Origin of the sequence: Sphingomonas sp. LR55 (genome assembly GCF_036856015.1) — a bacterium.
Taxonomy (GTDB): Bacteria; Pseudomonadota; Alphaproteobacteria; order Sphingomonadales; family Sphingomonadaceae; genus Sphingomonas.
In genome coordinates this window covers 2,043,362-2,158,704 of sequence record NZ_JASPFO010000001.1, presented here as the reverse complement: position 1 = coordinate 2,158,704, position 115,343 = coordinate 2,043,362, and the positions used below count along the sequence as shown (strand labels likewise).

Below are 115,343 nucleotides of genomic sequence, written 5' to 3'. Positions count from 1 at the left end.
CGCCTTGAAGATCCTGGTGTTGTCGAGCCTGTATCCGAACGCCGTGCAGCGGCGTCACGGGATCTTCATCGAGCACCGTGTCGGTCATGTCGCCCGGCCCGGCGACGAGGTTCGCGTGGTCGCGCCCGTGCCGTGGTTCCCGAGCGCCGATCCCCGGTTCGGGCGCTATGCCGAGTTCGCGAACGCGCCGCATGCAGCGGTGCGCCGCGGCGTAACCGTGACCTACCCGCGCTATCCGGTGGTGCCGAAGATCGGCATGGTCGCCGCGCCGTGGCTGATGGCGGCGGCGCTGTACCGGCATATCGCGCGGATACGGCATGAGTTCGATTTCGACGTGATCGACTCCTATTATCTGTATCCGGACGGCGTCGCGGCGAGCCTGCTTGCGCGGAAGTTCGATCGGCCGTTCGTGATGAGCGCGCTTGGGTCGGATGTCAGCCAGATCGCGCAGTATCGCGCCGAGCGGGCTATGATCCTGGCGGCGATCGATCGGGCCAGCGCGACGACTGCGGTGGCGGCGGCGTCGCGCGACGAACTGATCGCGATCGGCGCATCGCCCGGGAAAGTCTGTGTGGTCGAGCACGGCGTCGATCTCGCCCTGTTCTCGCCGCCTGCCGACCGCGCGGCGTTGCGACAGCGGATGGGCATCGCCGCGCCGACGGTGCTGTCGGTCGGTCACCTGATCGACCGCAAGGGGCATGACTTCGCGATCCGCGCGATCGCGACTTTGCCCGACGTGCGGTTGATGATCGCCGGCGACGGGCCGCGCGAGGGGGCGTTGCGCGCACTGGCGGCGAAGCTGGGCGTTGCGGGGCGGGTGGATTTTCTCGGCCATGTCGACCAGCATCGGCTGCCCGACCTGTACGGTGCGGCGGACCTGACCGCGAGTTGCTCCGACCGCGAGGGGATCGCCAACGTCCTGCTCGAGTCGCTCGCCTGCGGAACGCCTTTGGTGGCGACGCCGGTATGGGGTTCGCCCGAGGTCGTGCGCGTGCCCGAGGCTGGCGTGCTGACCGCGGATCGATCGGATGCGGCGATCGCCGAGGGGATCGCGCGGTTGCTCGCGGACCTGCCCGATCGGGGCGCGACACGGACGTTCGGCGAGCGCTACGACTGGCGCGAGACCGGGCGGCAGCATCGCGCGTTGCTCGCCGCGGCGATCGCCGGGCATGTCCCCAAGGCACCACGAGAACAAAAGGTGACGATGACGCGCGGGATGCTTTGATCGTTACGCGCGCGGCTGCTATCGATGTGCGCAATGGCCAGCAGTGATTTCAAAGACCCCTTCGACAGCATCGTCGACGCCCCCTTCGATAGCGCGCTCAGCGAGCGGTATCTGGTCTATGCGTTGTCGACGATCACGGCGCGGTCGCTGCCCGACGTCCGCGATGGGATGAAGCCGGTGCATCGGCGGCTGCTGTGGGCGATGCGGCTGCTGAAGCTCGACCCGGCGCAGGGCTACAAGAAGTGCGCGCGGGTCGTCGGCGACGTCATCGGCAAGTATCACCCGCACGGCGACCAGTCGGTCTACGACGCGATGGTGCGCTTGGCGCAGTCGTTCGCGATGCGGTATCCGTTGGTCGACGGGCAGGGCAATTTCGGCAATATCGACGGCGATAACGCGGCTGCCTACCGCTATACCGAGGCACGGTTGACGCAGGTCGCGATCGACCTGATGGATGGGCTCGACGAGGACGCGGTCGCATATCGCCCGACCTATAATGGCGAGGATCACGAGCCCGAGCTGTTCCCGGGGCTGTTCCCGAACCTGCTGGCGAACGGCGCGAGCGGGATCGCGGTCGGCATGGCGACGAGCATTCCGCCGCACAACGCCGCCGAGTTGCTGGAGGCGGCGATCGTCCTGATCGACCAGCCGGACGCGGACGATGCGGCGATCCTGGAGCATGTGAAGGGCCCGGATTTCCCGACCGGCGGGCTGGTGGTCGATCCACCGGCCGTGATCCGCGAATCCTATGCGACCGGCCGGGGCGGGTTCCGCGTCCGCGCGCTGGGAGACCGAGCGCGAGAAGGGCGGCGGCTGGCAGCTGATCGTCACCGAGATCCCGTACGGCGTGCAGAAGGGCAAGCTGATCGAGCAGATCGCCGAGCTGATCAACGCCAAGCGCCTGCCGATCCTCGCCGACGTGCGCGACGAATCGGATACCGAAATCCGCATCGTGCTCGAACCGCGCAGCCGCACGGTCGATCCGCAGATCCTGATGGACGGGCTGTTCCGGCTGACCGATCTCGAGACGCGAATCAGCCTCAACCTCAACGTGCTCGACAAGGATCGCACGCCGCGGGTGATGTCGCTGCGCGAGGCGCTGGCGGCGTGGGTCGATCACCAGTTCGTGGTATTGCGCCGGCGGACCGAGCACCGGCTGAGCAAGATCGCCGACCGGGTCGAACTGCTCGACGGCTATCTGATCGCGTACCTCAACCTCGACCGCGTGATCGAGATCATCCGCACCGAGGACGAGCCGAAAAAGGTGATGATCGCCGAGTTCGCGTTGACCGATCGCCAGGCCGAGGCGATCCTCAACATGCGGCTGCGCAGCTTGCGGCGGCTCGAAGAGTTCGAGATCAAGACCGAGCGCGACAAGCTCGACAAGGAGCAGGCGACGCTCGCCGCGTTGCTCGCCGATCCGAAAAAGCAGCGCGTGCGGATGAAGCGCGACATGGCGAAGATCCGCGATCGCTATGGGCTGGAGACGGTGCTCGGCAAACGCCGTACGACGATCGAGGAGGCCGCACCGACGCGCGACATTCCGCTCGAGGCGATGATCGAGCGCGAGCCTATCACCGTGATCCTGTCGCAGCGCGGCTGGATCCGGGCGATGCGTGGCCACAACGATCTCGCCAGCCCGGAAGCGCTGAAGTTCAAGGAGGGCGATGGCCCGGCGTTTGCGTTCCATGCGCAGACGACGGACAAGCTGCTGCTCGCGGCGGAGAACGGTCGGTTCTACACGCTGGCGGCGGACAAGCTGCCGGGTGGGCGCGGGTTTGGCGAGCCGGTGCGCGCGATGATCGACCTCGACGGCAGCGTCGGGATCGTCGCGCTGCTACCCGCGAGCCGGCATCCGAAACTGCTGATCGTCGCAACCGATGGGCGTGGCTTCTCGGTGAGCAGCGCCGACGTGATCGCCGAGACGCGCAAGGGCAAGACGGTGATGACGCCGCGGCCGGGCGCGCAGTTGAAGATCGTCCGGCCGATCGGGCCGACCGACGATTACGTCGCGGCGATCGGCGACAATCGCAAGATGCTGGTGTTCCCGCTCGCCGAACTGGTCGAGATGACGCGCGGGCAGGGGCTCCAGTTGCAGCGCTACCGCGATGGGGGGCTGGCGGACGCGATCACCTTCACCTTCGCCGAGGGTTTGAGCTGGGCGATGGGCGGCGGTAGCGGGCGGCAAAGAACCGAATCGGACTTAGGGCCGTGGCGTGCGGCGCGCGGTGCGGCGGGAAGAATGCCGCCGACGGGCTTCCCTCGCGACAATCGTTTTGCCTGATCCAGCGGATAGCGCGCTGTAAAATCGTGCGATTGGCTTAAATTGACAGATAACCGGTCTATTCGGTTCCTTCAGGACGTCTTAACGAAGGTCGGCTAGGCAGGGGCATGGCATCGATGGCCCCGGAAGCGATAGCGCAGAACATTGTTGCGACCGACCTGGTCGCACGGGCGCTTGAACTCATCCCCATTCCCGCGGCGCATCTCGTGCTGACCGGAGGCCAGTTCGAGCTGTTCGCGATGAATCGCGCCTACCGGCTCGCGGGCCTCGGTGTCGTGGCGGAACGGTCGCCGATGATCGTCGACCTTGCGCCGCGTATCGTCGCCTTTCTCGAATCCCAGCTGATCCGGACGGATTTCGAATGGGTGCTCGGCGACGCAATCGACTGTCGCTATTACCGCGTGACGATCGCCCGTTCGTTCGCCGCATTCCGCGACCGCTGTACGATCAGCTTCGTCGACCAGACGTCGCAGGTTCAGACCGAGCGCAGCCTCCGGCGCGAAATGACCACCGACAGCCTGACCGGGCTGCCCAACCGCGAAGGGTTCGAGGACCTGATCGAGGGGGCGAGGATCGTAGCGCCAACGCCGTCCTCGCGATCGATATCGACCGGTTCGGGCGGTTGAATTCGTGCCTCGGTTCGCTGGCGGGCGACGAATTGCTGATCACCGTGGCGCGGCGGATCAAGGGCGCGCTCCGCGCAGGCGATACGCTGGCACGGATCGGCGGCGACCAGTTCGGCATCCTGATGGCGCTCGACGGCAATCGCGGCGAGGCCCATGCGCTGGCCGAGCGGATCCAGCGCACGCTGACGGCACCGTTCCGCCTGACCGATTACGAGATCAGCGTCGAATGCTCGGTCGGGATCGCCTATGGCGCCGACGAAGCCGAGGACGTCGCGGAACTGATCCGTCACGCGCAGTTCGCCGTCAAGCGCGCCAAGGCCAGCGGCCGCGCCGAAAGTTACCTGCCGCAGGACCTTGCGATCGCACGCGCGCAGTTCAGCATGGAGACTGCGCTGCGGCGCGCCATCGCGAACCGCGAGTTGCGGCTGGCGTATCAACCGATCTGCGATCTCGCGACCGGGCGGATCGTATCTTTCGAGGCGCTGGCACGCTGGACTGACCTCGACGGCCACGTGCATTGTCCGACGGATTTCATCCCGGTGGCCGAGGAATCGGGGTTGATCGTTCCGCTTGGACGCTGGGCGATCGACGAGGCGGCGCAGACGTTGGCGCGCTGGGATGAACGCTTCGGGGGTCATTGCGGCGTCAAGGTCGCGGTCAACCTGTCCGCAATCCAGCTGCAGCGCGACGACATTGCTCCGGTCCTGAGCGCTGCGTTGGACTCGACCGGCCTGACCGGTGACCGGTTCACGCTGGAACTGACGGAAAGCGCGATCGTGTCCGATCCCGACCGGATCGCGGGGACGATGCATGCGCTGAAGGCGCTCGGTACGACGCTGGCGATGGACGATTTCGGGACCGGCTATTCGAACCTGGCGTATCTCCAGAAATTGCCGATCGACGTGTTGAAGATCGACCGGAGCTTCGTGACGGGGATGCTCGCGGACCGCGACAAGGTATCGATCGTCCGCGCGATCCTGAGTCTTGCGCAGGCGCTCGGGATGAAGACGACCGCCGAGGGGATCGAGACCAACGAACTCGCGCAGACCCTGGCGGCGCTGGGGTGCACGTTTGGGCAGGGATATTTCTATGCGAAGCCGCTCGAGGCGGATGCGGCGTTTGCGATGATTGCGCCGTAGAGTTGGGGGTGCGCATCGATCGGCTTTGTTCTGAGCGCCGCCAACGCAGCTGCCACTGTCATGCCCGTGGCGCGCTCTAGTCCAACCGCTACCGTCGTTTCAACGGCTACCGTCGTCCCGACAGCTCACCGTCCGAGCAGCACCTGCCGTCCCGACAGTCCACCGTCCCGACAGCCGGACATCCCAACCGCGCCCGTCATCCCAGCGAAAGCTGGGATCTCCTCGTGGGGCGTCCAGCACGCGCCAACCGGGATACCCCAGCTTTCGCTGGGGTGACGGTCGAGGGGCGGGCGAGTCCGAAGGGGCAGGCGAGTCCCACGGGTCGGGCGAGTCCGACGAGGCGGGCGAGTCCGGCGGCGCGGGGGTCTGACGGGATGGGCAGAACTGAGGGGACGGGCGGGGCGCTGCGGTGAAGCGGGTGGAATACTTGGTCCACACCCCCACGATCCTCCCCCGCCAGGGGGAGGATTGCGGATCCGGCAGGTCTGCCGCGCTAGTTCAGCGCCGCTGCCACCATTTCGTCGGCGATCACGGCGACCCGTGCCGCGTCGGGGAAGCCTTCGACGATCCACTGTGTCTCGACCCTGCGCAGCATCGCCGCGACATCCGGACCCTTGCGCAGGCCGCGTTCGACCAGGGCACCGCCCGAGAACGGGAATGCGGGTGGTGTCCAGTCCTTGATCGCGGCCACGTCGTCGCCCGCGATCAGTAGCCGATCGATCGCGCCGGCCGTGCCTGCGCGATAGGCGAGCGCCTGGGGGCCCTCCTCGCCGGGGCCGGCGGTGGCGGCGATCAGGCGTTTGCGGTCGGTGTTCGATAGCTTTAGCCGCGCGCCGACGGCTTCGGCCGCCGCGGGCGCGATCGTCATGGCGAGGCGGCGGATCGGGTCGGGGGCGATCCCGGCCGCGGCTTCGCGGTCGGCTAGGAGGGCGAGACGTTCGGCTCCGGCGGCGTCGATCTCGGGGAGGACGGCGCGGAAAATGCCGCGCTCTACCATCAGCACGACGACCGGCACGGCATTGGCGGCGACCAGCAGTTTGAGCACTTCGCTCGCAATCCGTTCGCGGGAGAGCGCCATCAGGTCGTTGGCGCGCGCGGTGCAGGCGTCGAGCCCGGCTTTGTCGATGATGGTGCCGAAGCGCGCGTGGAACCGGAAGAAGCGGAGGATGCGGAGGTGATCCTCGGCGATCCGCTGCAACGGGTCGCCGATGAAGCGCACGCGTCGTGCCGCGAGATCGTCGAGCCCGCCGAAATAATCGAAGATCTCGCCGGTCGCGGGATCGGCGTAGAGCGCGTTCATCGTGAAGTCGCGCCGCGCCGCGTCTTCGCGCCAGTCGTCGGTATAGGCTATGATCGCGTGGCGACCGTCGGTCGAGACGTCGCGGCGCAGCGTCGTCACCTCGACCGGCCCGGCGGCGGTGACCGCGGTGATCGTACCGTGCGCGAGTCCGGTCGGGACCGCCTTGATCCGCGCGTCCTGGAGACGCTCGATCACCTCCTGCGGGGGCAGGCGGGTGGCGATGTCGACATCGGCGACGTCGATCCCGAGCAGCGTATCGCGCACGGCGCCGCCGACGAAGCGCGACTCGCCCTCTGCCGCACCCAGAACCTTGGTCAGTGCTGCAAGGCCGTCACGGTCGCGCCACGGCGCGGACGGGAGGATCAAGACCACCTCAGGCGGCGGGCGAGGTTGACGATCATCGCCGCGGTCGCACCCCAGATGCGGCGCTCGTTCCACATGATCTCGTAATAATGCCGGTCATGGCCCTGCCATTCGAGCGTCGCCTCGACATGGTTCGCCTCGTCGAGAAGGAACGCGAGCGGGACTTCGAAGACGCTGGCGACCTCCGCCTCGCTCGGCGTGAAGATCAGGTCCGGCGGGATGATGCCGATGACGGGCGTTACCTGGAAGCCGGTGACGGTGCGGTAGCTGTCGGCCTCGCCGATCACCTGCACCCTGTCGCGGGGGAGTGCGATTTCCTCCTCCGCCTCGCGCAGCGCGGCGGTGACGACGTCCTCGCCGGGATCGATCCGGCCGCCGGGGAATGCGATCTGGCCGGGATGGCGGCTCATCGTGTCGGTGCGCTGCGTCAGGATCACGCCGGGATCGGCGCGATCGGTGACCGCGATCAGCACCGCCGCGGGGAGCAGCGTGTCGGCGGCGGTGAGATCGCCGTCATGCTGGTCGCCGGTGAGCAGGATCATGTGCGATCCGGCGCCCTTGGCCAGTGCCGCCGCCAACCGTTCCGTCAGGCTCATGCGGCGGGCTCCAGCGGAAAGAACGCGCCATCGCTCCACAGACCGGCGGGCGTTTCCCCATCGGCGATCGCGCGCTCGGCGAGGTCGTAATAGACCGAGCGGACCACCAGCGCCTCCATCCCACCGCGGACGGCGAGGTAGGGTCGCGGGCCGCCATCGCCATCGGCTGTATCCTCGACGAAGCGCAACGGATGCTCGGGGCCTGCGGTGACGAGGTCGCCGGTGTTGAGCCGGAAGGCGAGCTTCGAGTCCCGACCGCTGCCCTCGGCCTTCATTTCGACCGCGATGAACGGCGCGTCCTCGACCTCGATATCGAGCTTTTCGACCGGGGTGACGAGGACGTGGCTGCCATCGGCCTCACGACGCAGGATCGTCGAGAACAGCCGGACCATCGCCGGACGCCCGATCGGCGAGCCCTGATGATACCAGGTGCCGTCACGCGCGATCCGCATCTCGCTGTCGCCGCAGTGCGTCGGGTTCCATTTCTCGACCGGCGGCAATTTGGCCTCTTCGACGAGCTTGGCGATCTCGGCGAGGCTGAGCGAGGCGATATCGGGAATGGGATCCATGGGCATGGCGGCGGACTAGGCGGGCAGGGGGCCGAGGTAAAGCGGCGCCTTATGCAGATGCGGTGACCGGCACGCGTTATACCGATGCGGTGACAAGCACGCGGGGCCCCAGCATGCCGGTGCCGTCCGGCACCGCATCGCCGCGCGCGAGCAGGCGGTGACGTTCGACTGGACCGGGTGCGTCCCAGCGTGCGGTACGCTCGGCGGTGAAGCCGAAGAAGCGGCCGTAATAGTCGGGATCGCCGATCAGCATCAGCGCATCGTCGAAGCCGGTCGCCGCGGCGGCGTCGAGCGCGCGCGCCATCAACCGCCGGCCGATGCCGTCGCCCTGATGCGTCGGCTCGACCGCGACCGGGCCGACCATGACGAGCGGGATCTGGCGGGTATCGTCGACCAGCGCGATCGGCCAGCACTGGATCGAGCCGACCAGCACGCCGTCCTCGATCGCGGCGAAGCTGAGCGCGGCGATCGCCTTGCCGGCACCGCGGATCGTGTAGGCGGTGCGCGCGAACCGATCGGGCCCGAACGCGCGGTCGAGCAGGAACTCGACTGCGGTCGAGTCGATGCTGTCGAGGAGGACGAGAGTGATCACCGGCATCTCCTGCCCCTAGTGCGTCCGAGCCTGGACGGCACCTGGTCGGTGGGGCAGCGCGCTTTAGCCTTGGCGAGGCTGAACGCAAGGATAACCGGCCGTCGGCGATCACGCCTGGCCGGACGGAGGGGGAGGGCAGGTACCACCGGTTATCGCCGCCTCGCCCTCCGACGCCTCCGGCGCCACCTTCCCCTGGCGGGGAGGATTGGTGGATCGGCCTTCGCACGACGCTTCGAAGAGCCGACTTTCATCTCGGCGTGCGTCTGCTAGAGGCGCGGCGATGGAAGACAGTCTTCAACTCGAAGTCCACGATCTCGAAGTGCAGGTCCTGACCGGCATCTATTCGGAGGAGACTCACCTGCCGCAGCCGCTGCGGATTTCGCTCACCGTGGATATGGTGTGCCCCAAACGGTTCGACCCGGACACGCCGTTGTCCGCCTCGAAGAATTACCTCGATCTCAAGAACGCGGCGACCACCGCGCTGCCGGTCGGCGTGCACTTCACGCTGATCGAGGGCGTTGCGGATCACATCTGCGAGACGCTGTTCCTGCAGGATTCGCGGGTGCTGCGCGTGCAGGTGAAGATCGTGAAGCTGGCGATCGCCGAGGCGGACGAGGCGATCGGCGTGACGCTCGTCCGCCATCGCCGCTGACGCCATGCGGCTGATGCTGGAGCCGGGCGACGATGTCGCCGCGCTGGTGCGGGGGGCGATTGGCGACTCGCGAGTCGTGGTCATTGCCGCGACGCCGGACGTGCTGGCGATGGCGCAGGCGCGGGCGGCGATCGGGCCGCTGGCGATCGAGCAGGCGCCTGCGACTCGGGTCAATGCGGTGGTGCAGACCGCGGGGGCCGAGCCCGCCGATGTGGATGCCGCGGTCGCTTTTTTCGAAGCGGCACAGTCCACCACCGGGCAAGTGATCGAGATCCGCCAGCGCTGATCCAGAACGATCCCCCCGCGTGCGGGGAGGATCATGGGGGCGCCTAGATCTTCCGCGTGCGACCGCATGGGCCGAGCGCGGCCAGCACGAACGCATAGTCCTCGCGTGCGATCGTCGCATCGGCGGCCTCGAGCGACGTGGTGCTCCGCTCGGGCAGGGTCGGCGGCAACGCGCATGCCATCCGGTACCACAGCAGAGTCTCGGGCGCGGGGGCAGCCGACTCGTCGACGATCTCGCTCAGCGCAACGGCCCAGCGTGGCTGCTCGCCGGGGCGGCGCAGGATCGAGAGCGACACCGGACGCTGATCCGCGGTTGTCAGGAAAATCTGTGTCTCGCCCTCGCCGGGCAGCGCGCCGGCGACGTGGAAGGCATTGCCGACCCCGGTGATGACCGGCGGTGCATCGCTCGCCAACGCGTCTTTGGCGATCCGTCGTGCGCGCGCATCCGACGCGGGCGTCCAATCAAGTTGCGCGTCGGGCGCGACCAGCTGGACCTGGTTGACCGCCCCCGCCACCGGTCGTGCGAAGATCAGCACGCGCGCCTTCTTGAACTTGGGCACGCGGCCCGCCGAATCGGGCATGACGTCAAGCAGATATCCGATTCGTGGCGGCAACCCGTCCGCCCCCGAACCAGCGCGGTGACGTCCACCTCGACATATAGTCGGACAAGCCCCGGGGCGAGATTGGGCGCTTCGGCCGCTTTTATCTTACTTGTCGATCGCACCGTCGCGTCGGCGATGATCGGCGCGGACAAAACGAGGTCAGCGATGTCGGCATACCCGATGCCGCCGGCAGGATCCTGTTGCATCGCAGCACCCGAAACGGCGTCGTTACTGGCGGAAACCTGCGGCGCTACGGGCGCTTGCGCGGCGCGGACGGGGAGCGCGACGAGCGCCAGCGAGAGGGCCGAAGCCGTAACGGGAAACAGTGGATTCATGCCCGCAAGCTACGCGACCGTGCCTGAACGATACAGAAATAATTCTGCCATCTTGCGATTGTACGTTTGTTGCGTCTGACAAAGCGTTTGCGTGTCGCATGACGTGGCGATAGGACTTGGCGACTGCCCCGTGGTTATTCCGGCCAACGGCAGACGTATGCGTCGCGTATTCAGTACGAACCATGCGTACGGAGCAGGCAGATTAAGGGAGTGTCGTTTCTGAATGGCCTATACTGACCAGAAGATGTCCGGAGGCAAAATCGTCGCGATCGTGATCGTCGCGCTGATTCATGCGGCCTTGGGCTACGCTTTCGTCACGGGCCTCGCGTACCAGTACGTGAAAAAGGCCCAAGAAAAGATGACGACGTTCGACGTGGAGCCGCCGCCGCCGCCGCCTCCGCCCGACGAGCCCCCGCCGCCGCCGCCTGACCAGCCAAACCTGCCGCCGCCGCCGACTACGGTCGTCACGCCGCCGCCGGTGGTTGTCACGCCTCAGCCCGCGCCTGCCATGCAGACGTCGAACATCATCCCGCTTAGCCAGCCGACGGCTCCGCCAGCGCCTCCAGCGCCGCCGGCACCGCCAGCAGCGCCGCCAGCGCCCAGGGTGTCGCAGGCTGCCGGTCTGAAGGGTAATCCGGCGCAGTATTTCGGTGCGGATAACTATCCGCCATCGGCACAGCGTGAGGGTGCGCAGGGTCGCGTGTCCGCGAAGCTGACGATCGGTACGGATGGTCGCGTGACCGGCTGTACGGTGTCGTCGGGCAGCGGCAACACGACGCTCGACGACGCGACGTGCCGCATCTCCAAGGCAAGGGTGCGCTTCACCCCGGCCAAGGACGAGAACGGCAATCCGATCGCCTCGTCGTACCAGTTGAACGTCCGGTGGGTCCTTCCAGAGGATTGATCCCACCTACCCTAACCGCACCAGATAAAATTCAGTCAGAGGACTAAACCGATCATGATCACCACCATTCTTGCAGCGGCAGGGCCCGCCGCAGCCGACGCCAACCCGTACGGCCTGCAAGCCGCACTCCGCGAAGGCGGTCTGATCTCGCAGACCGTGTTCGGCATTCTCGTGCTGATGTCGGTCGTCTCGTTCTACATCCTGTTCTCGAAGCTGTTCGAGCAGCAGAAGATCATCGGTCAGGGCAAGCGCGTCCGTCAGGCGTTCTGGTCGTCGAACAGCCTTCGCGAAGGTTCGGCCAAGCTCGAGAAGAACTCGGCCTACAAGCAGATCGTCGACGACGGCCTAGCTGCTCAGGAGCAGCATTCGAAGCTGACCGATCCGGTCGAGGCGCATGACTGGCTGCACGGTTCGCTGGCGCGTTCGGAAGCCGCGATCAACTCGAAGCTGGGTGGCGGTCTCGCCTTCCTCGCGACGGTCGGTTCGGTTTCGCCGTTCATCGGTCTGTTCGGTACGGTTATCGGCATCTACCGCGCACTCGTTAAGATCGGTGCATCGGGTCAGGCATCGATCGACAAGGTCGCAGGGCCGGTCGGTGAAGCGCTGATCATGACCGCCCTCGGTCTGGTCGTCGCGGTTCCTGCCGTGCTGTCGTACAACTGGCTGCAGCGTCGCAACAAGTCGATCGCAGAAGACCTGTCGGCCTTCTCGAACGACGTGCTCGGCTTCCTCGCTTCGAACGGTGCCGTCCGTCCGTCGATCGCCGGTACCGCAAAGCCGGTCACGAAGCCTGCCACGACGACCACGACCGCCGGCCAGACCGGTGGCGTACCGCGCGCCAACTAAGACGTGCAAAAGGCGGGGCCTGCTGTTCGCAGCGGCCCCGCTTCATTGCCGCCGGCGGTTCCGGTGGCGATTATATGGATAGGATAGTTCGCACATGGCGATGAGTGTTGGTGGCGATTCCACCGAGAGTTCGATATCGGACATCAATACGACGCCGCTGGTCGACGTCATGCTCGTGCTCCTGATCATCTTCCTGGTGACGACGACCGTCGCGGTCCAGGCAGTGCAGCTGAAGCTGCCGGATGTTCGGTTCGATCCGACGATGACCAAGCCTGAGAACGTCTCGCTGTCGGTGACGTCGGCCAATAACCAGTGCCAGGTGTACTGGGGTCTTTCGCCGGTCACGCACGAAGAGCTGTTGCAGCGCGCCGTCGACAAGCTGAAGGCGGAGATCGCACGTCAGGGCGGTGTCAACGCGGCTGGTCTCGAATTGCCCGAGGCGCACATCCGCGGCGACGTGAACGCACCGTATCGCTGCATTGGCGCGACGATCTACACGATGCAGCAGGCTGGGTTCGCCCGCGTCGGCTTCATCTCCGAACCGCCTCCAGGCGGCACCACCGAACGTTGATGCCGAACGCTGAAGGTTGCTCGGACGTATTTAGGAGTAGTATAAGATGGCAATGAGCGGCGGCAAAGAAGATGGCGCGCCGATGATGGAAATGAACATGACGCCGTTGATCGACGTCCTGCTCGTTCTCCTCATCATGTTCATCATCACGATCCCCATTCAGACGCACGCGGTGAAGGTCGACCTTCCGGTCAACAGCAAGAACCAGCCGCAGAACCCGGTCGATCCGCAGAAGAACAAGATCACGATCGATCCCGCCGGTGTCGTCGCATGGAACGGTTCGCCGGTCGACGAAGTCACGCTGCGCCAGTATCTGGATCAGTCCGCTGGCATGACGCCCGAGCCCGAACTCCACTTCCAGCCCGATCCGCAGTCGAAGTATGAAGTGGTCGATCGCACGCTGGCCGTTATCAAGCGGTCCTCGATCACCAAGCTCGGCTTCATCGGCAACGAGCAGTATCGCAACGACTTCTAAGTCGACTCGCGTACCTATCGAACTTCAAAGGGCGGTCCTCCGGGGCCGCCCTTTTTCGTTGTGCGAGGGAGGATACGCGGGGGGCATCTGCGGGGCTCTTGCAGGACTTGATCAATGTACTTGTATGACAGTCATCGAAGTGACACACCGTTGTCATAAAAATGAAACCTTCGGATCGGCGAAGGTCCATGGAGATGAGCGATGCGCAAGACCGTCCTGTTCGTTCTCGCAACCCTCGGCGCAGCGGCGCCGGCGCTGGCGGCTCCGTCCGCGACCGTTGATCGCACCGGCTACACGGCGATCGCGGCTGGTGATCTCTCGACAGCGGAACAGCGCATCGTCGCCGAGCGGAAGATTTTTCCGCAGCGTCCCGAGCTGATGTTGAATCTGGCCTCGGTGTATCATCGGACCGGCCGCGAGTCGGAAGCACGCGCGCTGTATGCCGCGGTGCTGGCACGGCCCGCGGTCGCGATGGATTTGCCATCGGGTGCGGTGCTGTCGTCGCACGACATTGCGAGCCGCGCGCTTGGTCAGCAGACGCAGCAGATCGCGACTCGCTGACGCTTTGCTCGTGGCAGTGATTTGGGAGGGCGCGCCCTTCCTTATTCGCCCGCGAAGGCCCAGTCTGGTCCCCCTTCTCTGGCACACAAGGTTGGCTGGTGTGTCAGGGGCGCGGAGTCGGTATCGGGTCGTGCATCGACGCGGCCAGCAACTATGCGCGGTTATGCCTGGGCCACTCTACGACGTTTTCGCTTCGTTGGTCAGGGCAGGTTGTTGAGGCTAAGACGTCTGTGCGGTCTGCGGTCAGTTCCGGCTGGGCGACGGGAAGGACCGATCTGGTCATGTCGGGCACATCATAACGGCACCACCCCGGCGAAGGCCGGGGCCCAGTTGGGGAACGGTGCCAACTGATCGGCGCGCTTCGTTATTGAGGCCTTCCCACCTGGGCCCCGGCCTTCGCCGGGGGGGCGTGTGTGAGGCGGATCCGTCCACGACGGCCACTTCAGGTGTTTGACGCAGCGTCTTAGGTAATGCGGACGCGCGTGGGGGGACCCAAGCACTCTGCCCTCCCGAGCGACGGCAACGTTTCAACTCGTCGCGGCCTCACTCGCCTCCCGCCAAGCCCTAAAGCCGTGGGAGGGTCACGCCGCGTTGTCCCATATATTTCCCCGCACGGTCGGCATAGCTCACCTCGCACGGCTCGTTCCCCTTGAGGAACAGGAACTGGCACGCGCCTTCGTTCGCGTAGATCTTCGCGGGCAAGGGCGTGGTGTTGGAGAACTCCAGCGTCACATGGCCCTCCCATTCGGGCTCGAGCGGAGTCACGTTGACGATGATCCCGCAGCGCGCATAGGTCGACTTGCCGAGGCAGATCACCAGCACGTCGCGCGGCACGCGGAAATACTCGACGGTGCGGGCGAGCGCGAAGCTGTTCGGCGGGATGATGCAGACATCGGTCTTGCGGTCGACGAAGCTGTTCGCCGCAAAGTCCTTGGGGTCGACGATCGCGCTGTCGACATTGGTGAAGATCTTGAATTCGTCGGCAACGCGCGCGTCATAGCCATAGGACGACAGCCCGTACGAGATGCAGCCATCGCGACGCTGTGCCTCATGGAATGGCTCGATCATCGCGTCGCCCAGCGCGCGCTCGCGGATCCAGCGGTCGGACATCACGGACATGGTAGCTCCTCTTCGCCGTGCGCTTTCGCTTGGATAGCGGGCCGCGGCAAGGGCACGTTCGCCACCCCTGCGCGATTTTGCCGCGAAAATGACGTTGCTCGCGATCTTCCGGATCGTCATGGGGGCGTCATGGAAATGTCATGAATCAGGCATCGCGAACCGCAGCGCGTCGTGTGCCATCCTCCGGCGTATCGGCGAGCGTCGTGCACGCGCCCGATGGCGCGGCAATCGGTACTGGGCGGCGCTCCTTGTATCTTTCGTCCCGGTTGCTGATCGCGATCGCCGGAACGCTTACGCTACCCTACCCGGCGTCCGCGCAGACGGTGCAGGATCTGCAACGCCAGATCGACGAATTGAAGGCGACGATCGCCGAACTCAAGGCCGCGCAGGCGCCGACGACAAGCTCGGCCAGCGCGACGCGGCCGACCACTGCGCCCGAGACCGACCTGGCTAACACCGCGCCGCCACCTGTAGCCGTACCACAAGCACAGCCTCGCCCGGCACCGCAGCTTGCCGCTGGACCGACGGCGGGCAAGCAAGCGTGGTATGATCGCATCACGCTGCGCGGCTATACGCAGATGCGGTTCAACGAAATTCTGTCGGGCGATCGTACCGTCCCCGATGGGCAGTCGCGGCTGCGATCGGTCCATGACGGCGCGTTCGGCGACAACAGCAATTTCTCGCTGCGTCGCGTCCGCCTCGTCCTGCAAGGCGATCTGACCGACCGGGTGTCGTTCTATTTTCAGCCCGATTTCGCGGTCAACGTGAGCAACCAGTCGGGGGGCGAGCGTCGTGAGGGCTTTGCGCAGCTCCGCGATGCGTATGTCGACACCTTCCTCGATGCGGGGCGCACGGTGCGGCTTCGCTTCGGTCAATCGAAGGTGCCGTTCGGCTGGGAAAACATGCAGTCCTCGTCGAACCGCCTGACGCTCGATCGCAGTGATGGGATCAACAGTGCGGTGCCCGGCGAGCGCGACCTCGGCATCGTCGCCTTCTATACGCCGCCGCAGGTGCAGCGGATCTGGGACCGGCTCGAGGACGACGGCCAGAAGCTGTTCGGCAATTACGGTGCGTTCGGGGTGGCCGTCTATAACGGACAGGGCATCAGCCGCGCGGAAACCAACGACGGCGTGATGACCGTGGCGATGGCGACATGGCCGTTCGCGCTCGACGGCTTCGGCAGCGCGTTCGCGGGGCAGGTGCTGGAAACGGGCGTAGCGGCGATCCGCAACCGCGTGCAGCCCGAACTGCGGACCGGCGGGGTCAGCGATACGGCGTTCGCCGACGAGCGGTTCGGCGTCCACGCGATCCTGTATCCGCAGCCGATCGGGTTCCAGGCGGAATGGAACTGGGGACGGGGCCCCGAATATGATGCGACGTCGCAGTCGATCACGACCAAGCGGCTGAACGGCGGTTATATCCAGACGATGGGGCGAGTGAAGACATCGCCGCTCGGCCCGTTCATGCCGTATGCGCGCTGGCAATATTACCGCGGCGGGTGGAAGGCGCTGGCCAACGCGCCGCGACTCGAGACCGACGAGTTCGAGCTCGGGATCGAATTTCAGCCGACCCCGCCGATCGAGCTGACGATCGCCTATGCACGGATGGAGCGACGCGAGGCGGACGAGCGGCGTTCGGGCCGGGCGGACGGCAATTTGATCCGTACGCAGTTGCAGTGGAATTACTGAAGCGAGGTTCGAGCTGGCGCGGCTGAGCTCGGAACCAGTCGGTGGCTATCCCTTTCGAACAAGGAAGCTTTGTTTCCCCGCGAAGGCGGGGATCCAGACTGGGCTCCCGCCTTCGCGGGAGAACAAGGGCGCCGTACGATCGCCGACTTGTATGTGTTTGAAAGGGGTACCGAACCTGTCCGGGTGACGAGGCTTCAGCTGATACCCAGGTCCGCCGGCCCGAATGCATCCGGCAGCAATTCCGATACGGTATAGGTGCGGATCGCGTCGCCTTCCGCGGCGCCGCAATGGACGGGCAGGTCGCGCCCGCCCATCTGTGCGGCTTCGTTGATGACCTGGCGACAGCGACCGCACGGGCTGACCGGCGAGGTGCCGGTGGCGCGACCCTCGGCGTCCATCGCGCCGCCGATCACGCCGATCGCGACGATATCGCGGAGCCGGCCCGCGGCGCTGGCGGTGGCGATTGCGACCGTTTCGGCGCACAGCGACAGGCCGTAGCTGGCGTTCTCGAAGTTCGCGCCGGTGATGACGGTGCCATCGTTCAGCAGCACCGCGGCCCCTACGGCGAACCGCGAATAGGGCGCGTGCGCGTTGCGCGCGGCGTCACGTGCTGCGGCGACGAGTTGAATTGCGTGTTCGGTCATGATGCTACCACGTCCCAGTTTACCGGTCCCTCGATCCCGTCGATCCGGCGGAAATCGCTCGCGCGCCACATCCGCCAAGGTCGCGCGGTGTAGTCGGGCTTGAAGATATTCTCCACCGCCCATAGCGGCCGCGGGACGGCGTCCGACAGCGTGTATTGCGAGTCCACCGCCTTGCTGATCCGCAGCATCACCGGCTGGCGGGTGTGCGTTTCGACCATCGTCACGAACTGCGCAATGTCGGCGATCAGCGTCGCGCGGTCCGGCCTCGCGGTGCAGTCATCGTGGAACGCGATGTCGACCGCGGTCGGCAACGCGTCCGAGGTCCGCGGCACGAAGGTGTTGAACGCGTTCGCCTGTTCGTCCGCGCGTTGGCACAACGAATAGATATGGACCGCGCCGCGACGCAGCCCGGCCTCGGGAAGCGCCGCCCAGTTCGCCTCGAAGGTCGGATCGCGCTGGTCGGTACCCGAGGTCGCGACGATGTACGCGAAGTCGGCGCCACGCGCGCGGACCGTGCCCCATTCGACCGGACCGGGGTTTTCGGCGAGGTCGATGCCCTGGAGCGGGTATTGCTTGATGTCGGGGTGCCAGCCGGTCGCGGCTGTCCAGCCGCAGATGCCGACGAAGCCGGTTGCGGCGAGCGCGGCCGCGAATTTCAGAAGTGCGTGAGCCATGGGTCTTCTAGTTGCGGATGTGAAGGACGCAGATCAGCGTGAACAGCCGTCGCGCGGTGTCGAAATCGACCTCGATCTTGCCGTCGAGCCGCTCCTTGAGCAGCTCGGCGGCTTCGTTGTGAACGCCGCGGCGCGCCATGTCGACGGTCTCGATCTGGGCGGGGAAGATTGCCGGATCGCCTGGTAGTAGCTGTCGCAGATCGCGAAATAATCACGGATCGGCCGGCGGAAGCGCCCGAGCGCGAGCACCAGCGTCTCGAGATGCGTGTCGTCTTCACGGTGGATATGGATGCCGAGGCGTCCTTCCTCCGACTGAAGCTTGATCTTGTACGGCCCCGCATAGCCATCGGCATAGGCGCGCTGCGGGGCGAAGTGATTGCCCTCGATCAGGTCGAAGATCGCGATCCGCCGCTCCTGCTCGACGTCGGGCGAGCGCCAGCCGAGACTGGTCTCGTCGAGTTGCACGTCGATGATCCGCGGGTCGGCCATCACGGTTCGATAGCGGGGGACATTCGCCCTGTCACTTATCCCCAGCATTCCGGCGCGATAGCTTGGACGACGACCCGTCCATCGCGTAGGTGCAGGGGATGGCAACTCTCGCATTCCCCGTTCCCGCGGTCCCCGAACCGCAGCAGCTTCCCCGCAACGTCGAGGCCGAGGCCGCGATGCTCGGCGCGATGATGATCGACAACCGGCTCGCCGACGATCTCGTCGACAAGCTGGAGCCGGGGCATTTCTTCGAACCCGTCCACGGGCGGATCTTCGCGGCGATCAAGACGCTGCGCGGCAACGACATGCTGGTGACGCCGGTGACGCTGCGGCCGATGTTCGATGCGGACGAGGGCATGCGTGAGCTTGGCGGGCCGGCGTATCTGGCAGGGCTCACGGGCAGCGGTGCGGGGCTGATCGGCGCGCGCCAGTTTGCGCAGCAGATCTATGACCTCGCGATGCTCCGTGCGCTCGTGTCGGTCGGCCGGACGCTGGTCGATCGCGCGATGGACACCTCCGAGGAGGTCAATCCGCGCGCAGATCGAGCTTGCCGAAGAAGAGCTGTTCAAGGTCGCGGCGGATGGTGGTTCCGAGAACACGGTGAAGTCGTTTGCGCAGGCGACGACCGCCGCGGTCAAGATGGCCGAGCGCGCGCTGAACTCTGGCGGCAATTTGTCCGGCGTCACCACCGGCATCGATCTCGATCAACGCCAAGATCGGCGGCATGCATCACAGCGATCTCATGATCCTCGCCGGTCGTCCGGGCATGGGCAAGACCTCGCTCGCCACGAACATCGCGTTTAACGCCGCGCGGCGCTGGATGCGCGACATGGCCGACGGGATCGCACCGAAGGATTCGGTGGGCGCGAAGGTCGCGTTCTTCTCACTGGAAATGTCCGCGGATCAGCTCGCGACGCGTATTCTCGCCGAGCAGTCGCAGATATCGTCCGAATCGCTCCGCATGGGTAAGATCAGTCGGACCGAGTTTGCACAGTTGGCGGCCGCCGCTGCCGAGCTGGAGAACTTGCCCCTGTTCATCGACGATACCGGCGGTCTCTCGATCGGCGCGCTGCATACGCGCGTGCGCCGGTTGCAGCGCCGGCATAACAACGAGATTGGCTTGGTGGTGGTCGACTACCTCCAGCTGCTGTCGGGCTCCGGCAAGAGCAAGGACGGCAACCGCGTCCAGGAAATCTCGGAGATTTCGCGCGGACTGAAGACCTTGGCGAAGGACCTCAACGTGCCAGTGCTCGCGCTGTCGCAGCTGTCGCGTGCGGTGGAATCGCGCGAGGACAAGACGCCGATGCTGTCGGATCTTCGTGAGTCCGGATCGATCGAGCAGGACGCCGACATGGTCTGGTTCGTGTACCGCGAGGATTATTACGTCGCGTCGAAGGAGCCTAAGCGGCCGGCGGAAGGCGACAGCTCGAAGATCTTCGAGGACCATGCGTCGTGGGCGGCGGAGATGGAGCGGGTTTACGGCTTGGCGGAACTGATCATCGCGAAGCAGCGTCACGGCGCGACCGGCAAGGTGCGGATGAAGTTCGATCCTACGATCACCAAGTTCTCGGATCTGGCCGAGTATTGAGTGTCTGAGTCCCTCGCCCCTCCGGGGAGAGGGAAGGGGCCCGCGGCTTCTTGGCCGTGGGAAGGGAGAGGGAGTGTGGCTCGGGACGTCGCATCCCAACTCCCCTCTCCCTTCCGTCGCCTACGGCTCCTCCCTCCCTCTCCCCGGAGGGGCGAGGGACAGCGCTCAAATCATCGGGTCGTAGTCGGTGGGCGCATGGATACCGCATTCGACCTTGTCGAAACTGCGCCAGCGGCCTGCGCGCGGGTCTTCGCCGGGGGCGACCTTGGTGGTGCACGGCGCGCAGCCGATCGAGAGATAGCCTTGCGCCTCCAGCGGGTGCCGCGGTAATTCATGCTCGGCGAAATATGCGTCAAGCTTGGCCTTGTCCCAATCCGCCAGCGGGTTGATCTTGAGGCGGCCCTCGTCCTCTTCGAAGCGGGGGAGAGCAGTACGAGTCCCCGACTGAAACCCCTTCCGCCCCGAAATCCAGGCATCGAACGGCGCCAACGCCCGCCGCAACGGCTCGACCTTGCGCAGATCGCAGCACCCATCCGGATCGTAGGACCAGCGCAACCCCGTCTTGTCCTTGATCGCCAGCAACCGCGGATCAGGCCGGAACACGCGCAGGTCGGTGAACCCCAGTTTCTCCGCCAGTTCGTCACGATACGCCAAGGTCTCGCCGAACATCTTCTGCGTATTCGTGAACACCACAGGCACGTCGACGTCGACCTGCGCGACCATGTGCAGCAGCACCGCCGACTCCGCGCCGAACGACGACACCGCCGCGATCCGACCGCGCAACTCGCCAACCAGCAACTCGAACAGCATCTCCTGCGCAGAGACGCCCTCGAACCGCTCCTGCATCGCCATCGCATCGGCGCGCGTGAACGCCGGCGTGACGTCGATCATGTCGAGTTGGCGCGCGGGCTCACCCATGGCGCAGCTTCCACACCGGCACCGCGCCGTCGGCCGCCTTCTGGTACGGCGTATCGTAGCGCTCCAGACTCGCGCGCAGCACGTCGATATCGATCGGTGCCTGCGGCGCGAAGCTGTCGAACCCGCAGCGCCGCATCAGCGGAATCTGGTCGACCAGCACGTCGCCCTGCGCACGCAGTTCGCCCGTGTATCCTGCCTCGCGCAGAATCCGCGCGGAGGAATAGCCGCGCCCGTCGCGGTAGCCGGGGAAGCTCACCTCAATCAGCGCAAGCTGGTCGATCTGCGGCAACAGCGCGCGCGCGTCGTCGCCTGCCTCCAGGCGCACGGCGGCGGCGTTGCTCTGGCCGATAAACGAGATCGAGCGTCACTGCGGGCTCGTCATGCGGCTCGTCGTCGCGGAAGCGGAGCAGGGTGTCGCTCATGCGAAAACTCCCGTCATGCTTGCCCAAACTCCCGTCATCCCAGCGAAAGCTGGGATCTCATGGTTCGGGCCGGACGTGTTCCCCCGGATACCCCAGCTTTCGCTGGGGTGACGGACAGAAGCGCTTGGGTGATGGACAGAGGCGTTGGGGTGACGATCGGGTTATCCATAGATCGCCTCCTTGAACGTCTCGAAGCCGACGCGGCGGTAGGTATCGAGGAAGCGCTCACCGGGGTCGCGGACCTGCAGGTACCGGTCGGTGACGCGCTCGATCGCGTCGACCACGCCGTCCTCGGAGAAACCGGGACCGGTGATCTTCGCGAGGCTCACGTCCTCCGCGCCCGAGCCACCGAGTGAGAGCTGGTAATTCTCGGTGCCCTTCTTGTCGACGCCGAGGATGCCGATGTGGCCGGCATGGTGGTGCCCGCACGCATTGATGCAGCCGCTGATCTTGAGCTTCAGTTCGCCGAGATCGCGCTGGCGATCGAGGCTGCCGAACCGCGTCGCGATCTTCTGCGCGAGCGGGATCGAGCGCGCGTTGGCGAGGCTGCAATAATCGAGACCGGGGCAGGCGATGATATCGCTGATCAGGTCGAGATTGGCTTCGGCGAGCCCGGCGTCGTTGAGCGCCGACCACACCGCATGCAGGTCGGCGATCCGGACGTGCGGCAGGACGATGTTCTGCGCATGCGTGACGCGCAGTTCGTCGAAGCTGTAGCGCGTGCCGAGATCGGCCATCACGTCGATCTGATCCGCCGAAGCGTCGCCGGGGATGCCGCCGATTGGCTTCAGGCTGATGTTGACGATCGCATAGCCCGGCTGCTTGTGCGCCTTGACGTTCTGGTCGAGCCAGACCGCGAAGTCGGGGTCGCTGCGGTCAATATCGGTCGAGGCGGTGGCGTCGAAATCAGGCGCGCCGAAGTGGCTGGTGATGCGCTCCAACTCGGCCCGTGGGGGATCGAGGCCGAGGCCCTTCACCGCGGCGAATTCCTCCTCGACCTGGCGGCGATATCCGTCGGGGCCGATCTCGTGGAGCAGGATCTTGATCCGCGCCTTGTAGATGTTGTCGCGGCGGCCGTAGCGATTGTAGACGCGCAGGCACGCTTCGAGATAGCTCATCAGGTCGTCGGCGGGGACGAAGTCGCGGATCTCGTGGGAGATCATCGGCGTGCGGCCCATGCCACCCCCGACATAAATCTTGGCGCCGAGTTCGCCGTCGCGGACGTGCAGCCCGATGCCGATATCGTGGAGGCGCATCGCCGCGCGATCCTCGTCCGCCGCGATCACGCAGATCTTGAATTTCCGCGGGAGGTAGGTGAATTCCGGATGGAACGTCGACCATTGGCGGATCAGCTCGGCCCAGGGGCGCGGATCGGCGACCTCGTCCGCGGCGGCGCCGGCGAACTGGTCGGAGCTGATGTTGCGGATGCAGTTGCCGCTGGTCTGGATGGCGTGCATCTCGACCCTCGCCAGCTCCTGGAGGATGTCCGGGGTCTGATCGAGCTGGATCCAGTTGAACTGGATGTTCTGGCGCGTGGTGAAATGGCCGTAACCACGATCGTACTTCCGCGCGATATGCCCGAGCATCCGCATCTGGCGGCCGTCGAGAGTGCCGTAAGGGACCGCAACGCGCAGCATGTACGCATGCAGTTGGAGATACAGGCCGTTCATCAGCCGCAACGGCTTGAACTGGTCCTCGGTCAGCTCGCCGGAGAGGCGGCGGCGGACCTGATCGCGGAACTCGTCGACGCGCTGGTCGACGATCGCCTGGTCGTATTCGTCGTATTTATACATGCGGGGTTCCGGAGAAGTTTTGGTTCACGCGAAGGCGCAACGCCTGTCCCGAGTGAAATCGAGGGGGCGCGAAGAAGATTGGGTTCACGCGGAGACGCGGAGACGCGGAGGAGAAAGAAGAAGGGGGAGGTCCCGCGTTAGCGGGCAATAAATCTTTCGCGGCCAGCGAGTGTGAAGGCCGCTGCGCGGCAAGCGCAACACCTCCGCGTCTCCGCGTCTCCGCGTGAAACACCTTCTGGTTTTGAACCTCTTCGCGCCTTAGCGCCCCCTCGGCTTCGCTCAGGACAGGCTTCGCGTGAGTCATATCACCCAGCTCCCCGCGTTCGGATCGACGGGTTTGAGGGTCAAGTCGGGCCGCATCGTTGGGCCCAAAGCGCGGATGCGGTCCTTGATGTGGGCGGGGCGGGGGCCTTCGTCGGTCTGGGTCGCCTCGATCAGGTATGGGACGTTGACGCGGCGGGCGCCTTCCTCCGCTTGGAGGATCGACTCGCCTGCCACACCAACGTCTGTCGCGTCCTCGATGTGGCGCGACCAGCCGTTGCCGGTCCACCAGACGACATCGCCGGTGGGAAGGTCGTTTCCGGTCAACAGCTTCATGCGGCGGCGTCCTCTGCTACGCGGGCCCAGCGGGCGAGTTTGTCTTCGGCGTCCGATAGTTCGACGACTTCGCCGACGACGATGATCGCGGGGCTCTTGACCGACTCACGCGCGACCATCGCACCGAGATCGGCAAGCAATGTGCGGATCGCCCGCGAGCCCTGCAACGTGCCGCGTTCGAGTACGGCGACAGGCATGTCGGGCGCGACGCCGTCGGCCATGAGCTTGTCGGCGATGTCGGTCGCCGTGGCGATGCCCATGTAGATGACCAGCGTGCGCCCCTGGCCTGCGAGTCCTGCCCAGTTCTGCTCGCTAAGGCCCTTGCACTGGCCCGCGACGAAGCTGACCGCGCTCGAATGATCGCGGTGGGTGAGCGGCAGCATCGCTTCCGCGGCGCAACCGAGAGCGGCCGAAACGCCAGGGATCACTTCGACGGGCAGGCCCGCGGCGCGGACGGCTTCGACCTCTTCACCGCCGCGGCCGAATACGAACGGGTCACCGCCCTTGAGCCGGATGACGATCGCGCCGGTCTTCACGTGCGCGATGATCAGCGCGTTGATCGCCTCCTGCGGCAGGGTGTGGCGTGCGCGCTGTTTGGCAACCGAGATGCGCTGTGCCCCCGGCGGCGCGATGTCGAGCACGCGCGGATCGATCAGACCGTCATGCACGACGACGTCGGCGGTCTTCAGCGCCTCGACCGCACGGACGGTGAGAAGACCGGGATCGCCCGGGCCCGCCCCGACGAGGATGACGCGCCCGCGCGGTTGGGTCTAGGAGACTTGCCATGTCACCGGAGATGGGCGGCAACACGCTGCGCCGCAACCGAATGATGCTTTGGCGGCGGGTAGGATTGCTTTCCGTGGTCGGTCAGCCGTCGCTGAGGCCGATGCCGATCGACGCACGCGCGCTTTCGGATTCGCTGCTGACGACCGGGTAGGCACAGTAGTCCGCGGCGTAATAGGCGCTCGGACGGTGGTTGCCCGACCAGCCGATCCCGCCGAACGGAGCCCCGCTGGAAGCGCCATTGGTCGGCTTGTTCCAGTTGACGATGCCGGCGCGGATGTTGGCCCAGAAGCGGTCGTACAGCGCCGGTGTCTGGCTGATCAGCGAGGCAGACAGGCCGTAGCGCGTGTTGTTCGCTTCGGTGATCGCAGCGTCGAAATCGTCGACGCGGACGATTTGCAGGATTGGACCGAACAGCTCGATGTCCGGGCGGTCGGCGATGTCGGTGACGTCGATCAGCGCAGGTTTCAGGAACGGCAGGTCCGCGACCGGACGTTCGAGATGGCGGATCGCGCGGCCGCCCCGGGTAAGCAGTTCGAGGAAGCTCTCGCTGAGCTGGTCAGCGGCTTCGTTGTCGATCACCGGGCCCATGAACGGGGAGGGGGTCGCGTGCGGTTCGCCGACGATGATCCGGCCGACCATCTTGTCGAGCGTCGCGATCAGCGGGTCGTAGAGCCTGGTGTCGACGATCAGGCGGCGCGCGGCGGTACAGCGCTGGCCCGCGGTGGTGAAGGCGGACTGGATGATCAGCACCGCCGCGGTGTGCAGGTCGGGCGTGTCCCAGACGACGATTGGGTTGTTGCCGCCCATCTCGAGCGCGAGGATCTTCTCGGGCTTGTCCGCGAAGGCGCGGTTGAGTGCGAGACCGGTGCGCGCCGAGCCGGTGAACAGCAGCCCGTCGATATCGGGATGCGCGGCGAGTGCCTTGCCTTCGTTCGGGCCACCGATGACGAGGCGGATGCATTCGGCCGGCACGCCAGAGGCGCGGAAGCACTCGACGAGGAACGCGCCAACCGCCGGGGTCTTTTCGGATGGCTTGAAGACCACCGCATTGCCGGCGATCAGCGCGGGGACGATGTGGCCGTTGGGCAGGTGCGCCGGGAAGTTATACGGCCCGAGCACCGCCAGCACGCCGTGCGGCTTGTGGCGGACGGCGATGCGTGTCCCCATCGTCGCCTCGAGCCGGCGTTGCGCGGTGCGATCGGCATAGGCGCTGACCGAGATGTCGACCTTGGCGATGACCGTCTCGACTTCGCCGCGCGCTTCCCAGATCGGCTTGCCCGTTTCGCGCGCGATCAGGTCGGTGAACGCGTCGTTGCGCTGGCGGACGATGTTGGCGAAGCGCCGCATCGTCTCGATCCGGAAGGCGAGCGGTTTCGAGGCCCAGCTCGACCAGCCGGCGCGGGCGCAGGCGACTTCGGCATCGACGTCGCCGACCGGATGGCGCCAGAGGACCGCGCCGGTGGCCGGTTCGTGGGAGATGATCTCGTCGGACATGGCGCTGCTCTTGCCTCAAATCAGGGATGATTCCAATTATTCGGCGAGCGCGTCTCCCATGTTGCGGATCGCGGCGACCTTTGCGTTCAACAGCGTCCAGTCGTCGTTCTCGGCGATCGGCGCCCAGATCGCCTCCACTTCGTCGATGAGCATGCTGCACGGTTCGCCCGACCAATAGGGGTGCGAGCGATCTTTGCGGGGTTCGTACGACGCGAGTGCGGCGCGGACTTCGGTCCAGGGTTCGGCGTAGGTGTCGGGCAATTCCCTACCGAACGCGTCGAAGAAGAAGCGGTCGATGCCGACGCGCGAGGTGCGGAGTGCGCGTTCGGTGGCCTGGACGAGGTCGCGGTCGGTGTCGGGATCGCGCGGGCGGACGCCGAGGCGCCAGAGGATCGCCTGCGTGACTTCGGGTTGATAGCGCGGGCCGAACTGGTCGAGCGCGGCGACAAGCGGCTCGCTCTCCGCGATCTGGCGGAGTGCGACGGCCAGTTGCATCACGTCCCAGTGAATCGCCTCGGGCTGGCGGCCGAACGCGTAGAGCCCTTGGTGGTCGAAATAGGCGGCGGTGAAGGCGGGATCCCAGGTCGGGGCGAAGCGCCACGGGCCGTAGTCGAAGCTCTCGCCGGTGACGTTGATGTTGTCCGAATTGAGCACGCCGTGGACGAAGCCGGCCGCCATGTAGCGTGCGGCGAGGCGCGCGGTGCGGCCGACGACGAGGTCGAGCAGGCGGACCGGGTCGTCGCCGTCCTCGTCGTACAGGTTGCGGAGCGTGTAGCCGACGAGTTTGCGAAGGCCGGCTTCGTCGCGTTCGTAGGCGAGGCGCTGGAAGCTGCCGATGCGGACATGGCTGTGGTTGAGGCGGACGAGGACGGCCGAGCGCGTCGGGCTGGGCTCGTCGCCGCGGTGGAGGTGCTCGCCGGTTTCGATCAGCGACAACGTGCGCGACGTGGGGACGTTCAGCGCCTCGAGCATTTCGGTCGCGAGGATCTCGCGGACACCGCCCTTGAGCGTGAGGCGGCCGTCACCCGCGCGGCTCCACGGGGTCTGCCCCGAGCCCTTGGTGCCGAGGTCCATCAACCGGCCTTGATCATCGCGCATCTGTGCGAAGGTGAAGCCGCGGCCGTCGCCGAGATCGGGATTGTAGTTGCGGAACTGGTGGCCGTGATAGCGGAGCGCGAACGGCTGGGGGAGCGTGCCGGGCAAAGGCTCGAACCGACCGAAATGGCGCGTCCACTCGTCGTCGGTCAGCGTGTCGACGCCGATCTGCGCGGCGGCGCGGTCGTTGCGGAACCGCAGCCGGGTCTCGGGGAAGTCGGCGGGTGCGACGGGATCGAAGAAGCCGTCTCCAAGGTCGAGGAGCGTTGCTTCGGGGCGATACACTTGCGGGCGGGTAGGCATGCGGCGATATGGTGGCCGCTACCCGAAGGACGCAACCATGGCCGCTCACGAAAACCTCTATTGGTGGTCCAACGACGGGCTGAGACTGCACGCGAGAGACTATCCAGGGGGCAAGGAAGGTCAGCCGCCGATCCTCTGCATGCCGGGCCTCACGCGGAATGCGCGTGATTTCGATGCGTTGGCGGCAAGGCTGGCAGGGCGCTGGCGCCTGATCGCGATCGATTTCCGCGGGCGCGGCGAGAGCGCGTATGCGAAGGATCCGATGTCGTACGTGCCGCTGACCTACGTGCAGGACGTCGAGGCGTTGCTGACCGAACTCGGCATCGATCGGTACATAGCGTTCGGCACGTCGCTCGGTGGGATCGTCACGATGCTCATGGCTGGACCTTCCAGAGGGCGGATGATGGCGGCGCTGCTCAACGATGTAGGGCCGGAGATCGATGCGCAGGGGCTGTCGCGGATCCGTGGCTATGTCGGCAAGGCGAGCGTCTTCCCGACCTGGATGCACGCCGCGCGCTGCGTCTCCGAGAACAACGCGGACGTCTATCCCGACTGGCAGATCGAGGACTGGCTGGCGATGGCCAAGCGGCTGTACCGGCTCAACAGTTCGGGGCGGATCGTGCTCGATTACGACCTCAAGATCGCCGAGCCGTTCCGCGTGCCGGGTAACGAGGCGGGGCCGGACATGTGGCAGGCGCTGGGCTCGCTTCGCGACGTGCCGACGCTGATCGTGCGCGGCAGGCGATCGGACCTGTTGTCGGCGACGACGGCGGAACGGATGGCGGCATCGCTCGACCGGGCGGAGCTGGTGACGGTGCCGGGCGTGGGGCATGCGCCGACGCTGAGCGAGACGATGCTGCAGGAGCCGATCGACCGGTTGCTGGCGCGTGCGCTTGAGGGGGCAGCGATCCGCGCTTAGGGGGAGGGCGGCGCGAGGTGTTTCGCCGCCAATCTGCTGACAAGCCGGGATACTTGATGACCGAACTCTCCGACGCCCACACGACCGTCCGCCCGCTGAAGGGCCGCCGTGCGATCATTACCGGGGGGACCACCGGGATCGGCCGGGCGATCGCGGTGCTGCTCGCGGCGGAAGGGGCTAAGGTGTTCATCTGCGGCCGCGACGAGCGCTATCTGCAGGACGCGCTCGCGCGCATTCGCGAAGTCGGCGAGGGCGACGGGATGATCACCGAACTCGCCGATCCCGACAAGGTTCTTGCGTTCTTCGATGCGGGCGAGGCGTATCTCGGCGGCTTCGACATCACTGTCGTCAACGCGGCGGTTGCGGCGGGCGGTCTGATGCAGATGAGCGAGGACGAGCTCCGCTATGCGATCGCGGTCGACTTCACCGCGTATTTGCTCAGCGCGCATCATGCCGCGCACCGGATGACGCCGATCAGCGACATCGTCATCATCGGCTCGCTGAGCGCGCATATCCTCGGGCCCAGCTCGACCGTGTATGCCGGCATCAAATCGGGCATCGCCGGGTTCGCCGAGGCGCTGCGGCGCGAGGTCGGCCCGAAGGGGATCAAGGTCTCGCTGGTCGAGCCGGGCAAGGTCGGGTCGAACATGCAGTATCCGGACGTGCCCGACGACAAGCAGCGCCAGATGATCGAGGCGGAGCAGATGCTGCGCGCAGAGGACATCGCGGTCGGGGTGGAGTTCGTGCTGACCCAGCCGACGCGGACGGTGATCCAGCAGATCGTGATAGTCCCGCGGGCGCTTGAGGGGAGTAAGTTCCGACTTCCGTTCGTGCTGAGCGAACGGACAATAAGTTACCAAGGAGTACAGCATGTTCGACCAGCTCGTCTTCACCCCCGCCGACATCGACCTGTCGCGCTCGCCGCTGGCGGGGAAGGTCGGCGCCGAGACCTATGTGCTCGGCGCGTTCAATCCGGGTATGACGCGATTGGCGAACGGCAATCTGCTGTTGATGGTGCGCGTGGCGGAAGCGCTGAAAAAGCCGATCAGCGATGGCAACGTCCATGCGATCCGCTGGGAAGACGGCACGTATGTGCTCGACGCTTGGCCACTGGCGATGGTCGATACGAAGGATCCGCGGAAATTCCTGATCCCCGGGGGTGGGTGGAAGGTGATGGCGCTGACGTCGTTGTCGTGGCTGCTGCCGGTCGAACTGGACGCCGAGGGCCGCTCGGTGGTCGCGGTGCATTACGACAAGGCGATCGCGCCGCGCACCTCGTACCAATGCTACGGCGTTGAGGATGCGCGGATCTCGAAGGTCGGCGACCGCTATCTGATGACCACCTGCTCGGTCAGCCCGGAGCGGCACTCGACGACGCTGTACACGTCCGCCGACGCGCTCGACTGGCAGCTCGAGGGGATCGTGCTCGATCACCAGAACAAGGACATGCTGATCTTCGAGGGGCTGATCGACGGGCAATATTGGGCACAGACCCGCCCGCTCGGCGACCTGTATTTCGCCTACCCGCCGGGCAGCGAATGGCGCAGCGGCCCCTCGATCAACCTGTCGCGCTCGCCCGATGCGCTGCACTGGAAGCCACACGACAAGCCCGGCATCCGCCCGCATGCCGCCACCGTCGCGACCGCGCGGATGGGCGGCGGGGCGCCCCGATCCTCACTGATCGCGGGTGGCTGACGCTGTGGCACGGTGTGGAACCGTCAGGCGTGGTCGGGATCTACCGGACGTACTGGTCGATTCTCGACAAGGATGATCCGTCGATCACGGTCGCGACACAGCACGCGCCGTTACTGGAACCCAACCCCGCGCTGACCGAGCCGATGAAGGACAGCATGTACCTCGATAACGTCGTCTTCACGACGGGTATCGCGGACGCGGGCGACTTCTATGTAGTGGCGAGCGGGGAGGCGGACCTGGCCTGCCGGATCACGCATATCGCGAAGGATGTGTTTGCGGCGTGAACTGATTTCCTCGCGTGAATCGCGGCTATGGGTAGGAAAGCGAACAATCCCCCTAGCTTGAAAGCTGCGTTGATCCGGTCGAAAAATGCCACTATTCCCCTGAAAATGCACAACGAAAAGCGATCCAAAATTGTCCGCAGTCTAATTGTGGCTTTCGGGATTGCGGGCCCATTTATAATCGCCGTTGAGCCCGTAACTAATCGACATGTGCCCGATTGGCTAATTATACTAGCCGTACTCAGTATAACAGTGGACTGCGCTCTGATTTACTTGATGTCCGTGAATCGGGTGCGATGAAGCCAAATGCCCCTTTGAAGTCGAAACACTTTACCCCAATAATCTCAGCTCTTATCCTGTTTCAAGTATCTCTGCTTCTCTTGTCGTTTGGTGATCTGCAGAACGGACTATTAAATTATTCACTTATCGCGTTGCCAATCGGTGTCGGCATTTTATTTGGACAACGCGCGTTAGACAGTGGCGTTCGACCGTCCCTGATGTGGTTAACGACGCTGGCTGTGTATAGTATTCCGGTATTATTTCTTGTCCTGGACCCGCCGCAAACCGCAATTTCTAAAGTTGCAATTTTGTCGCCGCTGCTCTTTGGATTGCCAGCTCTTGCTACATGGTTGGCACGGCGTGTCTCTTGCATAAGCTAGGTTCGTTGACCGTATGCAACGGCCGCAACTGGGCGTGAGCGGTCGCGGTGATGGCGGTTCGTTCGCCTGTGCAAGATGCGGCATGGGTATCCGGATCCCTTGAAACCCCGTCCAGAAATCGGCATCCCCCGGCGCATGGCCGCTTCCGTGAACATCCTCCATCTCCACTCCTCGTTCGACCTTGGCGGCAAGGAGGCGCGGGCGGTTCGGTTGATGAATGCGTTTGGGGATCGTGCCAGGCATACCATCGTGTCGGGGGTGCCCGATGCCCTTAGCGCGCGGGACTCGATAGCGAAGGGTATTCGCTACGAGATCGCGCAGAATCCACCGCCGCTGACCGGCAAGCCCTCGGTCAAGCGGTACGAGGCGATCGCGCAGTATATGCGGCGGTTCGATCTGGTACTGACGTATAACTGGGGCGCGATCGACGGGGCGATGGCGCGGCGCGCATTCAGCAAGGGGCGCCGCCGCTCGTCCATCACGAGGATGGGTTCAACGCCGACGAGGCGTCCGGGCTCAAGATCGAGCGCAACATATACCGGCGGCTGGCGCTGAGTGCGGCGCATGCGCTGGCGGTGCCCTCCGAGGTGCTCGAAGGCATCGCGCTGAACACCTGGAAGCAGCCGCGCGCGCGTGCACCGGATCGTCAACGGGATCGGTACCGCCTATTATGCGCAGAAGCCCGAACCGAAGGCGATCCCGGGGTTCGTGCCCAACGCCAAGGAGGTCGTGATCGGTGCGCTCGCGGGTCTGCGTGAGGTCAAGGACCTGACCGCGCTGGTGCGGGCGGTCGGCGGTGTGTCGGGGCGGGTGCGGCTGGTGATTGTTGGCGAGGGGCCCGAACGCGCGAATATCATGCAGGCTGCGGCGGCGATGGGGATGGCGGACAAGCTGGTGCTGCCCGGATTTCTCGATCGGCCGTATCGGTATATCGGCCATTTCGACATGCTCGCGATGTCGTCGCGGAGCGAGCAGTTTCCGATCTCGGTGGTCGAGGCGATGGCCGCGGGCCTGCCGATCGCGAGCTATCCGGTCGGCGACCTGAAGCGGATGGTCGCGTTTGAGAACCTGCCGTTCGTGACCGACATCGCCAACGAGGTTCGGTTGCGCGACGCGTTGCAGGCGCTGGTGTCCGATCCTGCGCTGCGCACCTCGGTGGGTGCTGCGAACCAGGCCAAGGCGCGGGCGGAATTCGACGAAGCAGTTATGATCGCTCGCTATCGCGCGTTGTACGAGGATGCGCTCGGGCGCCCCGGTGCGCTGGGCGATATACTAACCTAGGTCTTAATATTGCTCGCGCGCTGCGTCCTTGCGATATAGGGGGCCGTATTTTCCGGGAGAGGTGACGTCGTGTTCAAGGGCCTGAAGCCTATCGTCTATAACGGTCGGGAAGTCTGGCCTCTGGTTGAGGGCGGCAAGGGCGTCGCCGCGACCAACCACGCGTCGGCCGGCGCCTGGGCTGCGGCCGGCGGCATCGGCACGGTCTCTGCCGTGAATGCCGACAGCTACGATCCCGACGGCAAGATCATCCCGCAGGTCTATGAAGCGCTGACGCGGCGTGCGCGCCACGAGGAACTCGTCGAATACGCAATCGAAGGCGCGGTCCAGCAGGTCGAGCGCGCGTACGAGATCGCCGACGGCAAGGGCGCGATCAACATCAACGTGCTGTGGGAAATGGGCGGCGCGCAGCGGATCCTCCACGGCGTCCTGGAGCGCACGCGTGGCAAGGTCGCCGGCGTCACCTGCGGTGCGGGCATGCCGTACAAGCTGTCCGAGATCACTGCGTCCTACGGCGTCAGCTATCTGCCGATCGTCAGCTCCGGCCGTGCGTTCCGCGCGCTGTGGAAGCGCGCCTATTCGAAGGCGGCCGAGTGGCTCGCCGCGGTGGTATACGAGGATCCGTGGCTCGCAGGCGGCCATAACGGCCTGTCGAACGCCGAGGACCCGCTGAAGCCGCAGGATCCCTATCCGCGCGTCAAGGAACTCCGCGACGTGATGCGCGAAGGCGGCATCAGCGACGACGTGCCGATCGTGATGGCGGGCGGCGTCTGGTATCTGCGCGACTGGAACGACTGGATCGACAATCCCGAGCTTGGCACGATCGCGTTCCAGTTCGGCACGCGGCCTCTGCTCACGCGCGAGAGCCCGATCCCCGAGGGTTGGAAGAACGCGCTCACGCAGATCGAGGAAGGCGACGTGCTGCTGCACAAATTCTCGCCGACCGGGTTCTATTCGTCGGCGGTGCGCAATCCGTTCCTGCGCTCGCTGGAGGCACGGTCGGAGCGCCAGATCGCCTTCTCGACGCAGGAGGCCGGCGATCACGTCTTCCAGCTCGACGTCGGCGTGAAGGGCAAGAACTTCTGGGTGACGCGCAACGACCTGCTGCGCGCGCGGCAGTGGTTCGGCGAGGGCTATACCGATGCGCTGAAGACGCCCGACAACACGCTGGTGTTCGTCAGCCCGACCGAGAAGGGCATGATCCGCAAGGACCAGGCCGACTGCATGGGCTGCCTGTCGCAATGCTCGTTCTCGAGCTGGGCGGATACCGAGACCAACTCGACCGGCCGCCTCGCCGATCCGCGTAGCTTCTGTATCCAGAAGACGCTGCAGGACATCGCGCATGGTGGCGACATCGACCAGAATCTGATGTTTGCAGGCCATGCGGCGTATAATTTCAAGAAGGATCCGTTCTATTCGAACGGCTTCGTGCCGAGTGTCGGGCAGCTGGTCGATCGGATTTTGACGGGGATTGAGGCGCGCGGGCTTCGCCGGGCCATATCCCGCGCATCTGCTTGAGATGTCGGGCTGCATCGTGCCTGTGATGCGTCGCCAATCCGTTCAAAATTCTGTCACCCCAGCGAAAGCTGGGGTCTCGTCATGAGACTCCGTTCGCCTGTCACGAGGGAGACCCCAGCTTTCGCTGGGGTGACGGATTGCGCGGGGGCGGGGTGGAGAGTGGTCGGACGGACTCGCTGGAACCGCTCGAACCGCCCCGCAAACATCAGGAGCCGTAAATGACGCTACACGCATGGTGGCTGTTCGTGGTCGCGGTGTTCCTCCTGTGCGGGACGCCGGGGCCGAACATGCTGCACGTCATGACGCGGAGCATCGCCTTTGGCGCGCGCCGCAGCGTCGCGGCGATGGCGGGGTGCCTGACTGCGCTGGTGCTCGTGTTGGCCGCGTCGGCGGCGGGCGTATCGGCGTTGCTGGCGGCGTGGCCGCGGGTGTTCGACGCATTGCGCTATGCGGGTGTCGCGTATCTGATCTTCCTTGGGATCAAGGCTTGGGGCGGGGCGGGGTCGCCGATCGATCTTGGTGGCGATACGCTGCCCGAAAGCTGGTCGGCCCGGCGACTGTTCCGCGGCGGGTTCGCGATCGGGATCAGCAACCCGAAGCTGCTGCTGTTCGCGGCGGCGTTCCTGCCGCAGTTCGTCGACCGTGCATCGCCGCAAGCGCCGCAGTTCGCGATCCTGGTGGTGACCTTCGCGGTGGTCGAGAGCTTCTGGTACGGCGTGTATGCAGCCGGCGGGCGGACGCTCGCAAGGTCGCTGACGCGGCCGGCGTTGCGGCGCGCGTTCGACCGCGTGACGGGCGCGATCTTCGTCAGCTTCGGGCTCGCGTTGCTGCGGGTGCGAACGTAGCGACGGGGTAACATTGACGGCGATGCCATTGCCGTTTGGCGCCATTGCGCGCATACTACACGCATCGCGGCGCTTCGTACGGGCAGGCTGCGACTGAGAGATGCTTTGCGCTCCCGCTCCGAGCCGGGAATGCCGCATGACGATCTTTTCTACCAGCGCACCATGGGCGATCCGGTCATGACGACCGGTGCGGATACCGTCGTGCCGATCTCGCGCGCGGTGAATGTCAGCGTCGAGCAGCCGCAGGTCGTGGCGATGTGCAAGAAGCACGACGCGATCATCAGCGCGATCGAGACGCTGCCGTCGGGCGGCACGCGCGTGGTGCTGATGAACAGTGTCGACGCCGCCAAGATTATTAAGGCGTTCGGGTCGAAGGTGCTGACCGGAACTGTCGCGCGGACGCACTGGATGCGTGCGGTCTAGAGGGCTGGGCTGCTCCTCCCTCGCCAGGGGGAGGTGGCTGGCCCTTGCCAGACGGAGGGGGAGGAAAGCGAAACGTGGGTTTCGTGTCCTCCCCCTCCGTCACCTTCGGCGACACCTCCCCTGGCGGGGGAGGATCGAGCGTTTAGGCGGCGATAGATTAGTCGGCGACGGTGCCGACCACTGCGCCACCGGCACCACCAACGGCGGCACCCTTCTCGACGCTACCACCGGTCGCTGCTGCGACGCCTGCGCCACCGGCTGCACCGATGCCCGCACCCTTGAGCGTCGAGCATGCGCTCATCGACACGGCGGACGCGACCAGCAGGGCGGAAATGGCGAACTTCTTCATGGGGATACTCCTGTCTCTCCGGGGGTATCCAACAAATGCTGCACCGCGGGATCAGTTCCGAACAACTGATCCAGATTGTATTCGGGCGGTTACAGCCAGCCGTCGAGCACCTGATCGGGCGGGCGGTGGCCGTCGGCCCACATCCGGATATTTTGGATGACGCGCTCGCCCGATGCCATCCGGCCTTCGAGCGTCGCCGAGCCCATGTGCGGCAGCATCACGACGTTGGGCAGCGCGAGCAGCCGCGGATCGATCGCCGGCTCGTGCGCCCAGACGTCGAGCCCCGCGCCCGCCAGTCGCCCCGCTTCGAGCGCATCGACCAGCGCGCCCTCGTCGACGATCCCGCCGCGTGCCGCGTTGATCAGATACACGTGTGGCCGCATCAGCGCGATCCGGCGCGCATCGATCAGGTCGCGGCTGTCGGGGTTGAGCGGGGTGTGGATCGTCACGATGTCGACGCTGCTGAGCATATCGTCGAGCGAGGCGTGGAAGGTCGCCGCGAGTTGCGCCTCGCGGACCGCGGGCAGGCGGGTGCGATTGTGATAATGGATCGTCAGCCCGAACGCGCGCGCCCGGAGCGCGACCGCCTGGCCGATCCGCCCCATCCCGACGATGCCGAGCGCCTTGCCGCCGATCCGGTGGCCGAGCATCCCGCCCGGGCTCCAGCCGTTCCACTGGCCCGAGCGCACCAGCTTCTCGCCCTCGGCCAAGCGGCGCGGTACCGACAGGATCAGCGCCATCGTCATGTCCGCGGTGTCTTCGGTGAGCACCCCCGGCGTGTTGGTGACGATGATTCCGCGCGCGCGCGCCGCCTTCAGGTCGATATGGTTCACGCCCGCGCCGTAGTTCGCGATCAGCTTCAGGCGGTCGCCTGCGCTCGCGATCAGGTCGGCGTCGATGTCGTCGGTCACGGTCGGGACGAGCACGTCGCAGTCGGCCATCGCCGCCGCGAGCTGCTCGCGGTCGAGCTTGGCGTCGGCGCGGTTGTTCTGCGTGTCGAACAGCGCCTCCATCCGGTCCATCAGCGTATCGGCCAGCTCGCGCGTGACGACGACCTTGGGGTTCGGACAGCGGCGTGTGTCGGTCATGGCGACGGCTTGGCGAAGGCGCGCGCGCGTCAACGTGCGCCGTTCATGCCGTCGTCGTTGGGCACGTCAACGCGGTTGAGGAACGGGCGGTGTCGGGATAGGACGGGGCTCGCCATTTAGGACTCGATCATGCGCATTCTCGCCGCCGCGCTTTCCGTTCTCGCTGCCGTCGCGCTGATCCCGAACCCCGCGGTCGCCGCCGATGCGAAGAAGAGCGTGCCCTATTATGCGTCGATCTCGGCGTCGCGCGCGCGGATGCGGACCGGGCCTGCGCGGACGTATCCGGCGAGCTGGCTGTATCAGCGCCAGGATCTGCCGATCAAGGTGGTCGCGATCTTCAAGGAATGGCGCAAGGTCGCCGATCCCGACGGTACCGAAGGCTGGATGCAGGCCAATCTGCTCAGCGGCACGCGCACCGCGATCGTCCACGGCGCGGGGCCGGTGGAGCTGCGCGACAAGCCCGCCGCGTCCGGTAAATTGCTGTGGCGCGCGGCACCCGGCGTGGTCGGGCGGTTGAGCCAGTGCGCCAATGGCTGGTGCCGGTTCGACGTGAAGGGGCAGGCGGGGTTCGTCGCGATCGGCGGCCTGTGGGGCGTCGAGGCGGGCGAAACGCTGCCCTGACGCCGCTTCGACCGGCTACGCAGGCACTCGGGATTTCACCTTGGCGGGGTTCGAGAACACCATCGCGTCGTCGACCGAACCGAACTTCAACGCCATCAGATCCAGCGCGTAATTCTGGTTGAGCTTCCACGGCTTGCGTTCGCCCTGCGTCGGCAGCGCCGCGGCGGCGCGCTGGACATAGCCTGAGGTGAAGTCGAGGAACGCTTCGTTCTTCATCGTCGGGTCGTCGTTGTGCGGGGTCGCCTGGCGCAGGCCGCGCTTGGTCATCGTGTTGAGCAGGCGGCAGACATACACCGCGGTCAGGTCGGCCTTCAGCGTCCACGACGCGTTGGTGTAGCCGAAGGTCGAGGACAGGTTCGGCACGCCGTCGAACATCATGCCCTTGTACTGGAGCCGCCCGGCGAGCTCGATCGGCTTGCCGTCGAGGCTGAACGCGACCCCGCTCATCAGTTGGAGTTCGAGGCCGGTGGCGGTGACGATCACGTCGGCGGGCAGGTCCTTCCCCGAATCGAGGTGGATGCCGTCGGGCGTGATCTGCGCGATCGTGTCGGTGACGATCGAGGCGGTGCCGGCATTGATCGCGGTGAACAGGTCGCCGTCGGGCACCAGGCAGACGCGCTGGTCCCACGGGTTGTAGCGCGGCGTGAAGTGGGTGGCGACGTCGTAATCGGGGCCGAGCTGGTCGCGGACCATGCCGATCATCCGCTCCTTCACGACCGCGGGCTTCTTCCGGGCCATCCGGTAGAAGAACATGCCCATCAGCACGTTCTTCCACCGCGTGATGCCGTACGCGGCCTTGGCTGGCAGCTTGCCGCGCAGCCAGTTCGCCACGCCGTCCTCGCCGGGGCGTGCGACGATGTACGTCGGCGAACGCTGGAGCATTGTCACATGCTCGGCGGTCTTCGCCATCGTCGGCACCAGCGTCACCGCGGTCGCGCCGCTGCCGATCACGACGACTCGCTTGCCGCTATAGTCGAGGTCCTCGGGCCAGAATTGCGGGTGGACGATCTGCCCGGCAAAGCTCTCCGCGCCCTCGAACTCGGGCGAATAGGCCTTCGCGTAATTGTAATAGCCCGCGCACATCGAGAGGAAGTTGCAGGTCAGCGTTACCGGGCCGTCGGGGCCGGTGGCTTCGACCGTCCAGCGCGCATCCTCGGTCGACCACGCGGCGGACTTGACGTGATGGCCGTAGCGGATCTTTCGGTCGATTCCGTACGCTTGCGCCGTTTCCTCGACATAGGCGCGGATCGAGGGGCCGTCGGCGATCGACTTGGCCGCCGTCCAGGGGTGGAAGACGAACCCCAGCGTGTGCATGTCCGAGTCGGAGCGGATGCCGGGATAGCGGAACAGGTCCCACGTCCCGCCCATCGACTGCCGGCCTTCGAGGATCATGTAGCTTCGGTCGGGGCAGCGCGTCTGGAGGTGGTAGCCGGTGCCGATCCCGGAAATGCCGGCGCCCACCACGATCACGTCGACATGTTCGGTCATGCTGCATCCTCATGCCCCGGCGTTACGCCGTAGGTTTCATAACCGAACCTATCCTGTTGTGATCTTTACTCAATAGTCCTTCGTATATTTGACGCTTGCGCTCTGCCCGCCGCTCGATCCTGCGGCCGACAACAGGCTGAGCGCCTTGGTCAGCGCGATCTCGAGTTGGGTCGAGGTGAAGCCCTTCGCATCGGTCACGATCTCAACATAAATGTTCTTCGTGATGTACTTGCCCGCCGCGAGGCTGGTGCCACGCCCGGTCGCCTCGTCGGCGCCGAGTACGCGCAACCGGTCGAATCCGGTCGCCGAGCGCAGCTTTCCGAGCGGGTTGAGACCACCGCCGCCCGACCCGCGCAGCGAGTTCAGAGCGGACGCCAGCTGGATCGCCTCGGTCGCCGACAAATTGGCCGGGCTCGACCCGAACAACAGGCGGCTGAGCACTTCGTCCTGCGGCAGAGTCGGCGTCGAGGTGAACGCGATCTGCGGACGCTGGCCGGTACCCGTCACGTTGATGATGACGGTGATGTCGCTGGTCGTGGTGGACGCCTGGATATTGATGTCCGGATCGGTCAGCGCGCCGCCGCGGAAGCGAATCTGGCCCTTGGTGACCTCGAACCGCTTGCCCGAGAACGAATAGGTACCGCGGACGATGTCCATCCCGCCGGTGACGATCGGCGCGGCGGACGTGCCGCCGATCCGCATGTCCATCTCCCATTCGGATTCGAGACCCATGCCCGACACGAACAACTGGTTCGACGCGCGGACGCGGAGATCGAGCTTGAACTTGCCGACGGCGGGGACCTGCGACCGGTCGGTCGAAGCCGGCGTGCGGATGTCGCTCTTGCGGCGGACACCGGTCAGTTCGGGGACCTCGGCCTGACCCTGGCGGATGATCTGATAGCGGGCCTCGGGGATCTGGAGATCACCCTGGATGAGGCCGCCGTCGCGCCCGTTGGTGAGGCGTACCGTGCCCGTGGTGGTGGCGCTGATCGCGTCGCTCTTGGCGAGCTGCGCATTGTTCAGCGTTGCACGGATGTCGATCGGGAAGCCGCTGTCCGCCGCGAACCCGATCGTGCCCTGCGCCTGCACGGTACCGTCGCCGGCCTTCGCGTTGAGCTGCGTCAGTTGCAGGTCGGTGTTCGAGAACCGCCCGGCGATCCGCATCTGCGACAGACGCGTGCCGTAGGTCTCGTTGTCGTAGGTGAGGTTGTCGGCACGGACCACACCGTTGAGCTGCGGCGCCTGCAGGCGCCCGGAGAAGTCCGCCGCAACCGCGATCGGGCCCGAGAGCTGCTGGTTCGGGATTGCCGCAAAGCTGAAGAGCACCGCGGACGGACCGTTGTAGCGGATCCCGCCCGACAGCGGCGCGGCCATCAGGCGCGTGCTCCAAGAGCCATTGCCGGCCGGCAGCGGCCGCAGGTTCGCAACCATGCGGCCGATGACCGACGTACCGCGACGGACCAGCGCCCGGCCGGTCGCGCCGTCGCCGCCGAGCGTCCCGGCGAACACGATGTCGACGGGGTCGGAGACGGCGGCAAGGCCCGAGCGGGTGAAGTTGGCGACGGTCACGCGCGCGTCCGCGGTCGGAAGCGCGGCCGAGTTCGCCTGCGAGAAGTCGAGGCTGCCGGTTGCCTTGCCGCCGATCCCGAGGTTCGGGACCAGTGCGGACAGCGTCGACAGGTCGAGGCGATCGAGCCGGACCTGAGCGTTCGTGCCGCGGCCGTAGCTGCCGGCCAAGCGCGCCGAGCCGCCGCCTGCGCCACCGAAGTCGATCCGGGTCGGCGACAGACGATATTCGCCCTTCACCGCCTGGATACGCGCCGGGTTGACCGTGCGGAAGTCGATGCCGTTCGCCTGGCCCTGCGCGGCGACGAGGTAGTTGTTCGGGCTGAGCTTGGCATTGACGGCGAGACGGAAGGGAACGCCGTTCGAGCCGGTCAGCAACGCCTGGGCGGTGCCGTTGCCGCCGACGTAATTCACCTTCGCGCGCCGCCGAGAGGACGATCGCACCGTAGCGCATGTCGGCGATCTGCGCGTCGGCGACGATCTGCGGGGTCGGCGTCAGTACTGCGGTCGCGCTGACGATCGCGCGGCCGATGGTGAAGTCGACCATGCCGGGGATCTTGGCGCCGTTGGCACGCGCGGCGACGTTGGCGCGCTGGTAGCCGCCCTGGTTGGCGAGGCGGACGTTTCCGGACAAGCCTTGCCCGGCGAACTGGAGCGCACCCGCGAACGGACCGGCCGCGGTCTGGACGATCCGGCCGCTGCCGACGATCCCGGCGAACACCACGCGGCGCACATCGACTGCGAGCTGCGTGCCTGGCGTCACCAACACGTCGGCGGTGAACGGGCCATAATTGGTGCCGCCGCTCGCGGTAACGGCATAGGCGCCGCCGCGACCGACGATCCGCGCGTTGAGGTTGACGAGCCCGACGCCGACGCCGGGACGTGGAGCGCGCAGGACGACGACGGGGGCGGTCGCGCTACCCGTTACGCGGGCGGACAATGGGCCGTAGACGGTGGAATACGCGTCTGCATTGACCAGCACAGCGCCGGTCGCCGGATCGAACCGGCCTTCGCCGCGCGTGACGCGGAACTGTGGCGCGTTCATCCGAAGATTGCGGAAGGTGACGATGCCTTCGGGGCTGTAGCCGATGTCCGAGCGGACGATCGCGTTGCCGCCGAGGAAGCTGCGCGCGCCTTCGTTGAAGATCTGCGAGGTCTGCGCGACGACGCGGCCGGTGATGCCGAAGCCGCCCTTGGGTCCCGGCACCAGCTTGGCGTCGGTCGTCAGGTTGACGATGCCGATGCCGTCAACGCGGTAATTGTTGACCCGCCCCTTGAGCGCGCCGGTGTAGCGGCCGGTGGACATGTTCGCGACGACCACCGCTGTCGCATCGATCTTGTCCGAGCGGATCTTGAGGTTGTCGGAGAGGACGTTGACGCCCGAGATCGCGAAGTCGCCGTCGATCGCGACGTTGGTGGCGAGCCCGCCGACCGCGGCATTGAGCCCCGTCACGCGACGTGCGCGCGCCTTCACCGGCACCAGGATGCGGTCCGAGTTCACGCGCGAGACCCTCGGCGTAGAGGTTCTCAACGCCCATGTCGCCGAACGCGATCGTTGCCGCGCGGACCTTGTAGTCGAGCGTCGGCGTCGCGAACGCACCGTCGAGGACGACGCGTGCCGTCACGTCGCGACCGCGCAGGTTCGGCAGGATCGCGCCGGGCGTCAGCAGCTTGGCGCTCACCGCGAAATTGCCGAAGCGGCTGTTAGCGAGATCGATCAGGCCGCCGGCGTCGACCGCCAGCGCGTCCGACTTCAGCGTCATCCGCGTGTCGGCCTTGCGGTCGTTGAGCGTCGTATCGATCGCGACATCGAGCTGCGGCGCCGTCAGCCGCTCGACCGGGCCTTCAAGATACAGGCCGGGACGCGTCGAGCCGCGGACTTCGATATGGCCGTTCTTCGCGGTCAGCGCGAGGTTCGCCAGCTGTCCGCCGCCGAGCGTCGCAACTGCGCGACCCTGCCATGCGGCCCAGCTACCGCGACCATCGACGGTCGCGGTCAGTGGCGCCTTGAACGACCCCATCGTCGAGACGACACCGCCGACCGGCGCGGTCAGCTTCACGTTGACGTCGAGCTTGTTCTGCTCGGGCACCGCGTCGAGTTTCAGCACGAGGCGGTCGCCACCGGCGATGCCCGGGCCGGTCAGCGCGGTCGCGTTGGTGGTCAGCTGCGCGCGCTTGTCAGCGATGTGGACCGCACCGTCGATCTTGACGATATGCGTCTGGCCGGTGACCGGCTTGGCGATCAAGAAGCGATCGATCACCAGGCGGTTCACGTCGATGTCGAGATCGGGGAGCAGCGGCGCGTTCGGGTCGGTCGGCGTCGCGTTGAGCACCGGGCGGCGCTGCAACGTGACCAGCGGCGTGGTCAGCGAGCGCACGTCGACATGGTTCTTGGCGAACGCGAACGGACGCCAGTCGACGGCTAGCTTCGGGCTGGTCAGGAAAACGCCCTTGGGATCGGACACGCGCACGTCGCTGAGCGTCATCGCGCCATAGATCGAGCCGTCGATCCGGCCGACCTTGATGTTCAGCCCCGAGGCGGTGGTGTAGCCGCCGATCTGGTCGGCGACGAGGCGGCGGCCCGGATCGGTATTGATCCCGAACAGCACGATCAGGACGAGCGCGACCAAGCTCACGACCAGGATCGCGAGCCATTTCAGGATGCGCTGCCACACCGGGCGCCGCTCGACCACGATCGTTTCGGGCGTCGTCTCGACGTGCGGAATGCCGTTTTCGGCCATCAGAATGCCTGCCCGATCGAGATGTAGAGGGCGACCTTGCCGTCGCCCTTGCGGGGGTTCAGCGGAGTCGCGACGTCGAACCGCATCGGGCCGAAGCTGGTGTAGAAGCGCCCGCCGATGCCCGCGCCGTAGCGCAACGACGACAGGTTCGGCGTGCTGCTTTCATAGCTGTTGCCCGCGTCGATGAACGGCACGATGCCGTAATCACCGAACCGGTAACGCGCTTCGAGTGCAAATTCGTTGAGCGAGCGGCCGCCGACCGGGTTGCCGTTAGGATCGAACGGCCCGAGCCGCTGATAGCCATAACCGCGCACCGAACCGCCGCCGCCGCCGTAATAGCGTCGTGACGGGGCGAGATCGTCGCGGTCGACGCCCTGGATCGAGCCGGCCTTGGCGCGGCCCGCGATGACGATGCTGCTGGAGACGGGATAGTAGAACGTCCCCTCGATCATCGTGCGGATGTACGGCTTGACGGAACCCTGCACCGACGTTTCGGGGCTGAGGTTGAGCGTCAGGCGATAGCCCTTGGTCGGGTTGAGCAGACTGTCCGAGCGATCGAACTTCACCTGCCCCGGCAGCGCGACGATGCCGTAGGTGCGTCGGACGTCCTTGCCTTGCGTGAAGTCGTAGACGCTTTCGTTCGTACCGACGAGTTCGCCGCCATAGTAATAGGTCAGCGGCTTTTGCCAGATCGGCGTGGAATCGTAGCTCCAGCGAACGCCGACGCTGGTCGTGAACGCGTCGTAGGCGTCGTAATTCGAATGGTTCGCGCCCGCGGTCAGGCTGAACGTCTTGTCGCGCTTGCCCGCGTTGGCGCGGCGGAACGTGCCGGACACGCCCTGCTCTTGCGTCCCTGCGATCACCGAGGCGATCAGCGCGCCCTCATACGGGAACAGGTTGCGGTGCTGCCACGTGCCCTCCGCGCGGAAGCCCTGCCCGGTCGAATAGCCGACATTGCCGCCGAGCGAGCGCGGCTTGCCTTCGCTCTGCCGCACCAGCAGGTCGACCTGCTCGGTACCGTCGGGATTGATCGTGCCGGTGCGGACCGGCTCGACCGACACCGCCGCGAACAGCGACGTCGCGACCAGCGCATCGCGCAGATCGTCGGTCATCCGGTTGTCGTAGAGTTCGCCCGCCTTGAACCGCGGGAACAGGTTCAGATGCTCGAGGTTGAAGACCGGATCGCCCTCGGTGCGAAGCTGCCCGAACGACGAGCGCGGGCCGGTATCGACGGGCAGCGTGTACGCGCCGGTCGGGGTCTGGTCGTCGAGCAGGATGTCGCGCTCGCCGACCTTGACGAACGGATAGCCCTGCTGCGGCAGCGTCAGGCTGACATTTGCCTCAGCGCCCTGGATCCGTGCGGCTTCGATCGGATCGCCGACCTTCAGCGGCAACTGCGTACGTACGAGATCGGGCGGGGTCGTCGCGTCCGCCTTCACGGTGATCGACGACAGCGAATAGAGCCGGCCGGGTTGCGCGCTGACGGTCGCCTTCAGCCGCGCGGGCTTGGTCGTGTCGGCGTCGGGGATCGTCTCGATCGTCGAGATCGCGGTCGCGTCGTAATAGCCGAGCGACTTCAGCAGCCGCACCGCCAGCGCTTCGTCCTCACGCGCGCGCCGCGACCTGCGTGGCGTTCGCCGCCTTGCCCTTGCCCTCTGCTAGTGCAGACAGGGCCTTGTATTCGCCTTCGAGCCCGTCGCCCGCCTTGTCGAGACCCTTGGTCGCGGTCTCGTAGCGGATTTCGGGCGCGTCCTTGTCCTTGATATCCGCCGCGGTCTGAAGCGGGGTCGTGTCGAAGCTCGACAGCGGCGTCAACGGTTGCGCGAGTTGCGGATCGCTGGGGCCGGTCGGGGGCAGCACATCGCCCGCCAGCGTGGTCGCAGGTGTCGTGGCCGTGGCGGGCGTCGCAGGTGCCTGGGTCGACGGAGCAGGCAGCGGCGTCATCGCTTCCAATGGCGCGTTCAGGTCGCCGCTCAACGGCGGCAGCGCGCTGTCGAACTCGGCATCGGGAACGATCGGCGCGTCGGAGCGCGGATCGTTCGACTGCGGCTGGTCGCCAGGCTTGGGCGCATCGGGGCCCTTGGCCGGGGCGGTGCCCGGCTTCACCAATTGCGCGGAACCGATGCCCGCAAACCCCGTTGTCGACGCTACCAACGCGAGAGCGAGCCAATGATGCTGGCTGTTCGAAGCTGTCACACGATCCCCTTTACGGACGGCAATCGTGTACGATTCACCCCCATCTTCGTCCACGTAACGCACGGAGGACGGCTTGGTTTCACCAAAATTCAGATCAGACACAGCCGATAAGGCCACCGACCGGCATGACGATCGTATCGCGCCCGGGGCGGTCGATCCGTAGCGTCGCGGACGTCACGGTCGCGCCCGCCGAGATGTCGGCGCGCACCGCGACCGCCATGTCGAGCGTCGCGGTCACGTCGCCGCCGCGATATTGCGTGACGCCGCCGAAGCCGAAGCCGATCGCGGGCGACTGGGTCGTCATCGCATAGTCGGTGGTCTTGCCGTCGATCGCGAGGCGGATCTGCGCGGGGTCGGCGGTGGCCATCGCGACGAGCTGCCGGCCGGCATCCATGCTCCAGAGATACGCGGCGCATCCCTTGGCGGGGAGCTTCTGCTGGCCGATCGCGCCGAGGGGACCCGGACCTGGATTGGCAGCTGGCGCAGGCGTCGCGGCTTGCAGCGCGAGCATAAGAGCGAGCGATATCATGGCGTCAGGCCTATCATGAACAGCCACGCGGGATAAGCCGCGATCGCCAGCAACGCGCCGAACGGAAGCGCGGTGTCCGCCGCCATGCTCCTCCCCTTGAGGTGCGCGGCGAGGACGACGCCGAGCCCGATCATGCTCGCGATGAGCAGGACGGCGGGCAACATCTGCCACCCGAGCCACAGCCCGATCGCACCGAACAGCTTCGGATCGCCGCCACCCATCCCGTCGCGGCCACGTATGCGTCGATAGCCGAACGCGACCAGCCACAGCATGCCGAACCCGGCGAGACCACCGATCAGCCGTTCCTGAAGCGATGGGTCGATACCGAGCGCGGCGCCGACGAGCCCGGTCGCAGCGAGAAGGATTGTCAGTCGATCGGGCAGCCAGAATGCGACGAGGTCTAGGCTTGCCAGCGCCAGCAACAGCCATCCGAACACTGCGCCTGCTATGCCTACCGGTCCCGGCGCAACGAGCCCCGCAGCCAAGCCGATCACCAACCCCGCCAACTCGATCCGCCAATGCACCGGACTGATCGCGACGCCGCATCCTCGGCACCGGCCGCGCAGAACGAGCGCGCTCAGCAGCGGTACCAATTCGATCGCGCGGAGTGTCCGCCCGCACCAGTCGCACGCCGATCGCCCCTGCATCACCGATCGCCCGTCGGGCCAGCGCGTCACTAGTGCTGCGACGAAGCTGCCGATGATCGCTCCGAGCACCCCCAGCACCACCGCCCAGAACGCAGCCTCAGACACCCGTTTTCCGCACCAGGTAGCGATACACGCCGAGGAGGTTGATCCCGAACAACACGATGTTCTGCGTGCCCAGCGCCCAGTCCCCGGTCAAGGCCGCACCGCTCAGCCACGCAATCGACGAGCCGACGAACAGCACGAACCCCCACCCCGTCACGCGTCGCCCGAAGTCGAGCGACACCATGAAGGCGGCGATCACCCCCGACCCTGCTGCACACCATTTGAGCGTCGTGATGAGTGTTTCCATGACGCGAGGTCTAGGCGCATCCCGCGGTGCTTTGTATTGCCGCACATCAACCCCAGATACGGGGGCAGAAGAATACATGGAGAGTGAAGTGGCCGCCGATCGAGATCCCATCGTCATCCTGTCCTACGCACGTACGCCGATGGGCTCGTTCCAGGGCGCGCTGTCGGGCGCGACCGCGACGCAGCTTGGCGCCGACGCCGTGCGTGGTGCGGTCGAGCGCTCGGGCGTATCGGCCGCCGAGATCGAGCGGATCTACATGGGCTGCGTGCTCCCAGCCGGGCTCGGCCAGGCGCCGGCGCGACAGGCGGCGATCAACGCGGGGCTTGGCGATCACGTCGAGGCGACGACGGTCAACAAGATGTGTGGATCGGGGATGCAGGCGGCGATCCTGGCGGCGGATGCGCTGGCGGCCGGGTCGGTCGACCTGCTCGTCGCGGGCGGGATGGAGAGCATGACCAACGCGCCGTACCTCTCGAAAGCCACCGCGGCGGCGCGCGGATCGGCCATGACCGGATGTACGATCACATGTATCTCGACGGGCTCGAGGATGCGTACGAACCCGGCAAGCTGATGGGCAATTTCGCCGAGGATACCGCGCACGAATATCAGTTTACGCGCAAGCAGATGGACGACTACGCGATCGAGTCGCTCCACCGCGCGCAGGCCGCGCAGAAGTCCGGCGCGTTCGACCGCGAGATCGTCTCCGTCGATATTGCGGGCCGCAAGGGCACGACCACGGTCTCGCTCGACGAGCAGCCGGCCAAGGGCGACGTCGCCAAGATCCCGACGCTGAAGCCCGCCTTCTCGAAGGACGGCACGATCACCGCCGCCAACGCCTCGTCGATTTCCGACGGCGCCGCCGCGCTGGTGATGACGCGTGCGAGCGTCGCCGAACGGCTTGGCATCACGCCGATCGCGCGGGTCGTCGCGCACGCCGCGCATGCCCACGCGCCGGCGCTGTTCACGACCGCGCCGGTGTTCGCGATGCGGAAAGCGATGGAGAAGGCCGGCTGGTCCGCATCGGACATCGAACTGTTCGAGGTGAACGAGGCGTTTGCCGTCGTCGCGATGATCGCGATGCGCGACCTCGGGCTGCCGCATGACAAGGTGAACATCCACGGCGGCGCCTGTGCGCTCGGTCATCCGATCGGCGCGAGCGGAGCGCGGATCCTTGCGACGTTGCTGTCGGCGCTTGAGACCACGGGTCAGAAGCGTGGGCTGGCGTCGCTCTGCATCGGCGGCGGCGAAGCGACTGCGATGGCGGTGGAGTTGATGCGCTAAGCCGCGAAGGGGAGGGCGTCCGTACGGGCGCTCTTCTCCGCCGTGGCGAGGGGCCGGCGTAATTTCCGTCGCATCTGCGCGGATCATGCCCGCGTTTCGTTTTTCTATGACCGATTAGCGACGGCGCTTTGCCTCTAGCAGGCACTCCGTCCAACTTATGCAGGCCGGATCGACTCCGTTGATCTCGGTCGAGCGCCAGACCTGAGCGGCGCGCCCCGCGGTCGAGGCGCCATACCAATGTTACAGCAGTGTTACTGCCGGATCAGCATCCCGCATGCCCTCTGCAAGCAACGTGTCATTCCACGTTCTGCACTAGTCGTCACCCGTGAAGTGTCGGCCCGATCAACGTGCTCGCCGCATATGGGCGAACAGCGTTGGTCGAGCCGACGTCGGCATTCACCAGGGGCGAATGCCGCTGTAGATCAGCGAGATGATGAGATTCAGCATGTTTTATGCTCCCTTATTGACACCCAACCGGGTGCAATTTCTGCATAATGGATAACAAAACGTTAAACAATCATTTTTGTAAATTGTTAACCATGATTTGCGGCGAGTGGGGAGCGTTCTACTTAAGACTATGTTTATGCGTGTCGGATATCCGTTAGGCATGAGGCAGTTTCCGCAGTCGCACTTCGTAAACGGCGCATCGCAGAGCGAGATCGGCCGCCTTGTCCGGGTCGGTGACGATGACGGGGGTGGGCGGCGTCTCGACGATTCTGCCGCGCCCTGTCGCCTGGCAGTTCCTGATTTTGGCAGAGATCGAGAATTTCGGCGTTCTGCGTCGACATCTTGGGCGACCCCGTGCCGATACGATGATCGTCGATGTCGCGGCACGGATTGGTACGGTGCTGTCGGATGCACGGATCGTCATCGCCGGTCGCGACATGATTGAAATCGCTTTCGAGAGCGAGGCGCGTCTGGCGCTCGACGTGGCGATTGCCGCTCTCGAAGCGGCGCTGGATCAGCCCTTCGATATCGATGGCGAGTTGCACAGGATCCACGTCCAGTTCGGGGCGGCGGCCGGGGCGACGATCGGCGATCGCGACGAGGTACACCTGATCGAGGAAGCCGAGCGCGCCTTGGCCGATGCGCGCAGCGAACGGGTGGCGGTCGCACGCGACGTGAACGCCGGCGCGGCGTCGATCGACCGGGCGCAACTGGCAAGCGACCTGACGATCGCGATCGATACCGAAGAACTGTTTCTCCAGTATCAGCCCAAGGTTCATCTCCGGCGGCAGGAGATCACCAGCGTCGAGGCGCTGGTTCGCTGGAAGCACGCGACCAGGGGCTGGTCCTACCGGGCGATTTCATCCCGATCGCGGAGGAATCGCGGGACATCATCGCGCTGACCTTGTGGACCATCCGACGGTCCATTCGCGACCAGAAGACGCTGGTCGCACATGGTCATGACCTGCGGATATTCATCAATATTGCTGGGGTCCTGCTGGCCGACGCGCGGTTTGTCCGGACCGTCTGCGCGCTGGTCGAGGCCAGCGGCGCGAGACTTGGCTTCGAGATCACCGAGACGTCGGTCATTCGCGATCCCGAAAGCGCGATCGCAAACCTCAAGATCTTTGCCGATATCGGGATCGTGATCGCGATCGATGATTATGGCGCCGGCCTGTCGTCGCTGGCCTATCTGAAGCAGTTGCCGGCGCGCGAACTGAAGATCGACAAGCTGTTCGTTACGCAACTCACGAGTTCGAACCGCGACCCGCTGATCGTGCGGTCGACGATCGACCTTGCGCATGCACTCGAGATGGAAGTGGTTGCCGAAGGCGTCGAGACGCAGGCGGCGATGGCGCTGCTGTCCGTCATGGGGTGCGACATGATTCAGGGTTTCCTGATCAGCCGCCCGATCAATCTCGACGCGCTGATCCACTTCCTGGCAGACGAAAAGCACCTTGCCATTGCGGCGGACGTGCGTGCGCCGTTCAACCGTCTTGCAACCGTGTGGAAGCGCGGTTGAGCAGGCGTGCGGCCTTATGGATCGGAATGGCCGCCAATGTCCTGCTGTTCGGCCTTGGAGTTGGCCAGCCCTGTGAAGCACAGACCGCGAAAGTGTCGGCTGAGGCTCGGTTCGATCAGACGATAGCCGACGCCAAAGGCGCGATGTTGATTGATTCGGAGGCAGCCCGATCAAAGGCCGCTGCCGCAGAGACTATCGCCGCATCGATCCGCAATCCCGGAACTCGCGAGATTTCGATCGCCACGGCCCAGTGGTTGCAAGGCGAAGCGTATCTCCGAACCGGAAATCCGGAAAAAGCGCGAATATTGATCGGCGGCGCGTTGGCGAAGGCGGCTGCGAGTGCCCCGCAATCCAAGCTGTATGCAGACATATTGCTATCGCGTGGCGGCGCCGAAAGTAGCCAAGGACGCGCTGGAGCGGCGTTGACCGATTATCAGACGGCGTTTTCTCGCTACCGGAAAATGGGTGATAATCGCGGACAGGCAATGGCGCTGATTTTTATCGCGTGGTTGTACACCGAGGCGATGGATCAAAATACCGCGCTCAAATATTACCAGCAGGCCATCGAAATATATAAGACCGATCCAAGTCTGTCAGTATCCGTCTATAATAATCGGGCGACGGCGTTTGGTGAGTTAAAACAATACAAGCAGGCTCTAGTAGAATTCAAAATAGCATTATCACTGGCAAAGGAGTTGAAAAGTGCTCCTTTGGTCGCTCAGATATATGCGAACCTTGCCCTGCTTCTATTGTCGTCGGGAAATCTGACTGGCGCGGAACAGGCAATTCGGGAAGGCCTGCTGTTGACGGCCGACCGTGAGACGTCCGGACTGAGGGCGGGCATCATTGCAATTTCGGCACAGCTGGCACTGCAACGCGGACAAATTCCGCGTGCCGTAACACTTATCACTAAGGCGCTGGCGGATCTTGGGCCCGAGGGAACAAGCATATCGCCCAAGGACATTCATCAGACTGCGTATGACGTGTTTCTGGCGGCGAACGATCCGAAGTCGGCGCTTGTCCATCTGCAGGCGGTCAAGCGGATCGACGACGATGCGACGAAAGTCGCGACCAGTACCAAGTCGGCGCTGATGGCGGCGCGGTTCGATTTCGCGAACCAGGAATTGAAGATCAGCCAGTTGCGCGCCGACGAACTGCGGCGCGGCATCGCGTTCGAACGCGCACGGGTGCAGACCCAGCGCTATGTCTTCATGGGTATCTCGGCGGCGGTCGCGATCGTGATCGCGTTGCTGGCGATCGGCCTGTTCACGATCCGCCGCAGTCGCAATCTGGTCCGTGCGGCGAATGCGGATCTGGCGATCACCAACGGTGCGCTTGGCAAGGCGCTCGCGGCCAAGACGGAGTTCCTTGCAACCACCAGCCATGAGATCCGCACGCCGCTCAACGGTATTCTTGGCATGACCCAGGTCATGCTGGCGGACGCCAAATTGTCGCCGTTGCTGCGCGATCGGCTGGGTGTCGTGCACGATGCCGGCCTGACCATGCGCGCATTGGTCGACGATATTCTCGACGTCGCGAAGATGGAGGCCGGCAACCTGACGATCGAGGCGGCGCCGTTCGATCTGTGTGCGACGGTGATGGACGCGACGCGGATGTGGGAGGAGCAGGCGCACAGCAAGGGCCTGACGTTCGAGATCGCGCTCAACGGCTGCCCCGCGATGATCATCGGCGACGCTGTGCGGATCCGGCAGATCGTCTTCAACCTGCTGTCCAATGCGCTGAAATTCACCAAGCGGGGCCGCGTCGTGCTCGCCGTCGAGGTTGCCGAGGACGGTCGGTTGAGGATCGCGGTCACCGACTCGGGGATTGGCATCCCTGCCGACAAGCTCGAACAGATTTTCGAGTCCTTTGCGCAGGCCGATGCCGGCACCACCCGTCAATTTGGTGGGACCGGGCTGGGATTGGCGATCTGTCGCAACCTCGCACGGGCGATGGGCGGCGATGTCCTGGTCGCCAGCGTCGAGGGGCAGGGCACGACCTTCACGCTGGTCCTGCCGTTCGTCCGTGCCGCCACGGTCGCGCCGGTCGTCATTCCGGTCGCGATCGGTACCGCGGTTACCTTGGTCGTCGATCGCAATCCGATCACGCGCAGCATGTTCAAGACCCTGCTGGCCCCGCGTGCCGGAACGATCGCGTTTGCGGGATCGGCCGACGCCGCCGTGGAGCGGTTGGCGGAGGGTGCGATCGCGCACGTCCTGATCGACGATGCGACGGTCCGCCTCGGCGAAGACCCGCTCGCCGATCTGCGTATCATCGCGCAGGCGGCGCGGTCGGCCGGCGCGGAAACGAGCCTGCTATGGCCTGTATCGGCCGCGCGGGAGCAGGACGAATTGCTTGCGACCGGGGTGACCAGGGTCATCGCAAAGCCGGTCAGCGGCGCGGCTTTGGTACGCGCGATCTATGGCGAGTCGCCCCCGCAGGACCTCGAACATCCCGTCCTTGTGTCGAACGCCGCATAAAGCGTAGATGCACGATTATGTCCGCCGTAATTCCCTCGCAAGTGCTGCTATCGACGAGGCGATGGTGAACGTTCTCTTCATCGAGGACGACCGGATGAACCGACGTGTCGTGAAGGACATGCTCGACGTCGCCGGCGTGACGATGGTGGAAGCGGAAAGCGCCGAACGCGGCCTGGAAATCATCGACGAGCAGGACTTCGCGATGATCTTGGTCGATCTGCGGATGCCCGGCATGGACGGCGTGACCGCGATCAAACACATTCGCGCGCGGGACGATGCCAAGGGCCGCGTGCCGATCATCGTCGTGACGGCAGACATCGCCCCCGATCTTCGCCAGCGCTGCCTCGTCGCCGGCGCGGATGACGTGATCTTCAAACCGGTGGCGATGGATTCGCTGTTCGACGCGATGGGCCGGATTTTAGCGCGCGATGCCGAAGGCGAAGGGATGATCGGCTAGCTAGCCTCGAGGCTTCAGCGCGTCCGTCATCGAGGTGGTCGCGCTGCCCCGTCGTGCCGGCTTTGGCTGCGACGGGTCGGGGGACCAGCCGGTCAGGAAGACGATCTGGAACGTCTCGTGCGTCCGGCCGCGGTCGTCGGCGGCATCGCCGAATGCGGCCAGCGTCCGCCCGAAGATTTCACGCGACATCGGTTGGCGCTGTTTGAGCATGTTGCTTGCTGCCATCCCGCGCAGATCACCCAGTAATCGTCCGAGATCGCGGTAGCCGACATCGAGCGTCTCGACGTCCGCGACCGGCAGCGCAAAGCCCGCGCGCATCAGCAGGTCGCCGGCGGAGCGGACGTCGATCTGAGGATGTAAGCGTGCCGCCGGCCGGTCGGCCTCGGCGGCGCGGAGTGCGGCGCGCAAGGCAGGCAGGCTGCCGGCGCCGACGAACGCGCCAAGGAAGAGACCGTCGGGGCGCAGTACGCGCCGGATCAGCGACAACGCGCCGGGCAGGTCGTCGACCTGGTCGAGGACGCCCGCGCTCACGACAAGGTCGAAGCTGGCATCGGCGAACGGCAGCCGGTCTTCATCGGCCTGCACGCCGTTTGCGTTGGCGGCAAAGGCATAGCCTGGATCGCATCGCGCGATCCGCGCACCGATCGGCGCCGGAAACGCGGCATCGAAACAGCCGAGATCGAGGATATCAGCGAACGACCGCGTGACGGCCTCCAGCCGCTCCGCGATCCCGTCGAGCATTGTCGCGCGGAGAAAGTCGTGCTCGGCATAGTCGGGCGCAGCGCGATCGCGGCGGTGGCGCCGCGCGGCGCGGTCGAAGATTTCGGGGGCTTGATCGGACACGGGGCGCTTGTGCCGCGCACCGGCATCGCCGACAAGGGGTACGGCGCAAACACCGGCCCCGGAAAAGGAGGCCTGCCTTTGCAACCGCGCTTGAACCAGCTTTTCAAACTGCCGAGCGTGCTACGCCATATCGTCGACGCCGCGTTGCCGCCGCGCTGCGCCGGGTGCGGCGACCCGGTCGCGCAGGATCATAGGTTCTGCGCGGTATGCTGGTCCAGCCTGCGCTTCATCGCACCGCCCTGGTGCGCCGGATGCAATCGTCCGTTCGCGTTTGATCGCGGCGCCGATGCGCGCTGTGGCGCCTGCCTGCGCGATCCGCCGCGCCATGCGGGCGTGCGGGCGGCTGTAGCCTATGGGCCGGTCGCCCGCAGTCTTGCGCTTCGCCTGAAATATGGCGGGCGGACGGCCTTTGCCGAAACGATGGCGTTGCGGATGCGATGGCTGATCCCGGCCGAGACCGACCTGCTCGTTCCAGTCCCGCTGCATCGTCGGCGGATCTGGTCGCGCGGCTTCAACCAGGCGGCATTGATCGCGCAAGCCCTGGCCAAACTGAGTGCCGTCCCAGAGGACCGCGACGTGCTCGTCCGGCCGCGTCGCACCGTCGTCTTACGCGGCTTGGGAGGGCGACAACGCGCTCGGGTCGTCGCGGGTGCGTTCGCGATCGAGGCGGCCGAACGCGTACGCGGCAAGACCGTCGTTCTGGTCGATGACGTCTACACCAGCGGCGCGACCGCAGACGCGTGCACCCGCGTTCTGCTGCGCGCAGGTGCCCGCTCCGTCACGATATTATGCTGGGCGCGTGTGCTGTCGGCGGACCGTGACGATTGACAAGAGCGGCATCGAACCACATTTCCGACGAATGGCTAAAGTTGAAATCTACATAAAGCAGTTCTGCCCCTATTGCTCGCGGGCGATGAAACTTCTCGCATCGAAGGGTGTCGAGCCCGAGACGTTCGACGTCACGATGGGCGGCCCGAAAAAGGCGGAAATGGTCGAGCGATCGGGCGGGCGCATGACGATGCCGCAGGTCTTTATCGATGGTAAGCACATCGGCGGGTCGGACGACCTCGCCGCGCTCGACGCAAAGGGTGGCCTCGACCCGCTGCTCGCCTGATGCCACGGATCGGCGTCCTCCAGATGACCAGCGGGATCGATCCCGCGGTCAACGCCGCTACGCTGGTCGATGCGATCCGCGCCGCGGGGGACAGGGCGCCACCATGCTGTTCACGCCCGAAATGTCCGGGCTGATCGATCGTGACCGTGCGCGAGCCGGAGCCGCTATCGTTGCCGAAGATACCGACATCGTCCTGGCCGCAGTGCGCAGGGCGGCGGCAGAGATGGGCATCTGGGTGCATCTCGGGTCACTCGCGGTCCGGCGCCCAGACGGCAAGTTCGCCAATCGCGGCTTTCTGATCGATGCGGCGGGGGTGATCCGGGCGCGCTATGACAAGCTGCATCTGTTCGACGTCGACCTGCCGTCGGGCGAAAGCTGGCGCGAATCCGCCGCCTATGTTGGCGGCGACACCGCGGTGGTGGTCGATACGCCTGCGGGAAGGGTCGGTGCGTCGATCTGCTACGACCTTCGCTTTGCCGATCTGTATCGCGCGCTCAGCGATGTGGGCGCGACGATCCTCTCGGTCCCTGCTGCATTCACGCAACCGACCGGGGCTGCGCATTGGCACGTCCTGTTACGCGCCCGCGCGATCGAGGCCGGAGCCTATGTCGTCGCCGCCGCGCAGACCGGGACCCATGCCGATGGGCGCACAACCTATGGACATTCGCTGGTGATCGACCCCTGGGGTGAGGTGATCCTGGACATGGCAGAGGCTACGGGTCTCGCCGTCGTCGACCTCGATCCCGCGCAAGTTGACGCGGTCCGATCGCGTATTCCTGTGCTGCAACACCGCCGGCCGATACCCCCCGTCACGATCGTCCGATGATCGTGTTCGACCTCAAATGCGGCGGCGGCCACGTCTTCGAGGCGTGGTTCGGGTCGAGTAGCGCGTATGAAGATCAGCGCACCGCAAGCCAGGTCCGGTGCCCACTCTGCGACAGCGCCGACATCACCAAGGCACTGATGGCGCCCGCGATTGCAGCGAAGGGCAACAGGACGCCCGACTCGCCGACGCCGGATGCGGTCAAGGCGGTGATGAAACTGGTTGCCGCTCGACAGGCCGAAGCGCTCAAATCCTCGCAATGGGTCGGCCCGGCATTTGCCGAACGCGCCCGTGCGATGCATCTGGGCGAGGAGAAACAGGCGACAATCCACGGTCTGGCCAGTCTCGCAGATGCCAAGGCGCTGGTCGACGACGGGATAGCGATCACGCCGCTGCCGCTACCCATCGCGCCGCCCGAAAAGCTGAACTGAGCGTCGCCGCCGATCTTTGCGGGTGAGGCCGATGACGGGAATAATTGCGATCGTTCCGGTGCGCGAATGCTACGCGCGTCGAGCGCGCCTGATAAAGCTCAGAAGCCGGATAGTCAGATCGCGTTGATCGGCTGCGATCTGTTTTTGCGCGCGTTCGATGGCCGTCTGACCGGTCTGCGGCGATGCGCCAGCCTCACGGATCAGCGATTTCGTGTACCGATCGCGATCGGATGAGCATGCCGCCAACGCGCCGACTGCTATCGTGACGTCGCTCTTCGAACCGAGGCTCTCGACTTGCGCAAATGTCTGAAGGCAGCTTTCCCAGGCAGCCTTGGCCGATGGGGTACCATTTGACGGTGGAGGCGTGAGAGCGAGCGCCAGCATGAGCGAGACCAGTATCATCGGAGCCGTTTGCCTGATTAAGGCAATTGCGCAAAGGTTTACGAACGAACGATTGCAAACCCCGGCCGATCCAGCATGGCGATTTTGCCAGCTACCGTGACGACGGCCGCCGCGAACGCCATGCTGGGAGGAGTCGAACGCGCCTGACGCAGACAGGCCACGCGACATTGATGGGCGACATACGATAATTTATAATGCGTTAACCTTCGCGGCGGTATGCAAACCGCGCCGCGGGGCGTGTAGCGTATCTGCCCCGCGGTTAGACTTCGCCATTGCATGCACCCCAGAATGCGCTGCATTGACAATCCTTTACTAGATCCGCCATCGCCGCGTTCCGAACGCAGGCCATGGCATCGCCGGTCGGGTTGGGGGACATGGAGAGAGTTATGTCTGTCGAAGTGACGGGTGCGCTGGTTGGCTGGAAGAGGGTTCCCTCGAGCAACGGCATCATGCTGACGATTCAGGTTGCCGGGACGGCCGCAGATTATGCAGCGGGGCGCCTCACGCGAGTCTCGGTCGCGCTGAACGATCGTCAACTACGGTCGCTGACACGCGATCTGGGGCGTGCATCGACATCGCGCGGACTCGATCTACGCGCACCGCGTCGCTGGTGGCAGTTCGGTAGAGCGAAATCCAGCTAGGTCCAGGCTGCCAGGCTGCCAGGCTGCCAGGCTGCCAGGCTGCCAGGCTGCCAGGCTGCCAGGCTAAGGTTTCGGCGGCGTGGCTAGCAAGCCAAGCGCGAAGTCCGCACTAGGAACGCCTGTCAGACCTATCCCTCGATGCACGGTATCGAGGCATCTACTGAGGCTTTGGGATCGACCGTACGACGCAACGCGGTAGCCGCCTTGAGGGCACCGACACCAGCCCGTTAAGGGTATCCCAGCATCGCGCCTGCGGTTGTTACGCCCGTGCTGCATGCGTTCGACATCCAAGTGAGTCCAGACTGCTCGCTACTAAAGCGCTCCTTTGGGATGGTCTAACAGGTGGGAGCGCTCACATAGCCCCAAAGGATATGGTGCGTTGCTGCTCTAGAACCCAAGCGGCGCTTTTCGCCGTGCGTCGATACGCATATGGCCTTGGTCGAGGCACCGAGCGGCCCCGAGGCCTTCGACGAACGACGTGCTATCTGTATTGGTAATACCGCATTATACCATCGGCCTGTCGAATTTGACTGAGATAGCCCGGTAAAGAGAAAAATTGGCCATGCCGGAAAGTCTTGACTCGGCAACCACCCGTCGTAAGGTACCGCTATCAATAGCCTGCTTTAGACGGGCGTGATCGGGAGTTGGACGGTTGGCGATTCAAATTGCAGCATATGGCACGCCGTGGCGCTTCGCGCTCCGCGACGCCTGACGCACGTCCCCACGCCCGACGACCAAATTAGGCTTTCTCGCCACAACGTTGGTGAGGTTTCGGAGAGGACCCCGACCATGACATCTTTTAAAACGGTACCTCGTCTGACGCGCGGCATTGTTGTGCGCGACGACGATGGCGGCGCTGTGTTCTACCATCGCAAGCGCTCAAACCATCCCGCCGACGCAGGATCCATCGCCGCCCGTGACGCAAGATGCCCCGGCCGCCGCGGGAGAATCCACGACGGCATCGCCAGCCGCGACCTTGCCAAGTTCCGATCAGACGCCGGGTACCATCGACGCGGCCGACAGCGCCGACATCGTAGTCACCGGGTATCGCTCCAGCCTCGCCAAATCGACCAATGCAAAGCGAGCGGCAACTGGCTTCACCGATTCGATTTTTGCAGAAGATATCGGCAAGTTTCCCGATACGAATATCGCCGAGTCCTTTAACCGCATTCCCGGCATCACAATTACGCGCGACGTGACTGGCGAGGGGACGAACGTCGCGATCCGCGGACTTGGCTCCAACTTCACGAACGTTACGCTCAACGGCGCGACGATCGCCGTGGCGTCGTCAGGCGCGACTGACGCGCAAGGGACCGACCGGTCGGTCGATCTGAGCTTTTTCCGACCGACCTGTTCACCAAGCTCACGGTCAACAAGAGCTATACCGCTGATCTTCTCGAAGGCGGTGCGGCGGGCAATATCGATCTGCGGTCGGCGCGGCCGTTCGATCGCGCAACCTCGTTCCTCGCGTATAACGTTCAGGGCACTAAGCAGTCGCCCGAGGACCGGATCGGCGCGCGTGGCTCGCTGATCGGTAGCTGGCGTAACGACAAGTTCGGTATCCTCGCTGGCGTGTCGGCCCAGCGTCTGTTTACCGACACGCGCGGGTTCGAAACCATTGGCTATACCAATCCTGCATTGACGGCCTCGCAATGTGGTGCGGCGTCGGGGTGCAACACGACCGGCGGCGGCAATTGGACAATCCCGGCAGTCGTGCCCATCGGCGCCGGTGCTGGTCTGGTGGCAGGCACGCCGATCACCAGTGCGTTCCTGCTCGCGAACAACCCGGGTGCGACAATCCAGCAGATCGACAACGCGTTGCTGCCGCGCCTCGGTCGTTCGACCAGCATCCGCGGTCCACGCGACCGTCTCAATGCGATCGTCAGCGCTGAGTGGCAGCCGACCGATACGCTGCATTTCTATGTCGATGGCCTGTACGGCTATAAGAAGAACGACCTGATCCGCGAGAACGTCGCGTGGATCGTGCGGAATGGCGCGGTCATCCCCACGAACCTGACGTTCGATAAGGCGGATTGCACGATCGGTTGCGTCGTCACCGGCGGCACTTTCGCCAATGCGCAGTTCTTCAACGAATTCCGTCCCTATACCGAGACGACGAAGCTCTTCAGCATCAATCCGGGCGGCGAGTGGGAAATCTCCGACTCGCTCAAGCTCAACCTTCAGGGCAATTACGCGCGCTCCACGTTCCACCGGGAAAGCCCGTCGGTGGGACTCACAACGCCGCTGGGTGTCGGCAACACGGTCACCTATGCCAATACCGGAGGCATTCCGACGATCGAGAGCGGGCTGGACCTCAACGATCCCGCCAATTTTGGTTGGAATGCGGGAAGTCGAGTGAATATTCAGGACGAGCGGCGGCTCAACACGAGTAAGGGCGGGCGCGGCGATCTCACTTGGGGCGGCAAGGCGCTCAATCTGAAGGTCGGCGGCGCATTCGACGACGTGTTCCGTCGGATCCGCGGGTACGACAATAGCCAGGCTTGGCAGAATGCGGTCTGTGGCAACAACCCCAGCGTATTCGTCGGCTCGCCCAACTCACAGCCGCCCTGCGAAGGTCTGAACGCGCCCGGCGCGGCGCCAGCCGGCTATCCGACCTATCCGGGCTATGGCACCGGATCGACCGCGGGTATGACGGGACCCGTTACCTATGGTGGCTCGCTGATTCCGAATTCGGCGGTGCCGACGTATCTGAAACCGGGACCGGCAGGGTTCGTGACGGTCGATTGGCCGAAGTTCGCGGCTGCCAGCAACTATGACCAGTATCACGACAATGCCCCGGAAACCGGCGCGGCCAACACGGGTGCGAGCGGCGGTGCGATCCGTGAAGTCGTCAAATCGGCGTTCGCAACGGTCAATGGCGAGCAGGAGCTGGGCGGCAACATGCTGCGGTTCAACGTCGGCGTGCGCTACGTCAACACGATCCAGACGATCACCGGGCGCGTGTCGCTGCCCGATCCGCGCAACACGACGTCGACCGGTGCCGCATTGCCCGACGGTAGCCGCTATCCGAACCTCGTCAGCAATGTCTCGACGCGCAACGTCTATGCGAAGTGGCTGCCGGCCGCGACCTTCGCCTATGACGTCAGCGAGCATGCGGTGGTCCGCGTCGCGGGCTCGCGAACGATGACTCGCCCCGATCCGTCTGCACAGCTGCCGGGCGTCAATTTCGGTGCGCCGTCGGCGGATCAGGCAACGATCGGCAACCCCGCGTTGAAGCCCTATCTCTCGACCAACCTCGATCTGGGCTTCGAATATTACACCGGCCGTGAGGGGGTCGTGAGCTTCAACGCGTTCCGCAAGTCGATCGAGGGGTTCACCAACACCTTCATCAGCACGGTGCCGTTCTCGAACCTCGCACAGTATGGGATCACGTACGACACGCTGAACCCGACGCAGCAGATCGCGCTGAATTCGCGTGGCGGTCCGGCAGCTGCGCAGGTTCAGGTCACGTCGCAGGTCAACGTACCCAACAAGCTGACCATCAACGGCCTCGAATTTCAGTGGGTCCAACCGCTCGACTTCATCACCAAGCACATCGGCGTCACCGGCTTCGGCTTCAACGCCAACGCAACGGTCGTCGATCAGCGCAGCGATGGTCCGGCCCAGGCGTTCGGCGTGGCCCCGTTCACCTACAACATCACCGGCTATTACGAGAAGAACGGCGTGATGCTGCGCGTGTCGACGACCTCGCGCGAAGGCTCGCAGAACAGCGGCGCGGCGCAGAACGGCATTCCGGCGGCGGCGTTGTTCGGCACCGACTATACGACGTACGACTTCTCGTCGTCGTTCGATCTCGACAAGATCTTCGGTCTGAAGGGGGCGCCGCAGCTGACGATCAACGTCGCGAACTTCACCGACGCGACGCTGCGGTCGTACTTCCAGTTCGAGAACGCGACCTTCACGCAGTACAAGCCGGGTCGTCAGTTCCTGGTCGGTCTGCGCGGTACGTTCTAGTGTGTAGATGGGCTAGCCTGTAGACGGGCTAGCCTGTGAACGGGCTAGTCGATACGCGGGGCGGTCGCGATACGATCGTCCCGTCGCCTATTCGACGATACACCACGGCCGCGATCGCCCCGCCCGACGATCGCGCGCCGTACCATAATTGGCTCGGCCTTGTCCGCCGCGGTGCGGTCTGGCTGGCACAAGCGCGGGTTCGGGGTGAGAGCGTTTCCGGGCACGGTCTGCGCGCACGCCGCGGGGCCATCTGATAGCCGAGGCGCGGTGCAGCAGCCTGGAACGAGGGCGGCTCGCGCGCGATGATGTCTTTCCACGCCGCTGCCTACGATGTAGCATTTGGCTGAATACGATCGATTGGTAAGTCCGATGGCGAAAGCTGCAGCACGCAAGACACTGTCCACGGTGGGAGCCTATGATCCTCCGGCCAACGACCGGCTTTATCAGCGTATTGCACGGCAGCTGGTCGAGCAGTTGACGATGGGAACCTATGCCATCGGCGACAGGCTGCCCGCGGAGCGAGAGCTGGCGATCGATTACGGCGCAAGCCGCCCGGCGGTACGTGAAGCCCTGATCGCGTTGGAAGTGCAGGGCCTGATAGAAGTGCGCGTCGGCTCCGGGGCGTATGTCTGCCGGTTGCCGGGGCAGGGGGAAGAGCCCGGTTTCGCGATCACCGCCTTCGAGCTGACCGAGGCGCGGATCATGTTCGAGGGCGAGGCGGCGGCACTGGCGGCCGTCCAGATCAGCGATGCGGAGGTGCGCGTGCTCGACGGCCTGGTCGATGCGATGACGACCGAAAACTTGCTTGCTGAAGTGACCGAAATTGCCGACCGCGACTTCCACATGGCGATCGCGAAGGCGACCCGGAACGCCGGTGTCGTCCGGACGATCGAGGATCTGTGGCATCTTCGATCGACGTCTCCCGAATGCGCGCTGCTCCACGCCAAGGCGCGCAATGCGAAGGTCCGGCCGGTGGTCGCCGAACATGCTGCGATCGTCGATGCCTTGCGCGCCCGCGACGCAGTCGGCGCACGGGCGGCGATGCGCGCGCACCTGACGTCGGTGATGGACCATCTGCTGTTCCAGACCGAGGAAATGGCGATGGAGCAGGCGCGGCTCGCGCTTGCCGAGACCCGGCAACGCTATGGCGGCATTGCGCCGTCGTAATGCCGCCGCAAGGTGGCGGTAAGAAGTTGTCAGACCAATTCCGTAGCTGCTATCAACTACCACGGGGATGCGTCGCGCTCGCCATGATCTTAGCACGGGGATAGCTGCCAAATGACGATGACCCAGACCATGCGCTGGTTTGGCCCGAGCGATCCCGTGCCTCTTCATGCCATCCGCCAAGCCGGCGCGACCGGTATCGTCACGGCGCTGCATCAGGTCGCGAATGGCGACATATGGACCATGGATGCCATCGCCACGCGCCGCCGCGTCATCGAGGATGCCGGGCTGGCGTGGAAAGTGGTCGAGAGCCTGCCCGTTGCGGAAGCGTTGAAGACGCGTTCCAGCGACTGGGACCGTTTGATCGAGGCCTATATCGCCAGTCTGCGAAACCTTGCCGGGCAGGGCATCGAGGTCGTGACCTATAATTTCATGCCGTTGCTCGATTGGACACGGACCGACCTGAGCTGGGAAATGCCGGACGGCGCGCGTGCCCTGCGGTTCGAACTCCATGCGCTGGCCACCTACGACATCCACATCCTGCGTCGTCCCGGCGGCGAGGCGGATTATACACCCGATGTCGTCGCGATCGCCGGCGAGCGTTTCGCGGCGATGGACGACGCGGCACGCGCAACGCTCGAACGGACGATCATCGCTGGCTTGCCGGGGAGCGAAGAGACTTTCAGCTCGGCGCAGTTGCTCGAACAGATCGAAACCTATGCCGAGGTCGATGCAGCGCGGCTGCGTGCCAATCACGTCGCGTTCCTGGAGGCCGTTTGCCCGGTCGCCGAGGCGGAGGGGATCCGACTCGTGGTACATCCCGACGACCCGCCATTCCCGATCTTCGGCCTGCCCCGGGTGGTCAGCACCGAGGCGGACGTGAGCGCATTGTTGGCGGCGGTGCCCTCCGTTGCGAACGGCCTGTGTTTTTGCAGTGGCTCGTTCGGCGCGCGCGGACAATGATTTGCCGGGCATGGTGCGGCGGCTCGGTGACAGCATCGGCTTCGTCCATCTGCGATCGGTGCAGCGCGAGCCCGACGGTGCCTTCCACGAGGCGGCACATCTCGAGGGTGATGCGAACATGCCGGTCATCATGTCCGAACTGATCGCGTTGGAGGCGCGCACGGGGCGGTCGCTGCCAATGCGTCCGGATCACGGTCACCAGATGGCAGACGATCTCAACCGGCGCACCAATCCGGGCTATTCCCTGATCGGACGACTGCGCGGCCTGGCGGAGTTGCGCGGACTGGAAGCGGGTCTCGCCTATAAAGCCACCGCCCGGCCTTGAGCGCTGGGAAAGGCCTGTCGAATGCAGCGGGTGTTCGAGGATCTACGGCTGGTGCCCCCGGCGAGATTTGAACACGCGGCCTACGGTGTGGGATCGCCCGCCAAACCCTCCTTGCGGGTGGGGTGTCAACGGGCTTCCCCCGAACCGTGCTTGCAACTTTCGAAGCACACGGCTCTCCATCTTCTAAACAGGCATCTTCTTGCTAGGTCTTGCCGGATTGAATGCGAAGTTACTCAGTTGGAGTCCATCGTATTCGCCTCGGTGAATCTTCCCGTGGCATTCCGGACAAACCGGTATCTGCTTACGGTTGATTAGGCCCATGATCCTTAGAAAGCCTTTTGGTCGTCCGCTTACCTTACGAACATGACGCACATGGTGCATAGCCACATCCTTATCGGCACCGCAGATACAGCAAGTGGAGCCAAGGTGGCTCCTCGTTAGTCTACGTATCCAGATTTCCGACAGCGGTGGCCGTGGGTTTCCCCCGAGGAAGTTATTAGGCTGCCTCTTGAAGTCTGCCATTAGCCATAACTGTGTCTCCTTTACCTGACCATTAGATAATTCGGTTCGCGTGGTTAGACGGTTGCCAAATTTTCTAAATACCACTGCTCTCGAACGCAGACGAAATTTAGTCGCCAACGTCTTCGCAGCGGAGTGCTGGAGAATAAACTGGATCCTAGAGAGGTCGGATCTATTATCAACGAAAGAGTAATAATTGCTTATCCCTCGAAGCGTTGAACTATATTGCATGAGTATATCCTCATGGGTAAGATTTACCCATGCTAATTTACTCAGAGGCTCACCTTCCACCGAGCAAAACCCTTTCTGATGCAATTGCTTAACGACATCTGCCGCTGGCATTCGCATTGTTGGAAGCCAGCCTGTCACACGTTTCCGGAAAACTTTTCCGTTGCGAGTGATGGTTCTGATCTTCGGTTCCGCGTTGCCGCCTCCTTGGATACCGATAAGGGTTCCCAAAAACTTGGCTTCTTCGGTGCCAGCATGACGTATGTGCGTTTTCTCATCGCTTAGGGTGAGCTTCAGGTTTTCCGCGAGGAATACCCTGATCTCTTCCTTCAGTTTATTCGCAAGTGAGACCGGGCCGGTAAGTCCGATGATCCAGTCATCATCGTATCTGATATACCGGAGTCGAATATAATCCGGATCGTTCATCACGTGCGAAGGAATTCGCCTCATACGTTTAGCCAGCTCGCTAGCTAACTGATGGTTCCCGTTCTTATCCGCAACCTCTTTTTGGTGAACAAGTCGCCGGTATTCGAGGTTAGGCTTTCGTTTTGTACCTTTATGGTATTTCTCTTTCAGGCCTTGGACGAAAACATCCAACTCATGTAGATATATGTTGGCGAGAATAGGTGATATGATGCTCCCTTGTGGGGAGCCCACGTCTTGGTCGAAGCTCGTCGCACCTTCCATGTATCCAGCCCTAAGGGCTTTCCATATTAGGTTTAAGAAGCGTTCGTCCCTTATTCTCCTACGGAGTAGGTTCATCAAAACGTGATGGTCAATGTTGTCGAAACAACCTTTAATATCACCTTCGATAATCCAGCGGGTTCCGACCCAACCTTTCCGTATTGTCTCTAGGGCAGTGTGAGTGCCCTTCCCACGGCGAAAGCCGTGGGAACAATCTAGAAACGTCGAGCCTTTCTCACTGTCAAAAATGGCTTCGAGGATCATACGAATGACCTCTTGCACCATCTTTTCCCTTGGAGGGGCAATCGCGATCGGCCTCATTCCAGTTCCCGAGGCCTTCGGGATGTAAATCCGTCGACCTTTAGAAAACCGGTATTGCTCCGACTTGATTGCATCGATCATCGGCTTTATGGTTTTCTCTATCGAGGTCCCATCCAGCGTAGTTCGATCCGTTCCAGGAGTCATATTACCCGGTTGGCTCTTGATCGCCTCGTATGCGGTGATGTATAGCTCCACGCGATACATAAGCCGGTAGAGGTCTTCGTTGATCCAGTCCGGTTTAGCATTCAGTTGACTGAGTTTCGCCAGTCGATCGAGACCTATATAACTCATCCGAGTTAGCCTTGATTTATGAGCGATTAGAAGACTGTTGTCCTTCCCTTTGTCCGGGCATTACCCCGGCAGTATGGTGATCCCGCCCGGATTCGAACCGGGGGCCTGTCGCTTAGGAGGCGACCGCTCTATCCAGCTGAGCTACGAGATCAATACAGGTACTACGACAACTCCGTCACCCCGTACCTTACGGCCGTTGGGTGATCCCAGGCTACTACTTCTGTAGCGGTTTCGATTTAGGCTCTCCGTTCGTCTTTATCCTGTTGAGCTCGCGCTCTCAAGGCCGCCCTCGTTGGGCTTCGTCCTCTCGCGGGGTTATGATGCCGCTCCTAATCCACGGCTTCATGCGAGAGATTGGGGAGTATAGTCATGTGACCCCAAGGAAACGGAAATTCCACGATCAGACTAGAGTTTGACCAATCAAGGCCTAGCCATGTCGAACCTACCTAGAATGGCTCATCGGACGCATGACCGTCCTGTTCCATCCGTCACCAGCATGCTGCAGTCCCTTTCGTCTTACGACTCCGGTAAGCTGGTTGGTTTAACCCCTGAACCCCAGGGGTGCCCCACCGCGGGGCAACTACAAGAAGCACGCTTCTGGCGCACTTAGGAAACCGTCGCTCTATCCGGCTGAGCTACGGGGGCATCCGAATGCGCAGTACGACGGTCGGATGGGGCGATCAAGCGTCTGGTTCGCGATCTGCCAAGGCTCGTTGTGGGGCCGCCAAGGGCCAGGGCGACCAGGTAGCCGCCATCAGGTAACGATAATCGGGTAGAGAGTATCAAGGGGCGACGGGTATCGCTGTCAATGCCCCGTCGCCGCTTGCCGTGCAGTGCTGGCGGTTAGGCCTTGACGTGCTGCGAGATGTACTTGTTCATCTCGAACATCGTGCACTTGTCACGCCCGAAGACCTTCTTCAGCTTCTCGTCAGCCAGAATCTCGCGCTTGTTCTCGGGGTTCTGGAGGTTGTTGGCCTTGATGTAGACCCACACCTTGCTGATCACTTCGCTGCGCGGCAGCTTGTCGTTGCCGACGATCTCGCCGAGCTCGGGAGAGGGCTGGACGGGGGCGTGGATGCCGCCGGTCTTGGGAGCTGTAGCCATAAGCATTCCTTCCTGTTGCGCGCGTGCGTTAGGCACTGCGCGCGTGGTCACGCCTTGGTGAGCGCGTCCGCCTTGTGCGCTGCCTTGCCGCCCTTGTCACTCTTTACGATGAACTGGGGCTCCTCCTTGGAGGCCTTCACGGTGTGGCCCTTGATCTTCGTGTCGGTGGTCTGCTTCTTCTCGACCGTGCCATGCGCCTCGCCGCCGTGCGATTTCCAAGTGACCTCGTCGCCCTTCTTCGGATCCTTCATCGCGCCATCTCCTTGATTTGAAAGGATCAAGCGCCGCACGAGCGGATTGGTTGCATCGCCGACGGGTTGCGGAGGCGGGGCGTGGGGGGCATCAGGGCGGCAATCAAGGAGACCCACTCATGAAGACCCGCGCCGCCGTAGCCTTCGAGGCAAAAAACCGCTCGAGATCGTCGAACTCGACCTCGAAGGGCCGAAATTCGGCGAAGTCCTTGTCGAAATCATGGCGACGGGCATCTGCCATACCGATGCGTACACGCTCGACGGGCTTGATTCGGAAGGGTTGTTTCCGAGCGTGCTGGGCCATGAAGGCGCCGGCATCGTCCGCGAAGTGGGCGCGGGCGTGACCAGCGTCGCGGTCGGCGATCACGTCATCCCGCTCTACACTCCTGAATGCCGCCAGTGTAAGTCGTGCCTCAGCCAGAAGACCAACCTGTGCACCGCGATCCGGGCGACGCAGGGCAAGGGGCTGATGCCGGACGGGACGACGCGGTTCAGCTACAAGGGCCAGCCGATCTTCCATTACATGGGCTGCTCTACCTTCTCGAACTTCACGGTGTTGCCGGAGATCGCGGTAGCCAAGATCCGTACCGACGCGCCGTTCGATACCTCGTGCTACGTCGGCTGCGGCGTGACGACCGGCGTTGGCGCGGTGGTGCACACCGCGAAGGTCCAGCCGGGCGATACGGTCGTAGTGTTCGGGCTTGGCGGGATCGGGCTGAACGTGATCCAGGGCGCGCGACTGGCCGGTGCCGGGATGATCGTCGGCGTCGACATCAACCCCGACCGTGAGGAATGGGGGCGTCGCTTCGGCATGACCCACTTCGCCAACCCGAACGATGTGGGCGACATCGTCCAGCACATCGTCGCTTTGACGGACGGCGGCGCGGACTACACCTTCGACGCGACCGGCAACACCACCGTGATGCGGCAGGCGCTCGAGGCGTGCCATCGCGGCTGGGGCACCTCGATCGTGATCGGCGTGGCCGAGGCGGGCAAGGAAATCTCGACGCGACCTTTCCAGCTGGTCACCGGGCGCAACTGGCGCGGGACCGCGTTCGGCGGCGCGCGGGGGCGGACCGATACGCCGAAGATCGTCGACTGGTACATGAACGGGATGATCGAGATCGACCCGATGATCACGCACCGCCTGACGCTCGACGAGATCAACAAGGGCTTCGACCTGATGCACGCCGGCGAGAGCATCCGCTCCGTCGTGATCTACTGAGGAGTGCGCCCATGTTCACGCATATCATGATCGGCGCTGACGACGTCGCTGCCTCGAAGGCATTCTACGACGCGGCGCTGGGCGCGCTTGGCGTACCCGAAGGTGTCGTCGATGACTGGGGGCGGGTGGTCTACGCGCATGACGGTAGCCGCTTCCTGCTGACCAAGCCGATCGATGGACAGCCGGCGAGCCATGGCAACGGCAGCACGCTGGGGTTCGCTGCAGCCTCGACTGAGTCGGCTGATGCGTGGCACGCAGCCGGGCTAGCGCATGGCGGTACCGCTTGCGAGGATTCGCCGGGCGTACGCGAGGCTACCGGGGGCGGAAGCTGTACCTCGCGTATCTGCGCGATCCGTCGGGGAACAAGATCTGCGCGCTGCACCGGGTCGCATGATGGAGACCGTCTCGACCAGCAAGGCGTATGGCGGCATCCAGGGCGTCTACCGCCACGCCTCGACCGCGACCGGCACCGACATGACCTTCGCGGTCTACGTGCCGCCGCATGAGCAGGGCGCGCGGTTGCCGGTTTTGTGGTTCCTGTCGGGGCTGACGTGCACGCACGCGAACGTCATGGACAAGGGCGAGTATCGGCGGGCGTGTGCTGAGCTTGGCGTGATCCTGGTTGCGCCGGATACGTCGCCGCGGGGCGACGACGTGCCGGATGACGACGCGTACGACTTCGGCAAGGGCGCCGGTTTCTACGTCGATGCCACCGAAGAGCCTTGGGCGAAGAGCTTCCAGATGCGGACGTATGTCGAGGATGAACTGCCGGCGTTGATCGCGACGGCGTTTCCGGTGGCGGACATGACGCGGCAGGGGATCTTCGGGCACTCGATGGGTGGTCATGGTGCGCTGACGATCGCGCTGCGTAATCCGGAGCTGTTCCGCAGCGTATCGGCGTTCGCGCCGATCGTGGCGCCGTTGCAGTGTCCCTGGGGTGAGAAGGCGCTCGGCGGGTATCTTGGCGCGGACCGAACGACTTGGCGTGCGTATGACGCGTGTGCGCTGATCGAGGATGGCGCTCGGGTGAAGGACATCCTGGTGGATCAGGGGGATGCCGATGGTTTCCTGGTCGAGCAGTTGAAGCCCGAGTTGCTAGTGGCGGCGTGCGAGGCGGCGGGGATCGACCTGACGCTGCGGATGCAGCCGGGGTATGATCACAGCTACAACTTCATTTCGACGTTCATGGCAGACCATGTCGCCTGGCACGCGGCGCGGTTGGGCTAGGCTTCTGTCCGCTTGGTTGCGGACGGCTCTTCCCAAGCGGGAGACCCCAGCTTTCGCTGGGGTGACGGAATGATGCGCTGACGGGCTGACGCGCTGACGCGCTGACGCGCTGACGCGCTGACGCGCTGACGCGCTGACGCGCTGACGGGGGAGTGAGTGGCCAGCACACCAAACTCCCGCCCGTCATCCCCGCGAAAGCTGGGATCTCACCGTGTAGCGAACCACGCTCGCCCCGCACGCGGTCCCGCTTAGACAGAACCGCGCGATAGTCGGCCTCCTCAGAACTTGAACCCCGCCGCGACGCCATATCGCCGTGGCTCGATCGTGAAGATGTTGGTGAACAGCCCGGCCGACTGGTCGGTCACATATTGCCCGGTCGTGGCATCGTTGTTGGTCAGATTCTGCACATAGGCGCGGACGTAGAAGCGATCCTCGCGTGCGTTCAGCTGGACCTGCATGTTGACGACTTCATACCCCTGGATCCGGTCGATCTGGGTGTTGAAGATGCTCCCCGAAAGCCCGCCGGTGTAGTTCAGGTCGGCACGCGGCACGAGGCTCATGCCGTTCGCGAAGTCGATCGTGTACTGCGCGCCGACCGACCATTTGTACGTCGGTGCCTGCGGCAGGCGGTTGCCGCGGATGTTGGTGGTGACGCCGTCGAGCACCGAGACGCCGCTGGCGGCTGCGTTGGCGCCCAGCGCCGAGCAGATCCCGAACGCGCCGGTCGCCGCGATCGTCGGGATCGCGGTCGGCGCGCGCAGGCCGATCGCGCGATTGACTGCCGCGACATAGCCGTTCGACAGCGCTGCATTGCCCGCCGCGTTCGGCACGACGACGCAGTTCGACGCGTTGGTGATGTCCTTGATGATCACCGCATCCGAACGCCCCCGACACATCGCGTGGGTTGACCAGGAACTTGTCGCTCGACACCTTCGAATGCAGGTAGCTTGCGTTCATGTTGACGACAAATGCCGGGATCGGGCTCATGATCGCCTCCGCCTCGACGCCGTAGATATCGGCATCGACATTGTCGTTGACCGAGGTCCGCGCGACGATCCGGCTCAGCTGGAGGTTCTTGTACTGATAATAGAAGCCGGTGAGGTTCAGCCTGAGCTGTCCGCCGCCGAAGGTGTTCTTCGAGCCGATCTCGTACGCGTTGACCTGCTCGGGCAGGAAGGTGCTGCTGACGTTGAACATCGGCAGCAGCGGCGGATTGATTCCGCCCGATTTATACCCGCGCGAATAGGACGCGTAGAGCAGGTTGTTCTCGGTGATCCGGTAGTCGAGCACCGCGCGCCCGGTCAGTCGCGAGAAGCTGACCTGTGCCTCGGCGAACTCCTGCCGGCCCGGCAGATTGGGGTCGAAATCGACCGTGCCGTAGTTCAGCCCCTGCTCGATTCCCGTCGCGCCGATCGGTGTCAGCACGTTGAGCGCGAGGTTGCGCGCCTCGTCGGTCTTCTTGTCGTGATTGTAGCGCAGGCCGACGGTCAGCTTCAGCTTGTCGGTGAACTTGAAATAGGTCTCGCCGAAGATGCCGTAGGATTTGAGGCGGAACTCAGTATCGCTGTTGCGATAGAAGGGCGTCGCCAGGAAATAGCCGTTGCCCGCGGGCAGGCCGCTCGCTGCGGCGGTCGCCGAGCCGAGGATGCCCGAGGCGTAATCGAGCCCGAACGAATTGACGAAATAATCGGTGTTGGTCGACTTGCTGTCGACATAGATGCCGCCGAGCAGGAAGTTGAACATCCCGTCGAAATTGCTGTCGAGATGCGCCTCGGCAGAATATTGGCGGTTCTTCTGCCGCGAGCGATCGAAGTCGAGGCTTTGTGCGTAACAGCCGATCGAATTGCCGCCATAGATGCCGACATTGTTCGGATCCGCCGCCGACTGGCATACGCCTCCCGCCGCGCCGTTGGGGATCAGCGTCTGCCGCACGCCGTTGAGGAACGCGAAAGGCGATCCAGTCCGGGCGAGCGCGTTGAGATTCGCGAGCCCGGCATTGTTGGTCAGCGGGTTCTCGACCGCGAGATTATAGTCGGCGGTGCTGTCGACCACGTTGCGTGTGTAGCCGCCGGTGAAGTTCAGGCTGACCGGGCCGAAATCGTGGAAGATCTTCGCGGTATATTGCTCTTCCTCGGCGAAATAGGTCGGGCTGTAGTCGAGCGACACGGTCCGCACGTCGGCCGGGTTGACGACGCCCGCATAGGTATCCTGGCCGTACAGGCTCTGCAGGCCGAAGCGCGCGAGCGCGGGGTTGTTGACCGCGAAGAACTCGTTCGAGCTGAGTACCGCGGACAGCGTCGAATTGCCGTTCGCGGTCTCGTTGGCGAGCCGGTCGGGCAGGCAGCCCAGGACGCCGGTCGGATCGCGGTGGCACAGCTGCTTCTGCAACCGGGAGCGATCGTCCTTTTCGCGGAAATAATAGCCGATCAGGTCGATCCGGGTGTCGCTGGTCGGCTCCCACGACAGCGTGCCGCGGATTGAATACAGATCGCGCCCGTCGATCTTGCGACCGTCGTACAGGTTCTTGGTATAGCCGTCGCGGTTGAGATAGGTGCCGGCGACGCGGATGCCGAGCGTGTCGGTGAAGGGCAGGTTGAACATCGCCTTCACGCGCTTCGAATCGTAATTGCCATATTCGAACTCGGCGGCGGAATGGATCGCGGACAGATCGGGCTTGGCGGAGATGAAGTTTACGACGCCCGAGGTGGCGTTGCGGCCGAACAGCGTGCCCTGCGGTCCGCGCAGCACTTCGATACGCTCCAGATCGAAGAACTCGCTCTCGAACAGGCGGGTCGTCACCAGCGGCATGTCGTTGACGTGGATCGCGGTCGCGGTGTCGCAGGTCGCGCCGGTGCACAGATCGCCGATCCCGCGGATCGTGAAGCTCGACGTGGTGAAGTTGGTCTTGGTGAAGGTGACGTTGGGCAGCGTCTGCTGAAGCGCGCTCGGGTTGACGATCTGCTGCTTGCTGAGGTTTTCAGCGGTAAAAGCGCTCACAGCAATCGGAACATCCTGCAAACGCTGCGATTGGCGTTGCGCGGTAATCACGATATCCTGAGACGCATAGGCGCTGGACGGCGTATCGGCTGGGGCGGTCTGCGTCGACGGGGTTTGCGTCGACGGGGCTTCCTGGCCGGGTCCGTTGGTCGGCGCGGTGTTTTCAGCCGATGTGGTGGTGGCGGTCTGCGCCATTGCCGGCGCGATCGACAGGAGTATCATCGCCGATGCGGCGAGCAGTTCGAACTTAGCCATGGCAGTCCTCTCCCCGATCGTGCCGGTCTATGCCGATTCACGATTTAGTTTTTCAGGTATGGTGAGGTAACGACGATTTAAATCAACCGTCAACGCTTTTTCGTCCCCTGAAAACCGGGATTTATGCCAAGTGGCCGAAATGAAACAGTTGCAAAAGAGGACCCATGTTCTGATGTTTGGGTATGCTGACAAAGGGTGTTGCGATGCGGGATGAAATGGGCGGCCCCAAGGGGCCGGCGGCTGCGGAGGACGGGGTTGGTCCCGACGGCAAGCTGAATGTGCCCGAAGACGTAGCGTCGGCGATCCGTACGCTGATCCGCTGGGCAGGCGACGATCCAACCCGTGAGGGGCTGCTCGATACGCCGCGTCGTGTTGCACGTGCGTGGAAGGAATATTGCGCAGGCTATGGCGACGATCCGGCCAAGCACCTCGACCGCGTGTTCGAGGAAGTCGGCGGCTATGACGAGATCGTGCTGCTCAAGGACATCCCGTTCCAGTCGCATTGCGAGCATCACATGGCGCCGATCATCGGCAAGGCGCACATCGCGTACCTGCCGCGCAACCATGTCGTCGGCATCTCGAAGCTCGCGCGCGTGCTGCACGGGTTCGCGCGGCGGTTGCAGGTGCAGGAGCGGCTGACCGCGGAAGTGGCGGACTGCATCTGGGACAATCTCAAGCCGCAGGGCGTCGCGGTGGTGATCGAGGCGAGCCATGCCTGCATGACCGCGCGCGGCGTCCGCACGCCGGGCGTGACGATGGTGACGAGCCGGATGATGGGCGTGTTCCGCGACGACGAACGCAGCCGCAAGGAAGTGCTGGCGTTGATGGGACAGCGCGCCTGATGCGGACCGTGCTGGTCACGGGCGGGGCGAAGCGGCTGGGCGCGGCGATCGTGCGGCGGCTCGCGGCGGATGGCCACGCGGTGGTCGTGCACCAAGGGCATTCGCGGGACGAGGCCGAGGCGCTGGTGGCGGAGATCGTCGGTGAGGGCGGGCGTGCTACTGCGGTGGCGGGCGACCTGAGCGACCTTGGCGCGATCGGCGACCTGTTCGCGAAGGCGCGGGCTGCGATCGGCGGACCGATCGACGGGCTGGTGAACTGCGCTTCGCGGTTCGAGTTCGATCGGCCGCCCAGCGTCGACCCGGTGCTGTTCGCGGAGCTTAGCGCGATCAATTGCGGCGCGCCGGTGCTGCTCGCCTCCGCGCTGGCGTCGCAGGATGATGTCGCGGACGGCGCGGTGGTCAACGTGCTCGACCAGAAGGTGGCGAACCTCAACCCCGATTTCTTCTCGTACAGTTGCGGGAAGATCGCGCTGGAGGGTGCGACGACGATGCTCGCGCAGGCGCTCGGGCCGCGGATCGCGGTGAATGCAGTGTCACCGGGGCTGACGCTGCCGAGTGGCGACCAGACCGAGGAGGAATTTGCGGCGGTGGCGAGCGAGAACCTGTTGCAGCGACCCGTCGGTGCTGAAGCGGTCGCGGACGCCGTCGCGTGGCTGCTGACCGCGAAGGGCGTGACGGGGCAGAATCTGTTCGTGGATTGCGGGCAGCGATTTCTGACGCGCGATAGCGACGTGATGTTTGAGGGGCGGCATGGCTGAATTCACGACGATCCTCGACGGGCTCGAGGTCATGATGCGGCTTGGCATCCATCCGCACGAGGTCGCGCCGCAACGCGTGGTCGTCTCGGTCGAGATGACGGCGGTGTATCCAGGTCCGCTCGGCGAGGATGCGATCGAGGAGGTGCTCGATTACGATTTCGTCCGCGCTGGCATCCTGGCGATGGTCGCGGAGCGCCCGTTCAAGTTGCAGGAGACGCTCTGCGAGGCGATCGCTTCGCTCTGCCTGAGCGATGAGCGGGTGAGGCGGGTCGAGATCGAGACGATGAAGACCGACGTCTATCCAGATGCGGCGATCGGGTGCCGGATTGTGCGGGAACGAGGGATTTAGCGGAAGATCGATCCAGCGTTTGGGAAAGACGTGTTTCCCCGCGAAGGCGGGAATCCAGGCTGGGCTCCCGCCTTCGCGGGAGAACAAGGGCATGGCGCCGTATGAGTGCTGACCGGTCCTGCTCAGGGCGATAGTCCCACGATCGGGCGCAATTCGTTTCACAGGCGTAAGGTACCGATCCTAGAGCCGGATCGTTCTCTCCCCATAATTTTCGATCCGGAGACCAAAGTTGAAGATTCTCATTGTCCTCACCTCGCATGCCGATCTCGGCAATACCGGCCGCAAGACCGGCTTCTGGCTCGAGGAACTCGCCGCGCCCTATTACGTGTTCAAGGACGCGGGCGTGGACATCACGCTCGCATCGCCGGCGGGTGGCCAGCCGCCGCTCGATCCAAGCAGCGCCAAGCCCGACGCACAGACCGATGCGACCCGGCGTTTTGAGGGCGATGCGGAGGCCACTGCGGCACTCGCCGATACGCGCAAGCTCGCCGAGATGCAGATCGCGGACTATGACGCGGTGTTCTATCCCGGTGGGCACGGGCCGCTCTGGGATCTCGCCAACGATCCGGCATCGATCGCGCTGATCGAAACCGCGATCGGCGCAGGCAAGCCCGTCGCGCTGGTCTGCCACGCACCCGGCGTGTTGCGCGACGTGAAGTCTGCCGACGGCACGCCGCTCGTGAAGGGCAAGACGGTCACCGGCTTCACCAACAGCGAGGAGGCCGCGGTCGGGCTCATCGATGTCGTGCCGTTCCTGGTCGAGGACATGCTGCAGCAGAAGGGCGGCACCTACTCGAAGACCGCCGACTGGGGTGTGTACGTGGTCGAGGACGGTTTGCTGATCACCGGCCAGAACCCCGCCTCGTCGGCAAAGGCGGCACAGGCGTTGCTGGCGAAGCTGGCGTAAGGAGAAACGGCCACCGGTTCAGCCGGTGGCCGTCCTTTCGAACAATCAGGCGCGGTTGGCGGCGCTTAGCACGGCACGCACCGAGGCAGTGGCAATGTCGGTATCCATGCCGACGCCGAACACGGTCCTACCCTCGGCAGTCCGGCATTCGACATACGCCGCCGCCTGCGCGTCCGCCCCGTGGCCGATCGCGTGCTCGTTGTAATCCACCACGTCGAGCGTCGGCCCCGTCGACTCCGCAATTGCCGCAATCACCCCCGAGATCAGCCCGTTGCCGCGCCCGGAGATCGACCGCTCTTCGCCGTCTATCGCGACGCGGCCGATGAACACGCGTTGCCCCGAGGCGCCACTCTCCTCGTAATCGCGCAGTTCCACGCGATCGTCGGCCTGCGGCATGTAGGTTCGCTCGAACAGGCCCCAGATGTCGGCCGCGTTCAACTCGCGGCTGGTCTCGTCGGCATAGGCTTGCACATGCCGGCTGAAGTCCGCCTGCAACCGCTTGGGCAGCTTCAGCCCCTTGTCCTGCTCGATCACCCAGGCGACGCCGCCCTTGCCCGACTGCGAATTGACGCGGATCACTGCCTCGTAGCTGCGACCCAGATCGGCGGGGTCGATCGGGAGGTACGGCACCTCCCACAGCGTGTCGTTCTTCGCCTCCTGCGCCGCGAACCCCTTCTTGATCGCGTCCTGGTGCGAGCCCGAAAACGCGGTGAAGACCAGGTCGCCGGCATAGGGCGTGCGTGGGTGGACCGGGATGTTGGTGCAGTAGTTGACCGTGTTCACGACGCCGTCGATGTCCGACAGGTCGAGCTTCGGATCGACCCCTTGCGTGTACATGTTGAGCGCGACGGTCACGAGATCGCAATTGCCGGTGCGCTCGCCATTGCCGAGCAGGCAGCCCTCGACGCGGTCCGCGCCCGCCATCATGCCGAGCTCCGCCGCCGCGACGCCGGTGCCGCGGTCGTTATGCGTGTGCAGCGAGATCGCCACCGCGTCGCGGTTGCGGATGTTGCGGCCGAACCACTCGATCTGGTCGGCATAGATGTTCGGCGTCGCGCACTCGACGGTGGCGGGCAGGTTGAAGATGATCGGGTTCTCGGGCGTCGGCATCAGCACGTCCATAACGGCCTCGCAGACCTCGAGGCTGAAATCGAGTTCGGCGGTCGAGAAGGTTTCCGGCGAATATTCGAACTGCCAGCGGACGTTCGGCTGCTTGGCGGCTTCGTCACGCAGCACCTTGGCGCCGTCGATCGCGATCTGCTTCACCTGCGCACGGTCCATCCCGAACACGATCTTGCGCCAGGCCGGCGACACCGCGTTGTAGAGATGGACGATCGCGGTCTTCGCGCCGACCAGGCTGGCAAAGCTTGTCTCGATCAGGTCGCGGCGCGACTGGGTCAGCACCTGGATCGATACGTCGTCGGGGATGCGGCCGGTCTTCACGAGGCCGGAGATGAAGTCGAACTCGGTCGCGCCCGCGCTTGGGAAGCCGACCTCGATCTCCTTCAACCCGACCTTGCAGAGCAGGTCGAAGAACCGCGTCTTCTTCTCCGCATCCATCGGGTCGATCAGCGCCTGGTTGCCGTCGCGCAAATCGGTGGAAAGCCAGCGCGGCGGCTTGATTATGGTCTTCGACGGCCATTGGCGGTCGGGCAGGTCGACTTGCGGGAAGGGTCGGTATTTGGTCGATGGGTCGCGCAGCATGGCTCGTGTCTCTCGTGTCGTCGGGAGCGTTCGGGTCAGCCCTTAGGCGCGAGGCGCGGGGCATGGCCACCGCGCAAACGATCGGCGCGCCTAAGGGCGCGTAAGTCGAAGCAGCAGGAGGCGGCCATGCGTCATTGATAACGTCCTATCGCGCGGACACGTCCCGTGTCCAGCGCGATAGGGAAATTGGTATATTATTGCGCCGAGAACGCGGCGTTGATCGTCAGGTCGACCTTGTCCGACACGACCGGAGCGTAGGCGCCGAGGTTGAAGTCGCTGCGCTTGATCGAGGTCGTCGCGCGGAAGCCGAAGTTGAGCTTCTTGTTCATCGGGTTCGCGCCCGCGCCGATGAAGGTCGCCTGGAGCACGACCGGCTTGGTGACGCCCTTGAGTGTGAGGTCGCCGGTGATCGTCGCCTTGTCGCCGGTCGCGACGACCTTGGTCGAAACGAACTTGGCGGTCGGGTAGGTCGCGGCGTCGAAGAAATCCTTCGACTTCAGATGGCCGGCGAACGGCGCGGCGGTGACCGAGAGCTGGTCGATCGCGAAATTCACTTCGACCTTGGTCGCGTTCGGCTTGGCGGGATCGATCGTGATGCTGCCGCCCGATGCGCCGAGCTGCCCTTCGAGCATCGAGAAGCCCATGTGGTTGACCTGCCACGTGACCTGCGTGTGGTTGGGATCGACCGCGTAGGTGCCCGCGGCGACGCGCGCCTTGACGGGGGCGCCGGGGACGCCTGCGGTCTGGGCCATGATGGGCGCGGCGGTGAGGGCGAGGATGGTGGCTAGGACTAGGCGCATGCGGGGTCTCCTGTTTGACGCGCGATGCTGGCCGAGGGGAGGGGGCGCGTCAAACGACGTTATGCCAACGCTGTGTTTCGGATTTGGGTCGGTGGGGGGCGGGGGCGCGCTCGCGGTAGCTCGCGGTAGAGTGCACCGCCAGCTCTCGTTCCCCCGCGGACGCGGGGGCCCAGCTAAACCACGGTCACTGCCCGAGACCCTGGACCCCCGCGTGCGCGAGGGAACAGGGGAGGAGTGATCGACGCTTTCTCCAAAACGCGACCACCCCGGCGAAGGCCGGGGCCCAGTTGGAAAGGTCGAGGTAACGGAGCGTCGTCTTCCGTTAGCAACGTCCCCCTAGGCCCCGGCCTTCGCCGGGGTGGTAGGGTAGCGGCAGGCTTCACGCTGACCTCAGCACGTTCCCCACGCCAGCCCGTCGGACCCGGCGAAGCCGTGCCCTATGGGCAGGCTCCGTCGTGCCGGCCGCGCTCACGCGCTATTGCGCGCTCGCGTCAGTTCTTAGCCTTGTCGACCAACGCATTCTTCCCGATCCAAGGCATCATCCCACGCAACTCCGACCCGATCTTCTCGATCGGATGTGCCAGCGCCTGCTTCCGCGCCGCCTTCAGTTCCGGCTGCCCCGCACGATTATCGAGGATGAAGTTCTTCACGAACCGGCCCGACTGGATGTCGGCGAGCACGCGCTTCATCTCGGCCTTGGTCTCCGCCGTGATGATCCGCGGCCCCGTGGTGATGTCGCCATATTCTGCGGTGTTCGAGATCGAATAGCGCATGTTGGCGATGCCGCCCTCGTACAGCAGGTCGACGATCAGCTTGGTCTCGTGGAGGCACTCGAAATACGCCATCTCGGGCGCGTAGCCGGCCTCGACCAGCGTCTCGAACCCGGCCTGGATCAGGTGGGTGATGCCGCCGCACAGCACGGCCTGCTCGCCGAACAGGTCGGTCTCGCATTCCTCGCGGAAGTTGGTCTCGATGATCCCCGAGCGCCCGCCGCCGACGCCCGACGCGTACGCCAGAGCGATGTCATGCGCGTTGCCCGACTTGTCCTGGTCGATCGCGATCAGGCAGGGGACGCCGCCGCCGCGAACGTACTCGCTGCGCACGGTGTGGCCGGGGCCCTTCGGCGCGATCATGATGACGTCGAGATCGGCGCGCGGCTCGATCAGGCCGAAATGCACGTTGAGGCCGTGGGCAAACGCAATAGTCGCACCCTGCTTGAGGTTGTCGTGCAGGTCGGTGGCATAGATCGCCGCCTGATGCTCGTCGGGCGCGAGGATCATGACGATGTCCGCCCAGGCTGCGGCTTCCTTGTTCGACTTGACCGCAAAGCCCGCCTCGATCGCCTTCTTGGCGGTCGCCGACCCTTCGCGCAGTGCGATGGCGACGTCCTTGACGCCTGAATCGCGGAGGTTCTGAGCGTGCGCGTGACCCTGCGATCCGTAACCGACGATCGCGATCTTCTTGTCGGTGATGAGGTTCAGGTCGGCGTCGCGATCGTAATACACACGCATTGGAATGGTCCTTTCGATAAGGTGTGTCCCTCCGCGAAGGCGGAGGTCCAGGCTAGGCTCCCGCCTTCGCGGGAGAACAAAACTTTAAAAGCGGAGAAGTGTTAAGCCGGCTCTTTGCCGCGGGCGATCGCGACTATGCCGGTTCGGGCGACTTCGATCAGACCGACTTCACCCATGAGTTCGACGAACTTGTCGATCTTGTCGATCCCGCCGGTGACCTCGAACACAAAGCTCGAGGTCGTCGCATCGACCACGCGCGCGCGGTAGACGTCGGCAAGGCGCAGCGCCTCGATCCGGTGGTCGCCGGTGCCACGCACCTTCACTAGGGCGAGTTCGCGTTCGACGTGCGCGCCCTGTGCGGTCAGGTCGGTGACCTTGTGTACGGGGACGAGGCGGTCGAGCTGCGCGATGATCTGCTCCATCGTCGCCGGCGACGCGCTGGTGACGATCGTGATCCGGCTGACCGACTTGTCCGCGGTGATCTCGCTCACCGTCAGGCTTTCGATATTATAGCCGCGCGCGGTGAACAGGCCGGCGATCCGGGCGAGGATGCCCGGTTCGTTGTCGACGATGACGGCGAGCGTGTGTCGCTCGGCCTTTTCCTGGGAAATGTGCATCAAACCAGCGCCTTCGCTTCGTCGTCCATCGTGCCGGACACTTCGTTCGCCTGCAGGATCATGTCGGTATGCGCGGCCCCCGACGGGATCATCGGGAAGCAGTTGGTCAGCTGCGACACGCGGCAGTCGACGATCACCGGGCCGTCATAGGCCAGCATCTCGGCGATCCCGCTGTCGAGCTGGTCGCGCGTCTCGATCAGGATGCCCTTCCAACCATAGGCTTCGCCGAGCTTGACGAAATCGGGCAGCGAATCCGAATAGCTCTCGGCATAGCGGCTCTCATAGGTGAGCTCCTGCCACTGGCGGACCATGCCCATATACTGGTTGTTGAGGATGAAGATCTTCACCGGCAACCGGTATTGCGACGCCGTCGCCAGCTCCTGGATGTTCATCTGGATCGACGCCTCGCCGGCGATGTCGATGACCAGCGCGTTCGGGTTGCCGAGCTGCGCGCCGATCGCGGCGGGCAGGCCATAGCCCATCGTGCCGAGACCGCCGCTGGTCAGCCACTTGTTCGGCTTCTCGAACCCGAAATGCTGCGCCGCCCACATCTGGTGCTGGCCGACCTCGGTCGTGATGATCGGCGACTGCGCCTGCGTCGCGTCGAACAGCGCCCGGATCGCGCGCTGCGGCATGATCTCGTTCGGATCGTTCTCGGGGAAATCGAGACACTTCACCGCGCGCCAGCCAGCGATCCGCCGCTGCCAGTCGGTCGTGTCGGGCTTGGGATGCTGGTGGCTCTTCCAGATCCGCACCATGTCCTCGAGCGCGTGGCCGACGTCGGCGATGATGCCGAGATCGACGCGCACCGTCTTGTTCACCGACGAGCGATCGATGTCGACATGCACTTTCCGCGAGTTCGGGCTGAACGCATCGAGCCGCCCGGTCACGCGGTCGTCAAAGCGCGAACCGAGCGCGACAACGAGGTCGGCCTGGTTCATCGCCATGTTCGCCTCGTACGTGCCGTGCATCCCGAGCATGCCGAGCCACTGCGGCCCCGACGCGGGATAGGCGCCAAGGCCCATCAGCGTCGACGTAACCGGCGCGCCGGTGATGCGGACGAGTTCGCACAGCAACTGGCTCGCGGCCGGGCCCGAATTGATGATGCCGCCGCCGGTGTACAGGATCGGACGTTCGGCCGCGGCGAGCATGTCGACGAGCTGCTCGATCTGCGACTGGTCGGCCTTCACCTGCGGGCGATAGGTCTTGTGCTGGATCGGCCCCGGCTTCTTGTACCGCGCGGTGGCGACCTGCACGTCCTTGGGAATGTCGACGACCACCGGCCCCGGGCGACCCGAGGTGGCGATATGGAACGCCTCGTGGATCACGTCGCCAAGCTTGGCGGGGTCCTTCACGAGGTAATTGTGCTTCGAGCAATGGCGCGTGATGCCGACGGTATCGGCCTCCTGGAACGCATCGGTGCCGATCAGTGCGGTCGGCACCTGACCGGTGATCACGACCATCGGGATCAGAATCCATCAGCGCGTCAGTGATGCCGGTCACGGCATTGGTCGCGCCAGGGCCAGAGGTGACGAGCACCACGCCAGGCTTGCCGGTCGAGCGCGCATAGCCTTCGGCGGCATGCGTCGCAGCCTGTTCGTGGCGCACCAGAATGTGCTTGATCCGACCCGAGCGAAACAACGCGTCGTAGATCGGCAGCACGGCACCACCCGGATAGCCGAAGACGACCTCCACGCCGAGATCGCACAGCGCCTCGATCAGGATATCGGCTCCACTCTTCTCGGTCATTTCATATCATCCTTTGCGAGAGCGCTGCCTTTAGCGTCTCGTGGAGGGGCCGGCTACCGATATAAAAGATGCGTGTCAAACATCATTTGAGCAATATAGTTTCAAATTGCTGCAAGCGCGTTGGCAGGTCGAGGGCTTCGGTGCGGGTCCAGTCGGTAGGTGGCTGGTGTCTGAGCCATGTGTATTGGCGCTTGGCATAGCGCCGCGTGGCGAGCGATCCGGCGGCGATGGCGTCGAGTTTCGAGGTCTCGCCGCGGACCAGCGCGGCGATCTCGGGAACGCCGATCGCGCGGCGGATCGGGGCGTCCTGTGGGATATCGCTGCGGGCGAGCAGCGCGGTAATTTCGTCGCGGCTGGTGTCGGCCATCTCGGCGAAACGCTGGTCGATGCGCGCGTTAAGCCAGTCGCGGTCGGGGATCAGGATCAGCGCGCGGACGTCGATCGTGTCGCCGATCCCGCCGATCTTTTCGGTCTGCCAGTCGGCGAGCGTGCGGCCGGTGCCGCGGACGACTTCTAGCGCGCGGGCGACGCGGGTGGTGTCGGCTGCGTTGAGCTTGGCGGCGGCTTGCGGATCGAGTTGCGCGAGCGCGGCGTGCGCTTCCGCCACGGGTAGGGCGCGGATGTCTTCGCGGAGGGCCGGGTCGATCGCGGGGACGGGGGCAATCCCGTCGAGCAAGGTGCGGATATAGAGCCCGGTGCCGCCGACCAGGATCGGCAGTTTCCCCTCGGCCAGCGTATCGTGGATCGCCTGCGTCGCCTCGGCGGCCCAGCGCGCGGCGGAGTAGCCCGCGTCGGCTGCGTCGATATGGCCGAACAGCCGGTGCGGGGCGCTCGCTTCTTCTTCGACCGAAGGCCGCGCGGTGAGGATGCGGAGGTCGGCATAGACCTGCGCGGAGTCCGCGTTGACGACGACGCCGTCGTGGCGCGCGGCGATGGCCAGTGCGAGCGCGGACTTGCCGCTCGCGGTCGGCCCTGCGATGAGCGCGACCTTCGGGAGAGTTTCTATGTTCACGGCAACGCTTATAGCCTCGGGCACGCTGACCGCAGGCGATATTTCGACCGCGATGGACCGCCTGCGCGACGCGGGCTGCGCACCGGGCGCGAGCGGCTGGATCGACGAGGGCGACGCGGCGGACCTGATCTTCGGGATGGCGCCGGATGCGGCTCGGGGCGCACTTGAGGGCGCGTTCGCGGCGACCGACGTGGTCGTGCAGTCGAGCCTGACGCGGACCAAGACGCTGCTGGTCGCCGACATGGATCTCGACGATGATCACCGTCGAATGCATCGACGAACTCGCCGACTATGCTGGGATCAAGCCGCAGATCGCCGAGATCACCGAACGCGCGATGCGCGGCGAACTCGATTTCGAGGCGGCGCTGGATGCGCGGGTGGCACTGCTAAGGGGCTGGCGGAGTCAGACATCGAACGCTGCCTCGCCGAGCGCGTGACGATCATGCCGGGCGCGAAGGCGCTGGTTCGGACGATGCGGTCGCGCGGGGCGCTGGCGGTGCTGGTGTCGGGCGGGTTCACGCGGTTCGCGGAGCCGGTGGCGAAGGAGATCGGCTTCGATCGCGCGATCGCCAACGTGCTGAAGATCGACGGCGGCGTGCTGACGGGGACGGTGACCAAGCCGATCGTCGCGTCGAACACGAAGCTGACTACGCTGCGGGCGGCAATTGCCGAGCGGGGGATCGTGGTCGAAGAGTCGCTCGCAGTCGGCGACGGTGCGAACGACTTGGCAATGATCGAGGCGGCGGGGTTGGGAGTGGCGTATCACGCCAAGCCGATTGTCGCGGCGGCTGCGGCGGCGCGGATCGATCATCGGGATCTGACGGCGCTGCTCTATGCGCAGGGCATTCCGAAACGCGATTGGGTTGCAGAGTAATCCAGGTCCGTCATCCTGACGAAAGTCAGGATCCAGAGCCATAGGCGACGTTCCCCTTGGCACTGGATCCTGGGTCAAGCCCAGGATGACGGACTAGGGTGGTCGGCGGCCTGTACGATCGCCGACCTGGATTTGGTTACGCCTTCGCCAGCGGCGTGCCGCTCGCTTCACAGACATACGTCGCCAGTTCCTCGCGCAACGGCAGCCCCTTGATCGGCCGCAGCGGGCCGTCATGCGCGATGTTGGTTTCTACCAGCGCGCGGTTGGGGCCGACGCCCAGCACATGGAACAGGCGGTTGGCGCAATCGGTCTCGGTGCGCGCATAGGCGACTTTACCATCATGCTCCTGACGCAGGATTGCGATGATCGTGCCGCTGGCCGCCTTGCGTTCGCGCAGCAGGAAGTGCCGCGAGGTCGGATCGGACGGGGTCGGGATCAGCCGGCCCTTGACCGTCAGCTGCTCGGGTTTGGGGACGGCCACGTCGGTTTCCGCGAGGTTGCGCAACGACACGCCGTTTTCCGTCATCGCATCGCTATTGGTCGTTGCAGGCTGCTCGCCAGAACACGCGGCTAACAGCGTTGCGCCGGCAAATGCCAGCGCCAAGGTCTTAATCATTCATCTAGCTCCCGGTCGATGTCGAAACGAAACGACCGGTCCGGCTAATTGATCCCTGCCGCGTCAGGTCCCCCCCGCAACGACGGCACCACCGTCGTTCAATGCGACCGTTTGTCGATGCCGCGATCCGGCCGTACCACGGCTTTTGCAGGTGCAGCGGGTTCGCATACGCGCCGGGCCGGCTGGCAGGCGATGCCGACCGTCGAACACCCCTTGAGGCTGCCCTCGGTCGGGCACGCGCGGCACTGCTGCTTGATCTCGGTGCAGGTCGATGGCGCCGACAGCAACGCCAGGGTCAGGAAGAACATTCGCACATCCCCGTCATGAGTATCGTCAGAGTATCACCGCATCGCGACGCATTAGGTCAGGGCGCGACGATCACGCACGGCACGCCCGCCGCCGAGCAGGCGCGCGTCGCGTCCGCCTTCGACGAGAAGCCGCCGGCCTGGAGCCGCGTCACGGTGCCCGCCTTGGTGTAGAAAGGCTGCGCGCCACGCAGCCTGCCGCGCACCTTGTTCCACTGCGTCTCGGCATTGCCCTGATCGCGGAACGCACCGAGTTGGACGCGCCAGTTGCCGGTCGCCTTGACCGGCGCAGGCTTGGGCGCGGGCTTTGCCACAACCGCCTTTACCTGCGCTGGTTTCGGCGTCGGCTTGGCCGCAGGCTCACGCGTCGGCGTGGGAACGCGAGCAGGCGGCGAACTCGATGCCGAGCGCGTAGGCCGCGGCGTCTCGGCCACCCGCGACGCCGGTACGTCGTTCCGTGCGCTGGTCGCTCCGACGGTTGATTGCGACGGGGCGGCGGGCGGTGCCTGCAACGCATATTGCTGCGCCAGCGCGGTGCCCTTCTCGCGGTCGGCGGGCGAAATATACTGGTCCATCTGCGCCAGTGTCTGCGAGGCCGACTGCAACCCGGACGCCGATGCGCGCGTCATCAGCGCATAGGCGCGGGGGAAATCGCGCGGCACACCATCGCCGTTGAACAGCATCGTGCCGAGCACCAGCTGCGTCCGCGGTTCGCCGCGTGCGACCGATTTTTCGAGCCAGGGCAGCGCATCGGTCTTCTTCCCCGCCTGGAACAGCGCAAGGCCGTAATTGTCGCCGGCCTGGAGATGCCCCTGCAAGGCCGCCTTGCGGAACCAGCTTTCGGCGAGGCCGGGATCGAGCGGCACGCCGCGGCCGAGCTTGTACGCCTGTGCAAGGTTGAACTGCGCGTCGGCATCGCCGGCGATCGCGAGCGGTCGCCACTCGCCGACGGCCCGCGCGTAATCGCCCTTGCCCCAGGCGTCGACGCCGGCCTTCACATCGGCATAGGCGGGGACGGCGGCGAACACGCCGCTCAGTGCGATCGCACCCACCAGAAGCTTACGCCCAACCGTCATCGCTCTACCCCATATCGACTCATCGCTACCATGCCGCCGTTCGCCGCGTTAGGCAAAGGGCGTACGGGTAATTTCCGACCGATTTCGCTCGGATCAACCCCATTATGACGCGCTGTTAACCGCTTCTTGACCCGCGCCTGCCATGCCGGCTGCGACTATCGGGGGATCAGGCAGATTATGCGCGTTCTGGCGTTCGCATCGCAGAAAGGGGGATCGGGGAAGACGACCTTGACGGGTCATCTCGCCGTCCAGGCGGAGCGTGCGGGCCATGGTCCAGTGGTGCTGATCGACATCGATCCGCAGGGCTCGCTGTCCGACTGGTGGAACGAACGCACCGCCGAGGAGCCGGCCTTCGCGCAGACCACCGTCGCGCGGCTCGCCGCCGATCTCGAAATTCTCCGCCAGCAAGGCTTCAAGCTGGCGATGATCGATACGCCGCCGGCGATCACGATGGCGATCCAGAGCGTGATCCAGGTCGCCGAGCTGATCGTCGTGCCGACCCGGCCGAGTCCGCACGATCTGCGCGCGGTCGGTGCGACCGTCGACATGTGCGCCCGCGCCGGCAAGCCGCTGATCTTCGTCGTCAACGCGGCCACGCCCAAAGCGCGGATCACCGCCGACGCGACGCTGGCGCTGTCGCAGCACGGCACGGTCGCGCCGGTCATCGTCCACCAGCGCACCGACTTCGCCGTCTCGATGATCGACGGGCGGACGGTGATGGAGCTCGACGCGAATACCCGCTCGACCGCCGAGATCGAGGCGCTGTGGACCTATGTCTGCGACCGGCTCGAGAAGAATTTCCGCCGCACCGTGTTCAGCGTGCCGGCCGCCGCGGGGCAGCGTCCCGTCGCAGGCGGCTTCGGCCGTCGGGGCGTCGGCTGAGATGGCCCAGCCCAAACCACGCGCCGCGCTGTCGTCGTCGCTGTTGGCGCGCAAGGGCGACGCGCGTCCGGCGATGCGGCCGCAGGATCTGAATGCGCCTTCTGATGACGCGGGCGACGATCTCGGCTGGAACGACATGGGCTCGGCCGTGCCGTCGGTGCTGGTCGCGCGCGAGGCGTTGAAGGTCGAGATCGAGCGTCCGGTTGCGGTTGCGTCGGTCTCGAACGCCACCGCCGCGCGGATCGGTCGCGAGACTCGTGCCAAGACGAAGGGCGCGAAGGCCGCGTTCACGTTGCGGCTCGATACCGACCGTCATCTCCGGCTGCGGTTGGCGAGTGCGGTCACCGGATCGTCGTCGCAACATCTCGTCACGCTCGCTCTCGATGCCTTTCTCCAGACCTTGCCGGAAGTGGATGCGCTCGTCGCGCAACTGCCGCCGGCCACGCCAAAACGTTGAAACAGGGATTATCCCGATGACCACGCGCGCACTTATCCTCGGCAGCATTTCCGCCCTCATGCTCGGCGGCACCATGGTCGGCTGCGCGGCCAATGGTGGCGGCATAGCTTCGGCCAGCGATCGCAGCACGGCGCTCGCGTCGAAGGGCGCGGCGACGGATGCGGGCAGGGCGCAGACCGCGCTTGCCAAGCGCGATGGTCCGGCGGCGATCGGATTTGCCGAGGGGGCGGTGGCGCTGATGCCGCAATCGGCGGACTATCGCATGCTGCTCGGCCAGAGCTATCTGCAGGGCGGGCGGTTCGCGTCGGCGTCGCAGGCGTTCGCGGATACGCTGCAGCTGTCGCCGACCAACGGCAAGGCGGCGCTGAACCTTGCACTGGCGCAGGTCGCGACGGGCGACTGGCAGGCGGCGCGGCAGACGCTGGCGACGCACGCGGCGATCATCCCGGCGCCCGATCGCGGGCTGGCGCTGTCGCTCGCGGGCGATACCGCGGGTGGGATCGCGCTGCTGACCGAAACCGCGCGGTCGCCCGAGGCGAACGCCAAGGTGCGGCAGAATTTGGCGTTGAGCTTTGCGCTGGCGGGGCGCTGGCAGGAGGCGCGCGTGGTCGCGGCGGCGGACATGGCGCCCGCCGATGTCGATGCGCGGCTCGAACAATGGGCGGCGTTCGCACAGCCGGCCAACGCGTCGGATCAGGTGGCGAGCCTGCTCGGCGTGCGCGCGGCGGCGGATGCGGGGCAGCCGGTTGCGCTCGCGTTGAACGCGCCTGCGCCCGTGGTGCCAGGTGCGCCCGCACAGGCGCTCGCGGCGGTCGATCCGGTGACGGTGGAGGCACCGGTCGAGGTTGCTGCCGTTCCAACCGCAGCGCCGGTCGCAGGTTTTTCGAAGGTGTCGTTCGGGCCGCGGCAGGAGGTCGTCCAGGCATTGCCGGCGATGATGCTCCGTCCGGCGGGTGGCCCGATCAAGATCGCCTCGGCTTCTGCGCCAATGGGTCGCGGCACGGCCAGCGCGGCGTATCAGGTGAAGTCGCCTGCCACCGGGCGTTGGTATGTGCAGCTTGGTGCGTTCGACAGTGCCGGCGTCGCGCGCGATGCGTGGGGGCGTGCCGCCAAGCGGTTCGCGGTGCTCGCAGGCTACACGCCCAACGGCATGACTTTCAAAGCGGATGGCGAGGATTTCTACCGGCTGTCGGTCGGTGGGTTCAGCCGGTCTGCGGCGGATTCGATGTGCCGGCAGTACCGCGCCAAGGGCGGGGCGTGTTTCGTCCGGATGGGCGCGGGTGACGCGATGGCGCAGTGGTTGCGCAAGCCTGGGATGCAGATGGCCTCGCGGTAAGCGCGGCAGGCTAAACGTCAGGTCTGTGAAATAACTACCACCCCGGCGAAGGCCGGGGCCCAATTGGAAAGGTCGGCGTAACAGAGCGCATCGCTCATTTAGCGACGTTCCCCAATTGGGCCCCGGCCTCCGCCGGGGTGGTGTGGTGGGGTATCGCCCGCTTACCGAACCTCGCGGCCACCCTTCCACAGCCGTAGCACGCGGCCTTGCACCGGCAGTCCGTCGAACGGCGTATTCCCCGCGTCGGCCTTGAACGCCTCCCCAACGATCTGCCACGGCGCTTGGCTGTCGAACAGCATCAGGTCGGCAGGCTTGCCCACCTCGAGCGTGCCCGTATCGAGCCCCAGCACCCGCGCCGGGTTGCGCGCCAGCAGCGCGAACAGCCGCTCCAGCGTCAGGTGCTCGTCACGCACCAGCATCAGCGCGAGCGGCAGCAGCGTCTCCGCGCCCGCCATCCCGCTGCTCGAGTCCGTGAACGGCAGCCGTTTCTCCTCCGGCCCGCGCGGTTCGTGACCCGAACACAGCACATCGATCGTCCCGTCCGCGATTGCCGTCAGCGCCGCCTGTCGGTCGCTCTCCGCGCGAAGTGGCGGTGAGAGCAGCGCGAACGATCGGAAATCACTGACCGCGATCTCCGACAGATGCAGATGTGCCGGCGTGATCCCGCACGTCACCGACACACCGCGACGCTTCGCCGCACGGATCAGGTCGAACCCCGCCGCCGTGGTAACCTGGCGGATGTGGAGACGCGCGCCGGTATCCTCGGCGAGCATCAGGTCGCGTGTGATCGCCAAGGCTTCGGCAACAGCCGGCGCGGCGGGCAGGCCAAGCCGCGTGGCGGTCTCGCCTTCGGTCGCGACCGCGCCAGCGGTGAGCCCCCCGTCCTCGGCATGCGCAATCACCGTCACGTCGAGATCGCGCGCATAGGCGAGCACGCGGCGCATCACGCCGCTGTCGGCGATCCAGTGCTTCCCCGTGCCGACCGCCTTTGCGCCTGCCGACAGGCAGATCGCCATCTCGGCAAGGTCATGGCCTTCGAGCCCGCGCGTGGCGGCGGCGATCGGGTGGATCCACAGGTCGGGCTTGCCGATCAGCGCGGCGCGCTGGACGATGCCGGGGTCGTCGAGCACCGGCGACTGGTCGGGCATCAGGCCGATCCGCACGATCCCGCCCGCCCGGAAGGCGGCACGATCGACCTTCGCCACGCCGAGATCGACGATCCCGGGCGCGACGGTCTTGCCCGCGCAATCGAGGATGTCCGCATCCGAGGGAATATCGACGATGCCGGTCGCGACGATCACGCCGTCGCGGACCAGTACATTGCCCTTCGTCACGCCGCCGACCGGGCAGGCGAGCGTGGCGTTGGTGAGTGCGAGGATCATGCCCAACCCTCCACGCCGCGCGCTCTTCGTGTCAGCACGTCGAGGCAGGCCATCCGGACGGCGACCCCCATCTCGACCTGTTCGATAATCGCCGAGCGCGCATGATCCGCGACCGCCGAGTCGATCTCGACGCCGCGGTTCATCGGGCCGGGGTGCATGACCAGCGCATCGGGTGCCGCCTTCGCCAGCCGGTCGAGCGTCAGTCCGTAGCGCAGCCGATACTCGCGCGTGGAGGGCACGTAAGCCCCGTCCATCCGCTCGTTCTGGAGCCGGAGCATCATCACCACGTCCGCACCCTCCAGCGCCTTGTCGAAATCGGTGAACGCGGTGACGCCCATCCGCTCGATCATCGGCGGCATCAGCGTCGAGGGCGCGCAGACGCGGACCTCCGCGGCGAGCGCGGTGAGCGCCAGGATGTTCGACCGCGCGACCCGGCTGTGCAGCAGATCGCCACAGATCACGACGCGCTGCCCCGCGATCGAGCCTTTGCGCCGCCGGATCGTCAGCGCGTCGAGCAGCGCCTGCGTGGGATGCTCGTGCCGCCCGTCGCCTGCGTTCAGGACCGGACAGTCGACCTTGTCCGCAATCAACCGCACCGCGCCGCTCGACATATGCCGGATCACGATCACGTCCGCGCGCATCGCGTTCAGCGTCATCGCGGTGTCGATCAGCGTCTCGCCCTTCTTCACGCTCGACTGCGCGGCGTGCATGTTGACGACGTCCGCCCCCAGCCGCTTGCCGGCGATCTCGAACGACAGCAGCGTGCGCGTGGAATTCTCGAAGAACGCGTTGATCTGGGTGAGCCCCGCGAGCCGCTTGTCGGGTGTCGCATGCGTCCTGTTCGCGCCGACCCAGGTCTCCGCCTCGTCGAGCAGGAACGCGATCTCGTGCGGCTGGAGCCCGTCGATGCCGGTGAGATGCCGGTGCGGGAAGACGGCGCCGCCTTCGATGAGGGCGGCGGGGCGGTGATCTGAAGTGCGCATTAAAGCCGCGGGATAGTGGCCGCGGGGGCGGGGGGCAAGGCTCAGATGGGCGCGCGTGATCCGGTACAGTGCGCCGCGGTTGCCCGACCATATCCGATGCAGGCCGCGATCGTTCGGCCAGTCGGCGCGCGGCGTGTCGATCAGCCAGACGAAGTCGAACGCCGCACTCGGCATCGTCGCGAGGGCGCGGGGAAGGTCGTACCGCGGGTCGTACCGGCATCCGGCGGGGAACAGCGTCTGGCTGCCGGCATAGATGAAGCCGGTGGCGTCGGGTCGGTGCACCGTCAGTTGCGACGACGGCATGTTCCACACGCCGTTGGCGAACGCATCGCGCCGGACGATCGCCATCAGCCCCAGATGATCCATCCGGTGACTGCTCCACGCCGATCTCGCAGGGAAGCGTGACGAGCACGAACACGCGGCTGCCGCGCGGGATATGGTCGAGCGCGGCGAGCTGTTCCCGTTGCAGCGTCGCGGTGCGCGCCCAGCCGATCGTCTGGACCGCCAGCCGCAGCCCGAGAAATGCCAGCGCGGCGATGGCCAGCAGATTGAGGTTACGTTGCGCCGTGCTGGTCGGCGACAGCGACAGGATCGCCAGCGCCAGCGCGCAGGGCAGCACGCGCATGTCGGCGAGCGCGGACCCCATGATCATGCCGGGCAAGAGAAGGAACGCCGCGAACACCGCCGCCGCCGCGCAGGCGAGGCGTGGCTCCATGCGGAAACCCAGCCCGCGCAGGCCGAACACGACGAGCGCGTAGAGCAGCACGGCGCTGGCGATATCGAACACGGCGTTCTGATCGCGCAGCACGGCGAGGACGAAGAACAGCTTCAGCGATCCGTCGAACCAATGCGAGACGCCGATCGCCGACGACCCGCCCGGCTGGAGGAGCAGGAGCGCAAGCGGGGCGGCGAGCGGCAGGCAGGCGAAGATCGCGCGCCAATAAGGGGCGCCATCGCGTCGCGCGGTTGCCAGCTCGATCGCGAACAGGACGAGGCCGAGCAGCCCCCAGCCGGCGATATGCGTGATCCAGATCACCAGGCCGATCGGCACGAAGACCGCGGCGCGGACGAGGCCGCGATCCAGCCGCAACCCCAGCCGCAACCAAAGCGCGATCGCGGGGAACACCAGCGCGAGCGACAGGCTGTGGTTGAGGAAGCTGTAGTGGAACGGCATGCCGAACACGAGCGGCAACGCGAACGGTGCGGTCGGGGAGGCGACAATGCGCCGCGCGCGACCAGCAGCATGCCGCCGCCGGTCAGCACCGCGGTCGCGATCATGGTCAGCTTGGTGACGAGGACGATGCCGAAGGCCGGGCCGAATGCGGCCGCGATCAGGTCGACGCCCAGATTGCCGGAGAGCTGCCAGTGCGTCGCGAACCATTGGTGCAGATACGGCGATGTGTCGATCCGTTCGACGATCGTGTAGCGCGCCAGATGGCCGAATATATCGGTCAGCGGCGGGATCGCTGGCCATAGCAGCGGGATCGCGAGCAGCAGGCTGACCAGCGCGCCATAGCGGCGCGTGGCCCACCATGGCATCGGCCTGTCCTGATCGGTCGCGCGCGGCATCGGCATGGCATGGCACGCCATCCGGCAAGGGACGGTTAACGGCGTGCTAGATCTGCGCCGTGACCAACGCGTCGATCGCGCCTTGGAGGATGTAGGCGGCGGCCATCTTGTCGACGAGTTCGGCGCGTTTGGCGCGGCTGGCGTCCTGTTCGATCAGCGTGCGGGTGACGGCGACGGTCGACCAGCGTTCGTCTTGGAGCAGGATCGGCAGGCCCATGTCCTTGAGGTTCTGCGCGAACGCCCGCGTCGATTGCGAGCGCGGGCTTTCGCTGCCGTCGAGGTTGATCGGCAGGCCGATGACGAGTCCTACGACCGCCTGCGCCTTGATGATCTCGGCGAGTGCGGCCTTGTCCTTCTGGAACTTGGTGCGGCGGATCAGGAGCGCGGGGCTCGCGAACGACCAGCCGGCGTCGCACAGCGCGGTGCCGATCGTCTTGGTGCCGACGTCGAGGCCGATCAGCCGGCCGCCGTTCGGGAGCGCGTCGCGGAAGAGGGCGGGGGAGACGGTGATCATTGCGCGAAAGCCTTGAGGCGGCGGTTGGCGTCGGCGCGGATGTTCGCCCAGAACAGGCTGTAGTCGTATACGTGGTAGTTGTTGCCCGGCAGCACGTACGGCCCGAGGTTCGGGCCCTCGCCGATCAGCAGGAAGCCGCGATCGGCGCAGCGCGCGGGAACGCTGCCGATTGCGATCGTCGCGGTCTTGAGGTCGGCTGACGGGACGAGTGTGCCGAGATTGGCAGTGGCGGGCGCGGTCGCGTCGGCGGTGCCGGTCAGCGGGTTGGTGCAGACCATCGGCGTGGCTTTCCGCGGCTGTCCGTTGAAGCCGGTGGTCTGGTCGTAGGTGTCGACGATCAACGACGGATCTGCGGGCTCGGCAAAGCTTTCCCACGACAGGATGCAACCGGTCTGGTCGGCGGCGCGGCATTCGGGGAGGCCCATGCGCGGCAGGTCGGTCGCGCGCGAGACGGGCCAGCCGACGACATAGGCTGCGACGATCCGTGCCTTCAGCTTCGGGTCGGTGGCGATCCGGTCGCGGAGCAGGCGGGTGAGGTGGAGCGCGCCCTGGCTATGCCCGGCAAGGATGATCGGGCGGGTCGGGCCAGCTTCCTTGAGGAACCGGTCGAACGCCGCCGACACGTCGCTATAGGCCAAGGCCAGCGCGCGTTCGCTGTCGGCGACGCTGGTCAGGAACGCGCCGAACGTCGCCTGGCGGTAGCGTGGTGCCCAGATGTCGCCGGCCTCGTTGAACGCGCTCGCCTGGCCGCGCAGAAACAGTTCCGCCCGCGCGTTGGTCTCGGGATCGTCGATCGGCGCATTCCAGTGGTCGCGGTTGATGTACGAGGTCGGGTGGATGAAGAAGATCGCCGCACCCGTGCCGGGCTGGCCGGGGGTGAAGCCGGGCGGCGTCCAGAGCGCCGGGTTGCCGGGCGCATCGGGGCGGGCGAGCCACATGATCTTTCGCGCGTAGATGTTGCGCGGGGCCTCGCGTTGCGCCTGAAACGTCTCGCGCGGGACCATCGCGATCCGGATCAACTCCGTCCCGTAGAGGCGATAGGCGAGCAATGCGGCGATCGCGAGGACGATCATCGCGGCGACGAAATAGAGAAACTTGCGGGCCAAGCGGGACCTTCCGTGCAGGCGGTGTCGCTCCCGTGCCGTATGCGGGGGAAGGTTGCAACGGGCGCCTTCTCGTTGGGGAAACCGGCGGCGGCCCGGAACTGGCTCGTTCCCCCGCGGAGGCGGGGGCCCAGGATCTCGGGCGGCATCCTCTGTAATCCTGGGCCCCCGCCTCCGCGGGGGAACAAGAAGCGCCGCGAGCTAGAAGGGTGTTGCGCGCCCGCGCCACGCGGTGCTAGCCGCGGGGCATGTCCGTAGATACTGCAACCGTGAAGCGGATCGCGAGCCTTGCGCGCATCGCGATCACCGACGAGGACGCCGCCCGCATGGCGCCGGAACTCGGAAACATCCTTGGCTGGATCGAGATGCTCGAAGAGGTCGACACGACCGGTATCGAGCCGATGACCGCCGTCATCCCCAACACGCTGCGGCTGCGCGATGACGTCGTCAACGCCGACCCACTGACCGGCGGCGGCATTCGCGAGCAGGTTTTGGCCAATGCCCCGGTGGCAGAGCATGGGTTCTTCGCCGTGCCGAAGGTGATCGAATAATGACCGACCTCACAGATCTCGGGATCGCCGGCATCCGCAACGGCGTCCGCGATGGCAGCTTCAAGGCACGCGAAGTCGCCGACGCGTTCATCGTAAAGGTGAGCCAGGCCAAGGCGTTGAACGCGTTTCTTGTCGAGACGCCGGAGCATGCGATCGCCGCCGCCACTGCTGCCGACACCGCGCGCGCAGCCGGCGAGACGCTCAAGCCGTTGGCCGGCGTGCCGATCGGCATGAAGGACCTGTTCTGCACCAAGGGCGTGACGACGACCGCGGCGAGCCACATCCTCGAAGGCTTCACGCCGACCTATGAGTCGACCGTCTCGCAGAATTTGTGGGACGCGGGCGCGGGAATGCTCGGCAAGCTGAACATGGACCAGTTCGCGATGGGCTCGTCGAACGAGACCTCTGCGTTCGGCAACGTGATCTCGCCGTGGAAGCGCAACGATGGCGGTAACGCCTCGCTGGCTCCCGGCGGCTCGTCGGGTGGCTCGTCGTCGGCAGTGGCCGCACGGCTCTGCCCCGGCGCGACCGGCACCGACACCGGCGGCTCGATCCGCCAGCCTGCCGCCTTCACCGGCATCAGCGGCATCAAGCCGACCTATGGCCGCTGCTCACGCTGGGGGACGATCGCGTTCGCCTCGTCGCTCGACCAGGCCGGGCCGATGGCGCGCGACGTCCGTGACTGCGCGATCCTGCTCGAGGCGATGGCCGGGTTCGATGCGAAGGACGGCACCTCGTTGCAGCTCGACGTGCCGAAATGGGAAGCGGGTTTGTCCGGCAATCTCAACGGCCTGCGCGTCGGCATTCCCAAGGAATATCGCGTCGACGGGATGCCCGAGGAGATAGAGGCGCTCTGGCAGCAGGGCATCGCCTGGCTGAAGGATGCCGGCGCGACGATCGTCGAGGTCTCACTCCCGCACACCAAATACGCGTTGCCCGCCTATTACATCATCGCGCCCGCCGAGGCGTCGTCGAACCTCGCGCGCTATGACGGCGTCCGCTACGGGATCCGCGACCTGCCGACCGGCGCCGGCCTGCAGGACATGTACGCCGCGACGCGTGCGGATGGCTTCGGCCCCGAGGTGAAGCGCCGCATCATGATCGGCACCTATGTGCTGTCAGCCGGTTTCTACGACGCCTATTACACGCAGGCGCAGAAGGTCCGGACGCTGATTGCGCGTGATTTCGAGCGGGCTTGGGAGACGTGCGACGTCCTGCTGACGCCGACCGCACCGTCGGCGGCGTTCGCGCTCGGCGAGAAGTCGGCCGATCCGATCGCAATGTATTTGAACGACGTGTTCACCGTGCCGTCTTCGCTTGCGGGGTTGCCAGCGATGTCGGTGCCGGGTGGCCTCGACAAGCAGGGTCTGCCGCTCGGGCTACAGATCATCGGCAAGCCGCTCGACGAACAAGGCGTGCTGAACGCAGGGCTCGCGATCGAACAGCGAGCAGGATTCACCGCGCGACCAGAGGCTTGGTGGTAACATGAGCGATTATCGTATCCAGGGCGAAACCGGCGAGTGGGAGGTCGTGGTCGGCCTCGAAGTGCACGCGCAGGTGACGTCGAACGCCAAGCTCTTCTCGGGTGCGGCGACCGCGTTCGGCGCGGAGCCCAATACGCAGGTGTCGCTGGTCGATGCGGCGATGCCGGGGATGCTGCCGGTGCCGAACCGCGAGTGCATCCGCCAGGCGGTCCGCACCGGCATGGCGATCGAGGCGCAGATCAACAAATGGTCGCGGTTCGATCGGAAGAATTACTTCTACGCCGATCTGCCGCAGGGCTATCAGATCAGCCAGCTCTATCATCCGATCGTCGGTGAGGGTGCGATCGACATCAGCCTCGATGAAAAGAACCCCGATGCCGCGGGCAAGCGGATCGGCGTCGAGCGCATCCATGTCGAGCAGGATGCGGGCAAGCTGATGCACGACCAGCATCCGACCCAGTCGTATGTCGATCTCAACCGGTCGGGCGTCGCGCTGATGGAGATCGTGTCGAAGCCCGATCTGGCATCGCCGGCGGAAACAGGGGCTTACCTGCGGAAGTTGCGATCGATCCTGCGCTATGTCGGGTCGTGCGACGGCAACATGGAAGAGGGCTCGATGCGCGCCGACGTCAATGTCAGCGTGCGCAAGCCCGGCGACGAGCTGGGCACGCGGACCGAGACGAAGAACGTTAATTCGGTGCGCTTCGTGATGGCGGTGGTCGAGCAGGAGGCCAAGCGCCAGGTCGAGGTGCTGGAGGCCGGTGGCAAGATCCAACAGGAAACGCGGCTCTACGATCCCGATCGCAACGAGACGCGCTCGATGCGATCCAAGGAAGACGCGCATGATTACCGCTACTTCCCCGATCCCGATCTGTTGCCGCTCGTGCTCGACGATGCGTTCTTAGCCGAGTGCCGGGCTTCGCTGCCGGAGTTGCCGGACGCGAAGCGGGCTCGGTACGAGGCGCTCGGTATTGCACCGTATCAGGCGACGGTGCTGACCGCCGAGGTCGAGGCGGCGCGGTGGTTCGATGCTTTGCTCGACGCGGGCGTGAAGCCGGCGGCGGCGGCCAACTGGACGACCTCGGAGTTGTTCGGCGCGCTCAACCGGACGGGGAAGGACATCGAGAACTCGCCGGTGTCGCCGGCGCAGGCGGCGGAGCTGCTGGGGCTGATCGCGGATGGCACGCTGTCGGGCAGCCTTGCCAAGCAGGTGTTCGAGGTGATGCTCGAGACCGGGGACGGCGCGGCGAAGGTCGTCGAGGATCGTGGGTTGAAGCAGACCAGCGATACCGGCGCGATCGAGGCTGTGATCGCCGAGGTTATGGCGGCGAACGCGGACAAGGTTGCCGATTACCGCGGCGGCAAGGACAAGCTGTTCGGGTTCTTCGTCGGTCAGACGATGAAGGCTATGGGGGGAAGGCTAACCCTGCTGTCGTGAACGAGGTGTTGAAGGGCGCGCTTGGGGAGTCGGTGGCTTCGTAAGCTGGCGGCTTTCGCGCTCTCTCTGTCTGCCCCACCTACCGATCTCCCGCCTTTGTCCGTTCTCCCGCGAAGGCGGGAGCCCAGGGTAACTAAGCGTAGCGCTGTTGGATTCCTGGGCCCCCGCGTTCGCGAGGGAACTAGCAGAAGTTTAGTTCGCCCGTTTCCAACACGCCCCACCCCGGCGAAGGCCGGGGCCCAGTTGGGGGACGTTGCTAACTTGTCGCGGTGCTACGTTACTGCGACCTTTCCAACTGGGCCCCGGCCTCCGCCGGGGTGGCGGTAAGTTGGTAAGGTGAGGTCGGAGTGAAAACGGGGGAGGGGGATGGGCAAAGAAGCCTTACGCATCCACCTTCTGAGGATGATGCGGAACGAGGATCAGCGTATTCTCCTCCACGCGCCACGACGCCAGCCGCGACAGGAAGTTCATCCCCAGCACGTTCGTCTCGCCAAACGCCGGCGACACCACGACCTGCAAATCCCGCGCGACGATCGCGCCTAGGCGCAAGCTCGCGATCGTCCCCGTCTTCGCCGCGATAGACCCATTGGCGGTCTGCAACACGATCGGCACAACGCCGACCCGCGCCTCGATCCCGGCCGCATCCGCCGTCGTCTCCGAGATCGCGGTGATCGTCGCGCCGCTGTCGATCAGCAGCCGCTGGCTCACCCCATCGATCGTCGCCCGTGCCCAGAAGTGCCCATCCGGCGACATACGGATACGAACCTCGCCGCCGACCACCTGCTGATCCTCGATCTTCAGGAACCGGGCGATCTTGCCGACATAGGGATCGAACTGACGCCGCTGATCGACCGCGACGAACAGCAAGCCGACCAGCACGAGCGTCATGCCGATGTTCACCAGCGTCCGCACGATCGGAATGCGCCGCGCAACGACGAGCACGACGACGACTATGCCGAGCGCGAGATAGAGCGTGTAGGGCTGGCCAGGGTTGGGAAGCGGGAAGATCGACGGGTCCTAAACAGTGGAAATAGCAACGTCTTAGACTAGCTGCGACAATGTGTATCGGTGCTGACCGGAGCAGGCGAGCTAAGTCTGTGGTATGGGACCGATCCGAAACCGGCCAGATTGCCGTTCCCATAGCTTGCATGCGGCCTTTGTGAGGCGCTCCTTTACGGCCGGGGGCGGCACATGGCGATCAGGTGGGCATTGACGGTCGCGATCCTGACGCTTGCGTCTGGACACGCGTCGGGCAGGAGTGAGCCCGACGACGAGCGACGCCTTGCAGCCATGACGCCTGCGCAGTTCCAGGCGCGAACGACGCTTCACGACGATGATCTGGACACCGTCGCGACCATCACGACCGCGGACGGGTTTGCCAAGCGCAGGCCATTGCTGGGGATAGCGCCCGACGATGTTTTTCTCCGCGCGTTCATCGACAAGTGCTCGGGTCGGACCGCGTATCAGGTCTACGCGACGGTGCGGTACCGCGATTATGGTTGGGCGGATTGGCAGGCGGTGAATTACGCGACACCGACCGGGCCACGATCGATTGCCACGCAAAAGATTGCGCGCGTGAGGGCGTCGTGTTCGCGGGGCCTTGCCTGTGCCCGATCGGAATCGGTCGGATTTACGATCGACGCGGCGCTGCTCAAGATGAACGCAGCGCTTTATGTGACCGATCAGAGCAGCGCGTGGCGCTTCAAGCACATGGCGCACAACGGTGCCGAACGCCCTTTGCTACTCACGACGGCGGAAATATCGGGCTTGCTAATGGCGGTCGACGCTTATCGCACCGACCGCCACCTGCCGAAGTCATGACGCTTACTGCGCGTCGCCGTCTTGGTTCTTGGTCACGCCACCGGTGCCGCCTACACCGTCGGGAAGGCCGCTATCGGTGAACGTCTCGGGCTCTTCGCCACCTTCGCCGCGCTCGACCGCGTCGGAGCGCGATTCGACCGCCTGTTCGATATCGCTCCGCGTGTCCTCGTCACGGTCTTCGGGCAGCGTCTCGGGGTTCGTACCGGAATGCGGATCGGCCATGCTCAAAACTCCGGCTGCATCGGCGCGGGATCGGTCGAGGGCGCGCCCGGATCGGGATAATCGACGTCCGGCGCGGGCGGGTTGAACTCGGGCGGCGGCGTGGTCGGTCTGCGCCGGCTGGCTCGGGGTGGGGAATTCTGCGGGGGTTGGGTAGCCATGATGCTCTCTCCTTCAGCCGCATCAACGCGTGCAGTCGCCCCGAGTTTCCTGCCCGAGTTTCCTGGTAGTTGCCTTGCGTGCTTGCCCCGACGTGCAACGTTGGTATAGACGCGCCCGCTACGGCGATGTCCTGTGCGGGCGTGGCGGAACTGGTAGACGCAGCAGGTTTAGGTCCTGCCATCGCAAGATGTGGGGGTTCGAGTCCCTTCGCCCGCACCACTCCGCCGCTCGGGCGGGGCGACAGCCAACACGAATTTATCCCGAATGCTCTTTTAGACAAAGGCCGGACATGCAGACTGTCGAGACGTTGAACGAGGGCCTCAAGCGCGCCTACACGCTCACCATCACCGCGAAGGATATCGATGCCAAGGTCGATGTCGAGCTGAAGCGCCTCGCGCCGCAGATGAAAATGCCGGGCTTCCGTCCGGGCAAGGTGCCGGCGAACCTCATCCGCAAGATGCATGGCCCCGCGCTGACTCAGGACGCGGTCAACGCCGCGATCCAGGAGGGCGTCCAGACGCTCGTCGCCGAGAAGCAGCTTCGCCCGGCGATGCAGCCTTCGGTCGAGCTCGAGGACGGCTATGACATCGGCAAGGACGCCGTGGTCAAGGTCGAGATGGAGGTCCTCCCGCAGGTCCCGGCGCCGGCGATCGACGGCATCAAGCTCGAGCGCCTGACCGTGCCCGTCGCCGACGACGCGGTCACCGAGCAGCTCCAGAAGTTCGCCGACCAGCAGAAGAAGTGGGACGACGCAGCCGACGATTATGTCGCGGCGATGGGCGATCTCGTCACCGTCGATTTCGTCGGCAAGACCGCCGACGGCGTTGCGTTCGAGGGCGGCACCGGCACTGACATGGGCGTCGAGCTCGGCGCGGGTCGTCTGATCCCGGGCTTCGAGGATCAGCTCGTCGGCGTAAAGACCGGCGACGACAAGGTCCTCAACGTGACCTTCCCCGAGGAGTATCAGGAGAAGTCGCTTGCGGGCCAGCCGGCGACGTTCGACATCACCGTCAAGTCGGTGAAGACCGCGGGCGAGAGCAAGATCGACGAGGATCTGGCGAAGTCGCTGGGTCTCGAGAGCCTCGAGCAGCTCACGGGCCTGCTCAAGGGTCAGATCGAGCAGGAGCATAACGGTCTCACGCGCACGCACATGAAGCGCAAGCTGCTCGACCAGCTCGCCGAGGGGCACGACTTCGAAGTGCCGCCGTCGATGGTCGAGGCCGAGTTCAACCAGATCTGGTCGCAGCTCCAGCACGAAGCCACGCATGAGGCCGATCCTGAGGCCGCGATGGCCGAGATGGAAGGCGAGCGCGACGATTACCGCAAGATCGCCGAGCGTCGCGTGCGCCTTGGCCTGCTCCTGTCCGAGATCGGCCAGGCGAACGGCGTCGAGGTTTCCAACCAGGAAATGCAGCGTCTGCTCGCGCAGGCAGCTCAGCAGTATCCTGCCGAGCAGCGCCAGCAGTTCATGCAGTACATCCAGCAGGAGCCGATGGCGGCCGCCCAGCTGCGTGCGCCGCTGTACGAGGACAAGGTCGTCGACTTCCTGTTCGAGAAGGCCGAGATCACCGACCGCGAAGCCACGCGCGAGGAGCTCGAGGCAGCAATCGAGAGCGAGGACGGTTTCGCGAGCGGCACGCACACGCATGATCACGACAATCACAAGCCGAAGAAGAAGGCTGCAGCCAAGAAGGCCAAGCCAGCTTCGGACGAGGCTGTGACGGAAGAAGCACCGGCTTCGGACGCAGCGGACGAGGCCAAGCCTGCGAAGAAGGCGCCTGCCAAGAAGAAGGCGGCTCCTGTCGAAGCAGAGACGGCCGTAACGGAATCGTCGCCGGTCGCTGCTGAGAACGCAGAGGGCACCGAAGCTGCCGACGCACCGGCGAAGAAGCCGGCCGCGAAGAAGACCGTTGCCAAGAAGGCTGCGACCAAGACCGAGGCGTAATGCCTTGCCGTCACTCCGAACCACTTTCGGGGTGACGGAGCGAATTAGTTGAGCCACCTCCCCGGCGGAGGCCGGGGCCCAATTGGAAAGGTAGCTGTAACGGGGTGCAAAGCTTCGTTATGGACCTTCCCCAATTGGGCCCCGGCCTCCGCCGGGGAAGTGCGTTTTGGACGATGCGGCCGGTGCATCGTTTTTGGTATTGAGGGCAGGGCATGACCGAACCGAGAATCGCCGTCCTGCTCCCCTGCTACAACGAGGAAGCCGCGATCGCGCAGACGATCGCGGGCTTCCGCGACGCGCTGCCGAACGCCACCATCTACGTCTACGACAACAATAGCGCAGACCGCACGGTCGAGGTCGCACGCGCCGCCGGCGCCGTCGTCCGAACCGAGCGCATCCAGGGCAAGGGCGCCGTCGTCCGCCGCATGTTCGCCGACATCGACGCCGACATCTACGTCATGGCCGACGGCGACGCGACCTACGACGCAGCCTCCGCACCGAATCTGGTCGCTCGCGTCCTGGATGAGCAGCTCGACATGGTCGTCGGCTCGCGCATCAGCCAGGTCCAGGAAAGCTATCGCCGCGGGCATCGGTTCGGCAACGCGCTGCTCACCGGTATGCTTGCCCGGCTGTTCGGCCGCAGCTTCACCGATATCCTCTCTGGGTACCGCGTCTTCTCGCGCCGGTTCGTAAAAGCTTCCCGTCGCTCTCGGCCGGGTTCGAGATCGAGACCGAGATCAGCGTCCACGCGCTTGAACTCAAGATGCCGATCGGCGAGGTCGAGACGCCCTATTACGCGCGTCCCGAAGGCTCCGAATCGAAGCTCAGCACATACGGCGACGGCTGGCGCATCCTCCGCACGATCATGACGCTGTACCGCATCGAGCGCCCGCTCTGGTTCTTCGGCGCGATCGGCAGCGTGTTCGGCCTGCTCGCATTGATCCTCGGCATCCCGCTGGTGCTGACGTATATCGAGATTCACCAGGTGCCGCGCTTCCCGACCGCGATCCTGATCACCGGCCTCGGCATCTTCGCCGCGCTCAACGTCTTCACCGGCCTGATCCTCGACACGGTCGTTCGTGGCCGCCGCGAAGTCCGCCGCCTGGCATACCTGGCTTACCCCGCCCCAGGCATCTAACTCCCTCGCCCCTCTGGGGAGAGGGAAGGAGGAGCCGCTTGGCGACGGGAGGGTGAGGGGCGGTTGACGGATCCCAACCGCCCCTCACCCTCCCACCCGCAAGCGCGGGCGGGCCCCTCCCTCTCCCCGGAGGGGCGACGGGAAGCAGTCCCCGCGCCGACGGGCAGGCAGGGCTTGAACTCCCCTCCCGGACCGCCGATGTTAGCGGTTCACTGGGGCATAAGAGAGATTTCCATGCACAATCCGTTCGAGACCGGCGATTTCGCGAGCCCGTTGGCCAGCGCCGGGCTCGGCCTGCAGCAGACGCAAGCAGGCCTGGTTCCCATCGTCATCGAGCAGTCGAACCGCGGCGAGCGTTCGTTCGACATCTTCTCGCGCCTGCTCCGCGAGCGCATCATCTTCGTGACCGGCGGCGTCGAGGACGGCATGGCCTCGCTGATCACCGCACAGCTGCTCTTCCTCGAGTCCGAGAACCCGAAGAAGGACATCTTCATGTACATCAACTCGCCGGGCGGTGTCGTCACGGCGGGCATGGCGATCCACGACACGATGCGGTACATTCGTCCGCGCGTCGGCACCGTCTGCATCGGCCAGGCCGCGTCGATGGGCAGTTTCCTGCTTGCGAGCGGCGAGCCCGGCATGCGCGTCGCGATGACCAACGCACGCATTATGATCCATCAGCCATCGGGTGGTGCACAGGGCATGGCCAGCGACATCGAGATCCAGGCGCGCGAGATCCTGCAGAATCCGCAAGCGCATGAACGAACTGTATTCGCAGTATACCGGCCAGCCGATCGAAGAGATCGAGCGCCGGATGGACCGCGATACGTTCCTCGAAGCGAACGAAGCGAAGGATTTCGGTTTGATCGACGAGGTGTTCGACAAGCGTCCGGCGGTATCCGAGGATGCGCCGAAACCAGCCTGAACGACACTGGCATGGGGTGAATCGTAAACTCCGCCGGTTTATTTGATTGTAGGAACTCCGGGGTGCGTTACGGTAGCGGCCCCGGAAACGGCACGTGCACCGACATGCGCGAGAGGTGATTGAATGACGAAGCTGAGCGGTGGCGACTCGAAGAGCACCCTCTATTGCTCGTTCTGCGGGAAGTCGCAGCACGAGGTCCGCAAGTTGATCGCCGGGCCGACGGTCTTCATCTGCGACGAGTGCGTCGAGCTATGCAACGACATCATCCGAGAGGAGACGAAGTCGGCTTTGGTGTCCAAGAAGGACGGCGGCGTGCCGACTCCGCAGGAGATCTGCGACGTCCTCGACGATTACGTGATCGGCCAGAAGCGCGCCAAGCGCGTTTTGTCGGTGGCGGTGCATAATCACTACAAGCGGCTCAACCACGGCGCCAAGGGTGCCGATGTCGAGCTGTCCAAGTCGAACATCCTGCTGGTCGGGCCGACCGGTTGCGGCAAGACTCTGCTCGCGCAGACGCTCGCCCGTATCCTCGACGTGCCGTTCACGATGGCCGATGCGACGACGCTGACCGAAGCGGGTTATGTCGGCGAGGACGTCGAGAACATCATCCTCAAGCTGCTCCAGGCGTCCGACTACAACGTCGAGCGGGCGCAGCGCGGGATCGTCTACATCGACGAGATCGACAAGATTTCGCGCAAGGCCGAGAACCCCTCGATCACGCGCGACGTGTCGGGCGAGGGCGTGCAGCAGGCGTTGCTGAAGCTGATGGAAGGCACCACCGCGTCGGTGCCTCCGCAGGGTGGGCGCAAGCATCCGCAGCAGGAATTCCTGCAGGTGGATACGACCAACATCCTGTTCATCTGCGGCGGTGCGTTCTCCGGTCTCGAGAAGATCATCGGCGATCGCCTCCAGGGCAAGTCGATCGGTTTTGGCGCGTATGTCGCCGGACCGGACGAGCGCAAGACAGGCGAGACGTTGAAGTCGGTCGAGCCCGAGGATCTGTTGAAGTTCGGGCTGATCCCCGAGTTCGTCGGCCGCTTGCCGGTGATCGCGACGCTCGAGGATCTCGATGTCGACGCGTTGGTGAAGATCCTGAAGGAACCCAAGAACGCGCTGGTCAAGCAGTACCAGAAGCTGTTCGAGATGGAGGACGTCGCGCTCGGCTTTACCGACGACGCGCTGGTCTCGGTCGCCAAGAAGGGCATCGAACGCAAGACCGGTGCGCGTGGGCTTCGCTCGATCCTCGAGAGCATCCTGCTCGACACGATGTTCGACCTGCCCGGCATGGACGGCGTCGACGAAGTGATGATCGACAAGGACGTGATCGAAGGCCGCAAGGAACCGATCCGCGTCTATGCCGAGAAGAAGAAGACCGGCGACGCCGCGTAGGGCTTTGCTAGTTCGAGATAAGGGAAAGGGCGTCGAGCGATCGGCGCCTTTTCTCGTTTTGCGGAGAGCGCGCGGTCCGCAAACGCCCCACCCGTTGGGGTGAAACTCGCCCATAAAATCCGATCCGTCATCCTGACGAAAGTCAGGACCCAGAGCCAAGAAGACCTGCGCTTTGTACCCTGGATCCTGACTTTCGTCAGGATGACGGGTGGCAGCAGCCGGGCTGAGATCACTTCGTTCCCTGCAGGGGGAAGTGGCGCGAAGCGACGAAGGGGTGATGGCCTATCGCGAGCGGGTCACCCCTCCGTCAGCGCCCTGCGCTGCCACCTCCCCTTGCAGGGGAGGATTTCTCGATGGGCCTGATCAACCTCTCGGTCGTCACCCATCGTTAGGGGAACGGTGAAAGCGGCTCCGATGCTATCTTAAGAAGCCAAAAGCCGAACCCGCTCCAGATCCTTTGGGCGCCCGAACAACCTGAGCATCCCGGCTAACTCTGCGCGCTCAGGCACATAGATAACGCACCCTTCGACAAGGACCGGTACGCGCGTCCTCGGCAAAACCTCCGTCCACCCAGCCGCCGTCTTAACATGAAACCCCGCCATGATCTCGACGACCAGAGGTGGCGTCTCCCACCGTCCGAACAGCGTCGATCTAAAGAGCGAACTCGCGCCGTCCTCGTTCGGTGTGATACCAAGCGCATCCATCAGCCGGCAGGCATCGCCGACGCTCATGACCAGATCGACATCGCCAACCTCGATCGGCGCCCCCCGTGGAGCGCTACCGCCGTGCTCGCAATGACCCACCATGGGTCCTGCGCTCCCGCCAACGCGTCGGCGGTCATGACGAGCGTCTGGCGAAGATCGGCGGACAGCATCGCTGCAACCTACTCGATCCTCACCGCCCCGCAATCGCCCCGACTCGGACCCTTATCGGCCCTCGCGCATTCGTTGACCAAGTGGAACGAGGGAGCATGCATGACGATCGAAGTGGCCGACCGACCCAACGAGCACGTAGTTGAGACGATGCCGGACCGCCTGGCACTGCCGATCTGGACGCTGATCGCGCCGGGCCTAGGCCTCGTCGCCGTCCTCGTCGGTCTCGCCAAGATGGGCACGCTCGGCACCGCCGCCGCCGTGATCGTGTTGATCGGCAGCGTGCTCGCCGCCGTCCACCACGCGGAGGTCATCGCGCACAAGGTCGGTGAGCCGTTCGGGACGCTCGTCCTCGCAATCGCCGTCACCGTGATCGAGGTGTCGCTGATCGTCTCGCTGATGCTCTCCAACGCGGGCGACGCGACCACGCTCGCGCGTGACACGGTGTTCGCGGCGATCATGATTATTCTGAATTTCATCATCGGTATCTGCCTGCTGGCAGGCGCGGTGCGGCATCACGAGCAGCGCTTCACGCTGAAGGGCATGACCGCCGCGCTCGGCGTGTTGGCGGCGATGGCGGTGCTGTCGCTCGTGCTGCCCAACTATACGTCGTCGACCTCGGGGCCGACCTATGCGGCGTCGCAGCTGATGTTCGTGGCGGTCGTCTCGCTGATCCTCTACGGCACGTTCGTGCTGGTGCAGACGGTGCGCCACCGCGATTATTTCCTGCCCTCGACCGACGACAAGGACGATCACGCCGCGCCGCCATCGGGTCGCGCGACGGGGATCGCGTTTGCGGCGCTGTTGGTCGCGCTCGTCTCGGTGGTGTTGCTTGCCAAGACGCTGTCACCGACGATCGAGGCGGCGGTTATCGGCGCCGGCCTCCCGCTGACCGTGGTCGGCGTCGTGATCGCCGCGCTCGTGCTCGCACCAGAAAGTCTGGCAGCCTACAAGTCGGCCCGGCGCAATCGGTTGCAGACCAGCCTCAACCTCGCGCTCGGCTCCGCGCTGGCGACGATCGGGCTGACGATCCCCAGCGTAGCGATCGTGTCGCTGGTGCTCGACCTGCCGATCGCGCTCGGCATCGATGCGAAGAGCATGACGCTGCTCGCACTGTCGCTGTTCGTGGCGACGCTCTCGCTCGGCACTGGGCGGACGACGGTGTTGCAGGGCGTCGTCCACCTCGTGATCTTCGCAGCGTATCTGTTCACGACGGTGGTGCCGTAAAGGTCAGGGGCCTTGCGTCGAGAGATACGCGATCACGTCGGCGCGTTCCTGCGGGTTGGGTAGGCCCGCAAACCCCATCGTCGTGCCGGGCACCATCCCCCGTGGATTGGCGAGCCATCGGTCCATGCGCTTGGCGTCCCATGTGCCGCCGAGCGCCTTCAATCCGGCCGTGTACGAGAAGCGAGGGCGGCGCTCGCCGATCGGCCCGCCCACCACGCCGTAGAGGTTGGGGCCGTCGGTATCGGTCGCATATTGGCCGATCGTGTGACACGCGGTGCAGCGTTGGAACACGCGCTCGCCGTTGGCGATCTGGTCGCTCGCGGCGTCATGGCCCGAGCCGCATCCGGCCAGCGCAAGCGCCAACAGAGCCCAGCCCGCTGCCTTCATCGCTTTTGACGCGCCGCCAAGGCAAGACCCGCGGCGATCTGCACGACAGCATACAGGCGCCGCCGGCCGGGACGGTCGACGAAGGGCTTCACGAATTTCTCGGTCCCGAGCGCTTCGTCTTTCCACAGATCGACGTGGCGGCGGGGTTGGAGGAGGCCGATCAAGCCGTCTCCAACCATGAAGATCGCCGCCATATCCGCCGCGCGAGACGCCCAGATGTTCTCCTGCGCACGCAGGAGTCCAGGAGTCACGGGCGTCGTCTCCTGGTGCCCTGGGCCCCCGCCTTCGCGGGGGAACGATGAAGACGTCATTGGGGCTTGGCCTTCGCAGTTTGCGCGGCTTTCCAGGCGGCCACGTCTTCCAGCGCGATACTCCGCCGGAGGACCAGCGCATCCGGATCGATAACGACATGCGCGCCGGCCGGGACCGACAAGCTCGCCTTCCCGCCCGTCATCGGCAACGTCCGCGTCTTGCCATCGATCTGCACCTGAACCGGAAGCGGGAAGGGGCCATCACCCGGCGCCTTCCACGCCAGCGACAATGTATCCCCCGTCCGCGTCTCGACCAGTTCAGGCAAAGCCGCCTGCCGGAGATACACGTCGAAGAACCAGCCATAGTCCTTCCCCGTCACTTTCCGCACGAGCGCTTCATACTCCTTCGTCGACCCGAACCGCGGCGCGAAATTGCCCGGCTTGGGATCCGCGCGCCCGTAAACCGCCAGCCGCGTCACATCGAAGAACGCCTTGTCGCCGATCAGCCCTCGCAGCGTGTGAAGCATCCACGACCCCTTGTAGTAGATGTCCTGCCCCGCACCGCCCTTGTCGAGTTCGTACACCTCCTCCTCGGTAGTGACGCGCTGCTGCGTGATCGGCTTGCGGTTCATGATCGAGGTGCGTTCGCCCTGCATCATCGCGGCATAGCGCGCGCGCCCTCGCGCCACTGGCCATAGAGCGGCTGCATGTACGTGCCATACCCCTCATGCAGCCAGTAATCGTCCCAGTTCGCCGCCGTCAGCTGGTTGCCGAACCACTCATGTGCGAACTCGTGCTGGAACAGCCAGTCGAACCCCTCCGGCGCCTTCTCATAGTTATTGCCGTACGCATTGATCGTCTGGTGCTCCATGCCCTTGTGCGGGGTCTCGACCACGCCGACCTTCTCGTCGCCGAACGGGTAGGGGCCGATCATGCTTTCGAAGAAATCGAGCGTCGGCGCGAACTCGGCGAACAGTTTTTCCGCCTGCGGTTTCTCCCCCGGCAAATACCAGTAATACATCGGAATGCTGTTGCCGAAGCGGCTCTTGTACGTGCCGCTGATCTCCTCATACGGCCCGACGTTCAGCGCAATGCCATAAGTATTGGGATGCTTGGCCCGCCAGTTCCACGTCGTCCGGCCGTCCGCCAGCGTATCGACGCCGAGCAGCACGCCGTTCGATGGCGCTTTCAGCCCCTTCGGCACGGTGATGTGGAGCGTCACCAGCGCAGGCTCGCCGGTCGGGAAATCGAGGCATGGCCAGAACAGGTCGCAGCCATAGCCTTCCGCGGTGGTTGCGAACCAAGTCCGGCCGTCGGGCGTCTTCGACCAGACCATCCCGTCGTCCCACGGCGCCTTCACCGCGACGTGCGGCGTGCCGCCATAAGTGATCTTCGCGGTGACCTTACCGCCGGCCGGGACGGGTTTGGGGAGGGTGATCGTCAGCCGGCCCTCGGGATTGCTCCATGCAGTCGGCGCGAGCGGCACGCCATCGATCGTGATCGCGCTGACCGGCAGGTTGCGGTCGAGGTCGATTGGCAGGCGGGTGAGGGGGCCTTCGCGGCGAAGACCAACGTTGCCACGCCGTTCAAACTCTCCGTCTCGGGCAGGACCTCGAACGCGAGGTCCGCGCTGTCGAATTGCAGCGCGGTCTGCTCGGGTGCCAGTACGCCGCCGGACCGCTGGGTTTGCGCGGTGATCGCGGGCTCGCCCTTCTTCGGCAGTGGGGCGGCGGCAAGAAGCGCGGTGGCGCTGGCGGCGAGAAGAAAACGCAAGATCATGTCGCGTTCTCGCGCTTGGGCGGCTCGCATACAAGTGCGATCCGGCACCTTCTGTTCTCCTGCGAACGCAGGAGCCCAGGATCACTGAAACCGCCGCCCGTTACCCTGGACTCCTGCGTTCGCAGGAGAACGGCTGGCGCTTGGGCAGCGCGCTAAAACCCCTAACCACCGCCAACCAATTGATGGACGGTTCATCCTCACCATATAAGCTGTTAGCTTATGCCCCCATGCAGGCACCCACCGGAGCGTTCATGACCCAGTACCCCGTCCTTCCCCTTCGCGACATCGTCGTGTTCCCGCACATGATCGTGCCGCTGTTCGTCGGCCGCGATAAGTCCGTTGCCGCGCTCGAAGCGGCAATGGCGGCGGACAAGGAGATCTATCTCGTCGCGCAAGTCGATCCGGCCGAGGACGATCCCTCGCGCGACGACCTGTATTCGATGGGTGTCACCGCGACCGTGCTCCAGCTACTCAAGCTCCCCGACGGCACCGTCCGCGTGCTCGTCGAAGGCAAGGGCCGTGCGACTCTGGAAACGCTCGACGAAAGCGGCGATTTCCTCACCGCAACGGTCGAGCCGGTCGCCGACGCCGAGGTCGAAGGACCGGAACTCATCGCGCTGATGCGTTCGGTGGTCGACCAGTTCGAGAACTACGCCAAGCTCAACCGCAAGCTCTCGTCGGAAACCTCGGTGCAGCTATCCGAGATCGAGGACGCGTCGAAGCTCTCCGACGCGGTGATCGCCAACGTCCAGATCAAGGTCGCCGAGAAGCAGGCGATCCTGCTCGAGACCAACCCATCGAAGCGTCTCGAGATGGCGATGATCGCGATGGAGGGCGAGCTAGGCGTCCTGCAGGTCGAGAAGAAGATTAAGAGCCGCGTCAAGCGTCAGATGGAGAAGACGCAGCGCGAATATTATCTGAATGAGCAGTTGAAGGCGATTCAGCGCGAACTCGGCAACGAGGACGGCGAGGGCGAAGGCGACGAGATCGCCGAGCTGACGCAGAAGATCGCGACGCTCAAGATGAGCAAGGAAGCGCGCGGCAAGGCGACGTCGGAGCTCAAGAAGCTGAAGACGATGGCGCCGATGAGCGCCGAGGCGACCGTTGTGCGCAACTATCTCGACGTCCTGCTCGGGCTCCCCTGGGGCAAGAAGTCGAAGATCAAGAAGAACATCGCCGCCGCACAGGTGACGCTGGACGAGGATCACTATGCGCTCGAGAAGGTCAAGGACCGGATTGTCGAATATCTCGCCGTGCAGGCGCGCACCAACAAGCTGAAGGGGCCGATCCTGTGCCTCGTCGGCCCTCCGGGCGTTGGCAAGACCTCGCTCGGCAAGTCGATCGCCAAGGCGACCGGGCGCGAGTTCATCCGCCAGTCGCTCGGCGGCGTGCGTGACGAAGCCGAGATCCGCGGTCATCGCCGCACCTATATCGGCTCGCTGCCGGGCAAGATCGTCACCAACCTCAAAAAGGCCGGCACGTCGAACCCGCTGTTCCTGCTCGACGAGATCGACAAGCTCGGCCAGGACTTCCGTGGCGACCCTGCCTCGGCGCTGCTCGAGGTGCTCGACCCGGAGCAGAACGGCAAGTTCCAGGACCATTATCTGGAGGTCGATATCGACCTGTCGGACGTGATGTTCGTCTGCACCGCGAACTCGCTGAACCTGCCACAGGCGCTGCTCGACCGCATGGAGATCATCCGTCTGGAGGGCTATACCGAGGACGAGAAGGTCGAGATCGCCGAACGCCATCTGGTCGAGAAGCAGATCGAAGCGCACGGTTTGAAGCCGGGCGAGTTCACGCTGACCCAGGAAGGGCTTCGTACGCTCATCCAGCAATACACGCGCGAAGCCGGCGTGCGTACGCTGGAGCGCGAGATCGCCAAGCTGTGCCGTAAGGCGCTGCGCCAGATCCTCGAGAACAAGACCACCAGCGTCACGATCACGCCCGAGAACATCGGCGAATATGCCGGCGTGCAGAAGTATCGCCATGGCCTCGGCGAGACCGAGAACCAGATCGGTGCGGTCACCGGGCTGGCCTGGACCGAGGTCGGCGGCGAATTGCTGACGATCGAGAGCGTGACGGTTGCGGGCAAGGGGCAGGCCAAGCTCACCGGCAAGCTCGGCGATGTGATGAAGGAGTCGATCGAGACCGCGTTCAGCTTCGTCAAGGCGCGCGCACCAAGCTACGGGATCAAGCCGAGCCTGTTCGCGCGGAAGGATATCCATATCCATCTGCCCGAGGGTGCGGTGCCGAAGGATGGTCCGTCGGCGGGTATCGGCATGGTCACGTCGATCGTCTCGACGCTGACCGGCGTGCCGATCCGACGCGAGGTTGCGATGACTGGCGAGGTTACGCTGCGCGGCCGCGTGCTGCCGATTGGTGGCCTCAAGGAGAAGCTGCTTGCCGCGCTTCGTGGCGGGATCGAGACGGTGCTGATCCCGGCGGAGAATGAGAAGGACCTCGCGGAGATCCCGGCGAACATCAAGGCCGGGCTGAAGATCATCCCCGTCAGTCATGTCGACGAGGTGCTGCGTCTGGCGCTGACCGAGCCGCTCGAAGCGATCGAGTGGACCGACGCGGACGAGCTGGCGGCGCTGCCGCCGGCACCGATCGCGCCGGTCGGGGTGGCCTTCACCACTGATCCATGTTTGGATCGTACGCGATGACGCGGCGGTTTCGTTTGACAGCAGACGGAGCCGCCGCATTATTGCGCGCTGAGCGCGGTCGCGAGTCCATCGTGGCTGATTCGAGTTTTTCCGGGGGATTATATGAACAAGCAGGAGCTGATCGCGACGGTTGCCGACACGTCCGGGCTGGTTAAGGCCGACGCGGTCAAGGCCGTCGAGGCGGTGTTCGACGCGATCGAGGCATCGTTGAAGAAGGGCGACGAGGTTCGCCTGGTCGGTTTCGGCACGTTCTCGATCTCGAAGCGCAAGGCGTCTACCGGCCGCAATCCGCGGACCGGCGAGCCGATGACGATCAAGGCCTCGACCCAGCCGAAGTTCAAGGCCGGCAAGGGCCTGAAGGACGCGGTCAACTAAAGTGACCTCTATCCTCCCCCGCCAGGGGGAGGTGGCTGGCCCTTGCCAGACGGAGGGGGAGGTTGAAGACGACCTCTGCTCCGTCTCCTCCCCCTCCGTCGCCTCCGGCGCCACCTCCCCCTGGCGGGGGAGGATCGAAGCGATCGCCACTTAAGGGCTGGACAGGTGGACGGGGTCTGCCTAAAGGCCCGCTTCCGAACGAGTTTCGGGCGCGTAGCTCAGTGGTAGAGCACACCCTTCACACGGGTGGGGTCGCTGGTTCAATCCCAGCCGCGCCCACCAGATTTACGCCGGTTCCTTCGCATGAAGGGGCCGGCGTTGCTGTTTCTGGCGTGCGTCGGTGGCATCGTGATCGCGTCGCAGGCATAATTAAGCCTCTTCCGTCATCCTGACGAAAGTCAGGACCCAGAGCCATGCAGTGCGACGCCCGTTACCCTGGGTCCTGACTTTCGTCAGGATGACGGGGCGCGCGGAAAGTCGGCGCGAAACGACGCCCGTCCCCTCCGCGCAACATGACGCTTTGTTCATTAGGCTGGTTCGTTCGATCGAACTAAACGCCGCTCGTGGTCCAGTCCCGACTCTTAGATATCGCAATCAGCGAATTCGGCACCAAGGGGCTGGAAGGGGCGAGCACGCGTGGGATCGCCGCTGCGGCTGGCACCGCGATGTCGTCGATCACCTATCACTACGGCGGCAAGGAGGGCTTGTACCTCGCCGCCGCCGACCGGATCGCCGAGCGCATGTCCGCGGTGATGGGCGACCCGTCCGAGCTGTCGCACGACGTCGCGGCGGACGATGCCAGCGAAGCGCGCGCCCAGATCCACCGCATCTTCGGCCGGCTTGCGGACAAGATGGCCAGCAACGAGAGCGCCGACTGGACGCTGTTCGTGCTGCGCGAACAGATGAAGCCAAGCGAGGCGTTCGAGCGCATCTATGGCGGCGTGATGGGCCAGATGGTGCGCAGGCTCAGCGACCTCGTCTGCATCGCCACCGGCTGCGCCGAGATCCGTACCGGCAGGATCGCAACAATTACCTTGATGGGACAGGTCATCACGCTGCGGGCGAACCGCGCGACCTGCCTCAAACTGCTCGAGCGCGATGTGCTCGAACCCAACGACATCCTCGATATCAAGGCGCGTATCGACGCCAATATCGACGCCATTCTCGATTCGATGCGTGCTGAAGAACAGGGCCAGGCATGACCGACCAGAAGAACCACTCCGACGCCAACCACGACGACGAGGATCGCAAGTCCGATCCGAACGGCGAGGACCAGCAGTCCAACACCGACCAGCAGGACGAGTCTGACGACGACAAAGCCGACGGCGACGACAAGAAGCCGTCGGTGTTCAAGAAGCCGCTGTTCTGGATCATCCTCGTCATCGTCGTCGGCGGGCTGATCATCGGCGGCGTGCTCTACTGGCTCCACGCGCGGCAGTTCGAGTCGACCGACGACGCGTTCGTCGACACGCATATCGTCCGTCTCGCGCCACAGGTCGCGGGCACGCTGGTGCAGGTCGCCGACATCGACAACCGCCACGTCGAGGCGGGCCGCCTGCTCGCGGTCATCAAGGCATCGGGGCGCGATGCGCAGGTCGCCGAGGCGCAGGCGAACGAATCGCAGGCCCGCGCACAGTTCGCGCAGGCACAGGCGCAGGTCACCGCCGCCGAAGCACAACGCCAGCAGGCCGCGGCACAGGCACGCGTCCCGATGGCGGCGGCGGTGAAGGCCCAGCAGGATCTCGCGCGTTACGAGGCGTTGCTGCGGCTCGATCCGAGCGCGGTCGCCGGCCAACAGCTCGATCAGGCGCGCGCCACCGCTCGCCAGACCGCAGCCGATGCCGCCGCCGCCCGCGAGCAGATCGACACCGCCACCGCCCAGATCAGCGTCGCCAGGAAGCAGGTCGGCGCGGCAAAGTCGGTGATCGACGCCCGTCGCGCGCAGGTCGACCAGGCAAACGTCACGATCGGCGATCTCCGCCTGACCGCGCCGGTCGCAGGGCAGGTCGTTAACCGCTCGGTCAACGTCGGCTCCTATGTCGCGCCCGGCACGCAGCTTATGGCGATCGTCCCCGACACGATGTGGGTGACGGCGAACTTCAAGGAAACGCAGCTCACGCTGATGAAGATCGGCCAGCCCGTCGACATCCATGTCGACGCGTATCCGGGCGTCGACTTCAAGGGGCATGTCGACTCGATCCAGCGCGGCGCCGGCCAGGCGTTCGCCTTGCTGCCTCCGCAAAACGCGACCGGCAACTACGTGAAGGTCGTCCAGCGCGTCCCCGTCCGCATCGTGTTCGACGCGAAGAACGGCCCCGATCCGAAGCGCTATCCGATCGGCCCCGGCATGTCGGTGGTGCCGACCGTCAAGGTCCGCTGAGGTGGCCAAGGCTCCCGCGAAGGCTGATGCGGGCGGCGGTCACACGTGGTCGCCGAGCCGGTCGGCGGCGGGCAAGTACAGCCCGTGGCTGATCGTCGCGATCATCTCGATCCCGACCTTCATGGAGGTGCTCGACACCTCGATCGCAAATGTCGCGCTCGATCATATCTCGGGCGGGCTATCGATCACCACCGATCAGGCGACGTGGGTGCTGACCAGCTACCTCGTCGCCAACGCGATCGTCATCCCGATCTCGGGCTGGCTGTCGGACGCGATTGGCCGGAAACG

General features: G+C 65.1%; 90 protein-coding genes, 3 tRNA genes and 23 pseudogenes (1 of these 116 cut by a window edge). 64 read left to right on the top strand and 52 right to left on the bottom strand.

Going from position 1 to position 115,343, the window contains the following annotated elements:
• Positions 1 to 4: 4 nt before the first annotated feature.
• From QP181_RS10260 to QP181_RS10245, 3 genes and pseudogenes are all read left to right on the top strand, one after another.
• Entirely contained in the window at positions 5 to 1,225 is a 1,221-nt protein-coding gene (locus QP181_RS10260; protein ID WP_333928448.1) for a glycosyltransferase, read from the top strand.
• A gap of 33 nt (positions 1,226 to 1,258) precedes the next feature.
• Positions 1,259 to 3,509, top strand: a pseudogene (gene parC, locus QP181_RS10255) (DNA topoisomerase IV subunit A).
• A 107-nt stretch (positions 3,510 to 3,616) separates the two neighbouring features.
• Positions 3,617 to 5,274 (top strand): annotated as a pseudogene (locus QP181_RS10245) (putative bifunctional diguanylate cyclase/phosphodiesterase).
• A 493-nt stretch (positions 5,275 to 5,767) separates the two neighbouring features.
• Here QP181_RS10245 and QP181_RS10240 read toward each other — a convergent pair.
• From QP181_RS10240 to QP181_RS10225, 4 genes are all read right to left on the bottom strand, one after another.
• Positions 5,768 to 6,946 (bottom strand): CCA tRNA nucleotidyltransferase, encoded by a 1,179-nt coding sequence (locus QP181_RS10240; protein ID WP_333928445.1) that lies wholly within the window; start codon positions 6,944 to 6,946, stop codon positions 5,768 to 5,770.
• Positions 6,937 to 7,533, bottom strand: a complete 597-nt coding sequence (locus QP181_RS10235) for a CoA pyrophosphatase (RefSeq protein WP_132735565.1) — start codon at positions 7,531 to 7,533, stop codon at positions 6,937 to 6,939. Before QP181_RS10235 ends, QP181_RS10240 begins: the two co-directional genes overlap by 10 nt.
• Positions 7,530 to 8,108: a DUF1285 domain-containing protein gene (locus QP181_RS10230; RefSeq protein WP_132895303.1), complete on the bottom strand. Its 579-nt coding sequence runs from the start codon at positions 8,106 to 8,108 to the stop codon at positions 7,530 to 7,532. Before QP181_RS10230 ends, QP181_RS10235 begins: the two co-directional genes overlap by 4 nt.
• A gap of 70 nt (positions 8,109 to 8,178) precedes the next feature.
• Complete coding sequence (locus QP181_RS10225; protein WP_333928444.1) at positions 8,179 to 8,694, bottom strand: GNAT family N-acetyltransferase; 516 nt, start codon at positions 8,692 to 8,694, stop codon at positions 8,179 to 8,181.
• Between the two features lie 280 nt (positions 8,695 to 8,974).
• Here QP181_RS10225 and QP181_RS10220 point away from each other — a divergent pair, with 280 nt between their 5' ends.
• Both QP181_RS10220 and QP181_RS10215 read left to right on the top strand, forming a co-directional pair.
• Entirely contained in the window at positions 8,975 to 9,346 is a 372-nt protein-coding gene (locus QP181_RS10220) for a dihydroneopterin aldolase (RefSeq protein ID WP_132895302.1), read from the top strand.
• A 4-nt stretch (positions 9,347 to 9,350) separates the two neighbouring features.
• Positions 9,351 to 9,632, top strand: coding sequence for a Rossmann fold domain-containing protein (locus tag QP181_RS10215; protein ID WP_333928443.1), 282 nt, complete (start codon positions 9,351 to 9,353; stop codon positions 9,630 to 9,632).
• Between the two features lie 43 nt (positions 9,633 to 9,675).
• On the opposite strand, the gene QP181_RS10210 is transcribed toward QP181_RS10215, so the two are convergent.
• Positions 9,676 to 10,212: a hypothetical protein gene (locus QP181_RS10210; RefSeq protein ID WP_333928442.1), complete on the bottom strand. Its 537-nt coding sequence runs from the start codon at positions 10,210 to 10,212 to the stop codon at positions 9,676 to 9,678.
• A gap of 600 nt (positions 10,213 to 10,812) precedes the next feature.
• Here QP181_RS10210 and QP181_RS10205 point away from each other — a divergent pair.
• The 5 genes from QP181_RS10205 to QP181_RS10185 all read left to right on the top strand — a co-directional run bounded on the left by QP181_RS10205 (position 10,813) and on the right by QP181_RS10185 (position 13,925).
• Entirely contained in the window at positions 10,813 to 11,472 is a 660-nt protein-coding gene (locus QP181_RS10205) for an energy transducer TonB (protein ID WP_443027536.1), read from the top strand.
• A gap of 54 nt (positions 11,473 to 11,526) precedes the next feature.
• Complete coding sequence (locus QP181_RS10200) at positions 11,527 to 12,318, top strand: MotA/TolQ/ExbB proton channel family protein (protein ID WP_333928441.1); 792 nt, start codon at positions 11,527 to 11,529, stop codon at positions 12,316 to 12,318.
• 94 nt (positions 12,319 to 12,412) lie between these two features.
• On the top strand, positions 12,413 to 12,889 hold the full coding sequence (locus tag QP181_RS10195; RefSeq protein WP_132735542.1) for an ExbD/TolR family protein: 477 nt from the start codon (positions 12,413 to 12,415) through the stop codon (positions 12,887 to 12,889).
• A gap of 46 nt (positions 12,890 to 12,935) precedes the next feature.
• Complete coding sequence (locus QP181_RS10190) at positions 12,936 to 13,364, top strand: ExbD/TolR family protein (protein ID WP_165886455.1); 429 nt, start codon at positions 12,936 to 12,938, stop codon at positions 13,362 to 13,364.
• 201 nt (positions 13,365 to 13,565) lie between these two features.
• Positions 13,566 to 13,925: a tetratricopeptide repeat protein gene (locus QP181_RS10185; RefSeq protein ID WP_333928440.1), complete on the top strand. Its 360-nt coding sequence runs from the start codon at positions 13,566 to 13,568 to the stop codon at positions 13,923 to 13,925.
• A gap of 564 nt (positions 13,926 to 14,489) precedes the next feature.
• Here the strand turns inward: QP181_RS10185 and dcd are convergent.
• A complete protein-coding gene (gene dcd, locus QP181_RS10180; RefSeq protein WP_055878967.1) occupies positions 14,490 to 15,044 on the bottom strand; it encodes a dCTP deaminase in 555 nt (184 codons plus the stop codon).
• A 140-nt stretch (positions 15,045 to 15,184) separates the two neighbouring features.
• Between dcd and QP181_RS10175 the strand changes: the two genes are divergently transcribed.
• Positions 15,185 to 16,732: a porin gene (locus QP181_RS10175; RefSeq protein ID WP_333928439.1), complete on the top strand. Its 1,548-nt coding sequence runs from the start codon at positions 15,185 to 15,187 to the stop codon at positions 16,730 to 16,732.
• A gap of 194 nt (positions 16,733 to 16,926) precedes the next feature.
• Here QP181_RS10175 and cdd read toward each other — a convergent pair whose 3' ends face one another.
• From cdd to QP181_RS10160, 3 genes and pseudogenes are all read right to left on the bottom strand, one after another.
• On the bottom strand, positions 16,927 to 17,376 hold the full coding sequence (gene cdd / locus QP181_RS10170) for a cytidine deaminase (RefSeq protein ID WP_333928438.1): 450 nt from the start codon (positions 17,374 to 17,376) through the stop codon (positions 16,927 to 16,929).
• Positions 17,373 to 18,050 carry a glycoside hydrolase family 25 protein gene (locus QP181_RS10165; protein ID WP_333928437.1) on the bottom strand — a complete coding sequence of 226 codons (678 nt, stop codon included), beginning with the start codon at positions 18,048 to 18,050 and terminating at the stop codon, positions 17,373 to 17,375. The genes cdd and QP181_RS10165 overlap by 4 nt, the downstream gene beginning before the upstream one ends.
• A gap of 7 nt (positions 18,051 to 18,057) precedes the next feature.
• Positions 18,058 to 18,539, bottom strand: a pseudogene (locus QP181_RS10160) (UPF0262 family protein).
• Between the two features lie 98 nt (positions 18,540 to 18,637).
• On the opposite strand from QP181_RS10160, the pseudogene QP181_RS10155 reads away from it, so the two are divergent.
• A pseudogene (locus QP181_RS10155) lies at positions 18,638 to 20,127 on the top strand (replicative DNA helicase).
• A gap of 165 nt (positions 20,128 to 20,292) precedes the next feature.
• Here QP181_RS10155 and QP181_RS10150 read toward each other — a convergent pair.
• The 7 genes and pseudogenes from QP181_RS10150 to QP181_RS10120 form a co-directional block, all read right to left on the bottom strand.
• The gene (locus tag QP181_RS10150; protein ID WP_060527031.1) at positions 20,293 to 21,045 is read right to left on the bottom strand and encodes a phosphoadenylyl-sulfate reductase; all 753 of its coding nucleotides are present in this window, start codon (positions 21,043 to 21,045) and stop codon (positions 20,293 to 20,295) included.
• Positions 21,038 to 21,467 (bottom strand): annotated as a pseudogene (locus QP181_RS10145) (DUF934 domain-containing protein). The gene QP181_RS10150 and the pseudogene QP181_RS10145 overlap by 8 nt, the downstream one beginning before the upstream one ends.
• 161 nt (positions 21,468 to 21,628) lie before the next feature.
• On the bottom strand, positions 21,629 to 23,260 hold the full coding sequence (locus QP181_RS10140; RefSeq protein ID WP_333928436.1) for a nitrite/sulfite reductase: 1,632 nt from the start codon (positions 23,258 to 23,260) through the stop codon (positions 21,629 to 21,631).
• A 300-nt stretch (positions 23,261 to 23,560) separates the two neighbouring features.
• Positions 23,561 to 23,857 carry a DUF2849 domain-containing protein gene (locus QP181_RS10135; RefSeq protein ID WP_333928435.1) on the bottom strand — a complete coding sequence of 99 codons (297 nt, stop codon included), beginning with the start codon at positions 23,855 to 23,857 and terminating at the stop codon, positions 23,561 to 23,563.
• Positions 23,854 to 24,643 (bottom strand): annotated as a pseudogene (gene cobA / locus QP181_RS10130) (uroporphyrinogen-III C-methyltransferase). The gene QP181_RS10135 and the pseudogene cobA overlap by 4 nt, the downstream one beginning before the upstream one ends.
• Before the next feature lie 81 nt (positions 24,644 to 24,724).
• Positions 24,725 to 26,137, bottom strand: a complete 1,413-nt coding sequence (gene astD, locus QP181_RS10125; protein ID WP_333928434.1) for a succinylglutamate-semialdehyde dehydrogenase — start codon at positions 26,135 to 26,137, stop codon at positions 24,725 to 24,727.
• 36 nt (positions 26,138 to 26,173) lie between these two features.
• A complete protein-coding gene (locus QP181_RS10120) occupies positions 26,174 to 27,535 on the bottom strand; it encodes a protein adenylyltransferase SelO (protein ID WP_333928433.1) in 1,362 nt (453 codons plus the stop codon).
• Between the two features lie 37 nt (positions 27,536 to 27,572).
• Here QP181_RS10120 and QP181_RS10115 point away from each other — a divergent pair, with 37 nt between their 5' ends.
• The 8 genes and pseudogenes from QP181_RS10115 to QP181_RS10080 all read left to right on the top strand — a co-directional run bounded on the left by QP181_RS10115 (position 27,573) and on the right by QP181_RS10080 (position 35,153).
• A complete protein-coding gene (locus tag QP181_RS10115; RefSeq protein ID WP_333928432.1) occupies positions 27,573 to 28,454 on the top strand; it encodes an alpha/beta fold hydrolase in 882 nt (293 codons plus the stop codon).
• Positions 28,455 to 28,510: 56 nt separating this feature from the next.
• A pseudogene (locus tag QP181_RS10110) lies at positions 28,511 to 29,179 on the top strand (SDR family oxidoreductase); the annotation flags it as partial.
• Positions 29,180 to 29,324: 145 nt separating this feature from the next.
• Positions 29,325 to 30,433 (top strand): annotated as a pseudogene (locus QP181_RS10105) (glycoside hydrolase family 130 protein).
• Positions 30,434 to 30,648: 215 nt separating this feature from the next.
• Positions 30,649 to 31,089: a hypothetical protein gene (locus QP181_RS10100; protein WP_333928431.1), complete on the top strand. Its 441-nt coding sequence runs from the start codon at positions 30,649 to 30,651 to the stop codon at positions 31,087 to 31,089.
• Positions 31,090 to 31,224: 135 nt separating this feature from the next.
• A pseudogene (locus tag QP181_RS10095) lies at positions 31,225 to 32,370 on the top strand (glycosyltransferase family 4 protein).
• 69 nt (positions 32,371 to 32,439) lie between these two features.
• Positions 32,440 to 33,885: an NAD(P)H-dependent flavin oxidoreductase gene (locus QP181_RS10090; protein ID WP_333928430.1), complete on the top strand. Its 1,446-nt coding sequence runs from the start codon at positions 32,440 to 32,442 to the stop codon at positions 33,883 to 33,885.
• Positions 33,886 to 34,103: 218 nt separating this feature from the next.
• The gene (locus QP181_RS10085; RefSeq protein ID WP_333928429.1) at positions 34,104 to 34,730 is read left to right on the top strand and encodes a LysE family translocator; all 627 of its coding nucleotides are present in this window, start codon (positions 34,104 to 34,106) and stop codon (positions 34,728 to 34,730) included.
• A 105-nt stretch (positions 34,731 to 34,835) separates the two neighbouring features.
• Entirely contained in the window at positions 34,836 to 35,153 is a 318-nt protein-coding gene (locus QP181_RS10080; RefSeq protein ID WP_333928428.1) for a hypothetical protein, read from the top strand.
• A 157-nt stretch (positions 35,154 to 35,310) separates the two neighbouring features.
• Here the strand turns inward: QP181_RS10080 and QP181_RS10075 are convergent, their stop codons facing one another.
• Both QP181_RS10075 and QP181_RS10070 read right to left on the bottom strand, forming a co-directional pair.
• Positions 35,311 to 35,502 (bottom strand): YMGG-like glycine zipper-containing protein, encoded by a 192-nt coding sequence (locus QP181_RS10075; RefSeq protein ID WP_132895283.1) that lies wholly within the window; start codon positions 35,500 to 35,502, stop codon positions 35,311 to 35,313.
• 89 nt (positions 35,503 to 35,591) lie between these two features.
• Positions 35,592 to 36,590: a 2-hydroxyacid dehydrogenase gene (locus tag QP181_RS10070; RefSeq protein ID WP_333928427.1), complete on the bottom strand. Its 999-nt coding sequence runs from the start codon at positions 36,588 to 36,590 to the stop codon at positions 35,592 to 35,594.
• A 129-nt stretch (positions 36,591 to 36,719) separates the two neighbouring features.
• Here QP181_RS10070 and QP181_RS10065 point away from each other — a divergent pair, with 129 nt between their 5' ends.
• Positions 36,720 to 37,211, top strand: a complete 492-nt coding sequence (locus QP181_RS10065; RefSeq protein WP_333928426.1) for an SH3 domain-containing protein — start codon at positions 36,720 to 36,722, stop codon at positions 37,209 to 37,211.
• A gap of 15 nt (positions 37,212 to 37,226) precedes the next feature.
• Here QP181_RS10065 and QP181_RS10060 read toward each other — a convergent pair whose 3' ends face one another.
• The 6 genes and pseudogenes from QP181_RS10060 to QP181_RS10030 form a co-directional block, all read right to left on the bottom strand.
• Positions 37,227 to 38,699, bottom strand: coding sequence for a flavin-containing monooxygenase (locus QP181_RS10060; RefSeq protein ID WP_333928425.1), 1,473 nt, complete (start codon positions 38,697 to 38,699; stop codon positions 37,227 to 37,229).
• 69 nt (positions 38,700 to 38,768) lie between these two features.
• A pseudogene (locus tag QP181_RS10055) lies at positions 38,769 to 43,006 on the bottom strand (translocation/assembly module TamB domain-containing protein).
• Positions 43,006 to 45,202 (bottom strand): annotated as a pseudogene (locus QP181_RS10050) (autotransporter assembly complex protein TamA). The pseudogenes QP181_RS10055 and QP181_RS10050 overlap by 1 nt, the downstream one beginning before the upstream one ends.
• A gap of 94 nt (positions 45,203 to 45,296) precedes the next feature.
• Entirely contained in the window at positions 45,297 to 45,731 is a 435-nt protein-coding gene (locus QP181_RS10040; protein ID WP_333928422.1) for a hypothetical protein, read from the bottom strand.
• Positions 45,728 to 46,483, bottom strand: a complete 756-nt coding sequence (locus tag QP181_RS10035; protein ID WP_333928421.1) for a prepilin peptidase — start codon at positions 46,481 to 46,483, stop codon at positions 45,728 to 45,730. Before QP181_RS10035 ends, QP181_RS10040 begins: the two co-directional genes overlap by 4 nt.
• Entirely contained in the window at positions 46,476 to 46,727 is a 252-nt protein-coding gene (locus QP181_RS10030; RefSeq protein WP_165895429.1) for a hypothetical protein, read from the bottom strand. Before QP181_RS10030 ends, QP181_RS10035 begins: the two co-directional genes overlap by 8 nt.
• A 76-nt stretch (positions 46,728 to 46,803) precedes the next feature.
• On the opposite strand from QP181_RS10030, the pseudogene QP181_RS10025 reads away from it, so the two are divergent.
• From QP181_RS10025 to QP181_RS10000, 6 genes and pseudogenes are all read left to right on the top strand, one after another.
• A pseudogene (locus tag QP181_RS10025) lies at positions 46,804 to 48,008 on the top strand (acetyl-CoA C-acyltransferase).
• A gap of 686 nt (positions 48,009 to 48,694) precedes the next feature.
• Positions 48,695 to 49,357, top strand: a complete 663-nt coding sequence (locus QP181_RS10020; protein WP_333929614.1) for a diguanylate cyclase domain-containing protein — start codon at positions 48,695 to 48,697, stop codon at positions 49,355 to 49,357.
• Complete coding sequence (locus QP181_RS10015) at positions 49,276 to 49,977, top strand: EAL domain-containing protein (protein ID WP_333929613.1); 702 nt, start codon at positions 49,276 to 49,278, stop codon at positions 49,975 to 49,977. The genes QP181_RS10020 and QP181_RS10015 overlap by 82 nt, the downstream gene beginning before the upstream one ends.
• A 26-nt stretch (positions 49,978 to 50,003) precedes the next feature.
• Positions 50,004 to 50,756: pseudogene (locus tag QP181_RS10010) on the top strand (tetratricopeptide repeat protein); the annotation flags it as partial.
• A 24-nt stretch (positions 50,757 to 50,780) separates the two neighbouring features.
• Entirely contained in the window at positions 50,781 to 52,457 is a 1,677-nt protein-coding gene (locus QP181_RS10005) for an ATP-binding response regulator (protein ID WP_333929612.1), read from the top strand.
• 64 nt (positions 52,458 to 52,521) lie between these two features.
• Positions 52,522 to 52,914 carry a response regulator gene (locus tag QP181_RS10000; RefSeq protein WP_132735457.1) on the top strand — a complete coding sequence of 131 codons (393 nt, stop codon included), beginning with the start codon at positions 52,522 to 52,524 and terminating at the stop codon, positions 52,912 to 52,914.
• On the opposite strand, the gene QP181_RS09995 is transcribed toward QP181_RS10000, so the two are convergent.
• Positions 52,915 to 53,757, bottom strand: coding sequence for a class I SAM-dependent methyltransferase (locus tag QP181_RS09995; protein WP_333928420.1), 843 nt, complete (start codon positions 53,755 to 53,757; stop codon positions 52,915 to 52,917).
• A 78-nt stretch (positions 53,758 to 53,835) separates the two neighbouring features.
• Here QP181_RS09995 and QP181_RS09990 point away from each other — a divergent pair, with 78 nt between their 5' ends.
• The 4 genes and pseudogenes from QP181_RS09990 (at position 53,836) to QP181_RS09975 (ending at position 56,125) form a co-directional block, all read left to right on the top strand.
• Positions 53,836 to 54,585, top strand: coding sequence for a ComF family protein (locus tag QP181_RS09990; protein WP_333928419.1), 750 nt, complete (start codon positions 53,836 to 53,838; stop codon positions 54,583 to 54,585).
• A gap of 31 nt (positions 54,586 to 54,616) precedes the next feature.
• On the top strand, positions 54,617 to 54,871 hold the full coding sequence (grxC, locus tag QP181_RS09985; RefSeq protein ID WP_132735451.1) for a glutaredoxin 3: 255 nt from the start codon (positions 54,617 to 54,619) through the stop codon (positions 54,869 to 54,871).
• Positions 54,871 to 55,697: pseudogene (locus QP181_RS09980) on the top strand (carbon-nitrogen hydrolase family protein). The gene grxC and the pseudogene QP181_RS09980 overlap by 1 nt, the downstream one beginning before the upstream one ends.
• Complete coding sequence (locus QP181_RS09975) at positions 55,694 to 56,125, top strand: DUF1178 family protein (RefSeq protein ID WP_333928418.1); 432 nt, start codon at positions 55,694 to 55,696, stop codon at positions 56,123 to 56,125. The pseudogene QP181_RS09980 and the gene QP181_RS09975 overlap by 4 nt, the downstream one beginning before the upstream one ends.
• Before the next feature lie 69 nt (positions 56,126 to 56,194).
• Here the strand turns inward: QP181_RS09975 and QP181_RS09970 are convergent, their stop codons facing one another.
• Positions 56,195 to 56,509, bottom strand: coding sequence for a hypothetical protein (locus QP181_RS09970; RefSeq protein WP_333928417.1), 315 nt, complete (start codon positions 56,507 to 56,509; stop codon positions 56,195 to 56,197).
• Positions 56,510 to 56,913: 404 nt separating this feature from the next.
• Between QP181_RS09970 and QP181_RS09965 the strand changes: the two genes are divergently transcribed.
• The 5 genes and pseudogenes from QP181_RS09965 to uxuA all read left to right on the top strand — a co-directional run bounded on the left by QP181_RS09965 (position 56,914) and on the right by uxuA (position 63,595).
• The gene (locus QP181_RS09965; RefSeq protein ID WP_132735439.1) at positions 56,914 to 57,168 is read left to right on the top strand and encodes a hypothetical protein; all 255 of its coding nucleotides are present in this window, start codon (positions 56,914 to 56,916) and stop codon (positions 57,166 to 57,168) included.
• An 847-nt stretch (positions 57,169 to 58,015) separates the two neighbouring features.
• Positions 58,016 to 58,417, top strand: a pseudogene (locus QP181_RS09960) (TonB-dependent receptor plug domain-containing protein); the annotation flags it as partial.
• A 101-nt stretch (positions 58,418 to 58,518) separates the two neighbouring features.
• A complete protein-coding gene (locus QP181_RS09955; protein ID WP_333929611.1) occupies positions 58,519 to 61,143 on the top strand; it encodes a TonB-dependent receptor in 2,625 nt (874 codons plus the stop codon).
• 369 nt (positions 61,144 to 61,512) lie between these two features.
• The gene (locus tag QP181_RS09950) at positions 61,513 to 62,310 is read left to right on the top strand and encodes a FadR/GntR family transcriptional regulator (RefSeq protein ID WP_132735436.1); all 798 of its coding nucleotides are present in this window, start codon (positions 61,513 to 61,515) and stop codon (positions 62,308 to 62,310) included.
• A 111-nt stretch (positions 62,311 to 62,421) separates the two neighbouring features.
• Positions 62,422 to 63,595, top strand: a pseudogene (uxuA, locus tag QP181_RS09945) (mannonate dehydratase).
• A 183-nt stretch (positions 63,596 to 63,778) separates the two neighbouring features.
• Here the strand turns inward: uxuA and QP181_RS09935 are convergent.
• From QP181_RS09935 to QP181_RS09920, 4 genes are all read right to left on the bottom strand, one after another.
• A complete protein-coding gene (locus QP181_RS09935) occupies positions 63,779 to 65,638 on the bottom strand; it encodes a group II intron reverse transcriptase/maturase (protein WP_333928414.1) in 1,860 nt (619 codons plus the stop codon).
• Positions 65,639 to 65,712: 74 nt separating this feature from the next.
• Positions 65,713 to 65,789 (bottom strand) — tRNA-Arg (locus QP181_RS09930).
• Between the two features lie 692 nt (positions 65,790 to 66,481).
• Positions 66,482 to 66,742 carry an SWIB/MDM2 domain-containing protein gene (locus QP181_RS09925; RefSeq protein WP_056411383.1) on the bottom strand — a complete coding sequence of 87 codons (261 nt, stop codon included), beginning with the start codon at positions 66,740 to 66,742 and terminating at the stop codon, positions 66,482 to 66,484.
• 47 nt (positions 66,743 to 66,789) lie between these two features.
• Positions 66,790 to 66,993 (bottom strand): hypervirulence associated TUDOR domain-containing protein, encoded by a 204-nt coding sequence (locus QP181_RS09920; RefSeq protein WP_333928413.1) that lies wholly within the window; start codon positions 66,991 to 66,993, stop codon positions 66,790 to 66,792.
• Positions 66,994 to 67,112: 119 nt separating this feature from the next.
• Between QP181_RS09920 and QP181_RS09915 the strand changes: the two are divergent.
• The 3 genes and pseudogenes from QP181_RS09915 to fghA all read left to right on the top strand — a co-directional run bounded on the left by QP181_RS09915 (position 67,113) and on the right by fghA (position 69,445).
• Positions 67,113 to 68,218: pseudogene (locus tag QP181_RS09915) on the top strand (S-(hydroxymethyl)glutathione dehydrogenase/class III alcohol dehydrogenase).
• Positions 68,219 to 68,229: 11 nt separating this feature from the next.
• Positions 68,230 to 68,612: pseudogene (locus QP181_RS09910) on the top strand (VOC family protein).
• Positions 68,612 to 69,445 (top strand): S-formylglutathione hydrolase, encoded by an 834-nt coding sequence (fghA, locus tag QP181_RS09905; protein WP_333928412.1) that lies wholly within the window; start codon positions 68,612 to 68,614, stop codon positions 69,443 to 69,445. Before QP181_RS09910 ends, fghA begins: the two are co-directional and overlap by 1 nt.
• A 278-nt stretch (positions 69,446 to 69,723) precedes the next feature.
• Here fghA and QP181_RS09900 read toward each other — a convergent pair whose 3' ends face one another.
• Positions 69,724 to 70,005 (bottom strand): hypothetical protein, encoded by a 282-nt coding sequence (locus QP181_RS09900; RefSeq protein ID WP_333928411.1) that lies wholly within the window; start codon positions 70,003 to 70,005, stop codon positions 69,724 to 69,726.
• Positions 69,914 to 72,697, bottom strand: a complete 2,784-nt coding sequence (locus tag QP181_RS09895; protein ID WP_333928410.1) for a TonB-dependent receptor — start codon at positions 72,695 to 72,697, stop codon at positions 69,914 to 69,916. The genes QP181_RS09900 and QP181_RS09895 overlap by 92 nt, the downstream gene beginning before the upstream one ends.
• A 215-nt stretch (positions 72,698 to 72,912) precedes the next feature.
• Between QP181_RS09895 and folE the strand changes: the two genes are divergently transcribed.
• From folE to QP181_RS09875, 4 genes are all read left to right on the top strand, one after another.
• Positions 72,913 to 73,539 carry a GTP cyclohydrolase I FolE gene (folE, locus tag QP181_RS09890; RefSeq protein WP_333929610.1) on the top strand — a complete coding sequence of 209 codons (627 nt, stop codon included), beginning with the start codon at positions 72,913 to 72,915 and terminating at the stop codon, positions 73,537 to 73,539.
• Complete coding sequence (locus QP181_RS09885) at positions 73,539 to 74,297, top strand: SDR family NAD(P)-dependent oxidoreductase (RefSeq protein WP_333928409.1); 759 nt, start codon at positions 73,539 to 73,541, stop codon at positions 74,295 to 74,297. The genes folE and QP181_RS09885 overlap by 1 nt, the downstream gene beginning before the upstream one ends.
• A complete protein-coding gene (locus QP181_RS09880; RefSeq protein ID WP_333928408.1) occupies positions 74,290 to 74,646 on the top strand; it encodes a dihydroneopterin aldolase in 357 nt (118 codons plus the stop codon). The genes QP181_RS09885 and QP181_RS09880 overlap by 8 nt, the downstream gene beginning before the upstream one ends.
• A gap of 229 nt (positions 74,647 to 74,875) precedes the next feature.
• Positions 74,876 to 75,553 carry a type 1 glutamine amidotransferase domain-containing protein gene (locus QP181_RS09875; protein ID WP_333928407.1) on the top strand — a complete coding sequence of 226 codons (678 nt, stop codon included), beginning with the start codon at positions 74,876 to 74,878 and terminating at the stop codon, positions 75,551 to 75,553.
• A gap of 45 nt (positions 75,554 to 75,598) precedes the next feature.
• Here the strand turns inward: QP181_RS09875 and leuA are convergent, their stop codons facing one another.
• The 6 genes and pseudogenes from leuA to miaA form a co-directional block, all read right to left on the bottom strand.
• On the bottom strand, positions 75,599 to 77,257 hold the full coding sequence (leuA, locus tag QP181_RS09870; RefSeq protein ID WP_333928406.1) for a 2-isopropylmalate synthase: 1,659 nt from the start codon (positions 77,255 to 77,257) through the stop codon (positions 75,599 to 75,601).
• Between the two features lie 194 nt (positions 77,258 to 77,451).
• Positions 77,452 to 78,057: a YceI family protein gene (locus QP181_RS09865; protein WP_333928405.1), complete on the bottom strand. Its 606-nt coding sequence runs from the start codon at positions 78,055 to 78,057 to the stop codon at positions 77,452 to 77,454.
• Positions 78,058 to 78,548: 491 nt separating this feature from the next.
• A complete protein-coding gene (gene ilvC, locus QP181_RS09860) occupies positions 78,549 to 79,568 on the bottom strand; it encodes a ketol-acid reductoisomerase (protein WP_333928404.1) in 1,020 nt (339 codons plus the stop codon).
• 101 nt (positions 79,569 to 79,669) lie between these two features.
• Positions 79,670 to 80,185: an acetolactate synthase small subunit gene (ilvN, locus tag QP181_RS09855; protein ID WP_056048113.1), complete on the bottom strand. Its 516-nt coding sequence runs from the start codon at positions 80,183 to 80,185 to the stop codon at positions 79,670 to 79,672.
• Positions 80,185 to 81,934, bottom strand: a pseudogene (locus tag QP181_RS09850) (acetolactate synthase 3 large subunit). Before QP181_RS09850 ends, ilvN begins: the two are co-directional and overlap by 1 nt.
• A gap of 82 nt (positions 81,935 to 82,016) precedes the next feature.
• Entirely contained in the window at positions 82,017 to 82,946 is a 930-nt protein-coding gene (gene miaA, locus QP181_RS09845) for a tRNA (adenosine(37)-N6)-dimethylallyltransferase MiaA (protein WP_333928403.1), read from the bottom strand.
• On the opposite strand from miaA, the gene QP181_RS09840 reads away from it, so the two are divergent.
• Positions 82,939 to 83,820 (top strand): HAD-IB family phosphatase, encoded by an 882-nt coding sequence (locus QP181_RS09840; RefSeq protein WP_333928402.1) that lies wholly within the window; start codon positions 82,939 to 82,941, stop codon positions 83,818 to 83,820. The genes miaA and QP181_RS09840 overlap by 8 nt on opposite strands.
• A gap of 136 nt (positions 83,821 to 83,956) precedes the next feature.
• On the opposite strand, the gene QP181_RS09835 is transcribed toward QP181_RS09840, so the two are convergent.
• From QP181_RS09835 to QP181_RS09825, 3 genes are all read right to left on the bottom strand, one after another.
• A complete protein-coding gene (locus tag QP181_RS09835; protein ID WP_333928401.1) occupies positions 83,957 to 84,436 on the bottom strand; it encodes a hypothetical protein in 480 nt (159 codons plus the stop codon).
• Between the two features lie 98 nt (positions 84,437 to 84,534).
• Positions 84,535 to 84,744 carry a hypothetical protein gene (locus QP181_RS09830; RefSeq protein ID WP_333928400.1) on the bottom strand — a complete coding sequence of 70 codons (210 nt, stop codon included), beginning with the start codon at positions 84,742 to 84,744 and terminating at the stop codon, positions 84,535 to 84,537.
• Between the two features lie 56 nt (positions 84,745 to 84,800).
• On the bottom strand, positions 84,801 to 85,817 hold the full coding sequence (locus QP181_RS09825; RefSeq protein WP_333928399.1) for an SPOR domain-containing protein: 1,017 nt from the start codon (positions 85,815 to 85,817) through the stop codon (positions 84,801 to 84,803).
• 177 nt (positions 85,818 to 85,994) lie between these two features.
• Between QP181_RS09825 and QP181_RS09820 the strand changes: the two genes are divergently transcribed.
• The 3 genes from QP181_RS09820 to QP181_RS09810 are packed head-to-tail and all read left to right on the top strand — an operon-like array spanning position 85,995 to position 88,492.
• Positions 85,995 to 86,699, top strand: coding sequence for an AAA family ATPase (locus QP181_RS09820; protein WP_132898105.1), 705 nt, complete (start codon positions 85,995 to 85,997; stop codon positions 86,697 to 86,699).
• 1 nt (position 86,700) lies between these two features.
• The gene (locus QP181_RS09815; protein ID WP_333928398.1) at positions 86,701 to 87,156 is read left to right on the top strand and encodes a hypothetical protein; all 456 of its coding nucleotides are present in this window, start codon (positions 86,701 to 86,703) and stop codon (positions 87,154 to 87,156) included.
• Between the two features lie 16 nt (positions 87,157 to 87,172).
• On the top strand, positions 87,173 to 88,492 hold the full coding sequence (locus QP181_RS09810) for an SPOR domain-containing protein (protein WP_333928397.1): 1,320 nt from the start codon (positions 87,173 to 87,175) through the stop codon (positions 88,490 to 88,492).
• Positions 88,493 to 88,653: 161 nt separating this feature from the next.
• Here QP181_RS09810 and QP181_RS09805 read toward each other — a convergent pair whose 3' ends face one another.
• Positions 88,654 to 89,874 (bottom strand): dihydroorotase, encoded by a 1,221-nt coding sequence (locus tag QP181_RS09805; RefSeq protein ID WP_333928396.1) that lies wholly within the window; start codon positions 89,872 to 89,874, stop codon positions 88,654 to 88,656.
• Positions 89,871 to 90,857: an aspartate carbamoyltransferase catalytic subunit gene (locus QP181_RS09800; RefSeq protein ID WP_333929609.1), complete on the bottom strand. Its 987-nt coding sequence runs from the start codon at positions 90,855 to 90,857 to the stop codon at positions 89,871 to 89,873. The genes QP181_RS09805 and QP181_RS09800 overlap by 4 nt, the downstream gene beginning before the upstream one ends.
• Positions 90,858 to 91,293: 436 nt before the next feature.
• Here QP181_RS09800 and QP181_RS09795 point away from each other — a divergent pair, with 436 nt between their 5' ends.
• A complete protein-coding gene (locus tag QP181_RS09795) occupies positions 91,294 to 92,283 on the top strand; it encodes a hypothetical protein (protein ID WP_333928395.1) in 990 nt (329 codons plus the stop codon).
• 189 nt (positions 92,284 to 92,472) lie between these two features.
• Here QP181_RS09795 and ruvX read toward each other — a convergent pair whose 3' ends face one another.
• A complete protein-coding gene (ruvX, locus tag QP181_RS09790) occupies positions 92,473 to 92,940 on the bottom strand; it encodes a Holliday junction resolvase RuvX (RefSeq protein ID WP_332754541.1) in 468 nt (155 codons plus the stop codon).
• Positions 92,937 to 94,046 carry a DUF3089 domain-containing protein gene (locus QP181_RS09785; RefSeq protein ID WP_333928394.1) on the bottom strand — a complete coding sequence of 370 codons (1,110 nt, stop codon included), beginning with the start codon at positions 94,044 to 94,046 and terminating at the stop codon, positions 92,937 to 92,939. Before QP181_RS09785 ends, ruvX begins: the two co-directional genes overlap by 4 nt.
• A gap of 245 nt (positions 94,047 to 94,291) precedes the next feature.
• On the opposite strand from QP181_RS09785, the gene gatC reads away from it, so the two are divergent.
• The 3 genes and pseudogenes from gatC (at position 94,292) to gatB (ending at position 97,560) form a co-directional block, all read left to right on the top strand.
• Positions 94,292 to 94,594: an Asp-tRNA(Asn)/Glu-tRNA(Gln) amidotransferase subunit GatC gene (gatC, locus tag QP181_RS09780; RefSeq protein WP_056048145.1), complete on the top strand. Its 303-nt coding sequence runs from the start codon at positions 94,292 to 94,294 to the stop codon at positions 94,592 to 94,594.
• A complete protein-coding gene (gene gatA, locus QP181_RS09775) occupies positions 94,594 to 96,078 on the top strand; it encodes an Asp-tRNA(Asn)/Glu-tRNA(Gln) amidotransferase subunit GatA (RefSeq protein WP_333928393.1) in 1,485 nt (494 codons plus the stop codon). Before gatC ends, gatA begins: the two co-directional genes overlap by 1 nt.
• Position 96,079: 1 nt before the next feature.
• Positions 96,080 to 97,560 (top strand): annotated as a pseudogene (gene gatB, locus QP181_RS09770) (Asp-tRNA(Asn)/Glu-tRNA(Gln) amidotransferase subunit GatB).
• Between the two features lie 337 nt (positions 97,561 to 97,897).
• Here gatB and QP181_RS09765 read toward each other — a convergent pair.
• Positions 97,898 to 98,458, bottom strand: a complete 561-nt coding sequence (locus tag QP181_RS09765) for a retropepsin-like aspartic protease family protein (RefSeq protein ID WP_333928392.1) — start codon at positions 98,456 to 98,458, stop codon at positions 97,898 to 97,900.
• A 249-nt stretch (positions 98,459 to 98,707) separates the two neighbouring features.
• Between QP181_RS09765 and QP181_RS09760 the strand changes: the two genes are divergently transcribed.
• Positions 98,708 to 99,337 carry a hypothetical protein gene (locus tag QP181_RS09760; protein WP_333928391.1) on the top strand — a complete coding sequence of 210 codons (630 nt, stop codon included), beginning with the start codon at positions 98,708 to 98,710 and terminating at the stop codon, positions 99,335 to 99,337.
• Positions 99,338 to 99,340: 3 nt separating this feature from the next.
• Here the strand turns inward: QP181_RS09760 and QP181_RS09755 are convergent, their stop codons facing one another.
• The gene (locus QP181_RS09755; RefSeq protein ID WP_333928390.1) at positions 99,341 to 99,559 is read right to left on the bottom strand and encodes a hypothetical protein; all 219 of its coding nucleotides are present in this window, start codon (positions 99,557 to 99,559) and stop codon (positions 99,341 to 99,343) included.
• A gap of 2 nt (positions 99,560 to 99,561) precedes the next feature.
• Entirely contained in the window at positions 99,562 to 99,717 is a 156-nt protein-coding gene (locus tag QP181_RS09750; RefSeq protein ID WP_333928389.1) for a hypothetical protein, read from the bottom strand.
• Between the two features lie 135 nt (positions 99,718 to 99,852).
• Between QP181_RS09750 and QP181_RS09745 the strand changes: the two genes are divergently transcribed.
• From QP181_RS09745 to clpX, 5 genes and pseudogenes are all read left to right on the top strand, one after another.
• A tRNA-Leu gene (locus tag QP181_RS09745) sits at positions 99,853 to 99,937 on the top strand.
• Between the two features lie 70 nt (positions 99,938 to 100,007).
• Complete coding sequence (gene tig / locus QP181_RS09740) at positions 100,008 to 101,663, top strand: trigger factor (RefSeq protein ID WP_333928388.1); 1,656 nt, start codon at positions 100,008 to 100,010, stop codon at positions 101,661 to 101,663.
• A 212-nt stretch (positions 101,664 to 101,875) separates the two neighbouring features.
• Positions 101,876 to 102,801, top strand: a pseudogene (locus tag QP181_RS09735) (glycosyltransferase family 2 protein).
• Between the two features lie 234 nt (positions 102,802 to 103,035).
• Positions 103,036 to 103,726 (top strand): annotated as a pseudogene (locus QP181_RS09730) (ATP-dependent Clp protease proteolytic subunit).
• Positions 103,727 to 103,849: 123 nt separating this feature from the next.
• Positions 103,850 to 105,115, top strand: coding sequence for an ATP-dependent Clp protease ATP-binding subunit ClpX (gene clpX, locus QP181_RS09725; RefSeq protein ID WP_056048170.1), 1,266 nt, complete (start codon positions 103,850 to 103,852; stop codon positions 105,113 to 105,115).
• Positions 105,116 to 105,537: 422 nt separating this feature from the next.
• Here clpX and QP181_RS09720 read toward each other — a convergent pair whose 3' ends face one another.
• A complete protein-coding gene (locus QP181_RS09720; RefSeq protein WP_333928387.1) occupies positions 105,538 to 105,846 on the bottom strand; it encodes a hypothetical protein in 309 nt (102 codons plus the stop codon).
• Between the two features lie 243 nt (positions 105,847 to 106,089).
• On the opposite strand from QP181_RS09720, the gene QP181_RS09715 reads away from it, so the two are divergent.
• Positions 106,090 to 107,214 carry a calcium:cation antiporter gene (locus QP181_RS09715; RefSeq protein ID WP_333928386.1) on the top strand — a complete coding sequence of 375 codons (1,125 nt, stop codon included), beginning with the start codon at positions 106,090 to 106,092 and terminating at the stop codon, positions 107,212 to 107,214.
• A gap of 3 nt (positions 107,215 to 107,217) precedes the next feature.
• Here QP181_RS09715 and QP181_RS09710 read toward each other — a convergent pair whose 3' ends face one another.
• The 3 genes and pseudogenes from QP181_RS09710 to QP181_RS09700 form a co-directional block, all read right to left on the bottom strand.
• Entirely contained in the window at positions 107,218 to 107,577 is a 360-nt protein-coding gene (locus tag QP181_RS09710) for a c-type cytochrome (protein WP_333928385.1), read from the bottom strand.
• A gap of 20 nt (positions 107,578 to 107,597) precedes the next feature.
• Positions 107,598 to 107,852, bottom strand: a complete 255-nt coding sequence (locus tag QP181_RS09705) for a hypothetical protein (RefSeq protein WP_333928384.1) — start codon at positions 107,850 to 107,852, stop codon at positions 107,598 to 107,600.
• 56 nt (positions 107,853 to 107,908) lie between these two features.
• Positions 107,909 to 109,631, bottom strand: a pseudogene (locus QP181_RS09700) (M1 family metallopeptidase).
• A 251-nt stretch (positions 109,632 to 109,882) separates the two neighbouring features.
• On the opposite strand from QP181_RS09700, the gene lon reads away from it, so the two are divergent.
• The 6 genes from lon to QP181_RS09670 form a co-directional block, all read left to right on the top strand.
• The gene (lon, locus tag QP181_RS09695; protein ID WP_333928383.1) at positions 109,883 to 112,300 is read left to right on the top strand and encodes an endopeptidase La; all 2,418 of its coding nucleotides are present in this window, start codon (positions 109,883 to 109,885) and stop codon (positions 112,298 to 112,300) included.
• Between the two features lie 78 nt (positions 112,301 to 112,378).
• The gene (locus QP181_RS09690) at positions 112,379 to 112,675 is read left to right on the top strand and encodes an HU family DNA-binding protein (RefSeq protein ID WP_268795398.1); all 297 of its coding nucleotides are present in this window, start codon (positions 112,379 to 112,381) and stop codon (positions 112,673 to 112,675) included.
• 207 nt (positions 112,676 to 112,882) lie between these two features.
• A tRNA-Val gene (locus QP181_RS09685) sits at positions 112,883 to 112,957 on the top strand.
• Between the two features lie 281 nt (positions 112,958 to 113,238).
• Complete coding sequence (locus tag QP181_RS09680; RefSeq protein ID WP_333928382.1) at positions 113,239 to 113,877, top strand: CerR family C-terminal domain-containing protein; 639 nt, start codon at positions 113,239 to 113,241, stop codon at positions 113,875 to 113,877.
• Complete coding sequence (locus QP181_RS09675; RefSeq protein ID WP_333928381.1) at positions 113,874 to 115,055, top strand: HlyD family secretion protein; 1,182 nt, start codon at positions 113,874 to 113,876, stop codon at positions 115,053 to 115,055. The genes QP181_RS09680 and QP181_RS09675 overlap by 4 nt, the downstream gene beginning before the upstream one ends.
• A 1-nt stretch (position 115,056) precedes the next feature.
• On the top strand, positions 115,057 to 115,343 hold the 5' portion of the coding sequence (locus QP181_RS09670; protein ID WP_107961914.1) for a DHA2 family efflux MFS transporter permease subunit. The gene runs 1,330 nt beyond the window's last position; the window shows 287 of its 1,617 coding nt (coding positions 1–287); the start codon lies at positions 115,057 to 115,059; its stop codon lies off the right edge, out of view.

Excerpts from the sequence above, each read along its gene's own strand:
- QP181_RS10235 (WP_132735565.1), bottom strand. The coding sequence starts at position 7,533 with ATGAGCCTGACGGAACGGTTGGCGGCGGCACTGGCCAAGGGCGCCGGA.
- QP181_RS10230 (WP_132895303.1), bottom strand. The coding sequence starts at position 8,108 with ATGCCCATGGATCCCATTCCCGATATCGCCTCGCTCAGCCTCGCCGAG.
- QP181_RS10220 (WP_132895302.1), top strand. The coding sequence starts at position 8,975 with ATGGAAGACAGTCTTCAACTCGAAGTCCACGATCTCGAAGTGCAGGTC.
- QP181_RS10215 (WP_333928443.1), top strand. The coding sequence starts at position 9,351 with ATGCGGCTGATGCTGGAGCCGGGCGACGATGTCGCCGCGCTGGTGCGG.
- QP181_RS10210 (WP_333928442.1), bottom strand. The coding sequence starts at position 10,212 with ATGCCCGATTCGGCGGGCCGCGTGCCCAAGTTCAAGAAGGCGCGCGTG.
- QP181_RS10205 (WP_443027536.1), top strand. The coding sequence starts at position 10,813 with ATGTCCGGAGGCAAAATCGTCGCGATCGTGATCGTCGCGCTGATTCAT.
- QP181_RS10200 (WP_333928441.1), top strand. The coding sequence starts at position 11,527 with ATGATCACCACCATTCTTGCAGCGGCAGGGCCCGCCGCAGCCGACGCC.
- QP181_RS10195 (WP_132735542.1), top strand. The coding sequence starts at position 12,413 with ATGGCGATGAGTGTTGGTGGCGATTCCACCGAGAGTTCGATATCGGAC.
- QP181_RS10190 (WP_165886455.1), top strand. The coding sequence starts at position 12,936 with ATGGCAATGAGCGGCGGCAAAGAAGATGGCGCGCCGATGATGGAAATG.
- QP181_RS10185 (WP_333928440.1), top strand. The coding sequence starts at position 13,566 with ATGCGCAAGACCGTCCTGTTCGTTCTCGCAACCCTCGGCGCAGCGGCG.
- dcd (WP_055878967.1), bottom strand. The coding sequence starts at position 15,044 with ATGTCCGTGATGTCCGACCGCTGGATCCGCGAGCGCGCGCTGGGCGAC.
- QP181_RS10175 (WP_333928439.1), top strand. The coding sequence starts at position 15,185 with ATGAATCAGGCATCGCGAACCGCAGCGCGTCGTGTGCCATCCTCCGGC.
- cdd (WP_333928438.1), bottom strand. The coding sequence starts at position 17,376 with ATGACCGAACACGCAATTCAACTCGTCGCCGCAGCACGTGACGCCGCG.
- QP181_RS10165 (WP_333928437.1), bottom strand. The coding sequence starts at position 18,050 with ATGGCTCACGCACTTCTGAAATTCGCGGCCGCGCTCGCCGCAACCGGC.
- QP181_RS10150 (WP_060527031.1), bottom strand. The coding sequence starts at position 21,045 with ATGGGTGAGCCCGCGCGCCAACTCGACATGATCGACGTCACGCCGGCG.
- QP181_RS10140 (WP_333928436.1), bottom strand. The coding sequence starts at position 23,260 with ATGTATAAATACGACGAATACGACCAGGCGATCGTCGACCAGCGCGTC.
- QP181_RS10135 (WP_333928435.1), bottom strand. The coding sequence starts at position 23,857 with ATGAAGCTGTTGACCGGAAACGACCTTCCCACCGGCGATGTCGTCTGG.
- astD (WP_333928434.1), bottom strand. The coding sequence starts at position 26,137 with ATGTCCGACGAGATCATCTCCCACGAACCGGCCACCGGCGCGGTCCTC.
- QP181_RS10120 (WP_333928433.1), bottom strand. The coding sequence starts at position 27,535 with ATGCCTACCCGCCCGCAAGTGTATCGCCCCGAAGCAACGCTCCTCGAC.
- QP181_RS10115 (WP_333928432.1), top strand. The coding sequence starts at position 27,573 with ATGGCCGCTCACGAAAACCTCTATTGGTGGTCCAACGACGGGCTGAGA.
- QP181_RS10085 (WP_333928429.1), top strand. The coding sequence starts at position 34,104 with ATGACGCTACACGCATGGTGGCTGTTCGTGGTCGCGGTGTTCCTCCTG.
- QP181_RS10075 (WP_132895283.1), bottom strand. The coding sequence starts at position 35,502 with ATGAAGAAGTTCGCCATTTCCGCCCTGCTGGTCGCGTCCGCCGTGTCG.
- QP181_RS10070 (WP_333928427.1), bottom strand. The coding sequence starts at position 36,590 with ATGACCGACACACGCCGCTGTCCGAACCCCAAGGTCGTCGTCACGCGC.
- QP181_RS10065 (WP_333928426.1), top strand. The coding sequence starts at position 36,720 with ATGCGCATTCTCGCCGCCGCGCTTTCCGTTCTCGCTGCCGTCGCGCTG.
- QP181_RS10060 (WP_333928425.1), bottom strand. The coding sequence starts at position 38,699 with ATGACCGAACATGTCGACGTGATCGTGGTGGGCGCCGGCATTTCCGGG.
- QP181_RS10040 (WP_333928422.1), bottom strand. The coding sequence starts at position 45,731 with ATGATATCGCTCGCTCTTATGCTCGCGCTGCAAGCCGCGACGCCTGCG.
- QP181_RS10030 (WP_165895429.1), bottom strand. The coding sequence starts at position 46,727 with ATGGAAACACTCATCACGACGCTCAAATGGTGTGCAGCAGGGTCGGGG.
- QP181_RS10020 (WP_333929614.1), top strand. The coding sequence starts at position 48,695 with ATGACGGGGGTGGGCGGCGTCTCGACGATTCTGCCGCGCCCTGTCGCC.
- grxC (WP_132735451.1), top strand. The coding sequence starts at position 54,617 with ATGGCTAAAGTTGAAATCTACATAAAGCAGTTCTGCCCCTATTGCTCG.
- QP181_RS09975 (WP_333928418.1), top strand. The coding sequence starts at position 55,694 with ATGATCGTGTTCGACCTCAAATGCGGCGGCGGCCACGTCTTCGAGGCG.
- QP181_RS09970 (WP_333928417.1), bottom strand. The coding sequence starts at position 56,509 with ATGCTGGCGCTCGCTCTCACGCCTCCACCGTCAAATGGTACCCCATCG.
- QP181_RS09965 (WP_132735439.1), top strand. The coding sequence starts at position 56,914 with ATGTCTGTCGAAGTGACGGGTGCGCTGGTTGGCTGGAAGAGGGTTCCC.
- QP181_RS09950 (WP_132735436.1), top strand. The coding sequence starts at position 61,513 with ATGGCGAAAGCTGCAGCACGCAAGACACTGTCCACGGTGGGAGCCTAT.
- QP181_RS09935 (WP_333928414.1), bottom strand. The coding sequence starts at position 65,638 with ATGAGTTATATAGGTCTCGATCGACTGGCGAAACTCAGTCAACTGAAT.
- QP181_RS09925 (WP_056411383.1), bottom strand. The coding sequence starts at position 66,742 with ATGGCTACAGCTCCCAAGACCGGCGGCATCCACGCCCCCGTCCAGCCC.
- QP181_RS09920 (WP_333928413.1), bottom strand. The coding sequence starts at position 66,993 with ATGAAGGATCCGAAGAAGGGCGACGAGGTCACTTGGAAATCGCACGGC.
- fghA (WP_333928412.1), top strand. The coding sequence starts at position 68,612 with ATGGAGACCGTCTCGACCAGCAAGGCGTATGGCGGCATCCAGGGCGTC.
- QP181_RS09900 (WP_333928411.1), bottom strand. The coding sequence starts at position 70,005 with ATGAGCCTCGTGCCGCGTGCCGACCTGAACTACACCGGCGGGCTTTCG.
- QP181_RS09895 (WP_333928410.1), bottom strand. The coding sequence starts at position 72,697 with ATGGCTAAGTTCGAACTGCTCGCCGCATCGGCGATGATACTCCTGTCG.
- folE (WP_333929610.1), top strand. The coding sequence starts at position 72,913 with ATGGGCGGCCCCAAGGGGCCGGCGGCTGCGGAGGACGGGGTTGGTCCC.
- QP181_RS09885 (WP_333928409.1), top strand. The coding sequence starts at position 73,539 with ATGCGGACCGTGCTGGTCACGGGCGGGGCGAAGCGGCTGGGCGCGGCG.
- QP181_RS09880 (WP_333928408.1), top strand. The coding sequence starts at position 74,290 with ATGGCTGAATTCACGACGATCCTCGACGGGCTCGAGGTCATGATGCGG.
- leuA (WP_333928406.1), bottom strand. The coding sequence starts at position 77,257 with ATGCTGCGCGACCCATCGACCAAATACCGACCCTTCCCGCAAGTCGAC.
- QP181_RS09865 (WP_333928405.1), bottom strand. The coding sequence starts at position 78,057 with ATGCGCCTAGTCCTAGCCACCATCCTCGCCCTCACCGCCGCGCCCATC.
- ilvC (WP_333928404.1), bottom strand. The coding sequence starts at position 79,568 with ATGCGTGTGTATTACGATCGCGACGCCGACCTGAACCTCATCACCGAC.
- ilvN (WP_056048113.1), bottom strand. The coding sequence starts at position 80,185 with ATGCACATTTCCCAGGAAAAGGCCGAGCGACACACGCTCGCCGTCATC.
- QP181_RS09840 (WP_333928402.1), top strand. The coding sequence starts at position 82,939 with ATGTTCACGGCAACGCTTATAGCCTCGGGCACGCTGACCGCAGGCGAT.
- QP181_RS09835 (WP_333928401.1), bottom strand. The coding sequence starts at position 84,436 with ATGATTAAGACCTTGGCGCTGGCATTTGCCGGCGCAACGCTGTTAGCC.
- QP181_RS09830 (WP_333928400.1), bottom strand. The coding sequence starts at position 84,744 with ATGTTCTTCCTGACCCTGGCGTTGCTGTCGGCGCCATCGACCTGCACC.
- QP181_RS09825 (WP_333928399.1), bottom strand. The coding sequence starts at position 85,817 with ATGACGGTTGGGCGTAAGCTTCTGGTGGGTGCGATCGCACTGAGCGGC.
- QP181_RS09820 (WP_132898105.1), top strand. The coding sequence starts at position 85,995 with ATGCGCGTTCTGGCGTTCGCATCGCAGAAAGGGGGATCGGGGAAGACG.
- QP181_RS09815 (WP_333928398.1), top strand. The coding sequence starts at position 86,701 with ATGGCCCAGCCCAAACCACGCGCCGCGCTGTCGTCGTCGCTGTTGGCG.
- QP181_RS09810 (WP_333928397.1), top strand. The coding sequence starts at position 87,173 with ATGACCACGCGCGCACTTATCCTCGGCAGCATTTCCGCCCTCATGCTC.
- QP181_RS09805 (WP_333928396.1), bottom strand. The coding sequence starts at position 89,874 with ATGATCCTCGCACTCACCAACGCCACGCTCGCCTGCCCGGTCGGCGGC.
- QP181_RS09800 (WP_333929609.1), bottom strand. The coding sequence starts at position 90,857 with ATGCGCACTTCAGATCACCGCCCCGCCGCCCTCATCGAAGGCGGCGCC.
- QP181_RS09795 (WP_333928395.1), top strand. The coding sequence starts at position 91,294 with ATGGTCGAGCGCGGCGAGCTGTTCCCGTTGCAGCGTCGCGGTGCGCGC.
- ruvX (WP_332754541.1), bottom strand. The coding sequence starts at position 92,940 with ATGATCACCGTCTCCCCCGCCCTCTTCCGCGACGCGCTCCCGAACGGC.
- gatC (WP_056048145.1), top strand. The coding sequence starts at position 94,292 with ATGTCCGTAGATACTGCAACCGTGAAGCGGATCGCGAGCCTTGCGCGC.
- gatA (WP_333928393.1), top strand. The coding sequence starts at position 94,594 with ATGACCGACCTCACAGATCTCGGGATCGCCGGCATCCGCAACGGCGTC.
- QP181_RS09760 (WP_333928391.1), top strand. The coding sequence starts at position 98,708 with ATGGCGATCAGGTGGGCATTGACGGTCGCGATCCTGACGCTTGCGTCT.
- QP181_RS09755 (WP_333928390.1), bottom strand. The coding sequence starts at position 99,559 with ATGGCCGATCCGCATTCCGGTACGAACCCCGAGACGCTGCCCGAAGAC.
- QP181_RS09750 (WP_333928389.1), bottom strand. The coding sequence starts at position 99,717 with ATGGCTACCCAACCCCCGCAGAATTCCCCACCCCGAGCCAGCCGGCGC.
- tig (WP_333928388.1), top strand. The coding sequence starts at position 100,008 with ATGCAGACTGTCGAGACGTTGAACGAGGGCCTCAAGCGCGCCTACACG.
- clpX (WP_056048170.1), top strand. The coding sequence starts at position 103,850 with ATGACGAAGCTGAGCGGTGGCGACTCGAAGAGCACCCTCTATTGCTCG.
- QP181_RS09720 (WP_333928387.1), bottom strand. The coding sequence starts at position 105,846 with ATGAGCGTCGGCGATGCCTGCCGGCTGATGGATGCGCTTGGTATCACA.
- QP181_RS09715 (WP_333928386.1), top strand. The coding sequence starts at position 106,090 with ATGACGATCGAAGTGGCCGACCGACCCAACGAGCACGTAGTTGAGACG.
- lon (WP_333928383.1), top strand. The coding sequence starts at position 109,883 with ATGACCCAGTACCCCGTCCTTCCCCTTCGCGACATCGTCGTGTTCCCG.
- QP181_RS09675 (WP_333928381.1), top strand. The coding sequence starts at position 113,874 with ATGACCGACCAGAAGAACCACTCCGACGCCAACCACGACGACGAGGAT.